Below are 111197 nucleotides of genomic sequence, written 5' to 3' on the forward strand. Positions count from 1 at the left end.
CCTGCGGGCGTTCTCGCCGGCCGGGGTCAGATCACGCAGCCGGGAGATACCGAGTCGGTGCAGCCACCGGCCCACGGTGCGCAGGTGCAATTGGTGGCCGAGGCCGAGCAGGTGGTGGTGGTGGATACGCCGGGCCGACCACTTCCGCTCCCGGCGCAGGGACTCGATCAGTTCCACGACCGGCGCCGGGGTGCGCTGCTGGCTGCGCCGCGGAATCGAGGGGCGGTCAACCAGACCTGCCTCGCCGGCCGCGAGGTAGCGGGCCACCCAGGTGGCCACCGTGGGCCGGCTGACGCGGAACTCGGCGGCCACGTGGGCCTTGGGGATCCCGTCCTCGATGTGGCGCAATACCATGCGCAGCCGGCCGGTAGGGGTCAAGGGTGCATTACGGTGGGTCATGAACGGGCTCTTTCGTCTTGGACGGTCGCTGTAGCAACTTCCATCCTGGGCAAGGAGCCCGTTCCTCACCTCACCAACACACCCCTGACAAGAACCTCATGCCCCGCAACACCTAGTGGCGGCTACGTTGGCACCATGACCTTTATTGGAATCGACCTGGCCGCTGACGTGAAACGCACGGGTCTTGCGGTGCTTCGGGAAGGTGCCGGGAGCGTCGTCGTCGACTTGGTTCGAATAGGCGCGACCGACGAGGACCTGATTGATGCCATCAGGACGGCTGAGCGTGCAGGTGTCGATGTTCCGTTCGGTTGGCCCGAGGATTTCGTAAGCGTCATTGAGGCGCAAGCGAGGGGGACACTTGAGGCCCCGGCTAGTACAGGCTCGGAATGGCGGCGGGACCTGGCGCTGCGAGCTACGGATAAAGCTGTGCATCAGCGAACGGGGCTGACCCCGCTGAGCGTTTCAACGGATCGGATTGCCTATCCCGCGTTGCGGTGGGCGGGGATTGAGGTGAGACTTCGGGACTTGGGGACGAATGTATGTCGGGATGGCGCGGGCGTGGTGTGCGAGGTTTATCCGGCTGCGGCGTTGAAGTGCTGGGGTTTGCCCTACCGCGGTTACAAAGGGGCGAAGAATTCGGCACAGCGATCGGAACTGGTGGACTCGGTATCCGAAAAGCTTCCGTGGCTGGACTGGAATGGGCACCGAGATCTCTGCGCGGCTGACGACAATGCGTTGGACGCGGTCATCGCAGCTCTAGTAGCTAGGGAAGTAGAGAGGGGCCGCTGTGAACCGCCTCCGATAGGCCTTGCAGAGAAAACCAAGCGAGAGGGGTGGATTTGGTTGCCAGGGGAGATGCCAACGGCCCCGCTTGCTAACTAACTGCTCGAACAATGGGATGGGACGTCAGTACTCCGGAACTTCCCGAATGACTCGTGCCGGATTGCCGACGGCCACGCTGTTGGCCGGTATGTCACATGTAACCACAGCACCCGCGCCAATCACGGAGTTCTCCCCGATCGTGACTCCGGGGCAGACGATTACTCCGCCGCCGAGCCACACGTTGTCATGGATGGTGATGGGTTCTGCCGTCTCTTCTTTAGCACGTCGAGGTTCTGCGGCAATGGGATGAACCGGCGTCAGAAGTTGGACGTTCGGACCGATCTGGCAGTCGGCACCGATGCTAATGGGTACCATGTCGAGGGCGGTGAGATTGAAGTTCACGAATGTGCGGGCCCCGATAGAGAGGTTTAACCCGTCATCAACGCGGATCGGTGGGCGAACTTCCACACCCTCCCCAAGGTGCGCCAATAGCTCCGTGAGGTGCGGACGAATCTCCCGACCATCCAACTCAGCGCGGTGGATGTCACACATGATTTTTGTTGCCCGTTCGGTCATTAGGTCCATCCCTCAAATTCGGCGGAACTTCTTGTGGCTTCCTCCGGGCACCGCCCCCGAGGAAGCTACGTATTACTTCAGATGATCGACCGTACCAATGGACGGGGTACGGTCAATTGCATGAGTGACGTCATACCCACGCAATCCGCTTCGAGGGATATTCCTTGGGATGCTGGACGTTGGTCGAATCGGCCGGTGTCGACCAGAGTGTCCGAGGACGGGACGCTTTATGTAATGGCAGCGGAAGGCTCCGACGCTTGGCGGCACACTTCGTACGGCTTTGTTCATGACACCGATCATGCTCTGCTGGTGAGCTTTACTCCCGGGACTTCCATGGAGGTCGAGTTCGGCACTCCGTTCGAGGAGCAATTCGACCAGGCAGGTATTTTCGTTCGGGTCTCCGCGGAACATTGGGTCAAAGCGGGAATCGAATTCACCGATGGCACTCCTCACATCGGTGCCGTGGTCACGGATGGTCGTTCCGATTGGTCGGCTACGCCCGTTCCGGGCTGGTCTGGCCGACCGGTGACCATGCGGATCAGTTGGGCCGACGACGCTCTCACCGTCCGCGCTCGCTGTTCGGACGGACCCTGGCAGCTTGTTCGCGTCGCGCCCTTTGATGCACGGGAAGGCGTCACTGCAGGGCCATTCGTGTGCGCGCCGACTCGCAGCGGACTCGAGGTTCCGTTCTGCCGCTGGAGCGTCGGCGAGGCGGACCGTTCGCTGCACTGAACGAGAAAGTCAGGGCTCCGTGGAGAGGCGGCAGCGCGACGTCGGTGTCGTCGTGAACGAAGTGCGGTCCATGGCCAGGCGGAGAGACTGGTGGGTTCGACTTACTGTGGGTGAATGACGCGGATTCTGGTGACCGGCATGTCAGGGGCCGGCAAGTCGACTCTTCTGGAGGAGCTGCGGCGTCGGGGGCACGACACGGTCGATACCGACTACGACGGTTGGACACTTCCAGACGGATCGTGGGACGAAGAGCGGGTGTCGCGTCTTTTGGCAGAACCGCACAATGTGGTGGTGTCTGGAACTGTGGAGAACCAGGTCAATTTCTACAATCGTTTTGACCATGTAATTCTTTTGAGCGCACCGCTGGACATTCTTTTGGAGCGGGTACGGACCCGCAGGAGCAACCCCTATGGCCAATCAGTGTCGCAACAAGCTGAAATTCGGCACTATGTGGAAACGGTTGAACCGCTCTTGCGTAGAGGAGCAACGATTGAACTCGACGGTACCCGGACACCACAGGACCTGGCTGATGAAGTTGAACAGCTCATCGATGGGACTGAATGACGGAGAACCGTGTTCACCCAGGCTGCTTGAGACGCACACCCTCCTGGTGGAGCCTCCACCATCGTGGTCTGATAGTCGTAGACATTCGAGAGTGAACGAGCGGGCAATCAGCCTGCCATCGAGTACGACGCACGACGTGCGGTGCACCCCCGCGTAGCGCACAAGGAGACCTGCAGAAATGGCCAAACACCGACGCAAATGGCGTCCCGGCCTGAAGAAAGTCCGCCGAAAATCTTCCCAGCACGCAGCGGGCCCGAGAAGGTCGAGCCGATCGAATATTCCTGAGGCGATCTCGCGGGCGGTCCAAGAGGTGGGGCAAACCACCGGTCACGAGGCGGGCAAGATTGTTGAGCTTCAGCGCACCAACGACGGCGGTTGGCTCATCGTTGCAGAGACCAGAGCATCAACTGGCGACCCGGCGGTTATGGCAGAGCAGTACTTCATCCGGCTCACCGGCGAAGGCAATATTATCTCGTACGAATTGGCTGGCCGGGAGACTCCATCGCGCTCTACAGGAAGCACTCAGCGGGCGCTGCCCGTGGATCTAGGGCTCCGCGCCGAGTTGGACACGGACATCGCGATTTCTTTCCGACGTATCAACGTGGTGAATCTGCGCCTACGAGGATCGATCCGCCCGTTGAGGAACAAAGGCAAGCGGCCTTAGTCGTCTTCGGCATGCTCTACTGACTCGAGGTATACCACTTTGTATACATCGGGAGTAAAATTCCTCTATGTCTATGAACACAACAATCAAGGTGAGCCCTGAACTGCGGGATCGAATTAACCGTGATGCTAAGGAGCGGGGCCTGACTGCGGCGGGTCTCATCGAGAAACTAATTGATGCGCATGAGCGACGACAGCGCATGGAAGCCTTTGGCCGGGCATTTAGAGCTGCGGATGCCACGTACTGGGATGAATATCGCGTCTGGGACGTGACGCTCGACGATGGCCAATCCGTTGAGTGAACTCCGGCGAGGAGACATCGTGTGGATCGAACTCGATCCGGTTCGTGGGCGTGAACAGTCCGGGCGGCGCCCGGCCCTTGTAGTGGCAAGTGATCTGTACCTTGAGCAGGCAAACACGCTGATGGTCATCGTGCCAGCCACAACAACTGATCGGGGATGGCCAAACCATATCCCTTTGCGGGGCCCACAACTTGGCCTGTCACGAGCGACGTTCGCTATGACCGAGCAGCCTCGGACAGTCACTCGAGATCGCGTGGTTGGCCACATCGGTACCGTCGACGCGCAAACAATGCGAGAAGTCGATCAGTGGTTGCGCGACTTTCTTGCGCTTCCCTGAGGGAATCTAACGCAAAAATCAGCCAATCAGTGGATACATCCCCTGATTGGCTGATTGACTGCCGTACTTCCTACTTTCGCAGTGACTTCTCCAACGGGATGCTGCCGTCCTGCCAGGGCAGAACAGCCCAAGCCAGCAGGTATGCCGCGATCCCGATGACCGGCAACAAGAAGGACAGCAGAATCAGCAGGCGGACCACCCACACGTTGACGCCAAATTGGCGGGCGATACCTCCGCCGATGCCCGCGACGAGTCGTTGCGGTCCGCGTCGGAAGCCGAGATTGCGCATGGATTCGAAGAATGAGTTCATGCCGTCAACACTACGCACTCTTGACGGTTGAGACAGTGGGGGTGACCCCCGGAACTCCCTGGATACACGTCAATTAGTCGCGCCCCGGGCAGCTTCCGTCAGGAGTGCCCTCTTGCTGAGTGGATGTCTGAGGGTAGCCGTACCGTGGAGCCCATGAACCATCCCGATCTGGCCAGAACCCCTTCGAGCATGTAATGACTATCCTCGAAACCCTGCCCCCGCGCCGGATCAGTCTGCCGACCGCGCGGCGCATTGCGCTGGCGGCACAGGGGTTTCTGGACCCTCCTCCGGTGGCTGGCAAGGTGAGTACTCGTCATCTGCAGCGAGTGATCAACAGAGTGGGCGTGATCCAGATCGACTCGGTCAACGTGCTGAGCCGCAGCCACTACCTACCCTTCTTCTCACGCCTCGGCAGCTATGACAGAGCCAAACTGGATCAACTCCGAGATCGCCACCCGCGGCGGCTGGTCGAATACTGGGCGCACGAGGCCAGTTTGATCCCGCCAACGACCTGGTCCTTGATGGGGTTTCGGATGGATCGCGCCAACCACGAAGCCTGGGGAGGCATGCGCGGTATCCAGCAGGAGCACCCGGACCTTGTGCAAGCAGTTCTGACGGAAGTCAGTGAGCGAGGCCCCATAACCGCCAGAGAATGCAAGGCCGCTCTGAATGTGGACATTCCCCGCCGTGAGGGGGGCTGGGGTTGGAACTGGTCTGCCGTTAAGACCGCCCTCGAGTACCTTTTCTGGTCCGGGAAGATCACGAGTTCAGGACGTAATGTCCAGTTCGAACGCGCCTACGTTCTGCCAGAGTTTCTCCATTTGCCCCGGGAACCAGTGGATCCAGACATCGCTCATCGCGAGTTGGTGCGCATCGCCGCACGGGCCCACGGTATTGGGACCGCGCGGTGCCTCCGAGACTACTTCCGACTTGGAGCTGCAGAAACCAGCCGCGCCCTAGCATCTCTGGTGGCAGATGGAGAGCTGGAGATCGTGACGGTTCCCGGCTGGTCTGATCGCGTGTACCTGGACACCTCAGCGCGAATACCGCGGAAGGCCCACGTGGAAGCTCTGCTCAGCCCCTTCGACTCACTGATCTGGCAGCGGGAACGCACCGAAGCCTTGTTCGGTATGCGCTACCGCTTGGAGATCTACACACCCTCACATCGGCGCATCCACGGGTATTACGTACTGCCGTTCTTGTTCGGAGACACCCTGGTAGCCCGGGTGGACCTGAAGGCGGACCGGCTTGCCGGTCAACTCCTGGTGAAGCGGTGCACGTGGGAGTCCGATGCCCCAACTGAGGCCGTTCCCGCGCTGCGGCATCACTTACAGACTCTGGCGCACTGGCTCGGTCTTGACGAGGTCGTTCATCCCCAGCCGGACGCCCAATAGGGAAAGAATGGAGCCATGCCTGAATTGCCTGAGCTGGATGCAGTCGTCGATCAACTCCGGGACCGCCTGGTGGGTCACCGCCTTCGAGATTTCCAGGTGGTCGCCTTCAGCGTCCTGAAAACTGCGGAGCCGCCCCATATGTCTTTGGTCGAGCGGGAGCTGACAGGGGTGTCGCGCAGAGGCAAGTTCTTGTTGCTCGAAGCAGAAGGGCGATTCGCGGTCACGCACCTAGCCCTGGCAGGTTGGCTGAAACTCGGGGAGGCGCACCTCAGCGATAGGCCGCCGGCCAGATCTGGTCCGCTGGCCGTGCGGTTGGACTTCCACGACGGCGCTCGCCTCGACCTCACGGAGCAGGGAAAACGTAAAGGCATGGCTCTTTGGATCACTGATGCACCGGATTCCCTGAAGCGGATCCAGCGATTGGGCCCTGAAGTGGATGTGGTCACCGTGGAAGAATTTGCGGAGAAGTTAGGCGCGACCTCCTCACGGCTGAAGACTGTTCTGACAGATCAAACTGTGATGGCCGGGATCGGCAATGCCTGGTCGGACGAAATCCTGCACCGCGCCAAACTCTCCCCGTTTGCTGCAGCCAACAAGCTGACGGGGGAACAAGTAACAGCGCTTCACACGGCAGTCCAAGAGGTGCTGACCGAGGTCCGTGACGCTCTGACCAATGTGCCGCTGGATCGTATCAAGGCAACGAAAAAGTCGTTGTTCGGAGTCCACGATCGCGCGGGGCAGGCCTGCCCGGAGTGTGGTGGGACGGTGGCGGAGGTGTCCTACGTGGACCGCTCGATGCAGTACTGCCCCATATGCCAAACCGGCGGCAAAAAGCTCAGCGATCGCAGAATGGACCGACTCCTCAAATAGTATTCAGCGGCGCCAACCGCTGACGTCGCACTGGCCGTTCGCGTGGTGTCCCACTGCCAAGAATGAGCCGTCCGCGCATAACGCCAAGGTGTGAGCCGAACCTGCAGCAACAGCCACGACGTTGCGCCAATCGCGGACATCGCATTGCCCGTAGCTGTTATCACCAGTGGCCAGCACATTGCCATCGTGAGTGAGGGATACGGTGTGCCGACTGCCCGCGGCAATGGCGGCCACGTTCCGCCAGGAGGACACCGAGCACTCGCCGGCACCGCTTGCTCCAGCTGCCACTACGGTGCCGTTGTGGCGCAGACCAACTGTGTGCAGGTATCCCGCAGAGACAGCAATCAACCCGTTCCACGCGTGAGTCTCGGATTGGCCTCGTTGATTGCTTCCCGCGGTCACTGCGGTCCCGTCGGAGCGAAGCCCCACTGAGTGCCAATCGCCGCACGCGATCGCGACGACCTCCGTCCATTCGCCGACGTCGCATTGGGCCTCAACATTGCGCCCCGTCGCAATGACCGTGCCGTTCCGACGAATCCCGAGTGTCCGGCGCCAACCAGCGGCAACGGTCGTCATGTCACGCCATTCCTGCACCTCGCACTGGCCGTCGCCATTCCAGCCCGTGGCTATCACGGTTCCATCGGAGCGCAGCCCCACGGTGTGGGAACGGCCCGTATTCGTTGCAGTGTGAACGTTTCCTGCTGCCACGCCGACGACGCCGCTCCACCCCAGCACCTCGCATTCCCGGGCCCCGTTGTGCCCGGTGGCCAAGACGGTTCCATCGGACCGGACTGCCACTGAATGACGTCGGCCAGCGGCGAGGACGCTCACAGAAACTGGACCGGACAAGATGACGGAAACGGAGCGGCGTCGTCGGTCAATAAGGAAGAGGTGAACTCAGCCCTCGTGACGGAAGCCCACCTTGATGGTGACCTGCCAATCCGCAACCTTGCCGTCCTTGATTTGACCGCGGACCGACTGAACCTCGAACCAATCCAGATTCCGCAGTGACTTGGACGCCTCTGCCAGCGCGTTGCTGATGGCGGCGTCGCTGCCCTCAGGGGAGGTGCCGACGATTTCGGTGATGTTGTACACGTTGTTGGACAAGGTTCCTCCTGAAGTGCGCCCCGCTGTCGCGGACCCGCAAGCGATCCTGCGTGTGATGTACGCCACACTACCGGACTGGCTTGGGCGGGCGCAGGAGGAAGGACAAAGTCTCATGGGAGGAAACTGCGGCTAATTTCCCCTGGGAGGGACTTATGGCTCGTCACAGACTTGGGGTCTGAGGCCCGCGAGCGTCACTCGTTGTGATCGACGAGCTTGTCGTGCGTCTAATTTTCATCATTCGTCTCGATCGTCTGAACGATGGAGGCTCGCACGGTCAGGACCTTCTTGGTGCGGGATGCATCTGCGTAGAACACGAAGTATTCACCTTCGTCTCGGTAATTGCGCGCTTGAACGGTCTTTTCAAACGTGCCCGGCTGGCCTAGGTCTTTGTTAATGCTGAAGGTGGTCATGTGGTTCGTCCTAACTGATCAAAGTCAGATGGAGTTGGGGCGGCGCAGCTAAGGCGCGGTCAATCAATGATCATGTTCTCACCTCGAGACCGGAGGTCCGCCAGACCGTCCCGCATGGCCTGGATCTGCTCCGGAGTGTGCCCGTTCCAATCCTTCAGTTCCGACAGAATGCGAACGGCCTCTAAGGTTCGGTAGGAACGGGTGGGGTTGCTGGGGAACCGTTTATCGGTGACATTCGGATCATTTTCGATAGGTCCGGTCGGCTCTACGACATAGATCCGTCCCGGGCCGTCACCTGTCGCGAGTTCAGCTCCCCAGGCCGCGGCATCCAGAGTTTCGGTGATGTAGATGTGGCGCAATGCGCGACCATCCTCGAAGTTCGAGGCGTATCCGGGCGTCAACAGCTCTCCCGGGACGAGCTGGGCCTTAGTGCCGTGGAGGTAAGTGCCTTCCTGAAAGACGTCAAACGGAGTTGGTGCAGTGGTCATGAGTTTCCCTCTCAGCCGGGAGAATTCCGTGCGTGACGTGGACATGTCACCACGGCAAACCTCTTTGAGCTACGAACAGGCTGGCCGACACGGCCGAGAAAACGAGGAACGACGTGCCCATGAGTGGGCCGACCAAACGACTGGTCGGCTCGGAATTCTTGCGGAATCGCGGGACGAGCAACAGCAGTCCGGCAAGTTGAACGACGCCCAGAACAGCAAGAGCCCAGTCGTCGAAATACAAAGCGAGTGGGATCAAGTGAAGGGCCACGATGAGCGCGACCCACCAGGCCATCCATCGTGCCTGTCGTCTCCTCCACAGGACTAGACATCCAACTCCCGCGGCAAGAACCTCCAAGAGGACCACCAGGCCGAAGCTCCAGTAAGCGCCGTCGAGAGCCGTACCGTCGCTCCAAAGCTTGGCAACCGCCACTCCGAAACCTCCGGCGAAAACCAGACCCAGGACTGATCCCGCTCCGAGCCAGCCCCGCCAGCGAGCCGGCGGATCTTCCTGCCCCCAGCCGAACCAAACGAACGCCATCAGCCCGAACCAGGCAATCGTGAACGCGTGATCACGGGCGAAGTCGGTGAGCATTGGGTTACCTGCTTCCCGCGGCGTTGGAGCCTGTAGGACCACAGTAGACCTCATGTCCAGGCCGGGGCATTCGCCGGACAGGCCAAAACCCGACGTGCTGCCACTACAAGTCGATCTGGCGTTCATGACCGCCAACGTCGCCCAGGTTTTCCTCACCGACGAGGACTGGTTGGGCACCCTTACCGCTGCCCATTCCGCCCTCCGCCCGGGCGGCCGCCTCATCTTCGAATCGCGCGATCCCGAACGCCGCGCCTGGGAGAACTGGACCCCCGACAGCACGCGTGAGGTCATCCGTACATCCCACAACGGCGAGGTCGAAACCTGGGTTGAGATCACCCACCTCGACGGCGCCTTGGTCACCTTTGATTCGCCCACCATCTTCCACAACGACGGCGCTCGCATCGACTCCACGAGCACCCTGCGGTTCCGCAGTCGAGACGAACTCACCGCATCACTGAAACATGCTGGATTCACCGTGGAGGACGTCCGCGACGCGCCGGACCGGCCGGGCCGAGAACTCGTCTTCGTGGCGCGCAAGAACTAAAGAGCGCGGACTCCAGTGAGGCCGCGAGCGGCGTCGTAGTTCAACGACGCTGCGTCAGGGCGCTCCCTCGGTGCGATCGTCCATGAACTGGGCCGCCACGATAACGGCCGTGGAAGTGAGTGCGATGATGATGCCGGGCCAGTGGGTGACTGACAAGAACAATGCGCTCACGCCCAGTCCAAGCACGGTGATCAGGCCGAGGCGGGGCCGCAGGGACAGTCGCCACTTGGCGCGGGGAGCGGCCCAGATGGACCAGATAATGACGATGCCGACCAAAAGCGCGGCCGCGGCGAGCAACCGCGCGGGTCCAATGACGAGAGTCCAGCCCGCCCACGCGGCGCAACTCCACAGCACCAGTTCGCCCAGAAATGCAACGAGGTGCCACGGGGTCATGTGGAATTCATCGCTCACATGACAACAGTGCCTGACTACGGGTGATGTCGGAAGGCTTATGTGATGAAAGTGCACCCAGGATGCCTCCTGAGTGCACTTTCGTCACTTAACACTGTGTTGATCAGAGTTGATCAGAGTCAGTCAGCGACCTTCGCCACCAAGCGGCCCTGCGCTGTGCCGTCGATCAGCTGCTGAATGCCGTCCGCGATCTCTTCGAAGTCGATCTCCGAAATGACCGGGGTGAGATCTCCGGAGGCCATGTACTTCATGGTCTCCAGGATGTCTTCCTTGCTGCCACCCTGCGAGCCGACCAGTTCCTTGCGGCCGAGGATGAGCGGGTAGATATCGATGGTGGCTTCCAACTTGCCCATGCCCACCTGCACCACGCGTCCGCCGCCGGACCACTTCACGACGTCCAGTGCTTCCTTGGTAGTCACGCCGAAGCCGGCGTAGTCGATGATCACGTCGAGCTCGTCGTCGGCGAACTCCGCGATGGACTTGGCCACCTTGACGGCTCCGCCTTCACGGGCGCGATCCCAGACCTTTTCGTTGATCTCCGCGACGTACACCTTGGCGCCGCGCAAGTGAGCAACTCGGGCGCCGATCTGGCCGAGGCCACCGAAACCGATGATGCCAACCTTCATTCCGGCCTCAACACCGCCGGTGGTCAAAAGCGCCCACGGAGGTCATGCCGGCGTCGGTAGCGGCGGCTGCTTCAGCAAAGCTGACTCCTTCGGGCATCGGAATGAGTGCCTCGACCGAAACTTCCGCGCGGTCCTCCCACGCGCCGTTGACCATGTAGCCCATGAACTCGGCCATGGGGGTTACGGCAACCTTGTCGCCGACCTTCCAATCGGTCAGGCCCTCGCCGACCTCGCTGATCACGCCGGCGGTCTCATGACCCGGGACGACCGGAAGTTCCTTCATGTTGGCGAGCCACTTCTCGTCCTCCATGATGCCCACGTCAGAGTGGCACAACCCGGCGGCCTTCACGTCAATGACTACCTTGCCCGGTCCTGCGGTGGGCTCGGGAATCTCCACGCGCTCGAACGGTTTGTGGGTACCAACGAAATGCCATGCCCTCATGGTGTGCTCCTACTCGTCATCGGGTGTGAACACTTCCATTCTATGAAAGTTCCGCGTCAATAAAGGGCTGTGAGACCCTTCTCACTACCGGCTGCTGACTCCGATGGCCTTCCTGAACGTGGACTGATCGGTCACAGCGGCAAGCATGTAGGCAGCAAGATCCGCTCGCGAAATCGAGCCTCCCAGCTTGCCGTCCTGGTCAGCCTCCAGAGCCTTGACCTCACCCGTTGCGGGCTTGTCCGACAGCCCGGAAGGACGCACGATCGTCCAGTCCAAACCGGACTTCTCGACCGCAGCCTCCTGCTCATTGTGGTCCGCCAGCGGTTTGGCCAGCACGATCGGCGTGATCAGGTTCAGCGGGGCCGGGAGCTGCGACGCAGAGTCACCCGCACCCAGCGACGACTGCACGATCAACCGCCGCACGCCAGCTTCCTTCATCGCAGCGATCACGGTCCTCGTCACCGTGGCACGCTGGTTCTCGACGCCCTTCGCCCCACCGACGGTAACGACGACGGCGTCCGCGCCAGCAATTGCCTTACCCACGGCTGCAGAGTTGGTCGCGCTGCCGACGACGCTCCGCACGACCCCGGGCACATCTCCACTGCGGGACAAGACGGTGACCTCGTCCCCGGCTTGGAGTGCTGCTGCTCCCACGTGGGCCCCGGTGCCCTTCGAGCCGCCGATGATCGTGATTTTCATGGTGTCCTCTTTCCGCCAGTGGGTTTCATGCGTCTCCCCAATCTCTATCAAGCTGACCTGCAGGTTTTCCGGACGATTCAACGAAAACTTGATGCCCACGACCGTTGTCTCTGGGCCATCTCGGTGGCATCATATACAGCATCAAATGATGTAGGTTTCGGTGATCTTGGAGGATGTCATGCGCACCACGGTGAACATCGATGATGAACTGCTGGCTCAGGCCAGTGAGCTGACCGGGATCACTGAACGGTCGGTGCTCTTGCGTGATGGATTGAAGACGCTTATCCGAGTTGAAAGCGCAAAACGACTTATTGCACTGGGGGGAAGCGATCCGGAGGCTACGGCTGCTCCGCGTCAACGCGGGCAAGCCGCATGATTCTGGTCGATACCTCGATTTGGATCGATCATCTTCATGGGTCAGAGCCAGTGATGCTGGCCCTTCTCGAACAAGACCTAGTCGGCTACCACCCATTCGTTGTTCAGGAGTTGTCACTGGGATCGATCAGGAATCGAGATTCCGTACTTGGGATGATTGAAAACCTTGAACAGTTTCCAATGATGAGTCATTTGGAGACCAAGACTTTGGTCCGCAGTGGGCAACTATGGGAGCGAGGATTAAGCGCGATTGATGTACATCTCCTCGGATCCGTGTCATTAGTTGGTGGAGCTAGGCTGTGGACGAGAGATAAACGGCTCCGCAAAGCGTGTGAAGACTTGGGCGTTGGCTATTTGGAACAAGCCTGAGGGGACGCAACCGCTACCGCGTGGCTGCTTCTCTGCACGATCATCACAGCACGCTGCGACTTCATCCCACCTACAAATAACTGGTGCGAACATGTCACTTTCACCCTCACCACTCCGAACCTGCAAGACTTGAAGCTCTGCTGAACGAAGGGAAGACCATGGAAGACTCACCGAAGACCCAGCCCACCAACCCGCAGAAGGGGACTCCTTGGGGCCTCGTTCTGATCATGATCGGGTTCTTCTTGGCCACCGGACTGGTGATTGGCATTGGCGTCGTTTCGCTGGATCTTGGACTCGGCGGCTGATAGGCCTCACAACCTGAGGCCTTACAGGGCCGGAGCTGTCATTCCGGATTGCTGAGCACGCCAACGGCGGTACGTGAAGATCCCAAGACCACGGCGGGCGGTCACCTTCAACTCTAAGGTGACCGCCCGCCGTCGTCGGCTGTGGTGCGAAGTTAGTTCGCGAAGGTGTCCTGCAGGTTTCCGTTGCCGGTCCACAGGGCGATGGAGTCGCCGCCGTTGTTGAGCACGTTGGCGGTGCCGTTGTTGTAGTAGGCGTCCGCGCGGTTGGTGCCCGGACCGGTGTAGACGCGCAGCTGCGCACCCGGCGCCAGGACGTAGCCGTTGCCCACGGTGAGTTGGGTATTGGCAGCGTCGCGAATGATGTATCCGGAGACGTCGATCGTGCGGTTCGTGGTGTTCTGCAAAATCACGTGCTCGCCGGTTTCCGGCTGCAGGTCGTTGCCGGGCACATCGTTGATCGAGTCAGCGATCTGTACGCCCGTGTTCTGCGGGAACGGCTTCTGACCGCGTTCGTGGCGGGAGAATTGAATGGGGAAGTCCCCGGTCACGCGGTCGACGCCCAGCGCCACCATCTGGTCATAGGCCTCGGTGGAGTTCACGGTGTACACGCCGATGCCCATGCCCGCGGCCTTGACCCGCGCCACGCCGGCGGCGTCCAGGTTCCGGTAGCTCGTGCCGAAGTGATCGGCGTACGTGGCGATCTGCGCCAGGGTTGCGGAGTCGGGCACGGTGCCGATCAGCTGCTGGAGGGGAACGTCCGGCGCGAGCTCCGCGAAGCGCTGGTTGGACGCGGGGTCGAAGCCCAAGACCTCTATTTGATCGTTCTTCAGCAGGCGATTCCAGTCGCGATTGTTCTGCAGCGAGTCCGCGACGACCTTTTCAATGCCGGGGGAGTTGACCGGCGACTTGATCTCGATGAACACGCCGATCTTGTTGTTGGCGATCTTGGCGGCATCGTTGAAGTGGGGAATCTTCTCGCCCACGAACTTGTCCGAGAAGTACGAACCCGCATCAAGCTGCTGCAGCTCGGCCCAGGTGAACGAGGTGATCGGGTCGTTTTCGCGGCCCGGGAACACGTCTTCCACGTTGGTGGTGCGCGCGGGGGTGTCGTCGTGGAAGAGGAACGGTACGCCGTCCGCGGAAAGCTGCACATCGATCTCAAAGTAGTCCGCGTGCGAGGACCGCGCGTCCTTGAAAGCCGACACCGTGTTCTCGGGGGCAGTACCTGCCGCGCCGCGGTGGCCGATCAGCAAAGGTTCGTTCGCCGACGACGCCGCCCGCGTCTCGTTCTTCGCCGCAGCCTCCGCTGTCGGGCGGGTATCGGGCTGTGCGTAAGCCGGTGCGGTGATTGGTGCCAGGACGGCGACGGACAGCGCCGCGGCCGCCGTGGCCTTGGAGATGCGGCCGAAAGTGCGGTTGCTTCTAGTGTTCACTGTGAACCTTTCGTTCAAGAACTTCGGGCAACTCGAGACCAACTTGACGGTGTATTCCCCCAGGTCCCGAGCGTGTCAGCAGGATCAACGGTGCTTGAAGAAACTGACGGCCAAGAAGCCACGGGGTGACCGGCACATGAAGAAGTAAACTGAGTTGAGACCCCAGGGGACGCGCGAAAGCCTGAATGAACTCGCATTGAGGTCGGGGCAGTTGCGCAGGGGTGCATCGAAACAGAGAGGGCAACCCAATGGGTGCCATCACGATCGAACAAATAATCTCCGCAGACGGATTCGCGGCCGAGTCTGACGGTGGAATCGATTTCTTCGAAGCGGCCGACACTGTCAATGCGCCGGAATCATCAGGTCCGGTGAGCGAGCAGGATTCTGAGCAACTGCATTGGCTCGAATCGGTCGACGGCATCATCCTTGGGCGGCGGACCTATGAAATGTTCTCCAAGTTCTGGCCAATGGCAGATCCCGCCGAGAACCCTGTTGCGGGCCCGATCAATTCGCTACCCAAATACGTGGTGTCCAGGTCGCACTCACTATCGGGCTGGTCACCTCTGATGCACATCCTGCCAATCCGTTGGAACTACCCCCGCAGCTCCTCCGCAATACCCCGTCCCGCCTCACGGCCGGAGAACATGCAGCCGCCCAGGAACGTGCCCTCCAACGAGCGGTAGCCGTGCATCCCGCCGCCACCGAAACCCGCGATCTCGCCCGCGGCCCACAGTCCAGGAACGGGCGAATGGTCCAGGCCCTGAACGCGCCCGGACAGGTCCGTCTGCAGGCCGCCCAAAGTCTTGCGCGTGATGATGTTCAACCGCACCGCGATGAGTGGTCCTGCCTTCGGATCGAGAATTTTGTGCGGTGATGCCGTTCGCGCCAGCCTCTCGCCGCGCGACCGTCGAGAGTTATGGATCGCTGAAACCTGCAGATCCTTAGTGAACGGGTTGTCCATCTCGCGGTCTCGCGCCACGATCTGTCGCTCCAAGTCCGCGAGCTCGATGAGCGGTTCGTCAGTCAGTGCGTTCATGCCTGCCACCAGCTCGCTCAGGGATGACGCCACCACAAAATCCTCGCCATGCTTCTTGAACGCCTCGACCGGACCAGCCGCGCCGGGCAGCACGCGGCTCAGGGTGAGTTTCAAATCGCGGTCGGTCACGTCCGGATTCTGCTCCGATCCGGACAGCGCGAACTCCTTCTCGATGATCCGCTGCGTCAGCACGAACCACGTGTAGTCGTACCCGCTGTGGCCGATCGCCTTGAGCGTCCCCAGCGTGTCGAAACCCGGGAAGTTCGGCACAGGCAGCCGCTGACCGCGCGCGTCGAACCACAGAGAAGACGGCCCGGGAATGATTCGAATCCCGTGATCAGGCCAAATCGGATCCCAGTTGGTCACACCTTCCGTGTAATGCCACATCCGGTCGCGATTCACGATCCGACCGCCGGCGGCCTCCGCGAAGCCCAGCATGCGGCCGTCCACGTACTCGGGCACGCCCGTGATCATCTTGCGTGGCACTTGCCCTAACCGCTCGGGCCAGTTCGCGCGCACCAAATCCTTATTACCGCCGATCCCACCCGCGGTGACGAGCACAGCAGGGGCCGTGAACTCGAATGCCTCGAGTTCCGAACGGTTGGTTGCGGCCCCGCGCGGAGCGGTGTCGGGAGCCAGTACGACGCCGCTCACGCCGTCGACGGCGCCGCCAGACTTCACGAGCTCGTCCACTCGATGCCGGAACGCGAAGGTGACCAGACCGGCGTCGTGCGCATCTCGCACGGCCCGTTCGAAAGGTGCGACGACGCCCGGTCCCGTTCCCCATGTCAAATGAAAACGTGGCACCGAGTTGCCGTGGCCGTCCGCGAGATACCCGCCCCGCTCGGCCCAACCCACGATCGGAACCCAGCGCAGACCACGACTGTGCAGCCACGAGCGTTTCTCACCAGCAGCGAAGTCCAGGTACGCCTGGGCCCAGCGGAAGCCCCAGTAATCTTCCCCGGCGGGGTCATCCACGTTGCGATCGAAACCCGCGCTACCGAGCCAATCCTGCATGGCCAGCTCGGGGGAATCCTTGATGCCCATGCGGCGCTGCTCGGGGGTATTCACCATGAAGAGCCCACCCAACGACCAATGTGCTTGGCCACCCAGGTTGGCTTCTGACTCTTGATCGACCAGCAAGACACGCAGTCCCGCACTGGTCAGTTCCGCGGTGGCTACCAGACCGGCGAGACCGGCTCCCACCACAATGACATCGGCGTTCATGCGATTCTCCGTTCTACTTCTTGGATCGGTCCAAGGCCACACGCACCAGGGCGGAGGCCAACCGCGGTAAGTCCTCGGATGACACCAAGCGACTCAAAGAATCCGGGTTGTCCGGCAGCTCGAGCTTGCGCGCGCCATCCAGGGCCTTCTTATCGAAGAACGGAGCCATGATCGGCCACACTCCTTGAACCTCGCGAGCGAAAATTGCTGCGCCCGTCGGGCCGATGCCCGGGAACTCCTGCAACCGTTTCAGCACGTCCTTGGGATTCTCGGATTGCTCTCGCAATTGCCTCAGGTCCCCGCCGTAGGTGTCGAGAAGGAGGGCGGCGCCGTCGCCGAGCATGGTGGAAGTGCGTTCGTCGTAGCGGCGGTAACCACCCCGGCCGAGAGCGTCGACGCGTTGTTGCCAGGTGGCGTCGCGCATTTTCTCGGGCGTGGTGAAGCCACTGTTGATGAGCTCGTGAGCCGTCGCGACGGCAATAGTGGCGCTGATCCTGGTGGACAACAGGTTGGCCAGGACTAGGAGCTGAAACAGGGGAGCGGGGGTGTCCTTGAGATGGATGCCCGCTTCCTGGGCGTAGGTCTGTCCGTGCTCGTCCAGGAGCTTGTTGACGATGTCCCGGTGGCTCATGAGGTCAAACCTACTTCCGTGGCTGGGGCACAAGAATATCCACAGGTAGGCGCGTAGGGTCAGCAGCATGATGAAACGTGTTTCTTTCAGCGGAATGCTGTTGAGGCACGCGCCGCTCATCGTGGTGGAACTGGTGTTGCTGGTGTCATTCATCGGGGACACGGCGGGCGGGAACCCTGAAAGTGCGGTCATGGCCATGGGGCTGCTGCAGGTGTCCCTGAGTCCGTTGGTGATTGAAGCCATCGCGCGGGTTCGCATCCCGCTGTATCTTCAGCTGCTCTACGCCGTGCTGATTTTCACCGGCGGATACATGGGCAGCTACTTGCGGTTCTACGACGTCTGGCAACCGTGGGACACCATCGTCCACTTCTATTCGGGCATCATGATCGCGCTGTGGGCGGATTACATTCTCCGCGCTGTCATGCGCAAGCACCGATTCCAGATGCCGCGGTGGCTTCACGCGACCGTGGTCACGTCATTCAGCGCACTGGTGGCCATGCTGTGGGAAATCGGGGAGTTCGCGGCGGATCAAATGATTGGATCACGGGCGCAGATCGATAATTACGACACCATGATTGACATGATCACGGGCACCTTGTCCGCGCTGATCGTCGCCGTCATGTTGGTGCTGAGGTCTCCAGAACGGTTTACCGAACGGGCAGAATCGAGAAACAGTTCAATTCGTTAGAGACAGCCATGGATCCAATCTCCCAAGCATTTACGCGTATTAAACGAACAGACTTCCTCCCTGTGGAAGCTCACCAGTTCGCGTTCGTGGACGCCCCGTTGAGCATTGGGCACGGGCAAACCAATTCCCAACCGAGCACAGTCAGGGCCATGCTCAAACTGTTGGATGTGCAGCCCGGCCATCGCGTGCTGGATGTGGGAGCCGGGTCCGGATGGAGCTCGGCGCTACTGGGCCACCTGGTCGGGAGCCACGGTGAAGTGATCGGTGTCGAACGCATCCCCGAACTCGTCGACCTGGCCCGGGCCGCGAACGCACGACAAGGCCAGCCGTGGGTACAGGTCAGGCAAGCAATCGAGGGTGCGCTCGGAGCCCCGGAGGAGGCGCCCTTCGATCGGATTCTCGTCTCCGCCATGGCGCATGCCCTCCCCGAGCAGCTCGTGGAACAGCTGGGGGAGAGCGGCGTCATGGTCGTTCCGGTGGCGGACGAAATGCTGCGTGTGCGCCGTCGTCAAAAGGGCGTGAAGGTCACCCGCCACGGGCAGTTCAGGTTTGTGCCGCTGCGCGAGGATTGAACCGCCTACCGCGGCAGCAAAGAGGCGACTACTCGATGACACCGCACGCCAGGCGACTGCCCGCATCGCCGGTGGACCGAGTGTCCTCGTCCGCGCCGTCGGCAGCGTAGCGTTCGGGAATGTTGGCGTAATTGTCCGGGTCGGAGTGAATCATGAGCGCGGAACCGTCATCGTCCATCAGGTTGTCCCTGGTGAGCCGATCCGTCTGGAACGTCAGCTTGGCCTCGCCTGACTCCATGACTAGCAGCGCGGGAAGGTCGCCTGCGTGCTCGGGGTGCCGGGCGTCGTCGCCGCCCAAGTGACCACCCGCGGACAGGAACGCACCGGTCTCGGACGGGTCATCGGGCGCGGAACTCTCCGCCTCGCACACGCCGTTCGCGTGCACGTGGAACCCGTAATAGCCGGGTTCCAGTCCTGAGAGTTCGGCCGAAACGACCATGGCCTGGTCATTGTCTTCCGCTGAGGAGAATTCCACGGTGCCCAAGTCAGCGCCGTCGGCATTCTGGACGTCCGCCGTAGCGATGGTTTCGGGTTCCGACGCCGCCGCGCTCGTCTCTTCGGAGCCCGTTTCCTCTCCGCCGCCACCGCCTGCGTTGTCGCCGCACGCGGCGAGCGTGAGAAGTCCCGCCAGACCCAGGAAGGCCATGCCGGTTCGGGCTCGAGAGATCTTCTTTTGGGGGGCGCCAGCCAGGTCAGTCGAATCGGTCGGGGAAGTCAGTTCACGCTCGTTCATGGCATCTCCTCATCGTCGGTCCGCTGGGCCGGCGCGTTCGGGAAGTGATGCCGACCGCTCAACGGTGTGGCAACTCCACGCTACGCATGACGCATGTCACAAGCGAGGGTGACCAGGAGTATTACGACTCCTTGGAGCCGATGTTCACACCCCAGTCGACCCCGAACCGATCGCGTAACCCGCCAAAGGAGTCACCCCATTCCTGCTTCTCAAGCGGCATCTCCACCGTGCCACCCTGAGCGAGTGCGTTGAAGAATTCGGTCATGCGCTGTTCGTCGTCGCCCCAGATGCAGACGTTGATACGACTGCCTCCCGTGACGCCGCCCGGGTTGTCGGAGGCCATGAGACTCGACCCCATGTCGGTGTCGAGCTGACCATGCATGACCCAGTCAGGGGTGTCCTCGACCATGCCGAAGTCTCGAAAACGCGTGATCTTGAGGTCCCCGCCAAAGACGGAGTGGTAGAACATGAGCGCTTCTTCTGCCTGGCCTTCGAAGCCGATGTATGGGGTTGCCTGAATCATGGTGTCTCCTCTTTCTCTAGGCGGAGTAGTTGTCCCCGCTCGTCACGCAGCCAGGATGTCCCGTACGAGTCGACGAAGGCAATACCTGTGGCCATCCAGCCGGGGTTGTTGGTCACAGGTCGCAATCTGGAGTGGACTTTTTCTTCCACGCGGGACTGGGTTTCAGGAAACTTCCACGGGAACTTATCGTCTTCTATTGCCGCGTAATCACCAGGGGTCAGCACGGACATCGTGAGGGGTTTCTGAGTTTCAGGCGTGTCCCTCTTAGTTTTGGAGTATGTACTGAGTACCTTGACATCGAAAACTGGCGCATTGGAGCTGTTGTGGATCAGCAGTCCCTTGGGCGATGGCTGGTCGGCGGGAGTGTCATAAGTAACGGACCAGGCCGCAATTTCGCTTGCTTGCTCTTTCTCTCTCCGATCAAGTGCAACTTCATCGCGCTTGCGTTCTACGTCAAAAAGGCGTTTAGAAGTCAGACCCGCCCAAACGGCGGCAATTAGTGCAGCCGCTGCCACTAAGACGGAGATCCACTCCGGAACTGTTCCCATCATGTTTGCTCCTCAACTCTGGTCATTCTCGAGGGAAGATTCAGCCATCCCTTTACGAGCCCATGGTTGTCCTGACTAGGGAAAACGCAATTATTTCCATGCGTTTGAGATTGAAACTCGCAACTCGTCAGTAATATGTGATTGAGACCTTTCGAATGCCACTCACCTCCAACGCTCGTCGGCAACCGTGAGGCCGAGAAGTCCCCGTAGGCGAAACAATGAAAGAGGGCTAACCCATGAGTGACCAAGTATTGAACAGTGGGTGGACGTTCACATCTCAAATTGACACTCCCCATGACATTCCAGAGCTGCTCGTTCCCGGCGAAACCCCTGTCGTTTCCTTCAAGACCGTACGAGATACTGCGACGTTCACGAACAGGCGACTGATAGTCCGTGATGCTCAAGGTTTCACAGGGAAGAAAGTTGAGACTTACTCGATTCCGTACTCGAGTATCAACATGTGGTCCACGGAAAACGCCGGAACGATCGACCTGAATGCCGAGATTGAACTGTGGACCCGGGCGGGTCGGATCAAGATCAACGTCGGACGCGGTATCGATGTGCGGAAGCTCGACCATCTCATCGCACAGTCTGTTCTGGGTGCATAGGACACTCTGGAGTCGGCCCTGGCCTCGTTATTGAGTCCGGGGTTTACTTCTGTCCGCCATTGGGCCACCGCCGGGCGACCTCACATCCTTAACCAAAACGTGACCCCCTACTCCCCGGTATTTGCTTATGCTAATTTTTTATCAGGGCAACTGAGGGTCGACGTAGGTCGCGGAGGGCTCACTTGCCGCAGCACTACTCGCTAAGCGAGGGCTAATCATGAATACTCCCACCCCCGAATCGCAGAATCTCCCCGCGCCAGGTTCGGTCGAGTACGCCAACCTTGCCCAGACCGGAAGCGCACCGCCGCTTCCATCGGAGCCTGGAATCACTCTCGCTCCTGTGGAGCCGGACACGTCCGAAGAGCCGATGCGCGAACCCATGGGTGGGCCAGCGCCGTCGGCGGACCGGCCGGGAGTGCACCCGCCGGCCGGTTTCCCGTGGTGGCCGCCGCGGCCAGTCCCGTTGCCGGGAGTTGACTCGGGGCTGGGGTTGAAGAAGTTTCGTGATCGCCTCCCACAGCCAACCATCATTCGCGCGTGGCGTCGGCCGGCGGGCAGTCCCATTCGCGTTCGTGCCGAACTCGGGCGAGTGCAGTTCCACGCGGACATCCCGCCCGCCGAGGCGTGGACCTACGAGGGCGGCCTTCCCGGCCCCACGATCGAGGTCCAGCGGGACCGCGCCGTGCGCATCGATTGGGAGAACGGGCTGGAACGGGGCGGCAAGGCGCTGAACTTGCCGTACGACGTCGTACGCGTGCCCGCATTGCCTCCGTTACCTCCCGGGCAGCCCGGGGTCAACGCAAACTTCCGTGCCGCCGCTCTCCCGGGCGGTCGGGCCGCGGATAAGGGCCCCGGCGAGGATTCTTATCCGCGACTGGACCATACCGCCGAACTCACCGCCGCCACCGTGGTCCATCTCCACGGCGCATTGACGGACGGCCACAACGATGGCTGGGCCCACAACGTGAGCCTGCCGGGCGGTGTCACGCGCTGTACCTACCCGAATCGTCAAGAATCAACCACCCTCTGGTATCACGATCACGCCATGGCGGTGACCAGGTTCAACGTATTCGCGGGTCTTTCAGGATTCTACATCATTCGGGACGAGCAGGAAGCGCGGCTTCGCTTGCCGTCGGGTGAGCGTGAGCTGTTCCTCGGTATCGCGGATCGCAATCTGGAATCCGAGGCGGGCGCGCCGGCGGGGACCATCAAGTTCACGGGGCGTGCCCTGTACAAGCAGGCCGGCTTCACGGGTTCCACCGGGATCAAGGGTGAAATTCCCGTCAGCGCACCGTTCAACATGGTTAACGGCAAAATCTGGCCCACCAAGGACGTGGACGCGTGCTGGTACCGGCTGCGGTTGCTCAACGGCTCCAGTTCGCGGATCCACCGTTTCTCCATCCACGACACCACGGATGAGAAGTTCACTCCGACAAAGGACATCCCCAGTACGGACCCTGCCTTCGGTGCGCGCCGCAAGACCGATGCGCTGGTGGTCATTGGTACGGACGGAGGCCTACTGCCTGCGCCCTTCATTCCCCAGGACGGGATCGTGGACATGGGCCCGGGCGAGCGGGTGGACGTGCTCGTGGACTTCTCCAAGTACCGCGGCCGGACCCTGGAGCTGCGCAATGAGAACGGCACGGCACTCAATGCTCAACCGGGGCAGGCAGACGCAAGCGTCATGCAGTTCCGCGTGGATGATCGCCGCGTGCTCGACCGGTTCCGGCTCCCCGGCGTTCTCAATGGGGAGTACGTGCGCTACCGCCACACGGATGACGGCAAATTGATCATCGGTGACCGAGTGATCGACCATCACGCTCATGCCTGGGTGGCCGTAGTTCCTCCCGGTATCGGGGGCTCCGTGCACCCAGAAATGTGGGAGCTGCGTGAGCTTGCGGAGGGCGAGGACCCCGGCACCGCGGAGGTGATCCGGGTGACCCGCGCGGACGGCAAGGTCCTCACGTTCAAGCCGGCGGCCAAGTTGTTCGACGAATCCCTGACCATCAGGTTCTCCGAAGGTGACTGGGCCGTCTGGAACATCCTGCATCTCGGTGGTCCGGCGCATCCGATGCACATCCACATGACCGAGTTCCAGATGCTCAATCGGTGGCAGTGGCCGCTCGGTCCCGGTGGGTCGGTGCCCGGCTTCAACCTCGCGACGGCTTCAACTTCCAATCCGTTGCCCGTTCCCGGAGCCGGTCGCCCGGTGAGTCCGATGACCGCGGGTATGAAGGATACGTGGGTTATTCAACCGGGGGAGTGGGTCCAGGTGCTCGGTGACTTCACCGGCGCCACGGGCAGTTTCATGTACCACTGCCACATTCTGGATCACGAGGACCACACGATGATGCGGCCCTTCACGGTGCTGCCCAAGAGCATCATGGCCTTCCACGATGTGCACGGTGGTGGTCATCACTAGGGGATGTGGTCAGGGCGGGCGTGGGCGCTTACGATGCCATTAATTGTCAGTAGGCTTCTGAATAATCAGTAGGCTTCCCACCCGGTGTGGTGGGGTCGGATTACCGGCCCCACCACACCGACACTTCAAGAAGAGGTGCTCATGCCCCACACGCAACAACCGCAAACTCAGGAACTCACCGTGGACGTCGTCGTCATCGGTGGGGGAGCCGTGGGCGAGAACGCCGCCCAATACGCGATCGAAGGCACCGATCTCACGGCCGTCATCGTGGAGGGCCACCTTTTGGGTGGCGAGTGTTCTTACTATGCGTGCATGCCCAGCAAGGCCCTGCTGCGCCCCCTCGATGTCGCTGGCACCTCCGCAGACGTTGACGGCGTCTCGCCCGCGCGCCTGGACCACGGTGGGATGCTCGAGCGCCGGGATTCCTTCGTGTCGAATTACGACGATTCTTCCCAGGTCGAGTGGGCGGAATCGGCAGGGATCCAGGTGGTTCGCGGTCACGCTCGCCTTGTCGGCGAACGCACGGTTCGGGTCGACGACGCCGCTGCGCTCACCATCACCGCGCGGCACTCCGTGATCATCGCGACCGGTAGCGAACCCAAGGTGCCGGGCGAGTTCGAGGGTGTGGAGGCCTGGACCTCCGCCGACGCCACCGGAGTGGTCGAGGTGCCGGAACGGTTGGCAATCGTGGGCGGCGGGGTAGTTGCCTGCGAGGCCGCCACATGGCTAGCCGGTCTCGGGGCGCAGGTCACGCTGCTGGTCCGAGGCCCAGACCTACTGTCGGACAACGAGCCGTTCGCCGGGCAGAGTGTCCTGGAGGGGATGAAAACTCATGGCGTGGACGTGGTCTTCAACGCGTCCGTGACGTCGTGCCGGAGGGAGAACCCCGAGGCCACCGGGCTGGGGAAGATTCACGGCGGCACCGTACAGCTTCAGACCACCGCGGGTGATTTCGAAGCGGACGAGGTGCTGTTGGCGACCGGGCGCGCACCGCGGTTGGGAGATCTAGGGCTGGACGCCGTGGGACTCACTCCGGACCACGTTCTCGATGACGACCTCCCCAATTCGTTACACGCCGTGGGCGATGCAAGCGGGGATGTTCCGCTGACTCACTGGGGCAAGTACCGGGCACGCGTGGTGGGGGCCAAGATCCACGCGGCAGCCACGGGCGGCCCCGAACCTTTCCTCGCTGAGTACGCGCCCGTTCCCCAGGTCATTTTCACGGAGCCGCAGGTGGCGCAGGTGGGGCCGACCGAAGCCACCGCGCGTGAACAGGGGATCGAGGTGGTCACCGCCGAGGTGCCCTACAACTCCACTGCGGGTTCCGCGCTTCTGCGCAATGACGTTCCCGGGCGAGCCAAAATCGTGGTGGACGGTTCGACGCGCTGCGTGGTGGGCGCAACGTTCGTGGGGCCGGAGGCCGGCGAGCAGCTGCACGCGGCGACCATCGCCATCACCGGTCAGGTGCCGGTCCACGTGCTGCGCCATGCGGTACCGAGCTATCCCACGGTGTCCGAACTCTGGCTGCGGTTGCTCGAACAACTTCCCGGCGAGATGCGCCGACCAAGGGATTGACCGGACCCGTGTCGGCACTGCGCGGGCGTGTCCCGACAGCACCGGCTGGGACCGCGCCGTGCCTACCATGGGGTATGACCGTACGCATGCTGACGATTGCGACCGCCGTTCCGGATACTCAGATCCACCAGCCGGATGTCGCGAAGCTCTTCGCCAACCAACCAGCCATGACACGGTTGGGGTCCCGGCTGGTCGGCTCGGCCTTCGCGGGATCCGGCGTGGCCACTCGCCACACGGTCCTTCCGGAGCTCGCAACGGCCGTCTCGCGGGGCCTCGATGGCACCAACGAGACTGACGACGCCGCGCCGTCGCCGTTCGTGGATCCCGTCTCGGGGCACTTGCTCTCCCCTGGAACGCAGACCCGCAACCAGCTCTACACCGAGCATGCTCGAAGGTTGTTCGTTCGGGTCGGGCGCACCGCGCTCGCGCAAGCTGCTCCGGCTGTCGAACCCGAGGACGTCACACATGTGATCACGGTGTCCTGCACGGGGTTCTTCGCACCCGGGCCCGATGTCCGGGTGGTCAAGGATCTGGGACTCCCGGCAAACGTAGCCCGAACGCACCTGGGGTTCATGGGGTGCAATGCCGCATTCCCCGCTCTGCGAGCCGCCTACACCGCGTGCCGCTCCGATCCGCAGGCCGTCGTGCTGGTGGTGTGCGTGGAACTGTGCACCCTTCACCTGCATGTTCGCAACGACCCGGACACCATCATGGGAAACGCCTTGTTCGCAGACGGTGCTGCGGCGACCGTGGTTACGGCTAGAGATTCCGGCGACCCGACAGTCGAACCCGTACTAGAACTGGAGGACTTCGAGACCACACTGGCACCGGTGGGTGAAGAAGACCTGGCCTGGAGCGTGGGCGACGAAGGGTTTGAAATGATCCTGGGAACCTATGTGCCGCGCATCATTGACGACCACGTCACGGATGCGCTGGCCCCGTTGCTGTCCAGGGCTGAGCTGGACGCCGCCGAGATACCACTGTGGGCCGTGCACCCCGGTGGCCGGAGCATCCTGGACAAGGTGCAATCACGTCTGGGGCTCACTCATGAGCAAATGGAACCGTCCCGTGGCGTCTTGTCAGAGGTCGGGAACATGAGCAGCGCCACCATTCTCTTCGTGCTGGACAGGATTCGGACGTCAGGGGCACGTGGGCTTGTGGCGGCGTTGGCCTTCGGTCCAGGGCTGAGCATCGAAAGCGCATTGGTGCGCGCTGTGGAACCCGACGTTCGGCCACGATGAAGGATCCGCTACTGCGCCGTCGGAGTATCAACGAAGCGGAGTTGATGGACGACCCGGGCTGTGATCCCGTGGCACTGAACAACACCTACGCCTTGTTCGGCGTGATTAATCCGTTGGTTGCCTCGTGGCGGCCCGTCTACCGACGCTGGATCCGTCCGGCCCTTCAAGCCGCAGCCGGGGATGGCCGCACGCCCACACTTTTGGACGTGGGTAGCGGGGGTGGCGACGTCGCTCGGGTCCTGTCCCGGTGGGCCACCCGTGATGGCATCGAGCTGTCGGTGACCGCCATCGACCCGGACCCGAGGGCCTATAGCTGGGCGCTCGCACATGACAACGGTGTCGGGGTGGATTACCGGGCGCTGTCGAGCGCGGACTTGGTCGCCGAAGGCGAACGGTTCGACGTGGTCGTGTCCAACCATGTCCTCCACCACTTATCGCCGGGCGAACTCACGGAATTGCTGACTGACACGTCCGCTCTGACCGGCTCCGTGGCCGTCCACAACGACCTGCGGCGCAGCCGAACGGCCTGGTTGCTGTACTGGGTGGGCACGCTCCCACTGATTCGTGCGCGAACGTTCGCCCGTTTCGACGGCCTGTTGTCGGTCCGCCGTAGCTATCGCCGGAATGAACTGATCGACGCCGTGCCTTCGGGGTGGAGCGTGCGGCAGCAACGGTTCTTCCGACTACTCGCGGTGTTCGCGGCTCACGCGGAACCCGGCCGAACGTCGTCGTCCCAGCCTTCCTGAGGCGCGTCGCAGGTCTCTCGGTAAACGAACTGCGAAGGGCGTTTGCGCTCTCGGCTGGACCAGTCGATGGCGGGGCGGTGGGTTCGTTCGGGAAGGTAACCCAGCCGGTACACGGCCATCAGCTCGAGGTCATCCGGCACGCGCAACATGTCCACGATGCGCTGCCACTGGTGTGGAGCCTCCATGGGGAAGGAGACGAACTGGATGCCCATGCCCAATTCCACCGTGGTCAGCCATAGGTTTTCCATGGCCGCGCCCATGCTGAAGACGGAGTAGAACCCGGACAATTGTTCTGGCCGATATTCACCGCGTTCCAGCATCACGCCCAGGAGCAACGGTGAACCGGCCACCAACTTGCGGTTTTCCTGACCCAGGGTTTGCGGCACACGCAGTTTGTTCATCAGGTTCTGCCCGGACGGGGTGAACGCGCGGGACGTGAAAGGGCGGAGCAATGCGGGCAACTTGTCGAAAAGCATGCCGCTGCGCAGGGTGTCCATTTCCTTCTGCGAAAACCGAAAATACTTCTTGTATCGGTTGAAGAAGGTACCGGAGCTCATAACCTCGGTCATGCTTTCACCGCTGATGGTGGCCACCGTCTCAATGGTGTCCCGGTCCTCGATGAGCACGAACCGCCAGGGTTGGCTGTTGAACTGGGAGGGTGCGGCCGCCGCGGCGCGGATCAGGGTCTGTTGGTGCTCGGGGCTGACCGGATCCGGGCGAAAGGGGCCGTTGGTGGTACGCCGGTTGAACACGGCATCAAGGAACTCCATGGATCACCTCCCGGCCAGCACGAGACCGGCCGCGTAGCAGGGGGCCGCCATCAGTGCGTCACGGGTGTGTCGCCGGAGCGGTCGCGCTCCGTGATGTTGCAGCAGGAACAGGGGAGCGGCGGCGGGAGCCAATGCGATCGCGGCCGGTGATCGTTGGGCAGCAGACGCGAAGAACGCGATGGCCGTGGTACTCGCCGTCAGGATGTACAAGCCGTGATGGACCCACCGGAACTTGGAGGTGTCGACCCATCGCTGGGCCACCGAAATCCCCAGCGAACAGTTCGCCGCATAGAATCCGGCAGCGATACACACCAGCCCACGGGACGAAGCCATGGTTCTCCTCTGCACGAAATGATCAGCCTGCTGCTTATGGCCTCTTATGATGCCACGCTCAGCCGCACGGAGCATCGGGGACTCGCAGGATGACCTCCGCCGTGGGCACCGGTTCCATTCCTGGAACCGGTGCCCACGGCGGAGGTTGGCGCCAGCTTAACGACGGATTGATTCTTCTTCGCGCTCGCGGGGCGATTCCTCGCTGTCCGGATCCACTGCGCTCTCGCGACCGTGGTCCCCGGACATGCTGGACAAGCTATTCGAGGGGGTTGCCTCGTCCCGCCAGCGGAGCAGTGCGCCGACACCTTCCGGCAAGGTCACGTACCCCTCACCGAGGGTGGAAATCTCGGCATCCGTTGCGAGAGCTTGCCGGGTGAGTTCCTCAGCGTTGTCCGGTTCGGCACCGATCGTCAGGAGGAGCTCGGAGACCTGACCGCGTTGCAAGGCTTCCGCGACCTCGGCCGCGCCGGCCACGGATTCCCCGCCCCGGTTCTGATTCTCGGTGAACTGATCCGCCAGTTTCTGCTGACGTTCCTTGATGAACTCTTCGGTCACACGTGCCATTTCTTCCCGGAACGAGGCGCGATCAAGGCTCTGACCGCGGGTGCCTCCCGGAACTTCCTTGAGGATGGCCAGCGCTTCCTTGCCGAGCTCGTCCTTCAGTAGCGACTGCGCGCGGACATCGCCGGTGAGCAACAGCATGTCCAGTTGGCGCTCGCGGACAATGGCATCAACCTTTGCGGCCACCGCCTCCGCATTGCGTTCCCAGGAGTCCTCGACGCGAGCTTCCTGGTTGGAGTAGCGCCAACCGTGTTGCGATCCTCCACCCACGCTGGCCTTGTGCAGTTCGTCGTGGCCCCCGTCCACGGAGGAGTCCTCACCCAGACCGTTGTCGTTCTTGGTGATCTTGGGGTTTTCCGGCGCGCGCAGGTGCAGGTCGGCGCCGGAACGGTCAACTTCCACGAGCAATTGGCGAACCGCCTGTGGGATCACCTGCAACAAGGGCACCAGAATTGGCTCATCACCCCAATGGGCGGAATCTTGCCGCGGGGGTGCCGGCAGCACTCGGTCGACCAGAATCTCCGATCCAGTGGCCAGGAGGGCTCGACCGTGCCGACCACCGATGGGAGACGGTTCCAGCAAGGTCTCTTCGATCTCCTCGAGAATTGCCTCCGGAGCGCCGTCGTCCGCGAGTTTCGACCGGAAGTGTCCCCACCGGGTGGACAGCCCCGAGGCGGAGCTGGGATCGGTTCGGGTGGAGTCGATGTAGATCGACAGGAACGGACCTTCGGCCTCGAGCACGGGCATGAGCCAAGACAGGTTCACGGTGACCTCCTGATTACTTGTCGGGCGACCGGGCGCCACAGTCATGGCGCCGTGGTGCACATCACTGTTCCATGCAAACGAAGCTGGGACAAGGGACGAGTAGTCACGGTTGAGGGCCGAAAACTTGGAGGTTCCACTGTGCTGCTTGTGGGGGTTAGTCCCAGTCCACGTCCCACACGGGATCTGCGTAGCGGTTTCGCAGGAACTCTCCGACCACCGCCGCACCCAGGTCTTCGGGGTCCGGTGCCACCATGCGGCCCCCGGCTCGTGTGGCCATGGCTTGAACGAATCGGACCAAGCCTGGGTCGTCACCCAATCTGAAGAACGTGACCTCTGCGCCCTGCCGCGTGACCTTGTCCAACTCGGAGACAGTGTTCAGAAGCGTCTCGCGATCCGGAGGATACGAGAACCACGCCTCGCCGTGGGTCATGAGGTGGGCGGTGGGCTCACCATCGGTCACCACGAGCAGCACCGGTTGCATGTTGGGGTGCTGGCGAAAGAACCGGCCTGCCAGTAACAGACCGTGGTGCAGGTTGGTGCCTTGTTCGTGCCAGGCGGGCAGCGCCGTTAGCTCGCCGATGTCCATGCGCTGGGCGTAGCGCCCGAACGTGATCAGCTCGAGCCGGTCGCCTCGGAACCGCGTGGAGAGCAAATGATGCAGTGCCAGGGCCGTGCGCTTCATGGGCACCCAGCGGCCGTTGAGCGCCATGGAGAACGAGGTGTCCACGAGCAACACCACCGCCGCTTGCGTCCGGGCCTCGGTTTCGCGCACCTCGATGTCCTGGACATCGATGCGCAGCCCCTTCATCGGGTCCTTGCCGGCGGCCGCCGTGCGGCCGATCGCGTTGGTCACCGTGCGAGTGACGTCCCACGGCTCCACGTCTCCGAATGCCCACGCTCGGCTGGAGCCCGTCTGTTCACCGGCCGCTCCGGCCAGGCGAGTGTCCCGGCGACCCTGCCGGCCGGAGATCCGCCCGGCGGCATCGCGCAACAGGGACTGCCCCAGCTTGCGCATCGCGCGCGGGGACAATTTCAGATCCCCGTCCGTGCCACGGCGCAGGTAACCGCTGTCCTGCATCGCCTTCTCCAGTTCGGCGAGCGTGCGGGCCGAGACCGCGGCGTCGTCGCCCAATTGTCGGGTCAGGGCCTCGATATCGAGGTCCGATAGCGTGGAGCCCGAATAGGACTGTGAGAGCTGTTCGGCCAGTGAATCCAGGTCGGCCAAGTCTTGGAGCACACCGGTGCCGTCGCCCAGGCCGAGACCCTGATCGCCGTCGAACTGCTCGGACCCGGTCCAGTCTTCCCCGGGACGCAGTGCCTGCAGGGACGCGTCCAGTCGGTCCAGCTGCGACATCAACTCGGGCGAACCGAAGGCCTGAGCGGACAGCGACATCAGCTCGTCGCGCTGTTCTTGCGTCATGGAGCGCATCATGCGCTGGGCGGCCGCCGAACGCTGGGCGAGTGCGTCGATCAACTCATCCACGTTCTGGGGATTCTCGGGGAACTGATCCCCGTGTTTGGCCATGAACTCGTAGAAGTCTTCCGGGGTGTCTTCACCGCGGGCGTGCTTGTCCAGCAGGTCGTTGAGGTCACCCAGCATCTCGGCCACGGCCTGCCGGTCCTCGTCGGTCGCGTTCTCCAGCGCTTGCTTCATGCCGGCAAACCGCTGGTCGAGCATCTCGCGCCCCAACAGGTCCTTGATCTGCTCGTAGTGCTGCCGGGCGGTATCGGACTGCCAGTCGTAGTCGACGAGTTCCGTGACGGCAGCCGCGGGGGAGGAGGGCAGGCTGTCCAATTGCATTTCGCGGAACTGCCGGTCCATGGGATCCATGCGAGCGTCGCGCAGGAACTGGTTGCGTTCCTCGCGCAAGGCCTTCTCCAGCAGCTCCTTAACCTCCTGGATCGTGCCGTCCAGGCGGTGCTTGCTCAACAGATCACGACGCCGCTGTTGCACTTTGCGTGCCAGATCGTCCAGTCCGCGCTGGTTGCGTCCGCCCCGGCGCAGGAACTCACGCATGGCCTGTTCCGGGGAGTAGCCGGACATGACGTCTTCCGCGACGGCGTCGAGGGCTTCGGCGAGGTCGACGGGCGGTGCCAGGGGATCGGGGCCCCCTGAGTACCGGCCGTACCGGGAGGACCTGTGGCGGTTACGCATGATGGCCTCTATCCGTAGACGGTTTCCCCGTCACCGGTTTCCTTGGAGAGCTGGCGGATCAGGAACAACCCTTCCAGGGCCAGCTCGATGGCGGTGGCGCGGTGACCGGGGGTGCTTCCGCCCACCTGGGATGCGATCTGGTCGTACAGGTCGCTGTCTTCCAGTTCGGGCAGGGCGTCCAGGAACTCCTGGGCGGTGACCTGCTCACCGGTGGTGATGGTGCGCTGGCCGTCGAAGGCCTCCACGAGCGGACCGAAATCCAACCCGCGGAAATGGGCCCGAACGGCGTCGGCGGTGGCGGTGCGCAAGAGATGCTCGAGGATTTCGTCCTCGCGGCCTTCTTCGCCGGATTCGAATTCAATCTTGCCGCCGAGCACGTCCACGGCGCTGTCCACGTCCACGAGGCGGGCCACGGCGTCTTCACCGTGGCGCACCGTGGCACGGTGCCGGGCCGCTGCAGCAATGGTCTCCGCGCCGGCGATCGCGAAGCGGGCCGAGACGCCCGAGGCCTGGTTGACCGCATTGGATTCGCGCAGCGCGCGTGTGAAGCGGGCCAGGATCTCGAGGATCACCTCCGGGACCTCGGCCGTCAGATGGGCCTCTTGGCGGATGACCGCCATCTCGTCCTCGAGTTCCAGGGGATAGTGGGTGCGGATTTCGGCACCGAAACGGTCCTTGAGCGGGGTGATGATGCGACCGCGGTTGGTGTAGTCCTCCGGGTTGGCCGACGCCACGACCAGGACGTCCAGTGGGAGCCGCAGCACGTAACCGCGGATCTGGATGTCGCGCTCCTCCATGACGTTGAGCAGAGCCACTTGGATGCGTTCGGCCAGGTCGGGAAGTTCGTTGAGCGCCACGATGCCCCGGTTGGCGCGGGGGACCAGGCCGAAGTGGATGGTTTCGGGGTCCCCCAACCGGCGACCTTCGGCCACGCGCATGGGGTCCACGTCGCCAATGAGGTCGGCCACGGAGGTGTCCGGAGTGGACAGCTTTTCCACGTATCGATCCGTGCGGTGCCGCCAGGCGATGGGCAGAGCGTCACCTTCGAGTGCTGCCCGGGCAACGGATTCCGCGGTGATGGGGTCATAGGGGTGCTCATTGAGTTCGGACCCCTCGATCACCGGACTCCATTCATCCAGCAACCCGGACAGGGTCCGCAACAGACGTGTTTTACCCTGGCCTCGTTCACCCAACAACACGATGTCGTGTCCGGCGATCAAGGCGCGTTCGAGCTGGGGGATGACCGTGCGGTCGAAGCCGTGCAGGCCGGGCCACGGATTCTCCCCGGCCGCGAGTGCGGCCAGGAGGTTGTCGCGAATCTCTTCACGCAGGGTTTTCTGGACGTGACCGGCTGATCGCAGGTCACCCACGGTACGAATCTCAGGCTGAACGCTCACGCAAGCCACGCTACGCGCGGGGGGCCAGCGGCGTCGACCCCTCCAAAGGGTGATGACGCCGCGTGACCCGTGGCTCTCGCAAGAACCGTGACGAGGCAGAACCGTGGGCCTACGCTGGACGGTGTGAGCCCCGAAACCACCACGCTGCTTCTGGTCAGACATGGTCAGACACCCACCACAGGGCAACTTCTGCCCGGCCGAACCCCGGGATTGCACCTGTCCGACGCCGGGCGGGAACAGGCGGCTCGCGTCGCCAAGCGGCTGAGCGAATTGCGGCTGACCGCGCTGTACTCGTCTCCGCTCGAGCGCACGCGGGAGACCGCGCAGGCCACCGCGGACGCAACCGGTTTGTCGGTGATCGAGGACCCTGGGCTACTGGAACTAGAGGTCGGTGACTGGACCGGCGAGAAACTGGCAGACCTGGCGCGCTCGCCCGAATGGCAGACCGTGCAGCACGAACCCGCGAGTTTCACGTTCCCGGGTGGCGAGAGTTTCCAGGAGATGCTGGAGCGGATGGTCGACGCGCTGACTCGCATCCGGACCGCTCACCCCGGTGGCACGGTGGTGTGTTTCTCCCATGCGGACCCGATTCGGGCGGTGCTGGCCCACGAGATGGGGACACCGCTGGACAAGTTCCAGCGGCTCAGTGTGGGGCCGTGCTCGGTGTCCGCGATTGCCTATCCGAGCGACCACGACCCCTTGGTGCTCACGGTCAATTCCACACAGGATTCCCTGGCCACGCTCACGGCGCAGTGAGGAACCATGGTGGACGACCAGCGCACGCGTGAACTCCTGGAACTCGGCGAGATTGAGATCCTCGGGCAGCTCGTGGAGAGCAGCAACGAGACCTTTCTGGTCGAACTGACCCACGGGGACTGTCAGTGTTGGGCCATTTACAAACCAGAACTGGGGGAGCGGCCCCTGTACGACTTCGAGCCGGGGCTCTACCGACGGGAGCGCGCAGCGTACCTGATGAGTGAGGCGCTGGGCTGGGGCATCGTGCCGCTGACCATTATTCGGGAGGACGGGCCGTACGGCATCGGGTCCCTGCAGCGGTTCGTGGAGACGGACCTGGAACAGCACTATTTCACCCTCTACGCGGATTGCCCGGAGACGCACGAAGACCTCAAACGCATGGCGGTCTTCGACGTGGTCACCAACAACACCGACCGCAAGGCAGGCCACGTTCTACGAGGCCTGGACGGCCGGATCTGGGGCATTGACCACGGCCTGTGCTTCGCCGAGCCGTACAAGCTGCGAACGGTTATCTGGGACTTTGCGCGGGAACCCATAGCGGAGTCCTTGCAGGAGGACATCGCGCCGCTCGAACATCAGGTCCCGGCCGATGTGGCGGACCTGCTGACTGCCGGGGAAGTCCAGGCCATTCAGGAACGCGTGAGAGTCCTGGGGCTCTTGGGCAGGCTCCCGGCGGATCCCACGGGGATGCGGTTCCCGTGGCCGCTGATCTGAACGGGTGTCTATGACGACGCACAAGGGCTCCCCCCTAGGTAGCGGGTGACGCGCGTGAGTTAACGCGAAGTTCCCCTCGGGAGGTCTGGTTCCACGAGCCGGGGAGGCCTATTCTGGCCAGCACGCGACACAAAACTGCCGTGACGTTCTGAACTCAGGAGCATCTCATGAGCACCACCCTCGCTACCTACATCGCTCTACCCGGCAACGCCGCCGAGGCCTTTGAACACTGGCACGAAGTCTTCGGCGGAGACCTGGATCTCATGCGCTACGGAGACATGCAGCTGGAGGGGATGCCCTTCGAACCGAACCCTCAACACGTAGCCCACGCGGTCCTGACCACTCCGGGTGGCCGGGTTGCCGGTGGGGACGCCATGGAGGACGGTAATGACTATCCACTGCGCGGAACCGCCTACTCGCTGCTCTACTCGGTCGAGACCCCCGACGACGCTCGCGACCTCATCCAGAAGCTCACCAACGGTGGTGGCTCGGTGGGCATGCCTTTCGAAAAGGCGCCATGGGGCGGGTGGTACGGCACGGTCTTCGATCGCTTCGGTGTGATGTGGTCCTTCGATGCACCGGCCGACGAGTGATAGTAAGTACAATGATCGTCCTACGGGTCGGTCGAATTAACCGACCACGCAGCGAGAAAGGAAGCCATCATGTCTCAACCCATTCCCGACCCCAACCCCATCGACAACCCGGACACCGCCAGTGAACCCCTGCGCGAGGACGAGTTCATCGGCACCACCGGTGATGAGGATTCCGCGTGGGAAGAGGACGATGCCCAGTGGGGGGCCGATGAGGACCCGCTCAAGGACGTGGACGAACTGCAGATAGAGAATCGGATCGACACGGCGGATCAAGAGCTGCCCACCGATCCTGACCTGGACTAGCCTGACACCATGTCGCGATTCAGCCCCTTGGAATGGCCGGTCTTCCGGCAATTCCGCACAGCGGACTCCACCGGCCGTAGTTCTGCCGTGGTGTCTCAGCGCACCCGGGACATCACCTCACGCACCGAAACGGCCGACCGGGTGGTGCAGAGCATCTGCCCGTACTGCGCCGTGGGCTGTGGGCAGAAGGTGTACGTCAAGGACGACAAGGTCATCCAGATCGAGGGCGATCCGGATTCCCCGATCTCCCGTGGTCGTTTGTGCCCCAAGGGGTCTGCGAGCGAACAGCTCGTCAACTCTCCTGGTCGACAGACCCGCGTGCTGTACCGCGCACCCCGCGCCACCGATTGGCAAGAGTTGGACGTCGATACCGCGACGGACATGATCGCCGATCGATTCATCAAGGCCCGACGCCGCGGGTGGCAGGACACGGACGACCAAGGCCGTCCGCTGCGTCGCACCATGGGCATCGCCTCACTGGGCGGTGCGACCCTGGACAACGAAGAGAATTATCTGATCAAGAAGCTCTTCACTGCTGCCGGGGCCGTACAGATCGAGAATCAAGCCCGTATTTGACACTCCTCCACGGTTCCCAGTTTGGGAACCTCATTTGGCCGCGGTGGCGCTACTCAGTCACTGCAGGACATGGCGAACGCCGATTGCATCATCATTCAGGGATCCAACATGGCCGAGTGCCATCCCGTGGGATTCCAATGGGTGACGGAGGCCAAGGCGCGCGGCGCCAAGGTCATTCACGTCGATCCGCGTTTCACGCGCACCTCGGCGGTGGCGGACAAACACATTCCGATTCGTACGGGTACCGACATCGTGCTGCTCGGCGCACTCATCAACTATGTGCTGAGCAACGACTTGTGGTTCGACGAGTACGTGCGCGCCTACACCAACGCGGCGAACCTGGTGAACGAGGACTTCCAGGACACCGAAGACCTGGACGGACTGTTCTCCGGGTACAGCGTCAAGGACAACGCGTACGACATGGAGTCGTGGTCCTACCAGACCACCGAACAGCACGATCAGGATTCCGACGACGCCGCGGAGCCTGACGAATCGGCCCTGTCCACTCACTCCGCCTACCACGGCTACGGCACCTCCTGGGACGAGCACCACGGGGAACCCCAGGACCGCTCGGACGAGACCGCACCCGAGGAGCACGAAGAGGGTGACGACGAACGCGAGCAGGCCGGCGGCGACAAGTACGGTAGCGGCGGCGCTCCCGTGGGCCCCGGAGTTCCGCTCCGGGACGACACTCTCCAGGACCCGCAGACCGTGTTCCAGATTCTTAAGCGCCACTACGCCCGGTACACGCCGGACATGGTGCAGGACGCGTGCGGTATCTCGATCGAGGACTTCGAGTACATGGCGCGGGCGATTATCGAGAACTCGGGCCGTGAACGCACCACGTGTTTTGCTTATGCGGTGGGGTGGACCCAGCACACTCTGGGGGCACAATTCATCCGCACGGCATCGATCTTGCAGTTACTGCTGGGCAACATGGGTCGTCCCGGCGGCGGCATCATGGCGCTGCGCGGTCACGCAAGTATTCAGGGATCAACGGACATCCCCACCCTGTTCAACCTGCTACCGGGCTACTTGCCCATGCCTTCGGTCCGAACGGAAACGTTCACCGATTACCTGGACACGATTTCCGCTCGCGATCAGAAGGGGTACTGGGCTTACGCGGATGCGTACGCGGTCAGTCTCCTGAAGGCATGGTGGGGAGACGCCGCGCAGGCGGAGAACAACTGGGCCTACGACTACATCCCCCGGCTCAACGGGCCTCACGGCACGTACCAAACCCTCATGAACATGCTGGCCGATCAGGTCGAAGGCTACTTCCTCCTGGGCCAGAACCCCGCGGTGGGATCGGCGCACGGCCGCTTGCAGCGCATGGGCATGTCTCACCTGAAGTGGCTGGTCGTGCGGGATCTGAACATGATCGAGTCCGCCACGTGGTGGAAGGACGGCCCGGAAATCCAGTCGGGTGAGCTGCGCACCGAAGACATCGACACCGAAGTGTTCTTCATGCCCGCGGCCACCCACGTGGAGAAGTCCGGAACGTTCACCCAGACGCAACGCTTGCTGCAATGGCGTCACCAGGCGGTGAACCCGCCGGGGGACAGCCAGAGTGAGTTGGAGTTCTTCTACAAGTTGGGTCAGCGCATCCGGGAACGTCTCGCAGATTCGGATGACCCCCGTGATCGTCCGCTGCTGGACCTCACCTGGGATTACCCCACGGACGAGCACGGCGATCCCGATGCCGAGGCAGTGCTGGCGGAGATCAACGGGCGCCATCTGACCGGCGAGAACGCCGGTAAACCGTTGTCGGCCTACACGGAGATGCGCTCGGACGGTTCAACCTCCGGTGGTTGTTGGATCTACACGGGTGTCTACGCGGACGGCATCAACCACGCCTCCGATCGTGTGCCCGGCAGTGAGCAGGACGAGATCGCTTCCCAGTGGGGTTGGGCTTGGCCCGCCAACCGCCGCATCATTTACAACCGTGCCTCGGCGGATCCACAGGGTAGGCCGTGGAGCGAGCGGAAGAAACTGATCTGGTGGGACGAGGACCAGGAACGTTGGGTTGGCAAGGACAACCCTGATTTCCCGATCGATCGCGCACCGGGCAGCACTCCGGGTAAGGACAAGCGGGGCGGCGACGCCTTGGCCGGTGACGACCCGTTCGTCATGCAAGCTGACGGTAAGGGTTGGTTGTACGCACCCAAGGGTCTGGTGGACGGGCCGATGCCCGCGCACTACGAGCCACAGGAATCTCCCGTGGCCAACCCGCTTTACGCGCAGCAGCAGAACCCCACGCGCATGACGTTCCCGCGCTGGGACAACCTGTTCGCCCAGAGTGCGGGCAAGCCGGGCACGGAGGTGTACCCCTACGTGTTCACCACCTACCGCTTGACGGAGCAACATACGGCGGGTGGCATGAGCCGTTGGTTGCCGTACCTGTCCGAGCTACAGCCGGAGATGTTCTGTGAGGTCTCACCCGAGCTCGCGGAAGAAAAGGGTCTGGAGCCGTACGGCTGGGCCACCATCATTTCGCCTCGCTCCGCGATCGAGGCCAGGGTGTTGGTGACCGACCGGATGAAGCCATTGACCGTGCGAGGGCACACCGTGCACCAGATCGGCTTGCCCTATCACTGGGGGGTCGGCCAGGACGCCGTGGTGACCGGTGACGCGGCCAACGACTTGCTGGGCATCGCCCTGGACCCCAACGTGCACATTCAGAACGGCAAGGTGGGTTCGTGCGATATCAAGCCCGGGCGCAGACCCCGCGGACCCGAGGTGCTGGAACTGGTCTCGGAATATCAGGAACGCGCGGGGCTCACACCGGCCACGAGTAACACCATGGTCACCGACCCGCAGCGAGAACTCACCGCCGAACAGATAGAGGACGGATCCCCATGACCGGAGAAGCAGCAGCCAATCCGACAGCGGACGCCCACTACGACCATCCGCACCCGCGCAAGGGGTTCTTCACGGACACCTCTATTTGCATCGGCTGCAAAGCGTGTGAGGTCGCCTGCAAGGAGTGGAACCGTAACCCGGTCGACTCGGACTACGAGTTGCTGGGATCCTCCTACGACAACACGGGTGCACTGGGTGCCAACACCTGGCGCCACGTGGCCTTCATCGAGCAGGGCGCGGATCAAATCGAACGCGCTCGTGAGTCCGGTCGCGCCCTCGTGAACCTGGGTATGCCCAAGGTCGGCCCGCCGCAGGGCTCGGTATCACCAACGACGACGCCGCAGGCCGCCCCGGCCGGTTGCGGTTGCGGTGGTTCGGCCACCGACGCTCCCGTGACCGATTCCGCGGACAGTAGCCTGGCGAGTTCTTCGGAGGGATCTTCCGTTCACCCGGACACCCCCGATTTCCGTTGGCTCATGTCCTCGGACGTGTGCAAGCACTGCACCAACGCGGGTTGCTTGGACGTGTGCCCCACCGGCGCACTGTTCCGCACCGAGTACGGCACCGTGGTGGTCCAGGACGACATCTGCAACGGCTGTGGCACGTGCGTGGCCGGTTGCCCGTTCGGCGTGATCGAACGACGCAGCGATGGTGTCTTCGAACCCAAGAACCAGCGCGATTCCCCGCCCATGCCGGACACCGTCAAGGTACCGGAACACGGCGTGGCCCAGAAGTGCACGCTCTGCTATGACCGGATGAAGAACGATCAAACCCCGGCGTGCGCCCAGGCTTGCCCCACCACGTCCATTAAGTACGGTGACCGCGATTCCATGGTGGCGACCGCTCGCGAGCGGGTCACGCAAATGCACGAACAGGGGAAGACCGAGGCCCGCCTCTACGGTGCCAACCCCAAGGACGGTGTGGGTGGAACCGGTTCCGTGTTCCTCCTTCTGGACGAACCGGAAACCTATGGCCTGCCACCGGATCCGCGAGTCCCCACGGCCGATCTTCCGTACATGTTCAAGCGTGCCGGTATGGCCGTCGCCGGCATGTTGGCCGTGGGCGCCGTCGCTTTTGCGTCGGGTGGTCGCCGATGAGTGTCTCGGAGTTCGACAACTACCGGCCCCCGGAAGAGCCGCGCCGTAAGCGCAAGGGCAAGGGGCGCCGTCGTGCGCCCGGATCGGCGTTCCGGCGCGGCGGCGACGGCTCGCGCGAAATGCCCATGGTCCCGGAGCCCGAGTTCACGTCGTACTACGGGCGACCCATCGTTAAGGCACCACCGTGGGAAGCACCGATCGGTGCGTACCTGTTCCTGGGTGGCCTGGCGGGTGGCTCGTCCATCCTGGCTTTCGGTGGTGAGCTCACCGACCGGCCGCTCCTGCGACGCAACATGCGACTCTCCGCCATCACCGCCGCGAGCCTGGGAACGGTGGCGCTGGTGACGGACCTGGGCCGTCCCGAGCGGTTCCTCAACATGATGCGCACTATCAAGCCCACCTCTCCCATGAGCCTGGGTTCGTGGCTGCTCGCCTATTACGCCACGCACGCGGGTGTCGCCGCTGCCGCCGAGGTGGATCGCGTGACGCACTCGAAACTTCCCTTGGGGCCGTTCCGTCCCGTCCTGCGTTTCGTCGATCGCCCCGCCGCCGCGGGTGCCGCAGTGTTGGGCGCACCGTTGGCCGCCTACACCGCAGTGCTGCTCGGTGACACCGCTGTTCCCACATGGAACGCGATGCACAAGGATCTTCCGTTCGTGTTCGTGAGCTCAGCCTCCCTGGCCGCGGGCGGACTCGCGATGCTGACCACGCCGATTTCAGAGACCGCGCCGGCTCGGACCTTCGCGCTCGCGGGCGTGGCCGGTGAGCTCGTGGCCATGCACCTCATGAAGGAGCGCATGGACCCCGTGGCCGTCGAACCTCTTGAGCAGGGTCGGCCCGGTACGTGGCTCATGTGGAGTGAACGCCTCGCGATCGCCGGTGCCGCCGGCACGATCCTCGGCGGACGACGTCGCTGGGCCGCCGCACTCTCGGGCGCCGCCTTGGTTGCATCCTCGGCTCTCACCCGCTTCGGTGTGTTCCAGGCGGGCAAGGATTCCGTGAAGGACCCGAAATACACGGTGGAGCCACAGCGAAACCGACTGGCGAAGCGCCGTGCCGCGGGCATCACCGACGACTCGATCACCACGGCGGGTTGATCGCATGATCTGAAGGAACTGGACCGATACATGGACATGGGCCGACACCCCAGGGTGTCGGCCCTCTGTCATGTGAACTCAGCGTCGGATGGACTGCGGCCGGTGGACCACTGCGCTCAGCGGACTCGAACCAGCTCTTCGTCGCGTTGGGGGAGAGCCACGGTCTCACCGATCACGGGATAACCGGGCAGTTCTCCGATCACGAGGAGCCCGCCCGAGGTTTGGGCATCCGCGAGGAATAACAGGTCATCTTCGGAGATGCCGGAGTCAGCGGTCAGGTGCGGGCGGACCCAGTCCAGATTGCGACGAGTTCCCCCTGAGACGAAGCCGTCCCGCAGTGCTTCTGCCGCACCGGAAACCATGGGCACCGCGCTGCGGTCGATCACCGCCCCCACTCCGGACGCGCGGGCCATTTTGTACAGGTGACCGAGCAGCCCGAAACCGGTGACATCCGTGGCCGCCTTCAGGCCCGCCGCCACAGCCGCCTGCGAAGCATCCCGATTGAGCTGGGTCATGGTGGCGATGGCTTCCTCGAAGACCTCGCCGGTCTGCTTGTGGCGGTTGTTGAGCAGGCCCACGCCCAACGGTTTGGTGAGCGTAATGGGCAGCCCCGCCTCGGCCGCGTCATTGCGGAGCAATTTGGTGGGGTCGGCTGTGCCGGTCACGGCCATACCGTACTTGGGTTCGGGATCATCAATCGAGTGACCGCCGATCACCGGGCATCCCGCTTCGGAAGCGATATTCAGTCCGCCCTGCAACACCTCGGACATCAGATCCATGGGGAGCAGGTCGCGGGGCCAGCCGACCAGATTAATCGCGACCACCGGGTGACCGCCCATCGCATAGACGTCGGAGAGCGCGTTGGCAGCGGCGATCCGGCCCCAGTCGTAGGCGCTGTCGACCACGGGGGTGAAGAAGTCGGCCGTGGACAGGATCGCGAGGTCGTCACGGACGAGGACCGCAGCGGCGTCGTCGCCGTCGTCCAGGCCGACCAGAACGTTGGGTGCCGTCTGGCCGGTGAGGCCACGGACGGCCTGCTCAAGCTCTCCGGGCGGGATCTTGCACGCGCAACCGCCGCCGTGAGCGTACCCGGTGAGTCGAAGATCGGTGGACGAGGACTGTGATGAGGCCATGTCTTCAGTGTAGGAGCCGGGCCCAGCGGGAGTGGTTCTCGCCCGCGCGCCATTCCGTGACGGGTTCTGACAGATTTTCGGGGCCTACTCAGCAGTACGGCATGATGAAATGGCTGGCTGCCGCTGTAACTGGTCTGCATCCTTTCCGGTGATAAGTTCGACACGGAGGCGTCTGTGTCCTGGTGGGCACCCCGGTCTTCAAAACCGGTGAAACCGAGCATCTCGGTTTGGCGGGTTCGATTCCCGTCCGCTTCCGCCAACTTAGGCCGTCGCTCCTCGGCCTGACCCGGGGCGGTGGCCGCACACCCCACGCACCCCAATCGCACAAGGAGTCACAGTGACCGGTGCAGACCCCCGTTCACGGATTCCCCGCACGGACCAACTTCTGGCGCTCCCGGCAGTTCAAGCCGCTCGAGCCAGGCTGAGCGATCAGGTGATTCGCACTGTCGTTACGCGGGCGCAGGATCGGGCCCGCCGGTCGGAGATAGCACCGGAAGACGTGCAGGACACGGTGATCACGGACCTTGCCGAACGGCGAGCCACCTCCCTGACTTCAGTGCTGAACGCGACCGGCGTGGTCATCCACACGAACCTCGGTAGGGCACCGCTGTCGCAGGCAGCTCGTGAGGCGTTGTTGGATGCGAGTGGGTATGTGGACGTCGAGCTGGATCTGGCCACGGGTCAACGGTCCAAACGAGGGCTGGCCACGCGCGAGGCACTTCTCGCCGCGTGTCCCACCGCGGAGGACGCGTTAGTGGTCAACAATGGTGCCGCTGCCCTCGTGCTGGCCACCACCGCCTTGGCCGCAGACCGCGAGATCATCGTGAGCCGCGGGGAACTTGTGGAGATCGGTGCGGGTTTCCGATTGCCGGATCTCATGGAATCCACGGGCGCCCGACTGCGGGAGGTCGGCACCACCAATCGCACTCATCTGGCCGACTACGCGGACGCAGTGAGTCCCCAGACCGCGGCGCTGTTGAAGGTCCATCCCAGTAACTTCAGGGTCAGCGGCTTCACCTCGGACGTCCCGCTGCGAGAGTTGCGCGCGCTCGCGGATGAGCACGACCTACCCCTGATCATGGACGTGGGCAGCGGGCTGCTCATACCGGACCCGATCCTTCCGGATGAACCCAGCCTGTCCGAAGCGCTCGAGGCCGGCGCGGATGTCGTCATCGCCAGCGGAGACAAACTGCTCGGCGGCACCCAGGCAGGAATTCTCCTGGGTCGCACGGATACGATCCAGAAGCTCGCCAAGCACCCACTGGCCCGCGCGGTACGCGCCGATAAATTAATGCTCGCAGCCCTCGAAGCCACGTTGGTCTCCGGCGACACTCCGGTGCAGCAGGCACTTCACGCGGACCCCGAGCGATTGCGCGCGCGAGCCGAGGAACTCGGCGACGACCTCGGGATGCCCGTGGTTTCCCACGATGGCCGCGTGGGCGGCGGGGGAGCACCCGGCGTGCCGCTGCCAGGGTGGGCCGTGCGCCTGCCGGAGCGAGCGGCGTCGTTCTTACGGCTGGGCCAGCCCGCCGTGCTGCCGCGCGTCCACGACGGCGCGTGCCTGATCGACCTGCGCTGCATTCCCGAGGACGACGACGCCCGGGTCGCCGCCGCGGCTCACGCCGCGTTGGGGGCGCTGGGCTGATGTACGTAGTCGCAACTGCGGGCCACGTGGACCACGGAAAATCCACGCTGGTGCGCGCCCTGACCGGCATGGAACCGGACCGCTGGGCCGAGGAGAAACGGCGCGGTCTCACCATCGATCTGGGCTTCGCGTGGGCGGATCTGGCGTCCGGGAAGAACGTGGCGTTCGTGGACGTCCCCGGACATGAACGATTCCTCGGCAATATGTTGGCTGGGCTCGGGCCCGCACCGGTGGTGTGTTTCGTGGTGGCCGCGGACGAGGGCTGGCAGGCCCAATCCAGCGACCATCGGGATGCGTTGGCAGCGCTGGGGATCGAGCGCGGGCTGATCGTGCTGACCAAGACGGACCGGGCACCGGAACGAGTCGAGGCGGTGACCGAGCAGGTCAGGGGTGAACTCGCGGGAACCGGTCTGCGCGATGCCCCCGTGGTGGCCGTATCCGCCCAGAACGGGACGGGTCTGGGCGAGTTCCGCTCGGCGTTGGACAGCCTGCTGGACGGGCTACCTCTGCCGGACCCGGCGGATCGATTGAGGCTGTGGGTCGACCGTGCGTTCTCGGTGTCCGGAGCTGGGACCGTGGTGACGGGCACGCTGACCAGCGGAACGGTTCGCGTGGGGGACCGGCTCTTGTTGCTCGGCCAGGGCAGAGGCCGCTCCGTGACCGTGCGGTCGTTACAGAGCCACAATTCCTCGGTCGAGAGCATCGGCCCCACCAATCGCGTGGCCATCAACCTGCGCGGTATCTCTGCGGAGGACATTCACCGCGGCGACGCGCTCCTGGCGCCGAACGCATGGCCCACCACGGATGAACTGGATGTCCGCCGGATGTCCGGGATCTCGTTCGAGGACGCGCCGGCGGAGATCATGGTCCACGCGGGTTCCTCCTCGGTACCGGCACGCTTGCGACCCTTCGACGACGATCACGCGCGCGTGCAACTATCCCGAGAGTTGGCGCTGATCCCGGGGGACCGGCTGGTCATGCGCTATCCAGAAGCCCGTGTGCTCTTAGGCGGTGCACGGGTCCTGGACGTGGATCCGGCCGGACTCACCCGGCGCGGGGACAGTGCACGGCAGGCCGCATGGCTGGCCGGCCTTCCGGACACGGGCGATGCTGTCGCCGAAACGAAGCGCCGCGGTGCCGTCCGAGTGGCAAGGCTGCACCAGCTGGGACTGGTAGCCACGGACACGGCCGAGCCGCCCGCAGACGCAAACATTCTGCGAGCGGGTCAGTGGTGGATTCACCGACCCGTGTTGATCTCCTGGGCGGGTCAGCTGAGGACTGCCGTAGAACGGTTACACGAGCGTGATCCGCTGAGTCCGGGTCTGACTCGGGGTGCCGCGATCGGTGAACTCTCGCTGCCCGGACCGGAGCTATTGAGCGCGATCATCAAACAGGCACAGCTCGAAGAACGAGACGGCTCCATCACCGTTCCCGGCCGCGCCGCCGGGTTGGGTGCCGCAAAAAAGTCACTCACCACCGTCGAGGCGCAACTGACCAAGAACCCCTTTGCGGCACCCGAGGCCTACGAACTGGACGATCTCGGGCTGGGTCCGCGTGAGCTGGCCGCGGCGGAACGGGCCGGACGGCTGCTGAGGTTGGAGGGCGGCGTCGTCGTGCTACCGAACGCTCCGGCACTGGCCATGCGCGAGCTGGCACGGCTGGAGCAACCCTTTACCACGAGCCAGGCGCGGCAGGCCTGGGGGACCACCCGGCGCGTGGCCATCCCGCTGCTCGAGCATTTGGATGCGCGCGGTTGGACACGGCGATTGGACGGGAGCAAGCGCGAGATCGCCCGTTAGCAGGGCAAAGGGTCTCATCTTTGAGCTGCTGCCCTGAGCGAAAAAGCTCTTATGCCTGTCGGCGGGTGGGATTAACCTGGATAGCAAGGCGGGTGATTATCGGTGGTGTTTCGACGTCGCCCAACCCACCAGAATTCATGGGACCCACAGTGCAGAGGATTGAGGAGCAATCATGACCCAGAACCCTGACGAGAACATTGCCGGCGAACCCCTCGGAGCGCGCGGTGACACCGGCGAGACCATCGGTGCGACAAGTGACGCGCAGAACCCAAACCTGGAAAAGGACCCCGAAGAGTGGGTGAGCGGTAACGACCCGATGACCGAGTCCCAGAAGTCCTACTTGGACACGCTGGCCAAGCGAGCGGGTGAAGAGCTGCCCGCTAATCTCACCAAGGCCGAGGCCTCGGAGCACATCGACCGATTGCGAGGTTCCGGGTCCTGACTCGTCCCGCCGTGTTCGACTTGGGCGGTGGGGCAGCGTGACCAGTAGATTGGTCGGGTGACTGATACGAGCTCAACCACCGTTCATTCCGTCGAAACCGGCGACGGCGATCACCGCGTCGTGTTCCTCCACGGCCTGTTCGGCCGGGGTAAGAACTTCAGCATGATCGCCAAGGGTCTGCAGCCCGAGTTCCGCAGCCTGCTGGTGGATCTGCCGAACCACGGCCAGTCGGACTGGACCGAGGAACTCGATTATCTGCAACTCGCGGATCAGGTGGCGGAGCATCTCGAGAGCAGTTTCGCCGCGGACGGCCCCGTGGACGTGGTCGGTCACTCGATGGGTGGCAAAGTGGCCATGGTGCTTGCCCTGCGTCATCCGGAGTTGGTGCGCAAGCTGGTGATCATTGACATTTCGCCCGTGGGTTCGGGTTCGAGTCGCAGCGAATTCCACCACCTCCTGGACGCGCTCGCGGCCGTGGACATTGAATCCGCCGAGCGCCGCTCCGACGTGGACGCCGCTCTCAAAGACCCCATCCCCGAGGCCGGCGTGCGCGGGTTCCTGCTCCAGAATCTCAAGAACGATGGCGACGGCCTGCGTTGGCAGCCCAACCTCACCCTGCTGCGCTCCGAGCTGGAAACCATCATGGGCTTCCCGGACATCGAGACCGATCTCAACCAGGTCCAGTTCCCCGGCCGGGTGCTCTGGATCGCCGGCGAGAAGTCCAACTACGTCAAGGACGAGGACGAGCCCGTCATGCGCGCGCTCTTCCCCAGCACCATTCGCTTGAAGGTGCGCGGAGCCAGCCACTGGGTGCATTCGGACCGCCCGCAGGAAGTCATCAATGCTCTGCGGACGTTCCTGTTGTCCGAGCGGAAGTAGGGATCGGAAGGCCAGCTTTAGGCACAACATTTCCTCACATGACGCGATGTACGTGGTTCTCGCAGGGGCGTTGGGATGCAAAGTGCTGACCTTTGACGCGCGCCTCGCAAAAGCTTCCGACCGCTGCGTCACACCCGGCTGAGAGTATTAGCGCACGTCACACGCGGCTGTTAATCAGTTGTCTTATGGTTTCTTAGATACGGTGGCGGGACGCTACCTGAGGAGAGTCATGAACACCGATCTGGCCCGCCGCCTATTCGTCACTGCCGCTGAAATCTTCTGTGTCATCGGCACGCTTGTGGGAACAGGGGTGATCGGTACACGGGTTGCGGAGTCCTCCGGTGGTGCGCTCTCCGCTGATGCCACTCTTATTGCCCCGCTCGGCACGGCGTTCTCGATTTGGTCCGTGATTTACCTCGGCCTCTTCGCCTACACCATCTGGCAGTGGCTCCCTCGCGTGGCCACCACCTCACGCGAACGCCGGATCGGGTGGCTCGCCGGCATCACCATGATCCTCAATGCGGTGTGGTTGCTGGTCACCCAGGTCGGTTGGATCTGGGTCAGCGTCCTGGTCATCCTGGCGCTCGCGATCACGTTGGGAATTCTGGTCAAGCGTCTGCGCGAAAATCCCGGGACGACGCCGCTCGGTAAGCTCATCGTGGACGGCACCTTTGGCTTGTACCTCGGTTGGGTCACGGCGGCAACGTGCGCCAATATCGCGGCAGCCGGATCCGCATCAGGCTGGGGTTCTGGAGGCCCATCAGATGAGTGGATCGCCGTGACCGTGATGACCGTTGCGGTGGTACTGTCCGCCGTCTACGTGATCGTCCTGGGCCCCCGGTTCGCGGTGGCCGCCGGTATCGCCTGGGCACTGGCCTGGATCAGCGTGGCTCGTCTCACCGATGAGCCGGCCTCACAGCTCGTCGGTATCGCGGCGGGCATTCTGTCCGCGATTGTTCTGATCATCTGGGCTCTAGGTCGTGGACGGCTCTACCGGTCAGCTCGTCAGTGCCGCAGCCTGGATCGAGAACCCGCTTACTCCTGAGGGTCGGCAGTGCGGGGTCGTTCAGCTCGCGGATCATGAGTAACAGCCTCGGCATCTGCATGAGCCTCCGCCTGGGCACGCGCATACCCTTCGCGCACTTCAGGAGGGCCGTACTGACCGTGCGCCAGTCCCAGCAAAGTCACTAGTTCCTTGGGCCCGCCACCGATGGTGGCCGGAAGGGCAATCATGCCCTCGCCCATCATCCTTTGATTGGCCTTGGCCAATTGGCGTGTAGAGCCCGTCAGCTGAGATTCGTAGCGTTCGTAGCCTTCGGAAGTCAGCTTCATCGCGACCATGGTTGAACGGCTCACGCGCGCCAGCCCCATTCCTTCCACCTCGTCCCAGCGGATCTCGAGCTCGGGATCGGTGCCCGCCGAATGGGGCTTCCCGTAGCGGAAACCCTGTTTATCCAGAGTCAGTTGCCGCTTCTGAACGATCTGGGAGAACAGGGACGGAATACCTAAGATGCCGAAGAACACCACCACCAGGAGCCCGATCCAGAAGGATCCGGACCCGAACATCCCTGCTACCGTCGCGGCCTGTCCATAGGACGCGAACATCATTCCCAGGCCGAAGAGCGTGAAGACCAGGGTGAGCAGAAACAGGAAAATCAATTTCCCGCGGTTCGTTGAAAGCTGCACGGTTCCGGAATTCTTGAGTGTTTCGAATTGCCCTAGGACACGTTGATCGTTCACGTTAACCCTCGCCCTGGTTGTGTGATGGGGGTCATGCAGTCAGCCACTATTCAGGCTATCGACCGGTGCCACCAAAGCTCGGAACCGCGTACATTCGGTGTGGTGACCAATCGCTCGTCTCGTTCTCATTCGCCGACGGCGCCGGGGTCCTCCGCAGCTGGCGTCGCCTTGGTCGTCGCGGCGGCGCTCGTTACCCAGACCGGTGCGGCCATTGCGTATCAGATCTTCGATCGCGTGGGTGCGCAGGGCGCGGTTTTTCTGCGCCTGCTCATTTCGTCGGTGCTGTTGTGGATCGTGTTCCGACCTTCGGTTCGTGCGATCACGGCCAAGAACCTGCCGGTGATCCTCGGCTTCGGGTTGAGTCTCGGCGCCATGAACATGTGTATCTATCAGGCCATTGCCCGCTTGCCGCTTGGTGTTGCGGTGACCATTGAACTGCTCGGGCCACTGGTGTTGTCGGTGGTGTTGTCCCGCAAGCTCAGTGGTCTGCTGTGGGCGGGGCTCGCGCTGGCGGGAGTGCTCCTGCTCAGCGGAGTTGGCCCCAATACCGAGGGACTGGATCCGGTGGGCGTGGCCTTCGCCTTGGCGGCCGCGTGCATGTGGGCGCTGTACATCCTCATGTCCCGCCAAGCCGGGCGGGAATTTCCCGGCACACAAGGTCTCGCGCTCGCCATGGTGGTGGGTGCGCTCCTGGCCGCGCCATTTGGAGTGGCCAGCGGCGGCGTCGAACTCCTGGACCCGTGGGTATTGCTGATCGGCGCGCTGATCGCCGTGATGTCCTCGGCGGTACCCTATGCCCTGGAGCTCGCATCGCTGCGGCTCCTTGCTGCGGAAACGTTCGCGATTCTGGTGAGTCTGGCACCGGCGATTGCGGCGCTCGTGGGGTGGGTCACGCTGGGTCAGGCACTCGATGTTCTGGAAATCGCGGGCATCGCGCTTGTGATTCTGGCCAGTGCCGCTGCCGTGCGATCGGCTCAACTGTCGTAACAGTGGCCGTGCCGGTCCCCGGATGTATTTGAGGGGGATGGCCACCACACGGATAGCCTGATTCCATGGGATTTTCGCGTGCAGAACTTGAGACATTCCGCGATCGCACGGTGCCAGACCTACTACCCGATCCGTTAAGCCTCTTGTTCGTCGGGATCAACCCGAGTTTGTGGACGGCGGCTACGGGCGCTCACTTCGCGCGGCCCGGCAACCGCTTCTATCCGGCTCTGTACCGAGCGGGCATCACCGACACTCTCATCGACGCGAGGGACGGCTACACGGAATCGGACCTGGCAGAACTGACGAGCAAAGGTATCGGCAACAGCAACATCTGCCCGCGGGCCACCGCACGGGCAGACGAGCTGTCCCGAGAAGAACTGCTGGCCGGTGCGGACCGGTTGAATCGGCTCGCGGCCGAGCGAAAACCCAAGGTGGTCGCTGTTCTGGGTATTACCGCCTACCGCTCGGCCTTCAAACTCCCGAAGGCGCAACTGGGAAAGCAGGACTCCCCGTGGCCCGGTGTGCAGTTGTGGGTCGCGCCTAACCCCAGCGGTCTCAATGCCCACGCAAGTGTTGACGATTTAGCGGCGGCCTACCGGGAGATCGCGAAGGCCGCTGGAATTATTGTCAAACACCCTTGACGTCGAATGGTAAAGCTTGCTTGACTGAGTCAAGCGCGCTTTACATAGCCGGAAGGGCCGCACAAGCCCATATCAAGGAAGTCATGATGGCAACAACAACCCGCACCACGGGAAAGGCCCCGCTCTCGGCCTACGTGCTGAGTATCGTCATGGCGCTCGTGCTCGCGTCCATCGTGGGGGCCATTGCCTCGGTGTTCTACGACGAGAACAGATTGCTCGGGTTCGTGATCTTTTCCGCATGCACCGCCGGCACGTTCTTCGCCCTGGGCTGGGTGCTTTTCGTCTCCAAGTACACCGTGGAAGAAGATGCACACGCGGAGGACAACATCGAGCACCGCTGGTATGACAAGGCCACCTCGGGTGCATTCCACGACATCATCACCACGGCCGGGATCGCTTTGTTCGCGCTGTCGGTCACCAGGCTCGAGGTCAGCGGGACCGCTGTTCTGATATTGCTTCTCACCCTGGCGATGGCCAGTTTTGGGTTACGGTTCTGGGCCGCCAAGAGGCGTGACTCCTAGTGGAGAACATCATTGCCGAGCAACGCGGGGAACGCTCCTGGTCCCAGGCGCACCTGGCCAAGCTATTGGGAGTGTCTCGGCAAACGGTGATCTCCATCGAGCGAGGCCGGTTCGACCCGAGTCTCCCGTTGGCTTTCCGAATCGCTGAGGTCTTCGCCTGCCGCATCGAAGACCTGTTCACACCGCAGGTCGCACCCGTAACCGAACCCGAAAAGAGCTGACCGGTAGCCACTCCGCTGCGACTGGGCGAGCGTGCGCTTGAAGGTACAGGGCGGCGATGATCGTCCACAAAGAACGCTCGGTCGCACCGCCGGCATGTCTAGTGCTAGAGGGGTGCCGTCATGAGCACACTCATCATCATCCTGCTCGTTCTACTGGTGGTTGTGGTCTTGCTCGCCATCATGTCGATACGAGTCATCAAGCAGTACGAAAAAGGTGTCATCCTCCGCTTCGGACGACTGAACGGAGTGCGAGAGCCGGGGATTCGGCTCATCGTTCCGGCCGTCGACGTGCTCCACAGAGTGTCCACGCGCATCGTGACCATGCCGATCCAGTCTCAGGGGATCATCACCCGGGACAACGTGAGCGTGGATGTTTCGGCGGTGGCGTATTTCCGGGTCGTTGAACCGGTCAAATCCGTGATCGCCATTGAGAACATCGGTGCGGCCATCAATCAGATTGCCCAAACCACGCTGCGCAAGGTGGTTGGCCAGCATTCATTGGATGACATCTTGTCCGAAACCGATCAGATCAATTTGGACATCAAGATCATCCTCGATCGCGCAACCGTCGAGTGGGGAGTCGAAGTAGCGCTGGTCGAACTCAAGGACATCCAACTGCCCGAGAGCATGAAGCGCGCGATGGCCCGGCAGGCAGAGGCGGAACGGGAGAAGAGGTCCAAGATCATCAACGCCGAAGGCGAGGCAAGGGCCGCGGCCGCGTTGGGTGAGGCCTCGGACGTCATGATGGCACACCCGCTGGCCCTGCAACTGCGCAACCTGCAGACCTTGGTGGAACTTGGCGTCGACAAGAACTCAACGGTGGTGTTCCCCGCACCACTCATGAGCACGATCAACGAGTTGACCGAGTTCCTGGAGCGTGAGGGGCACGCGGCGGAGCGGTATCCGACACAGCCTCCGCTACCGGGGCCCAGCCACGACGGAGCCGGGCCGAAGTTGGTGTTGTCCTAGGCAGAGGCCGTCCACCACCAGGGCAAGTACCGGTGAGTCGACTCAGTCGATGACCCGGAACCCGATATCCGGCAGGCTGTTCACCGAATTACCCCGAGCGAATTCCGCCCACTGGGTTCGCAGCAGCCGCCCGCGTTCCTGCATGTCGTTGAGGCTCAACCCCAGCGCACTGGGTGCCCCCTCCCATGCGCTCGACGGAAAGAGTAGCGGCAGCTCGGCAATATGGGCCGCGTTCAACGGGTGTTCCTCGTTGCCGTACGACAACACGTAACCCGTCACCTTGCCTCCCGCCGCTGCGTGCCTCGAGGCGAAGGCCTTGGCACCCGTTCCGTAGATCCGCTTGGTCAGCGGCTTCACCACCAACTGCTCCAGCGCGGGATCCCGTTTGGGTTTCTCGAGTCGCTTCAACAACACCGGGACCGCAGCCGCGAATAGCGCGACCTCGCGCGTCGTGTACCCCACCAGAACATCAACCTGCGGAGCCACCTGGCGCCAGGCTGCATCCAGATCCTTCTCAGCGGGCAGCGGTGCGTGGCCGTACTGCACACCGAAGGGCATCTGACCCTTGAGTCCAAAGCGTGATGCAGCCCTCTCCACTGTCGATTGAGCCGCGGTCACCTGTTCCCAATGCGCATCCGGTGCCAAACCACTCACGGTGCGGGACATGACCGCGTTCATCTTGCTGCGACTCTTCATGAGACCAAACGGCGCGCTCTGCACGATCGCCCGGCGGAACAGCCCGCGTGTGCCCTCGGCAATCATGAGGTGGGCGGCGGCGTCGCCCCCGGCGGACTGGCCGAATAACGTGACGTTTGCGGCGTCGCCCCCGAACGCCGAAATATTGCGGTGCACCCACTTCAGCGCCTCGATCTGATCGAGCAGACCCAGGTTGGCGGGGCTGGTTCGACCGTCACCCAGGTACCCGAACAGGCCCAGGCGGTAGGTCACGTTGACGACCACCACGTTCTGCTCAGCCACCAGCGTGCTCGGGTCGTAGAACGGTGCGTCACCTGCGCCGGACACGTACGATCCCCCGTGGATCCACACCATCACGGGTAGGTTCGCGTCGGGTTCGGTGCCCGCAGGAACGGTGATCGAGAGCCGCATGCAGTCCTCGTCCACGGGAAGCTTGCCGATGCTGCTGCCCACCGCGTCGTCCAGCAGCGGCACGGGTGCCTGAGGGCAGGCCGGGGACCACGACGTCGCCTGGATCGGTTCGGTCGCATCGCCCACCGGGGTGGGGGCCTCCAGCCTGTCCGCGCGCGCATAGCGGATGCCGGTAGCGCGATCCACGGGGCCGTCGTGCCAGCCGGCCACGGTTCCCACGGGGGCGTGCCAGATCGGCTGGTTGTGCATTGCGGCCTCAGTCATCGTCCACCTGTCGTTCGAGCAGTCGGCTCATTCCCACGTTGCGCGGTGAACGGTCCTTGAATCTGTGTCGTTCGTAGAGGCTGCGCCCGGGCGGGTCCGCCATGAGACTGACGAACGCGTCCGGGGGAGCATCCTGGCGAATTCGGTCCAGCAACCACGTGAGGATCGTGTCCCCGAGCCCTTGGCGTTGATGTTCCGGAAGTACGGCCATGTCAATGATGTGGAAGTACCAGCCGCCGTCCCCGATCACACGACCCATGGCCACCGTCTCCCCGGTGGGTGCGTGAATCACGTGCACGGCCGCCCACGCGCCGTCGATACCGGCGAGGGCTTGCTGATGCGTTTTAGGGCTCATGCCCGTGGCTTCACGCAAATACAGGTACGCCGAAACGCTGGGCGGACCTACTCTCAACAAATAACCGGTCGGCAAACTCACCATGGTCACCATTGTGAACCGCTCACCTGGAGAATTGCACACCCACGACGCCGCCGCGGTGACCTTGGGCACCCAAGGTCACCGCGGCGGCGTCGTGCCTGATTGGATCAGCGTTCAGGGGTGAGCGTGCGCTGATACACGGCCTTGCCATTGGCATTGACCAGTTTGACGGTGAACTCGCTGCCGTCCTCGGGGATGGCCACGTGACCGAAGTACTGGTGGTCACCGTTGCGCGGTGAGGCCATGGGCGGGCCGGCCTGCTCGAAGTCCACGCGGGGCCCGAAGGTACGGTCCAATGTGTTGGGACCAAAGGCTCCCGCGTTGATGGGCCCGGCCACGAACTCCCAGAACGGCTTGAAGTCCTTGAACGCCGCCCGTTCGGGGGAGTAGTGGTGGGCGGCGCAATAGTGGACGTCGCCGGTCAGGAACACCACGTTCTTGATGTCGTAGTCCTTGATGGCCTTCAGGATCCGCGCCAACTGCAGCTCGCGACCCAGCGGCGCACCGTGATCAGCGTTGGAGATGGACTCCCGGTCCTTACCGTCCGGCACAACCAGTCCCAGGGGCAAGTCGTTGCCGATCACTTTCCACGTGGCCCGGGAACGGCGCAGTCCGCGGATGAGCCAGCGGGTCTGTTCTTCGCCCAGGATGTCGGTCTCGTGCCGCTCCTTGCCCGGCGTGTTCTCGCTCTTGAAGGTGCGCATGTCCAGGGCGAACACGTCCAAGTGGTCACCGCGTTCGACCTTGCGGTAGATGCGGGCCGGCTCGAAACCGGTGCCGCGGGAGAGCGCACGGGAGTCCGCGATGGGCATGTACTCCTGCCACGCTTGACGGCCGCGAGCGGCCAGGGTGTCGACGTCGCGCACTTGTGTATAGCGCTCATCCTCGAGGATCTCGCCCGGCCACCAATTGTTGGTGGTCTCGTGATCGTCCCACTGAGCGATCACGGGAACCTCCGCGTACATGGCCCGCAGATTCTTGTCCATCATGTTGTAACGGTGGCGCCCGCGGAACTCGTTGAGCGTCTCGGCCACCTTGGACACCTCCTCCGTGACCACATTGCGCCACAGGGGTTCGTTCGGAACTTCCAGGGTCTTTTCGATGGGATTATCCGCGTAGACGGTGTCTCCGGAGTGCAAGAAGAAGTCCGGCTTGGTGGCGTGCATGGCCGCGTACCCGAATAACGTGGAAGCACTATCTAAAGGCTATGGTGTTGTCCATGACAACCAACGCGATTATCTACGCGCGCATCAGCCGGGACCGTAGCGGGGCTGGCCTAGGTATCGAGCGCCAGCTGGAGGACTGCCGAGAGCTAGCAAGGACGCTGGGCTGGACAGTGGTAGCCGAAATGTCCGACAACGACATATCCGCATACAGCGGCAAACGGCGACCGGATTACGAACAGATGCTGACCGAGCTGGAATCCGGACGAGTCCAAGGCGTGCTCGCGTGGCACACTGACCGGCTCCACCGTTCGCCGGCCGAGCTTGAGCGGTACATCAACCTGACCGAAAAGCACGGCGTCATCACGCAGACGGTGAGGGCTGGTCAGCTAGACCTCTCCACGCCGTCCGGTCGCATGGTGGCTCGTATGCTCGGAGCCGTGGCGCGTCAGGAGTCCGAGCACAAGGCCGACCGCGTCCAGCGCGCCATGCACCAGAACGCGCGCGCCGGAAAGTTTCTGGGCGGCACGGTTCCTTTCGGCTGGTCCGTGACAGACGGCGTGCCGGTCAGGAGCGAGCCGGAGGCGGCCGAGGTCCGTAAGGCCACCCGCGCCGTCATTGCCGGCCGCTCGCTGGGCTCTGTGGTCCGTGACTTCAAGGAGCGAGGCGTCAAGACGCGCCACGGCCAGGATTGGACCCACACCACGCTCCGGCAAGTCTTAGTCCGTCCCCGTAACGCCGGGCTGGCCGAGTGGCACGGTGAGATTATCGGGGAGTCCCAGTTTCCTTCCCTGGTCTCCCGGGACGAGTGGGAGGCCGTCAAACGGATTCTGTCCGACCCCTCCCGGCGCGTGTCTCAGTCCAACCGAGCCAAGTACCTACTCCCCGGGCTCGCACTGTGTGGCGTGTGTGGGGACCGGATAAAGACCAGTTCCGTCACCGGACGAGCCAACGGCACCAACGCTATTTACCGTTGTCGCTCCGGCGGCAAGGGCCACCCGTTCCGCACTGCCGTGCACGTGGACGCGGCCGTGTCGGAGGTCATGATTGCTCTGCTCTCCCGTCCGGACACCGCCTCCGCGCTGGCCGCTGCCTCCGCGCCGGACGTAGACGTAGCCGCTTTGCACGCGGAGGACCAGACGCTACGCGCACGGCTGGCCGAAGCTGCTGAGACGTTCGCGGACGGTGCCATTACGGGAGAACAGCTCAACATCATCACCGAGCGGATTCAGGCCCGCCAGCGGGAGCTGAGTGTCGTTCTGGCCTCTACCCGGCCGTCCCCAGCCGTGGAGTCCATGCTGAGTGCCGCGGACATTAGAGCGGCGTGGGAGTCCGCGGACCTCGAGACGCGCAGGGCAGTCGTGGACGCGCTCGCCGTGGTCACAATCCACCCCTCCACCCGGCGCGGAGGCGGCAAGTTCGACTACGACTCGATCAAGATTGAGCCCAAGATCAGCCGATGACCAGCCCGGGCTAAATCGCGCTGACTAGGGGAAACGCCAGGGTTCCAGAGGTTCCATGCTGAAAGTAACTTCCTCTATATTTCTCCCTCATGAGGGAAGTTTGTTTGAGTATGGAACCGCTGGAACCGAGGCCGAATCCCCGCGGGCCGGCCATCCCGTATCGAGGCCGCCACACCTCCGTTACTAGCTAATTCCGCAGTATTCGGGATGCTTTCTTTTGACAAAACGAAAGTATTTGCATACTTGTTCAACTTGCGTAAGAATGATTGCACTCACCCGGTAGCTCGAGTGGGTATCCAACTTCATACACGTTCCCAGTAATTCAGCTTCTGCCCTCTCGGTGCCTTTTCACCGCAGGGTAGCGTCTATCCAGTTTGTGGCAAGCCCGCTGGTGCCGGAACTATATCGCTAGCTGGCGAGAACCCCGGGTAATAAAAAGAGCACGCAGGACGTTCCGAGAACTTCAAAGGAACGTTTGTCATGCCCGAAACCAAAACACCGAATCCGGTCCTTGCTGCACGTGGCAGGCTGGCTATCGCTACCCGTGTGGGGGACACCGCTCGTGCCGCTCGCGCACGCATGGATATGCGCGTGGCTTTGCTGGAACGTAGCGTGCGTGAGGCTATGGCCGAGTCTCCCGCGCTTCCGCTGGAAGATCGCGAGCGCGTGGCCGCCATTTTGGTGGGCGGTGGTTCCAAGTGAGCACCGCTACCACCACAACCGTCGCCACTGAATCTCTGCGTGCGTTCGTGGAAAGGACCGTGGCTGGTTTCCCGCCACTCAACGAATCCCAGGTCCACGCCGTGGCCGCTGCCCTGAAAGGCGGTGCCAATTGAGCATGTCTGCCAATCGAGAAGCATCCGGGCATGAGAAAACCCCGCCGAACGATCAAACGTCCAACGGGGTTTCTCCTGACACATCACCGAGAAAGAAAAACCGAGGTACCGCACCACGATTCTCTGAGTCTGAGTATATCGGATTCTCGGATATGCCGGAAGATATCAAGGCCTTTTACGCGGAACTATCCGCGTTCGGCCACCCCCTCTGGGCGCGGGCCAAGGAAACTCACCCGACGAACTGGGGGGAGCTGGACGTCTCCGGTAACGACAAGCGGCTGGCCGACCATTCTTACGGTCCCGGCTCGCTGGTGGGCGCGATCATGGCTCCTGGTGCGTTCTCCGTGTTCGATATCGACCGCCACGGAGACGACCCCGCTGCATGGGGGGACGTGGACGCCGTGGTGACCTCCCTGGAGGCGGCCGGCGTCATCATTGCCGCTCGCGTGGCCACCCCCGGAGGAGGACATCATCTCTACGTCCCCGCGTCCCCGGAATACGTCTGCGATATCCGCTCAGGCGGGCTCCGTGATTTCCCCGGTGTGGAGTTCCAGGGCAAGAGCAACGTGTACCTCCCCGGCTCCCGGCGTGGAAAGCATGACTACCGCGGCTACGAGCTGGAGTTCTCCGACCTTGGCGCGACCGTGGACGACGAGCTGGCCATGGACGCCTCCGTGGACGCTCTGGAGTCCTGGCTCAAGGAGCACGTGCGTACCTCCGCAACGGTTGAGCGGGCTCCCGATGTGAGCCCGCCTATGCCCGAGCATCCCAGCGAGGTCGGCCAGGTCCACAATCAGGTGATCAAAGCCGTGACCGATGAAGTGGCCAAGGTTGAGCACGCCAAGGAGGGTAACCGCGACATTCTGGTGACCGGGACGATCTTCAAGCTGGGGCGATACGCCTACCTGGAGGCCGTCAACGACGGAGAAATCATTTCCCGGGAGAACGTACGGGAGTTGATGCGTCAGGCGTGCGAGCGCAACGGTCTGATCGGCTCCAAACCTGGCGATCTGTCCCCGGCCGCGTTTGACCGGAAGTTTGACCGTCAGTGGTCCGCGGGAGCGGCAAAGGCTCAGCGTGCGGTCCCGTTCGATCCTGTGGGCTCTGAGTTCACGGCAGTGACCGGAGGCTCGCGGCTAGGCGGTATCCGCACGGAGGACCGTGACGTAGCGGAATCAATCATGCCCGGGCTCAAGGACCGGCTGGTTTACACGCCGGCCATGGGCTGGTTGCTTTACGATCCCAAGCGCGGAGCGTGGCGACGTGCCACGGATGCTCGCGTACTGGGGCTGGTCATGGAGGCTATGGCCGCGTGGCTCCAGGCCGTCATCCCCCGCGCCAACCCCGGGGACTTCTCGAAGCTGGCCAAACTGCGTGACGACGTCAAGGGACGTCATGTCATGTCGCAGGTGGCCACGTTCGTCCAGCGTGACGACGCGGAGTTTGATGCTCACCCGGATTTGCTCTGTGTGGGTAACGGCGTCGTGGACCTGACGACGGGCCAACTGCGGGACCATGATCCGGCGTTGTTGCTGACCAAGTCCTCGCGGACACCGTACCTCCCCGGGGCGGTCCACGCGGACTGGGACAAGGCGCTGGCGTCCTTGCCGCAGGATGACCGTGACTGGTTCCAGGGTCGTATCGGCCAGGGCATCACTGGTCACACTCCCACCGATGACCGCGTGGTTTTCCTGAAAAACTCCGGCTCCGGTGCCAAGTCCACGTTGCTGACTGCGCTCCAGACTGCACTGGGCGAGCACATGACCAAGGTTCCGGAAAAGGTCTTGACCTCCCCGGCTGAGGGCCACTCCACGGAGCTGACCGAGCTACGCGGAGCGCGGCTGGCCTACATCGAGGAGCTACCCAAGGGACGGACGCTCAACGTCAAACGGCTCAAAGACATTGCCGGGACCGACGTCATGGACGGCCGTCGTATGTACAAGGACGTCGTCCGCTGGAGGGCCAGCCACTCGCTGATCCTGACGACGAATTACGACCTCCACGTGGCCGAGACCGACCACGGAACCTGGCGGCGTCTGGCATTGCTCGAGTTCCCGTACACGTATGTGGAACACGCGGAGCAGATCAACGACCCGGCGCGTCAGCGCGTCAAGGACACGAGTCTGCGTACCAATCTTTCCGAGGGTAAGGGGGGACGGGCAGAGGCCGTCCTCGCGTGGGCCGTGGAGGGCGCTCAGAACTGGTACGCGGCAGATCGGAACATGGCTCCGCTGACGGAGTCGGTCAAGGCCTCAACCGAGGAGTGGCGTGGCCGAGAGGACGTCATCAAGGGATTCCTGGAGGAGTTCCTGGAGTTCGATCCGCGGGCCATGGTCTCCATGAAAGAGCTGTACGACGTGTTCTCGGACTGGCGGACCTCTAACGGGAAGATGCCAATGAGTAGCGCGTCTTTCAGGAGCGCGTTCGAGGACCACGAGCTGGTCTCCGTTCGTGGCGTCAGCCGGGGGCGGGTCAAGAATCCGTCCTCAATCACGTGGTTTCCCGATGACGAGCTGGCCTTGGAGCGGGACTCCGCTAAGTCCCCCTACGTCATGCGCGGCGTCACGTGGCGCACGAACTAATCACCACACACCGAGGCTGGCCGTTCCGCCAGCTTGACGAAAGGAAAAACAATGGTCAAACAACACCTTGACCAGATTTTCGCGGACCAGGATGGAAACCTCTGGTGCCACTTCTGCACCAACGGTGGAACGTCTTTTGCTTACTGGGTCGCACACTGGCGGCAATGGGAACCCGGGTTTGAAAACGACTACCAGGGCTCCCTACCGTTCCGGCCTCTCACGGAGCTTGAACGTAACAGCGCTCCAACGCTTGAAGCTGCGGAAGCGCTCTCCTCCGGCTGGACTAAGAAACTTCTCGATAGTCATCTACGTGGCGGGAAAGTAAATCATCGGGTGGCGCGCCAATTGAGAACCAACACCGTGGAATCCACGGTTCGACTGGAGCAAACCACCTACACCGTGGAGGACGTCCGCGCGGTCCTGGACAAGTACCCAAAGGTCCACCGATACGGAAACGGCCGGAACCGGACCAACTCCCTGGCAGAGCATCGGGCATGGCGCGACGACCTGTACAACGCGGACGCGCTCAGTCTGGCCAAGATCAACGCCGCGGCCGAGTTCTGCCGGACGGAGCTGGTCCCCACGAACCGGATCACCACGGCGTCTCGGAGCACCTACGCGTGGAAACACACAATGCAGGAGCGCGGGGGCCGGTACACCACGAACGGGGAGTTCATCGTGGGAGCGCTCCTGGCTGGCCTCACTGGAGACTTCCGGCATTACAACCCGGTCCTCAGGGCCTCTCTCCTCGAGAGCGACGCCGCTCGAGAGCGACGCCTTGCCCGAAACATCAGCCGCGAGCACGAACAGGCATCGTGGCCGGACCGTCCCTGCGAGTGGGTCGTCCTGGCAGATGGTCACGTTGCAGAACAGCGGCTCAATATCCCCGTTACAAACCGAAAGGACAACTCCAATGTCTGAAAGCACCAGGCCGCGCGTACTCCGTCCGGTCACTATTGAAATTCCCGGAGAGGTCATCGAGGACGTGAACGGCGTCCCGGCCTATGTGGGCGAGACGCAGAAATTCTCTGGCTCGTTGTTCGGCTGGGACGAGATTTTGGAGGCTGAGCGAAATGACTGACTACACACTCCGAGCCGTCCCCTCGTGTCCCGCGTGTGGTGGCCGCTGGCTCAACTCATGGCGTTGGCAGCACCTGGCAGGCCCCAAGGACTGCAAACTCCGGACGGCGGAGGACGCGACACAGGCGGCTGATAGCTACCGGCTCCGGCTCACCGGCCGGACGTACCGCCGGCCAGTGACGGACGCCGAGCGAGCGTTGTGGCGACTGGTGGCCGGCCAAGACCTCCACGCGAACGCCGTCACGGTCGTCTACGCGGACTTTGCCTCCGGTATCTGGCCTCGCGCCATTGCCGGAGTCCCGAGCGCGGCTGACGTCGCCGCCCAAGCGGCATGACCAACGAGAGAAAGGACACTGAAATGACCACGACAGAAACCGAAACCACCACCGAGGACGCCCAGAACCAGGCCCAGGACGCCACAGAACCGCGTAACGATACTGGGACTAGTCTGGAGGATTCCAACGCGGGAGAGGAGCGTTCAGAGCCTCAAGACGAGTTGTCGAAACTCCGACGGGAGGCCGCCGGCCACCGTGTCAGCGCTCGAGAGGCGCGGGAGGAGCTGGAGGCGACCACTGGCCGGCTCAACAACGCGCAAGATGCTCTACTCGCCGCGGAGCTGAAAGCGCGCCGCGTCCAGGTGACTCCCGAGGCGCTCAAGGCGGTAGGGCTCCGTGATGGAGTGTTCGACGCAGAGACTGGTGCTCTCGATTCTCAGGCGTTGAGCGCGGCGCTGGCCACGGCTGAGGACACGTTTGGTCTCCGGCTCCGATACCGGCCAGCTCCTGATCCGACGGCAGGACGTGAGACTCCCCCCGGTGGAGACCGCCAGCCTGGTGGTTGGTCCAATGTGATCAATCCGAGGTAGGTGAGTACACGACGAGGCGCGCCTGTTCCCTGACCGCTGGCGCGCCTCGTCATCTCTAGAATAGAATGATTCTCAGGTCACGCGTCCAGGAGGCGCGGAGCCGTTCAAATTTCATAGTCATTGCTCTCCAGGCGAGAGCGCGAGCACTAGCCGGCAGGCCGGCCAGCTCGAGACAGCAGGACTCCCGTACCTGTTTCTTCTCTCGCCTTTGGAGGGCAATTGTCATGAGTACTACAACCTCTACCGCGGCCAACGCCTGGACCCCGGAAATCATTGACGAGCTGCTGGTCCAGCCGCTCCAGACTGAGTCCGTGGCCGCGCGTATCAGCCTGTTCCGCTCCGGCCTGTCCGGGGACCGTATGCGTTTCCCGATTGTCTCGGCTGATCCCAGCGCGGCGTGGGTTGACGAGGGCGAGGAGATTCCGGTCTCCGAGGCTCAGCTTGACGAGGTCGAGTCCCCTTTCCGCAAGGTGGCCGGCCTCTCCGTGATTTCCCGAGAGCTGGCCGAGGACAGCTCCCCGGCTGCTGCTGACGAGATTGGCCGAGGCCTGGTCCGCGATATCGCTCGCAAGGTGGACCTGGCCATGTTCACCGACGCCGGAGCCAAGGCTCCCGCTGGCCTGGCCACGCTGACCGGCTATACCCAGGTGGAGGCTCCCGAGACTCTGACCAACCTGGACCCGTTCGTGTCGGCTAAGTTCCGCGCCGCTGGTGTGGGAGCTGAGCTGGCCGCGTTCGTCATGTCGCCGGACGACGCCGAGGAGCTGGCCAAGCTCAAGGAGTCCAGCTCCTCCGCTAAGCGTCTGCTCACCGAGGCCGCCGGCCAGGCGGGGACGATGGTGATTGACGGTGTGCCCGTGGTGACGTCCCCTGCGCTGACCAACGGGATTAGCTGGGCGATCCCGAAGAACTCCGTGCGAGTCGGAGTCCGGCAGGACGCCAAGGTGGACGTGGATCACTCCGCGTTCTTCACGAGTGATCGTGTGGCCATTCGAGGCACGATGCGAATCGCAATCGGTTTCGGTCATCCCAAGGCAGTCGTCCAGATCGTTCGCCCGTCTGCATTGGTGGCCGGCTGAGCTGAGTGAGCATGGCGGCTCCTGTGGGGAACCTCCTCGCGGGAGCCGCCTCTCCCTATCCGGAACTACTGCCTGTCTCCGTAGCAAACCGATCCCGTTCTGACCTGGGGAAACTCTACTGTCTGTCCCGTCAGTAGTTCTGGAGTCTGCTGTCTGTCCAGAGAGGAGACACCAGGGGGGAGGGCCCCCCGGTCTGACGTCAGCTCGGTCTAGCGGCATAGGCTGTGACGGTTACTCCAAGATTCTGAGATTCTGCACCTTGGCCGGCAGACCCCCTGATTCCGCGCAATCCCGCACTTTCGAGGAGTAAAAGACATGGCTATTCGTGGCCCCAAACCGAAGAATTCATCACGGCTCCACCGTGAGTCGCGCGCTCAAGGCTGGCAGGACGTCGAGAACGTCCCCTACGCCGGCCGCGTGCCGTCCCTGCCACGGACGCGCGTGATCATGGGCAAGGACGGCCGCCCAGGGGCTCCCGTCCCGCTCCACAAGCTCACGAGGCAGTGGTGGAAAGCCGTCTCGAGGATGCCACATTGTGTCCTGTGGTCGCCGTCAGACTGGGCCTTTGCCCGGACCACGGCTCTGGTGGCAGACATGGCCTACCGCGGTAACGTCTCCGCGGCCACCGAGCTACGCAACCGGGAGAAGATCATGGGGACCACGAGCGAGGCTCGGAGAGACTTGCGGATCAACTACGTGGACCCCGCTCCAGTCTCCGCAGTCCCGGACCCGCGGCCGGCGGAGAACCTCGAGGAGCTGTACGGCGCGGACTGACCAGCCCGGGCTAAAGCTCTGTGACTAGGTGAAACGCCAGGGTTCCAGAGGTTCCATGCTGAAAGTAACTTCCTCTATATTTCTCCCTCATGAGGGAAGTTTGTTTGAGTATGGAACCGCTGGAACCGGGTTCAAATCACCCCGGGGCTGGCCGCACCCGGACCCCTGCGGTCGGCTTGTAAGATATAGTCTCTCAACACTATTTGGCTAGCCCCGCATCCCGCCGATGTCCTCGTTGATGCCGTAGCCCTGGCCCGCGGTGTCTGCGGTCCACACGAAGGACTGTGCTGCGGAAGTCTTCGGCCCGAAACGCTTGCCCGGAGCGGTGGTGAAAGTGCCGACGGCGCGCTCGCCCATCCGACCCCGATCGTCCTCGAACGCGTACGTGACCTTGAACCGGGTCCCGGAGGGCAGCTTGCCCGCGAAAATCTTGGCCGTGTGATCTGACGTAGGGTTCGCCCAGCCGGAGGTCAGGCGAAGACCGCGGGCAAAGCGCCCGCGCAACGGAGCGCCGTCGGCGGAAACCGCCTGAAGCGTGGCGTGCAGGCGACCCGGACCCGAGGAACGCGCCCACAGCACTGCCGAATTGGAGGAGACGTCACCGGAGGCAACGCCGCTGGGAAGAGTCAGGCGCTTGCTGATCAGCCCCGGTACGGGGCGCTCGCCGCGATGGGCGATCGCGGTGCCGGGGAGGGCAATGAGTGCCGCGCCGGCAAGGCTGCCGGAGACGAGTTGACGACGATTGATGGGCGCATTGTTGGTAGGCATGGGTTCATAGTGCTGGCCCCGAATGACATCCAACTTGCGGGTATCTGAACAATAATCGCGCTGGTCACACGCATATTTCCATGATCACGCTTTAGGGGACATGTGATGTTGACTTTCCCCGGGAACGGGCGTAATCCGAGAACTACACAACTACGTCGTGAAGCGGCCGAACGAGCTGGGCATTCGTGCGAGTGACCTGCGGGTTTTTTATCTGATCTGAGATCGCCGGGCCGGGGCCCCGTCGAGACACTTTTCGCCGCTGAGTAGTTGGGCCTGTGGGTCGTCAACGCAGTGGGCTTTCACCGTTTTTCCGTGGGAGACACCTGAGGCTCTGGCTCGTTCTGCATGATCAAGCATGATCGGAACCTGCAATGAGTTCTACAGCTAAAACCAAAGTACTGAGTGTGGCCGCCACCCTCGCGCTCGCGAGTTCAGCGGTGGTCTTGACGGGGGCACCCGCCCAAGCGGCGTCGCAACCCTATTTCACCTACGCCAATGGATGGCGTGTTCAGCAGCATCCGCGTTTGCTGGCGGATGTCAACGGCGATGGTCGGGATGACATCGTCGGTTTCGGCGACCAAGGTACCTACGTGGCTCTCGGCCGCGTGAACAGGACCTTTGCACCGCCTCAGTTGAGATTGCGTGATTTCGGATATGACCAAGGTTGGCGCGAGGGCCAGCACCCTCGTCAGCTTGCCGATGTCAATGACGACGGCAGGGCGGACGTGGTCGGTTTCGGTATTGCCGGAACCACTGTTGCCTATGGCCGAACGGACGGCGGTTTCACCGCGCCCACTCTTGCACTGCGTGATTACGGAACCAGCCAAGGCTGGCTCAAGAGTGAGCACGTGAGGGAATTGGGCGACGTCAACAATGACGGCCGGGCGGACATCGTTGGCTTCGGATATTCCAAAACCTACGTGTCGTACGCGCGAGTCGGCGGTGGCTTCACCGCTCCCACGGTTGCAGTGAACGACCTGACAGCGGCCCAGGGATGGAAGATCGGCGAACACCTTCGGGAGCTGGCGGACGTCAACGGTGACAATCGTGATGACATCGTGGCCTTCGGGGCCAAGGGAGTCACAGTTGCCTACGCGCGCTCGACCGGAGGATTCACGGCACCAACCGTGAGGGTCGGCGACTTCGGAACCAACCAAGGGTGGAGCGAGCAACGCACTCCGCGTGTCACGGGTGACCTCAATGGCGACCTGATCGAAGACCTCGTGGGATTCGGAAATGCGGGTACCTACGTGTCCTACGGCCGATTCGGTGGTGGCTTCAGCGCACCCACACTGAAGGTGGCCGACTTCGGCAGTTACGACGGCTGGAAGATCGGACACCATGTTCGCACGTTGGCCGATGCTAACGGTGACGGGACCGCAGACATCGTGGGGTTCGGATATTCGGGTACCTACGTGGCCCTGACCCAGCGTGACGGGTCCGTGGGCGCAGCCAGCTTGTGGCTCCGAGAGTTCGGCAACAACGACGGGTGGACCGTGGACCTGTATCCGCGTGTCTTGGCCGACGTGAACGGTGATAATCGAGCCGACGTGGTGGGGTTCGGTTACTCCAGCACGATTGTCGAGATGTTGAAACGTAGCTGAGTGGCAGCTCGTTGACACGTGATTCAGCGGCGGCCGTCCGCGGGAAACCGACGGGGACGGTCGCCGCCCCGTGCGTCAAGAGACCGAGTGTTTGATCATCACAGTGCCGGAGCGGATTTAGGCTGTACCGGGTAAGGAGTCAACACGGAAAGTAGGCGCAGCCGGTGGAGATCGAACCCAGGGCAGTCTTTGATGCGGTGGATCTACTGGGTGTGATCACCAATGGGATTCTCGGTGGCGTGGTGGCCCGGCACCTCAAGTTGGACCTGGTGGGTTTCACGTTCCTGGCCATCATTTCCGGGTTGGGCGGGGGCATGCTGCGCGACACCTTGTTGCAGCAAGGGTTCCCGGTGGCGCTCAGTAATCCCGCTTACCTGACCACGGCTCTGGCGGGCGCGCTCATTGCCTACCTGTTGCCCTTGGATCAACGGTGGACGCAGCGCGGGCTTTTCTTTGTGGATACTCTTTCGGTCGGTTGTTGGGCTGCCACCGGAACCATCAAGGGGCTAGCGGCCGGATTGGGATGGATGCCGTCTATCCTGCTGGGCGTGGTCACTGCCGTGGGTGGCGGCATGATCCGCGATGTTGCGGTGGGCCGATTGCCCGCGATCTTCGGCGGCAACACCCTCTATGCGACCAGCGCCTTGATCGCCAGTATCGAGATGTACTTGCTGGCGCAGTTGGGCCAACACACCGTTGGCATGGCCGGTGCCATCGTTCTCAGCGCTGCGATCAGTTTGGCAGCAAGGAAGTTCGGGTGGAGCTTGCCGGGCCCCGCGAACTTGAGTCCCAAAGCCTTCAAACGGCTGGCCCGGCTACCTCGCCCCAAGCGGCTAGCAAGGAAGAAGCGCGATGGTTCTGACCGCGCAGCGGGGCAAGGTGGCGGGAGTAGCATCGGCCAGGAAGGAAGCAACGAGGAGGGCGCAGCATGACATCCACGCAGGTGGCGGAGCAGGTTCTCAAGGGTCAGTCGAACATCAAGGACTGGCAGGAAGAGCTGTACAAGGACTTCCACTCCCACCCCGAACTGAGTTTCCATGAGGAGCGCACGTCCACCATCGTGGCCGAGAAGCTCAAGGAGTTCGAGTTCGAGGTCCACGAAAAGGTGGGGCTCACCGGCGTCGTCGGCGTGTTGAGCAACGGTGACGGACCCGTGGTGCTGATGCGCGCGGACATGGACGCGCTGCCCGTCAAGGAAGCGACCGGCCTGGACTACGTCAGCACCGAGACGTTCACGGACGAGAACGGGAACACGACCCCCGTGATGCACGCGTGCGGTCACGATGTGCATGTGGCCTCACTCCTGGGCGCCGCACGTTTGCTGTCCGAGTCCCAGGACGCGTGGCAGGGCACGTTCATCGCCCTGTTCCAACCGGCAGAAGAACTCGGCACGGGCGCGCAGTCGATGGTGGACGACGGGCTGAAGGACGTGATTCCGCAGCCCACCGTGGCCCTGAGCCAGCACGTGATGGCCAAGCCTGCCGGAACGCTGAGCACTCACGTTGGCCCCTTCCTCTCCATGGGTGCGAGCATTCGCGTGACCCTGTTCGGACGCGGTAGCCACGGATCCATGCCGCACCTGTCCATCGACCCCGTGGTGTTGGCCTCCATGGTGGTGGTCCGTTTGCAAACCGTGGTCTCACGGGAAATCGAACCCGGGGAGTTCGCGGTACTGACCGTCGGAAAGCTGACGGTCGGCTCCAAGAGCAACATCATCGACGATCACGCGGTGCTGGAACTCAACATCCGCGCCTACAGCACGGCCGTGCGAGATCATCTGATCGAAGCCATCAAACGGATCTCCAAGGCGGAGACAGAGGCGTCCGGTTCACTCGAGGAGCCCGAGTTCGAGGTCATCAACAGCTACCCGCTGACCGACAATGACGCAGACACGACCCACACCGTGGCCGAGGCATTCGTCGAGTACTTCCCGGCTGATGCCATCCGCGAGTACGGCCGCCAGACCGCGAGTGAGGATTTCAGCGACATCCCCAATGCGTTGGGCGTGCCCTACACCTACTGGGCTGTGGGTGGAACCGATCCGGAGGCGTACGCGCGGGCGGAGGCCAACGGCACCATTACGCAAGACATCCCGGGCAATCACTCGCCGATGTTCGCCCCGGTCATCCAGCCAACCCTGACGGAAGCCACCGCGGCCATCGTGGTGGCTTCGACCGCCTGGCTGGGTCGGTAGCCGCTCGACCGGCAGTCAATTAACCGACGACGGCGCCCGGTCACCTCCGCGCGGGAGGTGACCGGGCGCCGTCGTCGGTCGTGATCGGTTAGGGGGTCTTGGTGGTGGTGGTGGGGGCCGGGTTGGTCCACTGCTTGGGGCCGTTCTTGGCCGCGAGCAAAGCGAAGATCACGATGACCGCCAGGATGATGGGGGCGGTGTAGAGGCCCAGGTTGTAGTTGCCGGTGACCGACTGGATGGTGCCCCACAGCGGAGCGCCCAGGGCGTTGCCAATGTAGTAGAAGGACAGGCCCAGGGACAGCAGCTTGCTGTAATCGCGAGCGCCGACCGACTGACGCAAGACGAGTGGCGGGGCGACCGTGGCGTTGGAGACACCGGCGGACATGCAGACCATGGCCATCAGCGGCAGCGCCATGGCCATGGCACCGAACCCGGAGGCCGCCGTCGACATCTGCGGCAGGTACAGGAAGCCCAGCGCCATGAGGCCCAGGGTGATGGCCATCATCCAGATCACGCCGATCTTGTCGTTGATGATGCCGAGCAGCGGCTTCCACAGGATCAGGGTGAACGTCCACGTGGCCAGCAACAGGCTGAACGCGGAAATGTTTTCGCCGGTGTAGACCTTCAGCAGAATGGCCAGCACCTGCGTCACGGACACGATCATGCCGATCAGCACGAAGGCCAGTGCCAGAAGCCAGAACCAGGGGCTGCGCAGAGCGTCGCGGAGCACGAAACCGGGGAGCTTGGTGGGGTCCTGGCTGTGGGCTTCCTCATTCTCGCCGGGCACCGCGCCATAGGGGAGTAGACCCACGTCGGCGGGGGTATTGCGCACCAGGAACACGGTGGCGATCAAGGAGAGCGTCACCAGAACGATGGCCATGGTCATGATGGTGGGGCGCCAGCCCAGCGACTCTGCCATGCGCGGGCTCAGGATGGACCACAGCAGACCGCCCACGCCGGAACCGGAAAGCACGATGCCCAGGACCAGACCGCGCTTGGCCTCGAACCAGGACGTGGTGATGACCGGGGGAATGGGTGCCTGGGACAGCCCGTAACCCATGCCGATGACTGCGCCGGCCACATAGAACATGAACGGGTTGGGCGCGAAGGAGAACAGCAGTACACCCAGGCCCATGATGCACGAGCCCACACCCAGCATCACGCGGGGACCGAACTTGGCAATCAAGGGGCCGGCGGCGAACATCATGGTCACCACAATGGTGATGGTCAGGACCGTGAAGTAAATAAGGAAGGCGGGTTGACCGCCGTTGGCGGGGTTTCCGGTCTCGTCCGTGAACATGTCACCCACGATGAACGGGTGCAGTAGGGACAATCCTGACAGCACCACGGAAGCCGCAATCATGATCATGAAGCCACCGGCCGCGACCATCCAGTGTCGCGGGGTCATCCCCTGGGGTGGTCTGGTGGTTGTTTCCGCGGTGGTTTCCATGCTGTGCTCCCTATTGTTCTTATCAAGACCAACCGGTCACGCGATGAGACCGGCACCGCCGGAACTTAGATACAACGAGTAAAGACCCGCGATGCGAACGGGGACTCACATGGCTTGGGTCTCTCGACAGTATCCAAAAATCACGCCCTGTAGGCCGATTGACCACAGGTTCCCGAACCATTACTGCGGTCCTTGATTCGGAAATAATATCTGGATCAAGTATGTTGTTGTGGTCATGAAGGCTTTCGGATTCTTGAGTTTCGGTCACTACGGCTCCGGTCGCGGGCCCGGCGATCCTGATGCGCGGCAGTCCTTGCGGGACGCCATTGAGATCGCAGAGGGCGCGGACGAGCTGGGCGTCAACGGTGCCTATTTCCGCGTGCACCACTACGCTCGCCAGTCCGCTTCTCCCATGCCGCTGTTGAGCGCCATCGCCGCGCGTACCCGCCGCATCGAGGTAGGCACCGGCGTGATCGACATGCGCTAGAGCATGTCGCGGTTGTGACACTCGTTCCGTAAGCTTGGTTGCATGGTCGAACTGGTAGCGCTGAGGAAGACGAACGAGGTGGCCGCGTACGTCCGCGCCTCCATGGACCGCAAGGGCGACCGCTGGACGGTCGATACGCAGCTGAGGAAGATCAGGGCGCTGGCCGAGGCCAAGGACTGGAACGTCGTCGAGGTCTACGAGGACAACGCCGTGTCGGCGACGAAGAAGCGCCGCGCTGGCACCCGCTGGGCCGAGATGCTGGACGATGCCCGCGCGGGCCGCTTCTCGATGGTGGTCGCCGTGGACATGGACCGGCTGCTGCGCAGCACGAAGGACCTCAACACCTTGATTGACCTGGGGCTGCGGGTCGTCACCGTGGACGGCGAGATCGACCTCTCGACGGCCGACGGTGAGTTCCGAGCGACGATGCTCGCGGCACTGGCCCGGTTCGAGGCCAGGCGTAAGGCGGAGCGTCAGATCAGGTCGAACGAGCGCCGACGCTTCGAGGGCATCCCGACGAGCGCCTGGAAGGCGTTCGGGTGGACGCGAGAGGGCGAGCTGATCCCGGAGGAGGCCGACGCCGTCCGGCGGGCCTTCGCCGCGTTCCTCGGCGAGCCGTCGCTGTCGATCCGGCGAATCCGCGAGGATCTGAACGGTGCCGGTCATCTCACCGCCCGCGGGTCGGAGTTCTCCGTCGATGCCGTGCGCTACCTCCTGGCGAACCCGCTCTACGCTGGCTACATCAAGCACTACGCGTCGGGCGAGCTGTACCCGGTGCAGGGCGACGCGTTCCCGCCCATCGTCGGCGAGCAAACGTGGCGGGCCGCGGTGGCGAAGCTGGAGGACAACGTGCGAAGGTCGGCGAGGCAGGGTAACCAGCCGAAGTACCTCCTGTCCACGATCGGGCTGTGCGGGAAGTGCGGCGCGACGCTCGTCTCCGGGACGAACAGTCGCAAGCAGCCGACGTACCGCTGCGGCGAGCAGTTCCATCTCACCCGCCAGCGCGAGCCCGTCGATGCGATGGTGACCGAGGCGGTGCTCACCCGCTTGTCCTCGGTGGATGTGCACAACCTCGTGATGCCGCAGGAGGACGATGGGCCAGATCACGAGGAGTTGCTGACGGAGCGGAACGCCCTGGTCGAGCGGGTGAAGGAGCTGAGCCCGCTGCTGCGTGACATCCATCAGCCGGTCCTGGAGATCACGGCGGCGATCAACGACGTGAAGGCCCGCATCGATGAGATCGACGCGGAGCTGCTCGACCGTTCGGTTTCGGTGGCGGCGAAGTTGCTCGCGGACGTGGACGAGCCGGTCGGCACCGCGGAGCGCCGCGAGGTGGTCGAGGCGAAGTGGAAGACGTTGGACGTGGACCGCCGCCGGATGCTCGTGGACGAGCTGGTGACGGTGACCATCGAGCCCATCGCGCCCGGTCACGTGAAGTTCGACCCCGACCTCATTCGTATAGAGCCGCGTCGCGACTGACACGCGAGTCGACTCGTCAGTGGACTGGTGAGTCGACTCGTGGGACAATGGTTGCAGACAAGAAGATCCCACCGGGGGCCAGACTTTGAAGCTGGCGGTACTACTCCCGGATGAGTAGCCGGTCAAACAGCCCAATTACCGTGGCGGGGAACCGGAAGCACACTCATGTTTGAGGACTTCCGATGTCTGTCGTTATCGACGCTCCCCGCGCATCTGCGCTGGACTGCCCTGGGCTCGACCAGGATTCGACCCCCGATCCGCAGGCTGATGGGCTCGATCCCGTCATCGCTGCCGCCCTCGCCGCCGGTCGCCGAGCTGGTGAGCGCCTGGCCCGCACGCCGCTGACTCCGCGCCAGCGGGCCGCGGTCGCCGCCGTGATGGGTGGTGATCGCTGATGAGCGCCAACTCCGCCGCCTTCGCCCACGTGAACGGCTTCCGCTGGCGTGTGGGCGACCCCACCCTCGCCGACAGCGAAGCGCACCTCTACGACCTCGGCGTGCTCCGCTCCGTGCTGGAGGAGGCCGTCGAGATGGCCGTCGCCGATGCCCGCGCCGACGGGGTGACCTGGGCCAAGATCGGCGACGCCCTCGGCGTCACGCATCAGGCCGTCATCAAGCGTTACCGCAAGGGTGGTGCCCGATGAACGCCGCCGAACGCACCAGCGCCACCGCTCCCGCTGACCTGACCAGCCCGACCGATGGGCCTGGCCTGGCATCCGCCGGAGGCGGGCTGCCCGTCGTCGTGATGCCCGTCCTCATCCGTGCTCCGCACTCCAAGAGTTCTGGAAGCCTCATCCGTTCCTACGGGCGCGGCAAGGGCTTGTCGATTGCCGCGCCATGCAACAACATGCCTGGTCAGCTGCCGGTTTCGCCTTCGCTCCACCGCGTGACCCCGCAGGATCATTTGGGGGTCAATAGGGGGTCATTTAAGGCGCCGCACGCTCCTTCCGACGTCCTGGGCGGTGGTCGCCGTGGCTAAGCAGGAGAACAACCCGACGAGCATCGGGCTCACGCAGTACCTCGATCCGTCGTACTGGACCTGGGCCGCCGAGGACGCGAACGGGGCCGCGCTGCTCCAGCAGGGAGCCGGGGCGATCCTCGCCTACGTGGTGCAGCGGCTCGAGGCGATCGGCTGTGAGGTCGTCGAGGCCTACGGCATCGTGCACGACAAGGACGAGTGCAAGGTCTGGAGCGACACCGAGAAGACCCTCGTGGTCGAGCCGAAGCCGGATCACCTGCACGCGGTGATCAAGTTCGCCAGCCGCGCGAAGAGCGCGCCTCTGGATCGGCTCGCGTTTGGCATCGGCGTCGAACCGCAGTACGTCGAGAAGCCCGGTCGCGGGCGGTACGCCTTCGACAACATGCTCTCGTACCTGACGCACGTGAAGTACGCGGACAAGCACCAGTACGCGCCTTCGGAGGTCGCCACGGTGCGCGGGCCGGACTACCTCGGCATCGACGCCCAGCGCCGGGAGACGTGGCTCAAGGGTCGCGCCCACGTGAAGAAGAAGGTCGTCGCCGAGAACTTCGAGGACATGCGCGAGCGCGTGCTCCAGGGCGAGATCACGCGCGATCAGATCATGCTTACCGATGAACTGTTCGACATCTACTCGCGGCATCAGCGGGAGATCGACGATGCCCTGTCCGCCTACGGTCAACGCCGCGCGTACCGGGCGGCGGCGAAGCTCCGCGCCGGTGAGTTCTCGACGCACGTGGTATTCGTGCACGGGGATGCCGGTATCGGCAAGACCCGGTTCGCCACGGACTTCATCACCGAGGCGATCAACGCGGCGAACGCCCACGGCGAGCGGTGGCAGGTCTACCGGGCCGCCACGGGGAACCCCCTCGATGACTGGCGCGGGGAGGAAGTGCTGCTGCTCGACGATCTGCGCGCCTCGGCGATGGACGCGAACGACTGGCTGCTGCTGCTCGATCCGTACAACGCCTCCCCGGCGAAGGCGCGCTATAAGAACAAGGGCGAGGTGGCCCCGCGTCTCATCGTCATCACGGCGACGATCGAGCCCGTCGAGTTCTTCTACTACGCCCGTCAGAAGGGCAACGTGGACGAGGCGCTGGACCAGTTCATCCGCCGCCTGGCCTCGGTCGTGAAGGTCTACCGTGCCGACGAGATCAACCGCTACCTCGTGCAGCACATCGGAAGGATCGAGCCCTACGAGTGGCATCAGTGCAGCGTTCCGGCCGCCGCGCACACGCCCGGCATGTACGGGAACGCGTACCACCGGAACGCCGGGTCGCGGGAACTGACCTACGGTCCGGAGACCTCGGCCGACCACGACGCGGACGGCGCGGTCGCGGAGCTGCTGAGCGGGCTCGCCGTGCGGAGTCCGGACGTGCCGCTGGCACTGATCGGAGGTGCCGCATGAGCACCGAACTGGACGCGCTCTTCCAGGGGGTCGAGGGGGCCGGAGGCCCCTCGCAAGCAGGCATGGAGGACACGAGCGTCAGCGATGTGTCCGACATGCCTACTGCTTGCCACTCTGGCGTACAGGTGGAGCAGCAGACCGACTCCCAGGTGAACACGGGTTGGGCTGATGCGGAGGCTGTGCGGCAGAGTCACGGCGGCGCGAAGCGTCGTCGTGGGGGCCGCGCGAAGCTCGATACCGACTTCGGAGAGGCCACGCTCGCGGCGCTTCGCACTCGTGCGAAGCGGCTCGGGCTGGCTCCGAGCACGTGGGTGCGGGCCGTCGTGCGCGATGCCCTCCACGCCTCTCGGAGCGAGGAGCTGGACGCCGCCGTGGCCGCGCACCTGCTCGGCGTCGAGGCGCGCGCGCAGGTGTCGGCGGACGCGCGTGAGCTGGCCGCGCAGATCCGCCCGCTGGCGATCAACGTCAACGACCTGGACCACCGAGCACGTGCCGGTGAGGCGGTGGCGCTGTCGTCGGAGGTGCCCGAGCTGATCGAGCTGCTGCGCGAGGTCCGCGCCCTGCTCGGTGATCGGACGGCGTCATGAGCACGACGCACTACAGCCCGAGCGCCAGCGCCGCCGACACGGAGCGCTATATCCGGGGCAAGGAGGACGAGCGGGGCGTCGCGATCACGTGCGATGTGCCGGGAGGCCCCGGCGCGTTCTCGGCGCGCGCTCGGGCGCTCACGCAGAACACGACGCGCGAGGTCGAGGCGCTGCACTACCGCCAGTCGTTCAGCGACGAGGAGTTCGACCCGAAGAACCCCGAACACGTGCAGCGGGTGAACGACCTGGGCTACCAGCTCGCCAAGAAGATGCACCCGGATTCCGACTGCCTCGTCGTCAGTCATGTGGATGGGCGGGGAAAGAAGCCGCACAACCATATTTTGGTTCTCAATCACAACAACCGCACGGGAAAGGCGCTCTCGGACTATCGCACGTTCCACGACCGCAAGACCGGGAATCAGAAGGGCGTGCAGTCGGCGAACGACGAGCTGATGCGCGAGCACGGGCTCTCGGTCGTGAAGCGGCTGGAGCACGCGCCGAAGGACTGGGAGCTGCGCCGCGAAGACTTCGCCGAGGGGTCGCTCGACCGCGAGATGGGCGACCGGATGAGTGCGGCGCTGGCCGATCCCCGCGCGGTGGACAAGGCCGGTCTGGTCTCGGTGATCGAGGAGCAGAACCAGCAGCTCGGTGATGACGGGGATCGGGTGCCACGGATGCGGCTGCACAGCCCCGTCAGCAAGAAGGGCAAACGCGCCGGGCAGGAGACCTGGACGCTCTACATCGAGGACCGCCGCGGCGAGTCCGGGCGTGCCGAGCGCCGCAAGCGCACGAGCGCACTCTCGGCGGACTTCACCCCGGAGGGCGCGCAGGCGTTCTTCGACTACCACCAGCAGCAGAAGGAGCAGGAACATGAGCGCAGCACTCGACAGGCTGAAGCAGCAGAACGGGCCCGTGCAGTCGCCGCAACCGCTCGGCAGTCCGGAGACGATGGAGCTGTTGACCTCGATCCTCGCCGCCGTCGAGGCGCAGAATACGAGGATCGCCACGCTGACCGAGCAGCAGAAGAAGCTCGCGGGGTTCGTGAAGGTGGACAGCGAGGAGCAGGAGAAGCAGCTCTCCGCGATCTCGCATCAGCTGACCTCAACGTCGCCGCCGCCGGAGTCGAACGAGAACAGCGAACTGCTCGCCGGAATCGCGTCCACTCTCGCGGGTATGAGCGTGAACCTCAACGGGGAGAGTCTGAAGGGCTCAGCCTCTAAGTCCGAGGCTGCCGCCAAGCATCTCGATGAGAGCCGGGCTAAGTTCGAGCGGGCCGCGAACGGTGCGCAGAAGGCCTGGCGGGAGTCGATCACCCAAGCCAGCGCCGAGGCGACGAGTGCGATCAGCACGGCCCGGGATCAGGCTGTGCAGTCGATCGAGAGGGCCGCTGCCGACGCCGGGGCCGTGGCAACAGCCAAGATTGACGCCGCGAACGAGCGGGCCGAAAAGATCATCGCCACAACGGCGAAGCTGGAGGCCCGTCAGCTTTGGTCTGTCGCCGCGTCGATGTGCCTCGCGCTGCTGCCGGTCGCAGTGATCGTCGCGGGTGTTTGGATGGCCGTCGCCGGGCTTATCACGGGCGCTCAGTGGGCCCTCGACGTGGACGGGAGCGTGTGGCTCGGGATCGGTCGCTGGCTCGTGGTCTCCATGGGCCTCGCCGGGGCCGGCTACGGACTCTTCGCGTCCGTCCGCTGGGTCGCCGGTCTCGTGGAGACCTGGAAGGGCCGCGGGATGCCGAGGTGGCCCCGTTGGCGGTGATGGCTGGATCCGATCGAGCTACCGGTTCCGATCAGCAGTCGAAGGATTTTCGCAGCAGCCAGTCCTGCGGCCTCGGTGCCGCCGCCGTAGCCTGACGAGCATCCCGGCCGTGACGGCCATCGCGACGGCGATCCCGGCACCGATGATCCAGGGATTGCCGAGGAGCCCTCCGACGCCTGCGAGTGCTCCGCCCGCTGCGATGAGCGGCAGGCCGCAGCAGAGCAGCAACGGAAGCGCGCAGCATGCCAGTAGGAGCAGCCCGGTCCCTGCGGCGACGATGGGACCGGCGCGCCGTTCGTCGCGGTCGTGATCGGCGCTCATCGTCTGCACCTCTTCCGGATGAGATCTCCCCGATTGCATGCGTTGCCGTTCATGCGCAGCACGAGAGCAGTGACGGGTCGGTGGTGAAGGACTTCGCGGCGATCCGGATGCCTTCGGTCATGGTCAGGTAGGGGGCCCAGGCGTCGGCGACTTCGGCGATGGTCTTGCCGAGCACGTGGACGCCTGCGGCGGCGAGTTCCCCGGCGTCCTTGGCGACGGCGGTGAGGCCGAGGATCTCGCTCGTATCGGCGTTCACGACGATCTTGATGAACCCGCGGGTGTCGCGGTTGATCACCGCCCGGGGCACATACTCCAGGGGCAGCACGCGGCAGTCGCAGCGGATCCCCGCGGCGACGACCTCCTTCTCGGTCATCCCGACCGCGCCGATCGCCGGTCCGGTGAACGTCACCCGCGGCAGATGGGAGTAGTCGACGGACCGGTCGGCGTCGGCGAACGCGTTCTCGGCAACGAGGGTGCCGTGGTGGGCCGCGACGTAGACGAACTCCGGGTGCCCGGTCACGTCGCCCGCGGCCCAGATCCGCGGGTTCGACGACTGCAGATGGTCGGAGACGACCACCTCGCCGGAGTCCCCGGTCTTCACCCCGACCGCATCGAGGTTCAAGCCGTCGGTGACGGGACGGCGTCCGAGGGCGACGAGCACCTGGTCGGCGCGGAACTCCTGCGAGCCGCCGGACACGTCCGCGGTAACCACGACCTGCCCGGTCGCCGCGTCCCGGGACACCCGGGTCGGCACCGCGCGGCGGACCACCCGGATGCCCTCGTCGGCGAACACCTCCTGCAGTGTCCGGGACACCTCCGGCTCCTCCTTCGACGCGAGCCGGGACCGCACCAGCACGGTGACCTGGGAGCCGAGGCGGGCGAACAGCTGCGTCTGCTCCAGGGCGACGTAGCCGCCGCCGAGCACCAGCATCGACTCGGGGACCTCGGTCAGGTCCATCGCCGTGGTCGAGGTCAGGTACCCGGCCTCGTCCAGGCCGTCGATCGGCGGAGCCCACGGCCGCGCACCGGTGGCGACCAGGTAGTGCTCGGCCTCGATCGTCTCGACCGCTCCGTCTGCGGCGGTGACCTCCAACACCGGCGCGTCCGGGGTGCCCGCGAACCCGGCGTCTCCCCGCCGGACGTGCCACCCGTATGAATCGGCGACGTCGGCGTACTTCTCGCCCCGCATCGTCTCGACCAACGCCTGCTTCCCGGCGATCAGCGCGGGCATGTCCACTGGGCCTGCCGTCGTCGCGATCCCCGGGAACCGGTCGGCGGCGTCGGCGGCGACGTGCCGTGCATCGGCGGCGGCGATGAGGGCCTTCGACGGCACGCAGCCCGTGTTCACGCAGGTGCCGCCGAGCGTGCCACGCTCGATCATCACCACCGACTTCCCGAGCATGGTCGCGCGAATCGCGGCGGCGAACGCTCCGCCGCCCGATCCGATGATGGCGAGATCGTACTTCGTAGGCATCGCTGCTCCCGTCAAGGCTTGGACTTCTGTTCCGTTTCAGCCATACTGGACCTTCCAGTGCAGGGGAAGGTCAAGCGTGGCCCCTGCCGAATGATCGGAGGCCGCAATGCGCATCGGAGAACTCGCCGAACGCGCGGGCACCACCTCGAAGACGCTCCGGTTCTACGAAGAGCAGGGACTGCTGCCCCCGGCCGACCGGACGCCATCCGGGTACCGCGACTACGCGCCCGACGCCGTCGCCCGGATCGACTTCGTTCACCGTGGCCAGGCCGCAGGCCTCACCCTCGCCCAGATCCGCCAAATCCTCGACATCCGCGACAGCGGCCACGCGCCCTGCGAGCACGTGCGAGACCTCCTCGACGCGCGCCTGGCCGAGATCGAGCAGCAGATCGCCCAGCTCACCGCCCTGCACGGCACCATCGCCGACCTCCGGCACGACGCCGCGCACCCGGACCCCGACACATGCAGCCCAGACCAGGTCTGCCGGTACCTGTAGAGGGACGCGGACCGAGAAAACGAGAGCCATAACACGAACATGCGCTACGAAAATCCGCTGTACTTCGCGGAAGAGGCCGCTCAGCTGGACCTCATTGCGGACGGCCGCGTTGCACTGGGCGTGAGCCGGGGATCCCCCGAACCGGCGCTGCGCGGGTGGGAGTCGTTCGGCTACACCGGCTCGGAGGACCCCCGCGGCGCGGACACTGCCCGTGAGCACTTCGAGAAGTTCATGCGCGCCATCAAGGGTGAACCCATGACCTACGCGGATCCCGCTCAGTACGGCGCCGGAGCCAAGCTGGCCATAGAACCGCAGTCGCCCGGTCTGGCCGAGCGCATCTGGTGGGGTGCAGGATCGGCCAAGACCGCCGAGTGGGCGGGGGAGCAGGGCGTGAACCTCATGAGTTCCACGCTGCTCACCGAGGCCAACGAGGGTTCCTTCGCGGAGCAGCAGGCCGAACAGTTGCGCCGCTATCGCGAAGCCTTCCGCGCTGCTGATCACACTCGCACGCCGCGCACCTCCGTCAGCCGCAGCGTGTTCCCGATCGTGGGTCCCGAGGACGAGATCTTCTCTTACATGGGTGCCCGGGAATCGCGTGACCAGGTGGGAGTGATCGACGGGTTTACCTCCGTCTTTGGGCGCACCTATGCGGGTTCGCCGGACACCTTGGTGGAGCAGCTGAAGCAGGATCAGGCCGTGATGGAGTCCGACACCCTGACGCTCACGATTCCCAGCCAGCTGGGCCCCGAGCTGAACCTGCGGATCCTGGAGAACTTCGCTAAGTACGTCGCCCCCGAGCTCGGTTGGCAGCCGAATACTGAAGGCCCCGTGACGGGGTACGAGATTTCCTAAGCCGAGCTGGCGGCGTCGTCCCGTGGTCGGCATCGACGACGTCGCCAAGCTCACCTCCCCGGGGCCGCCCACCGCGCGTGGGCGGCCCCGGATTCACTTAAACTGGTGGGTATGTCCCTGCCGAAAATTGTGCTGTTCTATGTCTTCACCCCGCTGGCCGATCCTGATGCCATCAAGCTGTGGCAACAGAACCTCGCCGAACGCAGCAACGTGAAGGGGCGCATCATCGTCTCCGAGCAGGGGATCAACGCGACCGTGGGCGGGGACATCCATGACGTCAAGCGCTACGTGAAGGGCCTCAAGGAGTACGCACCGTTCAAGGACGCGGACATCAAATGGTCTGACGGGGTGGGGGACGACTTTCCACGGTTGAGCGTCAAGGTGCGGCCGGAATTGGTGACCTTCCACGCTCCCGATCCGATCACCGTGACTGAGGATGGCGTGCAGGGTGGCGGCACCCATCTGAAGCCGCACCAGTTGCACGAACTCATGGACCAGCACGGTGACGAGGTCGTGTTTTTCGACGGCCGCAACGCCTTGGAAGCCCAGATCGGCAAGTTCAGGGACGCGCTGGTCCCGGAGACGGATACCACCCGTGATTTCATCGACGAGATCGAATCGGGCAAGTACGACTCTTTCAAGGACAAGCCCGTGGTCACCTACTGCACCGGCGGGATCCGCTGCGAACTGCTCAGCGTGCTCATGAAGAACCGCGGTTTCCAGGACGTCTACCAATTGGACGGCGGGATTGTGCGTTACGGCGAGGCCTACGGGAATAAGGGCCTGTGGGACGGTTCGCTCTACGTGTTCGACAAGCGGATGCACATGGAATTCGAGCCCGGCGCGCAGTCCCTGGGCACGTGCGCCGAATGCGGTGAGCCCACGCCCCGCTATGTCAACTGCGCCGAACAGACGTGCCGTCAGTTGTTCCTGTGCTGCGAGTCCTGCACCGAATCGGGGGCGCGCGATCACTGCCCGGACTGCGTGCCGGTCGCGGCCTAACACGTATCGGTTCTCACGAGGATCCGTGCGTTCGGGAGCTTTGCCCCCGGGCGCCTCCTGCCTTCGGAGACTCCCCGCACGGAGCCTCGTACCCTGGAGGGCATGGCTCAGCCCACGACCCTCATGACCTTCGGCCACGGCACCGCGGACCGCGACGAGTTGGCCCGCTTGCTGCAGGGCGCGCACATCGAACGAATCGTGGACGTGCGCCGGTTCCCGGGCAGTCGCCGCAACGACGCCGCCGCGCGCGGGCAGATTGAAGAGCTCGCCCACGAGCTGGGTATCGAATATGTGTGGGATGAACGCCTGGGCGGTCGCCGCTCGCTCTCCAAAGCCGAGGACCAGCAATCACCGGACCAATGGTGGCGAGTCAAGGCCTTCCGCGCCTATGCCGCGTGGACCCGCAGCGAGGAATTCCGAGCCGGGATGGCCGACCTTCTGGGAGGGCTGGACGATAAACGTACGGCCGTGATGTGTTCGGAGTCCGTGTGGTGGCGTTGTCACAGGCGCATCATCTCGGATGTGGCCACCGCGAAGCACAGCGTGCGCGTGGTACATCTGATGCACAACGGAAAATTCACGGTGCACGAACCCAGCGAGGGATTGCGCCTGGACGAGCACGGAAACCCGGTGTGGGATGGAGCCAAAGCATGAGTCAGGACCAAGCGACCGTGGACGAGCCGAAGGTGACGGACGCCTCGATTACCCTGCTTCGCACTGGCGAGGTGAAGTCTCACAACTGGGGGTCATCGCGCGCGCTCAGGACGGCCGCAGTCAAGACGCCGCACGCTGGCCCGGTTCACTTGACCGCCACGGGTTTCGTGGGGGATGAGCAGGGGAACCTAAAACATCACGGTGGAACCGAGAAGGCCGTGTGTTGCTACCCGGCCGAGCATTACGACGCGTGGCGGGCTGAAGGGCTCGAGCTGCCCGATGGCGCGTTCTTCGAGAACCTCACCATCCGCGGCGCCACCGAGGACAAGGTGTTCCTGGGCGACGTGTACCGGGTGGGCAGTGCGGTCGTTCAAGTCACCCAACCGCGCCAACCCTGCGGCACGATCTCCAAGAAATGGTCCAACCCGGACCTACCCAAGCTCATGATGAGCACCAACCGCTGCGGTTACTACCTGCGCGTGCTCGAAGTAGGCGATGTCCAGGTCGGGGACCGCTTTGAGTTCGTGTCCCGGCTGCCGGACGCGGTGTCCTCGGCGTTCGTAAGCCGCATCATGAACGTGGAGCGCGGAGACCTGGCGGCCATGCGCGAGCTGCTCGAGGCCCCCGAATTTCCGGATCGCTGGCGCAAGCAGCTGCGACGTCGTTTGGGCGAAAGCGTCTGAGTAACCGCGAGCCTCGCGCTTGGTGCTGACCGGACCTCAGACCGGTACTACTTGGCCATCCACTCAGCAGCCCGGTCCTGTTCGGATCAGATCAGCTCCAGCGGTCCCGGCTGATCCGGAGCGGGGAAAGCCACATCGATGGCGCGGAGGTCCTCCGTGCTCAGTTGCAGCTCGAGCGCACGGGCATTGTCCTCCACATGCTCCACCGTGGACGCCTTGGGAATCGCGATTGTGTTGCCGTCCCGGATGGCCCACGCCAGAAGCAGCTGCGCGACGGTCGAATCGTGCTTCTCGGCAATGTCTTGAAGCGAAGAATCGCCGAGCAGCTCACCCTGTCCCACCGGGGAGTACGCCATGGCTACGATCTCCCGCTGCTTCATGGCGGGGAACAGGTCGAGTTCCGGACCCCGGCTCGAGGGATTGTAGAGCACCTGGTTGACCAGCGGGTTCTCCGGGTAGCTCTCCAACTCCGCCAGATCAACGTTGGACACGCCCCAGTCGCCGATCAACCCGCGGTCCACGAGCCGTTCGAAGGCCATGAGCGTTTCCTCCACCGGATATGAGCCCGGCCAGTGCAGCAAATACAGGTCGATGTGGTCGAGTCCCAGGTGTCGTAGGCTGCGCTCGCAGGCCTCCTCGGTTCCCTTGGCCGATGCATTGGACGGCAGCACCTTGTCCACCAGGTACACGTCATCGCGGATCGGCGCGATTGCCTCACCCACGAGTTTTTCGGAGCGCCCGCTGCCGTACATCTCCGCCGTGTCGATCAGCGTGAGGCCCAGCTCCACACCCCGGCGTAGCGTGCTGATTTCGGCCTCGCGGGTAGCGGTAGAGTCGCCAATGTTCCACGCTCCCTGTCCGATCGCGGTCAGTTGAGTGCCGTCGGACAGTTCTACGATGCGATTCACGATTTCTCCTGAGCCAGGGGACGGGGTGGACACCACGCTAGGGTCTCGGGTGAACCTCCGCAATCACTGTTCGGTTCAACACGCGAAGAGGACTCAGTCATGGCAACCCCCGAATCGGACACACCGCTCCTGCCGCACCCCCTCACGGGCCAGTCGTTCCCGTCGCCCGTTCCTCCGGGCGCGGGCTGGCCCGAGGACCCCGCCTCGCCGGACACACCCGTCGGGCACGACGCCGCTGCGGTGCGGGCGCTCGCGGACGGCACGAGCGGCGTCGGCGAACTCAACGCTCTGTGCAGCGTGTGCCGGGCGTGCGAGCGGTTGGTCGAGTGGCGGGAGAGCGTGGCCGAGCACAAGCGTGCTTCGTTCGCGAGTGAGCCGTACTGGGGCCGACCGGTGCCGTCCTATGGGGACCCGAACGCAAGGCTGGTCATCGTGGGCCTGGCACCCGCGGCCAACGGTGGAAACCGGACCGGGCGCATGTTCACGGGCGACCGTGCGGGCGATTGGCTCTATGCGGCGCTGTATCGGGCCGGTTTTGCGGCTCACGAAACGGTGACCACCGCGGGAGATGGACAACGTCTGCGTGGCGTTCGCATGATCGCACCCGTCCGCTGCGCTCCACCGGCCAATAAACCGCTACCCGCGGAGAAAGCGGCGTGCAGCGGATGGTTCGACCGCGAATTTACCCTCTTGCCCGATGTTGAGGGGATCATGGCGCTGGGTGGCATTGCATGGCAGACCACGTTGGCCGCTGCCGTGCGGATGGGCTGGGAGGTGCCCAAACCGCGACCCAAGTTCGGCCACGGGGCCGTCGCTGAGCTGCTGCGACCGGACGGTCAGCCCGTTCGGCTCGTCGGTTGCTATCACGTGAGCCAGCAGAACACGTTCACCGGGCGGCTGACCGAGCCCATGCTCGATCAAGCCCTCGCACTCGCGGCGGGGGAGACGTACGGATCAGGGTTGTCCGACAACGCTGCGGAGTCCGATGAGCCGGACCATCCGTAACGCTGGTGGTGGTCGGCCAGGGTCGACCGGGGTGCCCGGTGCTGACGGTAAACTCCGAGGAATGAGTGTGTGCCCCTGCGGCGGAATTCCCGCCGGTGCGTCCTATGAACAGTGCTGCGAACCGGCACTGAGCAATCAGCGCTGGCCCGAGACGGCCGAGGCTTTGATGCGCTCGCGGTACACGGCCTTCGCGCTGGGCAACCAGGACCACCTGTTCCGGACCTGGCACCCGTCGACCCGCCCGTCGGAGGTCTCCGCGGATCCGAGCACGGAGTGGTTGGGCCTGACCATCCACGAGACGGAGGCGGGGCAAGCGAAGGATGAGAGCGGCGTCGTCGAATTCACAGCGCGCTATATCGCGGCGGGACGAGGGGACAGCGAGCACGAGGTGTCCCTGTTCCGCAAGCGTGCCGGCCGGTGGATGTACGTGGCGGCCATGACCGACGAAGAGCCGTGACCTCGAGGGTCCCGACTGCCGGACCGGGGATCAGCGCATTTTGTACAGCTTGATGCCCAGGGCGTGATCCACACCGGCGGACTGACCGGCTTCCGAGGTCATGCCCGTGATCATCTCCTGGGGATCCGGGTGGCTGCCCAGCGCCGAGAGGTACTGCTTGTGGCAGCGCAGTGATTCCACCGCGGCGTTGATATTGGCCTCGGAAAGCTCGATCGCGTAATCGGGCTCCACGCCGCTGACGATCAGACGGGTGACGCCCCAGGGTTCCAGGTTTTCTTCGTCCATGAGCTCACGGAAGACCCACGGATTGTCCGCGTCACGGATGGCGTCCAGCGTAGCTAGCCCGGCCACCCTGTGGTCCGCCTGATTGAGGCCCCACGCGGCCATCACGTCCCAATTGATGGTGACCACGGTATCCGGCTTGATCTTCCGGATCTCCCGGGCAATGCGTTTGCGGATGTCCAATCCGGATTCGAGCATGCCGTCCGGTAGATCCAGGATCGTGAGGTTTTCGACACCCACGGCTGCACAGGCGTCCCGCTGTTCCTGAGCTCTCAAAGGGCCGACATCGCTCGGATCCTGGTCTCGGATACCCGCCTCACCCGCGGTCAGCAACAGATAGGAGACGCTCGCTCCGCGCTCCACCCAGCGGGCCGCTGCGGCGGAACCGCCGTACTCCATGTCATCCGGGTGCGCGACCACGCACAGCACGTTCTGGACCTGGGAATCGTCGAAAATCGGAAGATCAGCCATGCTCTCAGCCTAGGCACGTGGACGCTCCGCGGCCAGGGATTCAGCCCCTGACGTTTACTATTCTGCGGCGTAGGGTGAAGTCATGGACGTTCAGATTGTCAAAGGTGACATCACCAAGGTTCAAGCAGACGCCATCGTCAACGCCGCCAACTCATCGCTACTCGGTGGCGGAGGAGTGGACGGTGCCATCCACCGAGCGGCCGGCAAGCAGCTGTTGGAAGAGTGCAAACGGTTGCGCGAAACCACTCTCAAGGACGGCCTCCCGTCGGGCCAGGCCGTGGCCACGGAGGGCTATAACCTTCCTGCGAAGTGGGTCATCCACACCGTAGGACCCGTCTTCGCCAAGAAAACCGACCGGAGCGACACCCTGGCCTCGTGCTACCGGGAGTCATTGCGCGTGGCGGACGAGATTGGTGCGAAGTCCGTGGCGTTCCCCGCCATCTCGGCCGGGATCTACGGGTGGCCGATGGACAACGCCACGGAGATCGCCGTGCGCACGGTGCAAGAAGCGGACACATCCGTGGAGACCGTCATTTTCGTGCCCTTCTCCAACGACGCCGAAGAAATGTTCCACGAAGCGCTCGGCCGCTGAGCAGACGGACCGGGGCCAAGCGTGAGGGGAGGATTGTGCAGAAAATCGCCACGATTTCTGCACAATCCTCCCCTCAGACTGCGTGCCTGCGGTTTCCTCACATCAGGCCGCTCACGTAGGGCCGGAAGCTTAGATCAGTCCCAGTTCCTTGACCGCAGTACGTTCCGACTCGAGCTCGGCCACGGACGCGTCGATGCGCGAGCGAGAGAACGCCGAAACATCCAGGTCTTCCACGATCGACCAGTCACCGTTGGACGTGGTCACCGGGAATGAGCTGACGAGCCCCTCCGGAACGCCATAGGAACCATCCGACACGACCGCCATCGACGTCCAATCACCCTCGGGGGTGCCGCGGAACAGATCGCGGGCGTGGTCCACCGTGGCCCCGGCGGCAGAGGCTGCGGATGAGGTGCCGCGCGCCGCCAGGATTTCCGCACCGCGCTTGGCAACCCGTGGAATGTACTCTTCCTCGACCCACGAGTGATCCACCAGATCCAGTGCGGGCTTGCCGGCCACCGTGGTGTGGCTCAGGTCCGGGTACTGCGTGGCGGAGTGGTTGCCCCAAATGGTCATGCGCTTGATGTCGGTCACGGGCGCCCCGGTCTGCTTGGACAACAGGGACTTAGCTCGGTTGTGGTCCAGCCGGGTGAGCGCACTGAAGCGGTCGGCGGGGATGTCCGGGGCGTTCTGCTGAGCAATCAAGGCGTTGGTGTTGGCGGGGTTTCCCGTGATCACCACCCGGATGTCGTCTGCGGCCACTTTGTTCAACGCAGCCCCCTGAGCGGTGAAGATGGCACCGTTGGCCTCCAGCAGGTCGCCGCGCTCCATTCCCTTGGTGCGCGGACGGGCACCCACGAGCAACGCGAAGTTGGCGCCGTCGAAGACCTTCTCGGGATCGTCACCGGTCTGCACATCGGCCAGCAAGGGGAACGCGCAGTCCATGAGCTCCATGACCACGCCGTCCAGGGCACCCAGTGCCTGGGGAATCTCCAGCAACTGCAATCGAACGGGCTGATCCGGTCCGAACAGGTCACCTTGAGAGATTCGGAACAACAAGCTGTAGCAGATCTGACCTGCGGCTCCGGTGACGGCAACGTTGACGGGTGCTGGACTCATGGATCCTCCTGAGGAGCGGGGTGACGCCGGTTTCGCGGGTGTTCAGTGACCTATGACACTAGCAGCGGGAAGTTCAGCGCACGGCTAAAGATGGCGACAGATGCTGACATGACGCGTGGCGCACAGCACAATGAAGACATGGCAACTACCGCATTTCAGGGAAACACCGTCCACACCTCCGGCGAACTGCCCGACGTGGGCACCACCGCACCCACCTTTGACCTGGTGGGTTCCGATCTCAGCCCCGTGACTTCCCAGGATTTCTCTGGCAAGCGCGTGGTCCTCAACATCTTCCCGTCGTTGGACACCGGCGTGTGCGCCCAGTCCGTGCGTGAGTTCAACAAGCGCGCGGCAGCACTCGACAACACCGCAGTGGTCTGCGTGTCCAAGGACCTGCCGTTCGCCCACGACCGTTTCTGCAGCGCCGAGGGCATCGAGAACGTCACCACCGGTTCCGCATTCCGCTCCAGCTTCGGCGAGGACTACGGCCTGGTTCAGACCGACGGCCCGCTCGAAGGCCTGCTGGCTCGCGCCGTCGTGGTTCTCAACGAAAACGGTGAGGTGGTCTACACCCAGCTCGTCGACGAAATCACCGACGAGCCCGATTACGACGCCGCTGAGGACGTCTTGTCCTAAGCAGTCACCTTTGTGGGGCGGGGCCTTTCGGCCCCGCCCCTTTTTCGTGCCCGGTTCCTCGACGTGGTGAACCACGGCGAGAATGACGCCGCCGCGCCGCCCCCGAAGAGGCGACGCGGCGGCGTCGTCGATCTGGAAACGCGCTACGCGATCAGGCGCTGAGCGAATCCACGATCTTGTTGAGCGTGGCCGAGGGGCGCATCACGTTGGAGGCCTTCTCGTTGCTGGGCCAGTAGTAACCGCCGATATCGGCCGGCGAACCCTGAACCTCGAGCAGTTCCTTCACGATGGTGTCCTCGTTGGAGCGCAGCTCCGAAGCGACCTTCTCGAAGGCCTTGGCCAACTCGGCGTCCTCGGTCTGCTTGGCCAGTTCCTCGGCCCAGAAGAGCGCGAGGTAGAAGTGCGAGCCGCGGTTGTCGAGCTCGCCGGCCTTGCGGGACGGGGACTTGTTCTCGTTGAGGAACGTGCCCGTGGCGCGGTCCAGCGTGTCCGCCAGAACCTGAGCCTTGGGGTTGTCGTAACGAGTGGCCAGGTGCTCGAAGGAGGCAGCCAGGGCGAGGAACTCACCCAGGGAATCCCAGCGGAGGTGGTTTTCCTCGACGAGCTGCTGCACGTGCTTGGGAGCGGAACCACCGGCACCGGTCTCGAACAGACCGCCGCCGTTCATCAGCGGAACGATGGACAGCATCTTGGCGGAAGTGCCCAGTTCCAGAATGGGGAACAGGTCGGTGAGGTAGTCACGCAGCACGTTGCCGGTCACGGAGATGGTGTCCTCGCCGCGGCGGATGCGCTCGATGGTGAACGTGGTGGCGTCCACGGGGGAGAGGATGCGGATGTCCAGACCGTCGGTGTCCTCGTCGGCCAGGTACTGGTTGACCTTTTCGATGAGGTTGCGGTCGTGGGCGCGGGACTCGTCCAACCAGAACACGGCCGGCATGCCGGACTCGCGCGAACGGCGAACGGCCAACTGGACCCAGTCCTTGATGGGAGCATCCTTGGCCTGGCACGCGCGCCAGATGTCACCGGGCTGAACCTCGTGGGACATCAGGACCTCGCCGGCCTGGTTGACGACCTGCACGGTGCCGGCCTTCTCGATCTCGAAGGTCTTGTCGTGCGAGCCGTACTCCTCGGCCTTCTGCGCCATGAGGCCCACGTTGGGAACGGTGCCCATGGTGGTGGGGTCGTAGGCGCCGTTGGCGCGGCAGTCCTCGATCACGGCCTGGTACACACCGGCGTAGGAGGAGTCCGGCAGCACTGCCAGGGTGTCCTCCTGCTGGCCTTCACGGCCCCACATCTTGCCGGAGGTGCGGATCATGGCGGGCATGGAAGCGTCCACGATCACGTCAGAAGGCACGTGCAGGTTGGTGATGCCCTTGTCCGAGTTCACGTACGCCAGCTCGGGGCCGTTGTTGATGCCCTCTTCGATGGCGGCCTTGATCTTGTCGCCGTCAGCCACGTTGGCCAGACCGGACAGGATGCCGCCCAGGCCGTCGTTGGGGGACAGCCCGGCCTGAGCCAGCTGATCGCCGTACTGGGCGAAGACCTCGGGGAAGAACGCCTTGACCACGTGGCCGAAGATGATGGGGTCAGAGACCTTCATCATGGTGGCCTTGAGGTGGGTCGAGAACAGCACGTCCTCTTCCTTGGCGCGGGCCACCTGGGCCTTGAGGAACTCGTCCAGAGCAGCGGCGCTCATGAAGGTGGAGTCGACCACTTCACCCTTGAGCACGGGCACGGATTCCTTGAGCACCTCGGTGCCCTGATCGGTGACCAGCTGAATCTTGAGGGTGTCATCGGCGGGCATGACCACGGACTGCTCGTTGGCGCGGAAGTCGTTCTGACCCATAGTCGCCACGTTGGTCTTGGAATCAGCGGACCATTCGCCCATGGAATGGGGGTGCTTCTTGGCGTAGTTCTTCACGGCCTTGGGAGCACGGCGGTCCGAGTTGCCCTCGCGCAGCACGGGGTTCACTGCGGAGCCCTTGACCTTGTCGTAGCGGGCGCGGGTGTCCTTGTCCTCATCCGTCACGGCCTCTTCCGGGTAATCCGGAATGTCGTAGCCGGCGGCCTGGAGCTCGGCGATGGCTGCCTTGAGCTGCGGGATGGACGCGGAAATGTTGGGAAGCTTCACGATGTTGGCTTCCGGGGTCTTGGCCAGCTCGCCCAGTTCGGTGAGGGCATCGGCCACGCGCTGCTCTTCGGTCAGGCGATCCGGGAACTGAGCGGCAATGCGGCCGGCCAGGGAAATGTCCCGGGTCTCCACCTCAACACCAGCGGTGGACGCGAAGGCCTCGACCACGGGCTTGAAGGAATAGGTGGCGAGCAGGGGCGCCTCATCCGTCTTGGTGTAGATGATCTTGGGCATGGGGCAATGACTCCTTGGTTTGACGGTCACTGGACTGCCCACCAGCCTACCCCGTGGTGGGGGCCACACCCGTTGAGTTTCATTCGTGGACCAGCACCGGATTGGAGCCGAATATCAGGCTTCCGGGTGCTCCAGATCCTCCTGTGCCTCCACGGCCAGAGCCAGTCCGGCACCGGAGTACAGGTTGATCACCGTGTTCACGCCCAGCTTCTCCAACTCGGCGACCTGATCCTCGTACTGTGCCACCGCGGCTACGCGGCCGGAGAAATCGGATTTGTGGAGTTCGTGCAGCGCGGACAGGTTGGCATCGTGGAACGGCATGGCGAGCACCGCGACTTTCACGTGGCCCGTTGCGGAGATCCGGTCCCACACGTCCGCGTCCGTGGCGTCCGCATTTTCGACATCGTAGCCACGCTCCCACAGGTGGTGCGCCCTCACGGGGTCGATCTCGAGCCCGACGACCTTGTGCGAGGTCGTTACCGTGAACTCGTCATAGGTGGCGGTACCCACCCGCCCCATGCCCAGGACCAGGACGTCCGCGCGAGTCAGATCCAGGGGACGGTCCTCGGGGTGCAGCTGATCCTCGGGTGCTTCCGGGACAGAGCGAAGCAGGGCGGTGGTGATCAGGCTGCCGCGACGGTTGAGCACCGTGGACACCACGAAGCTCAGGGCCACCGCACACGCGAGCATGACCAGCCAGTCGTCGTCGAGCTGCCCGGAGGCCACCGCCGTGGCGCCCACGATGAGAGCGAACTCGGAATAATTGGCCAGGGCGAGCGCCCCGCGGACTGCCGTGCGCCGTCGTAGCCCGCACAACGTGAGCACGGCGGCCATGATGGCGGACTGCAAGGGGATCAACAGGCACAGGATGACGGCCATGATGACCATTTCCAGGCTGGGCAACCCGTAGAAGCCGATGCTCACGAAGAACCCCACGAGCAACAGGTCTTTGACCGTGAGAATCGACTTGGCCAGGTCCCGGGCCAGGGGATGGGAGGCCAAGAGCACGCCCACCAGGAGAGCACCGAGATCACCCTTGAGTCCCGTGACGGTGAAGGCCCACCAGCCCGGAACGAGCGCCATGACCACGCCGAACAAGGCCAGCAACTCGCCGTGACCCAACCGGGACCACAGCTTTCGTGCGAGCCGGGTCACGGGCCATAACAGTGCAAGCACCAGCAGTGCCCAAGGAGAGGGGAGGTGGCCGCTGGAAATGGTCAGATACAGCACCGCCGCGATGTCTTGAAGCACCAGGATGCCCACGGCGACTCGCCCATACAGCGAGTTCGACTCGCCGCGCTCGTCCAGGATCTTGACCACCAGAACGGTCGAGGAGAACGACAGTGCAAAGGCCACCAGCAGCACGGTGCCGAGAGTTTCGCCAGCCAGTTCCAGGCCCGCGAGCATCATGAGCCACAGGACCCCCGCGCTGGCCAGGGCACTGATGACCATGTGAATGCCACCGGCGGCCCACACCTCTTTACCCAAAAGAGTCCGGACGTCGAGTTTCAGCCCGATCCCGAACAAGAGCAGCGTGACACCGAGTTCGGACAGCAGCTCCAGTTCGTCCAGGCGCTCGACGCCCAGCCCGTTGAGCAGAAACCCTGCGGCCAAGAACCCGAGCAGGGGTGGCAGCCGAATCAGATGTGCGAACGCCCCCAGCCCCATGACCACCACCAGATAGACGGCCACGGTGGTCATGGCTCAGTCGACCTTGGTCAAGGGGCGGGCCGGGGGCGTCATGTCCGGTTACCGGCTGAGGGTGTCCTGGATTCGCGCGCGTTCCTTCTCGAGTTTGCGCACGCGGTGGCCCAGCGTGAACATGCGCACCGATCCCACGAGCGCCATGACCAGCGCACCCGCCACGGCGGAGAGCAGCATGGCCACACCGAGCGGCAAGCTGAACTGCCACGCCATGTATTCGAATCGTGTGGACACGTTGTTCTGGATGATGAAGATCAAAAGCAGGATCAGGATGATCACGCCCAGGATCAGCGCGGCCCACACGATGCCGGACACGCCGCGCTTCTTGGGCCCGTCCAGAGTGGGATCGGTTGCGCGCGCGGTGCGATTGTCGTGTTGGTCGCCGCGGGTCGTTTCCACCGACGACGACGCCGCGCGGTCGCGTTCCGCGCTGCGGTCTCCTGCGTTTTGTGGGCTCGAGTCGAAGGGTTCACCGGTCTCCGACGGATCACGCCGAGGCTGTACGGGGTCCTGCGGGTGCTGAGTCATGTCGATTCCTCCCGGTAGCAGTACTTGTTGTGACCAGCGTAGTCACAGGATGAGTCAAGAGAGACAGGAGCCGTGGTCAGAACGGATTTCGTTTCAATCAAGCCCCTCGTGTTTCGAGATTGTGACTAATGAGTAACGAATGAGGCGGATTTGTCGGACACGGACAACTAGTAGGCGTGTTCATGGTGAACGACCGGTAACCTAGATCTCACTTGTGAGGTGAAACACACTTCACGCTCAACTCATCCAATTCGCGGGTGGAAGCACACCGTGGTGCCCCACCGATCGTGACACCACACCAGGAGAGATACCGTCATGGGAAATTACACCTTTAAAGGCAAGGCAGCTGTCTCAGTCGCTGCCATTGCCGCACTGGCACTGTCAGGCTGCGCCAACGTTGGCGGCGGCGGAGAAGAAAACGGCGGGGGTGAAGGAGAAGGTCAAGAAGGCGGCGTGGTCACCGTTGCCGAGACCAACGCATTCACTGCAGTCAACAACGCCACGGCGGCGACCAACCTGGACATCAACGGCAAGATTGCGAACGCTACGCGCGAAGGCTTCATCTATGTGAACCCCGCGCAGGAAATTGTGCCCAATGAGGGCTTTGGCAGCTACGAGAAGACTTCCGACGATCCCTTGACCGTCGAGTACACACTGAACGATCCGGAGTGGTCCGACGGCAACGCCATCGACAAGGCCGACATCATCCTCTGGTGGTCGATCCTGTCCGGCTACCACAACGATGAGGACGCCGAGGCCGAAACGGGTACCAAGTACTTCAATATCGCAGGTTCCACGGACATCATGGGCAAAACCGACAAGCCCGAGTTCTCCGAGGACGGCAAGTCCTTCACCATTACCTACGAGGAACCTCAGTCCGACTGGGAAATCGCCTTTGACAACGATTACCTGCAGCCGGCCCACGTGGTTGCTGAGCAGGCGGGCATGACCGAGGACGAACTCCTCAAGACCCTGGAGGACTCGCCCGAAGGTAATCCTGAGGATCCGCAGGAACGTCCCGAACTCGAAGAGATCGGCAAGACCTGGGCCGAGGCCTTCCAGTTCTCGGACAAGCCGGAGGACGAGAGCCTGTTGGTCTCCAACGGCCCGTACAAGATCAACGACATCGTCGAGAACAACTCCGTGACCCTGGTCAAGAACGATAGCTACACCGGTGACAACGCTGGCAAGCTCGATGAAATCACGGTGCGCACCATTGGTGACGCAACCGCTCAGATCCAGGCGCTGCGCAACGGCGAAGTCGACATCATGGCCCCGGGCAACGTCAACAAGGACACCATCGATCAGGTGAACGAGTTGGACAACGTGGAAGTCATCCAGGGCGGCCAGCTTGCCTACGACCACCTGGACCTGAACTTCGGCGCGGACACCTTTGAGGATCAAGCAGTCCGAGAGGCATTCCTGAAGACCGTTCCGCGTCAGCAGATCGTCGATCAGCTCATCAAGCCGGTCAACGACGAGGCCTCCGTGCTGAACTCCCAGATGTGGGTCACCAGCCAGAAAGAGTACGGGAAGACCACCGAGGAGAACCAGGCAGAAGACCTCTACGGTGACGTCGATATCGACGGCGCCAAGGAACTGCTCGATGGCAAGACCCCGACCGTGCGAATTCTCTACAACAACGAGAACCCGCTGCGCGTGGATACTTTCCAGCTGATCAAGGAATCCGCAGAGCAGGCCGGCTTCAAGGTTGAGGACTTGGGTGACCCCAACTGGTCGGAGAAGCTCGCGGACGGTGACTACGATGCATCGCTGTTCGGCTGGGTCTCCCCGGGTGTGGGCACCGAAATGTTGTCCCAGATCTTCAAGACCGGCGGTGGCGGTAACTACACCAAGTACTCCAACCCCGAGGTGGACAAGCTCACCGACGAGGCTCGTTCCAACCTGGACAAGGACGCTCGAGATGAGCAGATTGTCCAGATCGACAAGCACACCTTCGAGGACGGCTACGGTCTGCCGCTGTTCCAGTCCCCGGGCTTCTTCGGAGTGTCCGACCAGATCGACGGTGTGACCGAATACCAGCCCAACCAGGACGGCGTGTTCTGGAACGTGTGGGAGTGGTCGCGTAAGTAAGGCGCACGAGCTCACTTGAAGGAGCTAACCGTCTAGCGTGCATGGCGTGTTGCGAGTCCGTGGGAAGTTGACGCGGTCTCGCAACACGCTGTCACCCTTACACCCTCACAAGGCAGCGACATGATTTCTTACATTCTTCGACGGCTCGTCACGGCCGTTTTCATTCTGCTGGGTGCCTCATTCATCGTTTACATGATGACGGCGGCATCGGGCGACCCGCTCTGGGATTTGTACGGACACCCCAACGCGGCCCAATTGATTCCTGCGCGAACCGAAGCCTTGAATCTCGATCAGCCACCCATTCTTCGCTACTTCACGTGGCTGGGTGGCGCACTGGGATGCCTCGCACCATTTACGGACACTTGCACTTTGGGCTTGAGCCGTGAGGGTATGGAAGTGACCCAGATGCTGGCCTTCGCCATGGGCCAGACCATCATGCTGGTGACCGCAGGAACCATCCTGGCCATCGTCATCGGTATCACGCTGGGCATCGTTTCAGCCCTTCGCCAGTACTCCGGACTGGACTACGGCATCACGTTCTTCACGTTCTTGTGCTTCTCACTGCCGAGCTTCTGGTTGGCGGTGCTACTCAAAGAAATTGTGGCGATTTCCTTCAACGACTTCTTACAAGACCCGGTCATGTCCCTAGCCAGCATCCTGGCTATCGGCGTGGTGGCCGGGTTGATCTGGTACCTCGTGTCCTTCGGGAAGCTGAAGACTCGCATCCTCATGGGGGTGCTGGGATTCCTGGTGACCTCGGGCATCGTGTACTTCGTGTTGGCGACCAACTGGTTGACGGCGCCGTTCCTGGGCATTCCCTTGATCGGTCTCACCGGTGTTCTCGTGGCCGTGATCACGACCATCCTTATTTCGGGGCTGCGTAATAAGCGCGCTCTCTATGCGGGTCTAGCAACCGTACTGGTGGGGCTCGCCCTTTATTTCCCGGTCCAGAGCTTCTTCCGAGGTGCAGGCCTGCTGACCGTGATCATCCTGTGCCTGGTCATGATCGCCATCGGTGCGGCGATCGGTTTCTTTGCCGGTGGTTACGACCGAAGTCAGGGCATGCGCGTGGCCGGTATCACCGGGTTCTTCGTGGCGCTGCTCATCATCCTCGACCGCTTCATGCAGTCCTGGCCGAACTACTTGGACTCCGGCCACATCCGAGGGCGGCCGATCGCCACGGCCAGCGCTGCAACACCAGGTCTGACCGGTGATTTCTGGATCATGGGCATCGACCGGTTTACCCACCTGTTGCTGCCGACCATTGCCCTGACCTTGCTCGCACTGGCGTCTTACTCCCGTTACTCGCGGTCCTCCATGCTCGAGATTATGGGCCAGGACTACATCCGTACGGCCCGCGCGAAGGGCTTGTCCGAGCGCACCGTGGTCATGCGTCATGCCTTCCGTAACGCGCTGATCCCGTTGGCCACCCTGGTGGCCTACGACATCGGCGCTCTCATCGGTGGTGCGATCATCACTGAATCCGTCTTCGCGTTCACTGGTATGGGCCAGTTGTTCGTGCAATCTGTACGCAACGTGGACCCCAACCCCGTGATGGGTGTCTTCTTGGTCACGGGAATCGTGGCAATGGTCTTCAACCTCATTGCTGACCTCGTGTACTCCGTTCTCGACCCGCGTGTGAGGGTGAAAGCATGAGCCAGCCGCAGCAAATTGAAGTTCAAGAGGCCGAGAACCTTGGTCCCATGGGCGAGCCTCGCAACGACGTCCAGGGAAAGAGCCAGGGGCAGCTAGTCCGCCAGCGGTTCTTCGGCAACACGGGTGCGGTCGTTTCGCTGATCGTTCTCCTTTTCATTGTTCTGCTGGCGATCACGTCCATTGGCATCGGCCCCGTCCCGGGCTGGTGGAAGTGGGATCCTGACGCGACCGGAACCGTTGTCAATGGCGGCCGTCCCACACTGTCGCTTCTGCCTCCGGGCCTGGGCGATCATCCCTTCGGCCAGGACAACCTGGGCCGCGACCTGTTCGCCATGACCATGCAGGGAACGCAGTATTCATTGATCGTGATGGTCGTGGTGGGCGTGATCGCTGGCATTCTGGGCACAGTGGTCGGTGGCCTCTCCGGTTACTTCCGTGGCTGGACCGAAGCCATCCTGATGCGCCTGACCGACGTGATCATCATCATCCCGCTGGTCATTCTGGCGGCGTTGCTGGGGCGAATGGCCATCTCCTTTGTGCGTTCCACCGGGTTACCCACGGTCGCCACGGTCATTGCGCTGGGCCTGCTGATCGGTGCGGCATCGTGGCCCCCGCTGGCCCGCCTGGTGCGCGGTGAGTTCCTGTCGCTGCGCGAACGCGAGTTCGTCGACGCCGCCCGGCTCGCCGGCGCGTCCAGCGGCCGGATCATCTTCAAGCACATCCTGCCCAACACCGTGGGTGTGATCACCGTGAACATCACGCTGTTGATGTCCTCGGCGATTCTGCTGGAAACTGCGCTGTCCTATTTGGGGCTCGGTATTCAGGCGCCGGACTGGTCACTGGGCCGTCTCATCAGTGAGAACCAAACAGCGTTCGCGACCCGCCCGTGGTTGTTCTGGTGGCCCGGCGTGTTCATCGTGACCATCGCGTTGACCATCAACTTCATCGGTGACGGTCTACGTGACGCGTTCGATCCACGCCAGCGCAAGTTCAACCCCAAGAAGGCTCGCGAACGCGGCGAGCATCGCAACGAGCGCGGCGACGTGGATGCCGGTACCAACGCCAACATGCGCGGTGCCGTCAACCGGGCCACCCGATGAGTCAGTCATCGGCGGGCGCGTCGCGGGTATCAGGCTGTGACGAACAGCGCGATACCCGCCGCGGCCAGCGCCAACGTCACGGCGAGCGGCGCCGGAACGTAACGGACGCGCACGGGTTCCAGAGCGGCGTCGTCGCGGATGAAGACGTCCAACTCGCCCGTGTCGATCTTGCGCTGCCACAGCGTGCGGATGTCATTGGCTGCGGTACCCGAACGGGTACCGGCCAGGTCGCCGGTGCGCACGGCGCCTTCGGTGCGGGCCAGGGGATGGGCTCGCGTCACGCCCTGGGTGCCGGAGCGCAGTGCGGATCCGGGACCCGCAGCGGGCAGCGCGAAGCACGAGTGGGAACCGCCTTCGGTGACCACCGTGACCGTGAAGCGTGTGCGCACGTCGATGATCTGCGCCCACGGAATATCCACGCTGCGCAGCGGATTGATGATCCGCACGCCGAATCCGTGAATTTCCATGCGGGGGCGCCAGTACAGCGCGTATCCCAGCCCAGCCAGGGCGGCACCGCAGCACACGCTCGCCACGGTGAGCAGCGCGTTCTGGCCCCAACCCGTCACCGCCGCCACCACGCCCAGGATCACCAGAAAACCGGTGAGCCACGGGGCGGACGCGGCGCGATACACACGCGGGGGAGCAGCGGGGGAGTTCTGGTCGTGGGGCATGGCCCCCATGCTAAGCATCCCCACCTCGCAACCCACGCACACCACGTTTCAGACACGATGGAGCACACACGATGAGCACCTCGCACTCCGCCCCCGGCCATCCCGAGGGCACCCCCGACAACAACGGATCGGGTCAGCACGCAGCCTCCGGTGGCTCGCCCTGGCGGGACGACGCCGCTCGCCAACCCGGTCGCCACAGCGCACCTCGGGGCGGCAACGAGCGCCCGGGAGTCAGCGAACCCCGAGGCGCCGAATCAGCCCTCGGCAGCAAGGAAGCCATGGGACGTGACGACAACCAGGCTCGGCGTGATCGTCGTTCCCTGCGGAGCGGTTTCGGCAAGCGCAGGGACCGGTCAGCTGCGGGCTCCGGTACTCAGGACGCCACCACCGAACGCTCGTCCCGCGGCTCGCGGAGCCAACGCCGCGTGGTGCGCGGTGAACCGGTCCTGGTGGTGGACGGGCTCTCCGTGGACTTTGGCGTGGATAAGGAATGGGTCCCGGCCGCAATCGACATGAACTACCAGGTGGCCGCCGGTGAGGTGCTGGCCATCGTGGGCGAATCGGGTTCGGGCAAGTCTGCGAGTTCCATGTCGATCCTGGGACTGCTGCCCTCCAACGCACGGGTCAACGGTTCGGCCAAGCTGGCCGGTGAGGAACTCATCGGACTGCAGGGGGCCGCTCTGCGCCGCGTGCGCGGTGAAGAAATCGCCGTGATCTTCCAGGAACCCATGACGGCCCTCAACCCGGTCTACACCGTGGGCCAGCAGATCGTGGAAACGATCCGGCTCCACCGGGACATGTCGCCAGCCCAGGCCGCCGAACGCGCCAAGGAAATGCTGACCATGGTGGAACTTCCGGATCCGGAAAAGGCGTTCCGTTCCTACCCGCACCAGTTGTCCGGTGGTCAGCGTCAGCGCGCCATGATTGCGCAGTCGCTGTCGTGTGATCCCAAGCTGTTGATCGCCGATGAGCCCACCACCGCTCTGGACGTCACGGTGCAGGCAGAAATCCTGGACCTGATCCGCAACCTCAAGGACAAACTGGATTCTGCCGTCATCCTGATCACCCACGACATGGGCGTGGTGGCCGACCTGGCGGATCGGATTGCGGTGATGAAGAAGGGCCGGATCGTCGAACAGGGGCCCGCCGAGCAGATCTTTTCCAGCCCCGAACACCCCTACACCAAGACCCTGCTGGAGTCGGTCCCTCACCTGGGTGAAGGCAGCGAGACCGGTGAGTCTGTTGACATGGTGGCCGTGCTGGAACGTGAGGTTGAGGCGGAGGAACGCGAGGCGGCGTCGTCGTCGACCGACCGGGACGCTGCGACGGCCAACGACGTCGCGGCAGGAACCGCAGGATCGACCGCGGCGACTGCCTCCGACCGTCCCACGCTGCCCACGGATGCGGCGCGCACCCCGCGGCACATGGAACCCAGTGACGACACCGCTGCGCTGCGTGTGACCGAGCCCGTGCTGCAGCTCAAGGACGTGGCGATCGAGTACCCCAAGCAAGGCCGTAACCCGGCGTTCCGCGCAGTGGAGGACGTGAGTCTGACCGTGGCCGCGGGTGAAGTGCTGGGCCTGGTAGGTGAGTCCGGTTCGGGTAAGACGACCATCGGTCGTGCGGCCGTGGGACTGTTGCCCGTGGTGGAGGGATCGTTGATCGTGGACGGCCGTGAACTCAGCGGCGCCTCGCGCAGGGAACTTAACGGAGTGCGCAAGGACGTGGGCATGGTGTTCCAGGACCCGTCGTCATCGCTGAACCCGCGACTGCCGATCGGCGAATCCATTGGTGAGCCCATGTTCCTGGCGGGAATGGCCAAGGGGCAGGAGCTGCAGAACCGGATCGAGCAGCTGCTGGACCAGGTGCGATTGCCGCGCAACTACCGCAACCGTTACCCGCACGAACTCTCGGGTGGTCAGAAGCAGCGCGTGGGTATTGCCCGTGCACTGTCGCTGAAGCCCAAGCTGCTGGTTGCGGACGAACCGACCTCGGCGTTGGACGTGTCCGTGCAGGCCACGGTGCTGGACCTGTTCGAGGAATTGCAGGCAGAGATGGGTTTCGCGTGCTTGTTCGTGACGCACGACCTCGCGGTGATCGACCGGCTCGCGGACCGGATCGTGGTCATGCAGCATGGCCGGATCGTGGAGCAGGGTCAGCGCGAAGTGGTGTTGCGCAGCCCCGAGCAGGATTACACCAAGCGGCTGCTCGCGGCCGTGCCGGTGCCCGATCCGGATACCCAACGCGCACGCCGCGAGCTGCGTCAGCAGATGAAACTGGGCGCGTCCTAAGGGGTATCACTGGCAGCGGCTCAGGGACGTATTTGGACGAAATCGGTATGTGTCACTCACGGTCATGTGTGCCGGGTGTCACAGCAAACTTACTAGGGTGGAGACATGATTAATCCCGCACGCCTGACCTCAGACCTTTCCCGCTTGCGTCGTGAAACCGACATGTTCCTGGCGACCATTGAGTCCCTGGCCGACCGCGAGATGACCGAACCCACCCTGTGCGAGGGCTGGGATCGTGCGCATGTGATCGCTCACATTGCGTCGAACGGTAACGCGCTGGTCAAGCTCATCGACTGGGCCGTGACCGGCGAACCCGCCGAGCTCTACGCGTCTCCGGACGCTCGTGAGCAGGAGATCGACGAACTGGCAGCTCTTCCCAAGGAAGAGCTCATCCAAAAAGTTCGTGACAGCGCGGACTACTTCGAAGAGCAGTGCGAACGCCTCAAGGGTGAGATCAAGACCGAGGAACTGGACCTGCACGGCAAGCCCGTTCCTGCCACATCCATCCCAGCCGTTCGCGTGGCGGAGGTCGTTGTGCACCACCACGACCTGGACACCACCTGGACCATCGAGGAAGCGGACCCGGATTCGCTGCTCAACGCCGTGGAGGCCGCTGTTCGCACCATGCGCGCCAAGAACGCACCGGGCATGACCCTGCGCACCGAGGAGCGCGACGAATGGGTCATCGGTGACGGCGGCCAGGAGATCACCTCTGACCGCGAAGGCATGCTGGCCTGGTTGGCTCGCGGCGACGACGAGCACATCGAGTCTCAGGGCGAACTGCCCGAGCTGCCCAAGTGGTAAGCCTTTGAGTCGCTGTTGACTCACAGAAAACCGCCGCCGTGCACTGTTGCACGGCGGCGGTTTTTCGTGGGGTGCTACCTCAGTCGCGCACGTCGAACAGCCACGGATCCCAGCGGCGATCGGTGTGCGGATCACCGAAGTTCACGAACGTCTTGCCCTTGGATTCCACGACCTTGTACTCCTGGACCACTTCCAGGCTCAAGCGCTCGCGGTGTTCCACCTCGACGATCACGGCTCGGGCACCGGAGCGGTCGGGCAGGGTCGCGGGGTAGGCCAGCGCGGCCACCAGCAGATTGGAGGCCTTGGCGGAGGTCATGGCGCGCAGTTCTTCCAGAACGTCATCAGGGTGCCGCTCTGCGGTCTCGGCCGGATCCAGGGAGTTCAACTCGAACTCGCCGTCCTTGGCCCCGGTCACCACGAACACGGGGAAGGCGCCGAACTGCAGCACCTGATCCTCCACGACCGTCTGAACGTGAGTCAGCGCAGTGTCCACGGCCTCAACGGCGCTGTCGGAAACCCACTGACGCCATGCGTTGTCGTGGTCCACCTGGGCCTTGGCGGCTTCCGACTGGGACAGGCGAGGCTTCTTGGAGGGGCCACCGGAGTGACGTTTGGGCGGGCGGGCGGAGGACTGAGCCACGAGTGGGGACCCCTTAGTGAGATAGGTGAAAGTCGAGCGTTCTGAGTCAAGCCTAGGCGCTCGCTAGACTGGATCGGAATCACTAGCGAATACCAGGAGCATGCATGTCTGCGATTAATCGCGAGCAGGTGGCCCACCTGGCCGAGCTCGCGCACATCGAGATGACCGAGGAAGAGCTCGCGCGCGTTGCGGGCGAACTCGACCTCATCGTCTCGTCCGTGGCCTCGGTCAGCCAAGCCGCCGGACCTGACGTTCCTGCAACCAGCCACCCGCTGCCGTTGCAGAACGTTTTCCGTGAGGACGTGGTGGGGGAGACCCTCACCCAGGAAGAGGCCCTCTCCAACGCACCGGACAGCCAGGACGGCAAGTTCCGCGTGCCCGCAATTCTGGATGGGGAGTGAGCATGAGCGAACGCATCGTAGAACTGTCCGCCGCCGATCTTGCGGCCAAGCTGGCCTCCGGGGACGTCTCGTCCGTTGACGCGGTCAACGCTCACTTCGAGCAGATCGACGCCACCGAGGGCCAGGCTGTGGACTCGGCCGACCCCCACAAGGGCACCGACGGTCTCAACGCTTTCCTGCACCGCAACCGCGAGGAAGCACTGCAGGTTGCGCAGGACGTCGACCAGGCCCGCGCCAACGGTGAGCAGCTGCACGAGCTGGCCGGCGTGCCGATCGCGGTCAAGGACCTGATCGTCACCAAGGGTCAGCCCACCACCGCGGCATCCCGGATGCTCGAGGGCTGGATGAGCCCGTATGACGGCACCGTGACCAAAAAGCTGCGCGCCGCCAAGATGCCCATTCTGGGCAAGACCAACCTGGACGAGTTCGCCATGGGCTCATCTACGGAGCACTCTGCGTACGGCCCCACGCGTAACCCGTGGGATCTCAACCGCATCCCGGGTGGTTCCGGTGGCGGTTCCGCCGCTGCGGTCTCCGCGTTCCAGGCGCCCCTGGCCCTCGGCACGGACACCGGCGGTTCCATCCGCCAGCCCGCTGCGGTCACCGGCACCGTGGGCGTCAAGCCCACCTACGGTTCGGTTTCCCGTTACGGTGTGATCGCCATGGCATCCTCGCTGGATCAGGTGGGCCCGTGCTCGCGTACCGTGCTGGACTCGGCCCTGTTGCACGAGGTGGTTGCGGGTCACGATCCGCAGGACTCCACCTCCCTGAACGACCCCGTGGGTTCGTTCGCCGCGGCCGCCCGTCAGGGTGCTGAGGACGGTGGGCTCAAGGGCCTGCGCGTGGGCGTGGTCAAGCAGCTCACCGGCGACGGATTCCAGACCGGCGTGCAGCAGCGCTTCAACGAGGCGGTCGAGCTGTTGCAGTCCGCCGGTGCCGAGGTCGTGGAGGTCGAGACCCCCAACTTCGAGTACGCGTTGGGTGCCTACTACCTGATCATGTCCTCCGAGGTCTCATCCAACCTCGCCAAGTACGACGGCGTCCGGTTCGGTCTGCGCGTAGTCCCGGAGGGTAACCCCACGATTGAGCGCGTCATGGGTGCTTCCCGTGCGGCCGGTTTCGGTGACGAGGTCAAGCGCCGCATCATCCTGGGTACCTACGCCCTGTCCGCCGGCTACTACGATGCCTACTACGGTTCGGCCCAGCAGGTGCGCACCCTGGTGCAGCGCGACTTCAACGCGGCATTCGAGAAGGTGGACGTGCTGATTTCGCCCACCGCTCCCACCACCGCCTTCAAGATCGGCGGCGTGGACGAGTCCGCGGACCCCATGCAGATGTATCTCAACGACATCGCCACCATCCCCACCAACCTGGCGGGTATTCCGGCCATCTCGCTTCCGGGCGGATTGGCTCCGGAGGACGGCCTGCCCGTGGGCATCCAGTTCATGGCTCCGGCTCGCGAGGACGCGCGCGTCTACCGCGCCGGCGCGGGCCTGGAGCGACTGCTCAACGAGAAGTGGGGCGGTCCCGTGTGGTCGTCTCGCGGCGACGTCGCCACTACCGTTCGTGACTTTGCGGCCGGTGCCGCGCTGGGAGGCAAATAATGAGCGAGGACGTCCTGTCCTTCGAAGAGGCCATGGAGCGCTTCGATCCCGTGCTGGGTTTCGAGGTGCACGTGGAGTTGAACACCAACACCAAGATGTTCGACGCCGCCCCCAACACCTTTGGCGATGAGCCCAACACCAACATCACCCCGGTGTCCCTGGGGCTGCCCGGTGTGCTGCCCGTGGTCAACGGCAAGGCCGTGGAATCCGCGATCAAGCTGGGTCTGGCGCTGAACTGCTCCATCGCGGAGAAGTGTCACTTCGCCCGGAAGAACTACTTCTACCCGGATACGCCCAAGAACTTCCAGACCTCGCAGTACGACGAGCCGATCGCCTTTGACGGTCAGCTGGAACTCGAGCTCGAGGACGGCACGCCGTTCACCATCGAGATCGAGCGGGCGCACATGGAGGAGGACGCCGGCAAGCTCACCCACGTGGGTGGCGCGACCGGCCGCATTCAGGGTGCTGCGTACTCGTTGGTGGACTACAACCGTTCCGGCGTGCCGCTCATCGAGATCGTGACCAAGCCCATCGTGGGCGCCGGTTCGCGCGCTCCCGAGTTGGCTCGTGTGTACGTGGCGGCCATTCGCGAGATCGTGAAGAACCTGGGTATCTCCGACGCCCGCATGGAGCGCGGCAACGTGCGTTGCGACGCCAACGTCTCCCTGATGCCCAAGGGCACCACCGAGTTCGGGACGCGCTCGGAGACCAAGAACGTGAACTCGCTGCGCGCCGTCGAACGCGCCGTGCGTTTCGAGATCCAGCGCCACGCCGCCGTGCTGTCTGCGGGCGAGAAGATCGTTCAGGAAACCCGTCACTGGCACGAGGACACCCGGTCCACCACGTCCGGTCGCCCCAAGTCGGACGCCGACGACTACCGCTACTTCCCCGAGCCGGACTTGGTTCCCGTGGTCACCACGGAAGCGTGGATCGAGGAACTGCGGGCTCAGCTGCCCGAGCCGCCGGCCCAGCGCCGTAAGCGTCTCAAGGCCGAGTGGGGTTACTCGGACGAAGAGTTCCGGGACGTCGTCAACGCCGGCGTCATGGACGAGATCGAGCAGACCATCGCGACAGGCGCTTCTCCGGCCGTGGCTCGTAAGTGGTGGATGGGCGAGATCGCCCGTCTGGCCAAGCAGGCCGAGGTCGAGATCGTTGATCTGCCCGTGACCCCGGCCCACGTGGTCGAGGTCAACGCTCTCATCGACGAAGGCAAGATCAACGACAAGCTGGCCAAGAAGGTCATTGGTTTCGTGGTCGAGGGCGAGGGTTCCCCGTCCGAGATCGTCGAAGCCCGGGGTCTTGCGGTCGTCTCTGACGACGGTGCTCTCACGGCTGCCGTCGACGACGCCATGGCCCAAATGCCGGACGTGGTCGAGAAGATCAAGGGCGGCAAGGTTCAGGCCGTTGGTGCGCTCATCGGTCCGGTCATGAAGGCCACCCGCGGCCAGGCAGACGCCGGCCGCGTCCGCCAGATCATCCTGGAGAAGCTGGGCGTGCAGGGCTAGCTTCCGCTGCCGCCGGTGTGGTTACGCCGGGCGAATCTCAAGTGAGGGTCGTGCAGATTCCGAGTCAGGAATCTGCACGACCCTCACTTCACGTCTGAGTCCTAATTCTCCGCGGGGACGTCCTCGCTGACGAGCCACTCGCGCAGGCCGTTGTCGATTGCCGAGGGGGTGTTGACGATCTGCGCGATGCGCTCGCGGTTCTGCGTGTCTTGTGCTTGCGAGCGGCAGATTCCGTTCGGCGAGTCCGACGCCGCCGAGCACCACGCGTACTGACCACCCTGGGTGTTCGAGCTGGGCGCCCAGGACAGGTCACTGACACCCCAGCTGCCGTCCGCCGCCTTGGCGAACTGGAACCGCGCGATCAACCCATCATTGTTGACGGGCATCATGGGTGCGGTCTCGGTGACGGTGTTGCCCACGCCGTACACGATCCACGTGCCGTTGTGGTTCTCAATGGGCTGCACACTGTGCGAGCCGTGCCCGTAGATGGCGTCGAATGCGCCGGAGTCCGCCAGCGCATGGCCGGTCCGGACCTGGAAGTCGTCGGCCGTGTCCGTGTATTCTTCGGCGGAATGGATGGCGGCCACTACGACATCTGCACCTAGCTCGCGGGCCTTTTCGGCCTGACTCACGGCGCGGTCGATGTCCGCCTGGGCAACCTCCGGATCGACGGTGGGGTCTTTGCCGTCCCGGAAGCGGTCAACCTGCCACTCGTGTTCGGCTTCTTTCTTATTGACGCTGTTGGTGCCCGTCACGATGGCCACGGTGCCAGCTTCGGTGTGAATGCGAAGGGGTTCTTCGGAGGCAGCCTGGGAATCGTAGGAGCCGGTGTGCTGCAGACCAGCTTCGTCCAGGGTGGCCAATGTGCGGTTGATCCCTTCAGTGCCATGATCCAGTGTGTGATTACTCGCGGTGGTGCACGCGTCATACCCCACCGACTTCACCGCGGTGAGGATCTCGGGCGGTACCTGGAAGTCCGGATAATCCGCGTACGGCCCGCCTTTCTCCGCCACGGGCGTCTCGGCATGGCAGACTCCGATGTCCGAGTTCTCCAGGTAGGGGCGTTGCCCGGCGAGCAGTGGTTCGAAATCGAAATTCTGACCGTCATGGGCGGCTGGGTCTGTGGCAAAGTTGCTCCACAAACCCTCGTGAAGCAGCAGATCTCCGGTCACGGCCATGGTCATGCAACTGTCCTTGGCGCACTCAGGCCTGGCTGCAGCGGGGGAGAGCACGGGGGAGGCTGCCGCACCCTCAGCGGATTCAGAGGGCGCCGGTGTGGGACCAGAAGGTTCGGGGTTATCTGCACATCCAGCGAGGCTCCCTACCGTGAGCACGGCCGCGGCAGCTACGGTCAGAATCCGGTGGCGGTGAGAGTTCGGCAAGCCCATGGGTTCGATGATTTCACAGTCAAAACATGAGGCGGATCACATTGAGAACGTGTTCGGACTCAATCGGCCAGATTTAAGTCATTAAATCCTGACTTAATTCATGAGATGCTCTTCACACGAAGCAAGCCAAAGGTTAGGCTTTCCTAAGTTTCGGAAGTCACACAGAGAGCGAGGAAGCCATGGTCGAGCAGACGATTGGTGGCCAGTCTCAAGGTTTGAGCACCCATGATCGAGCAGTGTCCCTGGCACATCGGATGCTTGCGGGGGCGGGACGTGCGGCACTGGTCGCCTACGCGCTCGAAGGCCAGCCCACGCTTGACTCTCTGGCTCACGGCATGACCGCCAGCGGGGACCTCATGGTGGCGACCACCGTGTTCTCCGGCTCCGATGATGCGGTCCTTCTCAATCCCGGCACTCGCATGGATGTACGGATGGACATCACCAAGCTCTCACCCGAACCCCGCGTAAAAATCCTCACGGCCAGCGCACACATGCTCGGTCAGTTGGAATGGTTGGATCCCGAGCGAGCCACTGATGTCCTCGAGTATGAAGAAGTTCCGGAGATGGTCAAGGCTGTGGCTCAGTCTCCCTTCGGCATGCTCGGCATTGTCCGGGTCTCGCGCGTTCTGCTGCACGACGGCGTGGGTGCCACGGCCATTCCGTTCGCGCACCTGGTCGAGCGGCATGACGACGTCGCTCTGGCCGGCTTGGGTGACATCGAGACCGTTGGTCTGGATGTTGCGTCCAACCTGGATTCCGTTGATCTTGCCTCGCTGTGCGATGCAATCAGCAACGGCTGGGTCGAGGCGCGCGTCTTGAGTGAGAAGCCCTCTGTCGGAGGTTGCTCCCACACCAAGAACCGTGAGTTCGTGGTGGATGTCGATGTGACAGGATTGACGGTCATGCGCAACGGCGCCGAGCGCACTCATGTGTTCTTCGTGCCCTTCGACCGCGAGTCCGTGGTGGAGTGTGGTGGTCTCTTGGCCCGAGTGGAGTCCCTGTTCGGGGCTCGGGTGGGCGCCGCCGAATAATCGACCCGGAGTCACCCTCAATCTGGGGAGTAATCGCCCAGGCAAGCTGGCTCGTCAGAACCTAAAAACCGTGCCCGTGCGTTCATGAAGAACGCACGGGCACGGTTGTGTCCGGAAGCGAGTGATTACTCGGCTTCGTAGGACGCGCAGTTAGCGGTGTCGCCGGTCATCTCGATGGAGGACGCGGTGCACAGCAGGTCGGTGTTGTGCTTGCACTCGAGGCGCTGGCACGCGCCAACCTGGCCGTTGGCGGTGGGCAAGCCTCCGCGAGCGTCCAGGGAAATGAAAGTGGTGCAGGATGCGGTGGAGCCGCTGCCGCCCACGGTGATGGCGGGCGCGGAGCAGCCGTTTTCGTTGTATGCGCACGCGGTGGCGGCGCAAGCGGAGACGGCGGTCAAAGTAGCCATGATCTGTTCCTCTCAGGCGGTTCGTATTTATAAAGATACGAGCGAAAATTCCGCCTTACAAGTAAGTTGAACCTTAGGTCAAACCACTCTGACTTAATTAAATTAGCGAAGTCCCATGTTTTCTAATTGCCTACCAAGGGGAGCCTTGCCTTGCTGTGACGGGCATCTCGGGGGTCTGCGGTCAGTGAAGAGTGTTTCGTAATTGGGTAGCCGATAAATCACCCATGCATTAGCTAGTGCGATTCAGGGCATCCGCGTGAAATGCACATTAATCACACATGACACCAATTGAAATGAATAACTACTAACGCGAGTGAGCCCGGTTTCTACCTGCGGTACTCGCTGCCGTCCGGGGCTCGCGTGATGTACCCGGTGTCCACGCAGTGCCGGCGAATCAGGGCCGGATCATCGCTGAACCTCTCAATCCGGTCATTGAGCTCTCGCTCTTCGACGCGCTCGTCAGTTGCCAAATATTGATCCATGATCCAGCGGATCAGCCCGTCTCTGTCGGCGGCCTTGGACGGCCAGCGGGCCACTCGGCCATGTTCGAGGAACCGCTCGTAACCCTTCGGGGTGCCGCTGGCACCCTCGGCGAGAAGTTCACGGAACGCGTCGGTGGGGGACCAGGCGCCGTCGGCGTCGTCGATCAAACCCACCCGTTGCAGGTTCTGGAGTGCCCGCGATTGCTTAGCGGTGGATGTCCCGGGAATTTGATCGAGAACGACCCGGGCGTACATGGCACGGGTGCCCGGATTCGCCAGGGCTGCGAAGATTTGACGGGTGTCCATGGAGTCGTAGTCGCACGTTGATCCGATCAACACGCGACGGTCTCCAGTTGTCCAGTCCTCAGGGTCTAGCTGCTGTTTCTCGGATGAAACCAAGCAGCACTGCCGCGAGAGCGGTGGGCTGGTCCTCCGGGATAAGAGTTCCGCTGTCGGAAATCGTCACCAGTCGACCCCGGGGTAGGAGGTCGGAGTGAACCACTCGTCCAATACACGGTCGGGGATTCGAGTGTGAGATACGGCCCCCCATGCGCGTCGGTGATGGCGGAAGAGGGGGGTCCGCAACAACTGCATGAGTAGCCATGCCCCGCCCGGGGCTCGTGTTAGCAAAACTGCGGGCCGGGCCTGCGGCGGCGGGAAGTTGTCAAAGGCTTCACAGGCGACAAATGCCATGCGTGAGATCCGCTCGTCGCGTCCGAGCGCGACGACGAATTGAGGGCCACCCCAGTCGTTCATCACCAATGTGACATCTTGCAGCTCAAGGGCCTCGAGGAAATCGGCAAGGATATTCGCCTGCCCCAATTGCGAAAGATCGGCGTCAAGGTTCATAGCGTTTTTGTGGGCACCCAGTGGGAGAGTCGGCATGATGCAGCGAACACCCCCGAGGAGCGGCACCACTTTGCGCCATTGCAGGTGATCCATGGGGAACCCGTGCGTCAGGACCATTACCGGGCCAGGGCCACCGGTGTCCACGTAGTTGATGGTGCCCGCGGGTAACACAACGGAACGGTGCCGTCCGGTTGAGGCTGTCTGGGGCTGCGTGTCCGCACCTTCGTCAGCGGAGTGTTCACTCGGGACGTCGCGAATCAATTCGATGACGGCGGTCACCGTCGGCTCCGGACCGCTGGTGAGGACTGCTCCGGCGCGTCGGAGCGCCGCGATCGCGGGTTCGTTTCCCGCTGTGGTGTGAGCGATGATTCTTTGCGCGCCCGTGCCGATCGCTCGCTCGATAATGAGCGAGAAGACGCCATGGCTCAGGTCGCGGCCACGGGCGGATCTCGCGAGCCAGATGCCACACTCCACTTCTACGGGAGACAGCGACTCCAGTCGGATCGCACCGCTTACACGTCCGTTGACACGCACGGCCTCCGTGAGTTGGTGACCATTCACCAGACCCGGTCGGTTCCTCCGATGGAAATCACGGAGCCAAGTGACACGTGCCTCTCCCCAACCCGGTTCGAGTGGCGGGGTCACATCATTAGGATCGGTGTCCGCAACGGCAACAGCCACCAGCTCTTCCAGGACGGATTCGTCAACTGGTACCAGTTCAAGTTCGGGAAGCATGAGGACCTTCGGGTAGCTCAACCGAGGCCGGTGCTCGACGTGTTCCGGCCAGGATCAGGCCGGAACCAGCCAGCAAGAGGAGGTCTTGGCCCACGCCAGGGCCCGCAACCACGGTCCCGACCACAACCCAGGCTCCGAGGGCCCAGGGGATGAATCGTGGAGGTGGGATACCACGGCGGTTCAACCACGACACGGTAAGGCCGAGGAGCACCATTGGGGGCCCAAAACTGTTGATGGACAGCCAGTAGGCACTCATCGCTGGGCTCATGCTGGCGAGTTCTTCATTCCACAGTTGACCACTGAACCATGTTCCGGCGTGACGCGCGGCACCCTCGGCGGTGAGCGCGCCCACCGTATGAGCGGTACCGTACAGCACAATCAGACGGCCGCCCCAGGTGACCAACCGGTTTCTCGAAGTGTGTGGCGCGCCCATTGGGCGCTTCTTATCGGCGCGTGAAGTAGGGCGGGTTAAGACTGAGCTGGCAGTGATTCCACCTCTGATCTGATGGCCGACCGAAGAACTCTTAGTGGAACTGGTGTGCTGATCTCGGAGCAGCCATGCGCGTTCCCATTTCCGGGTCAGCGCAGGATATATGACGGCGTACCTGAAGGGTTTGATTGCGGCCATGTAGACCCGCCCCAGCAGGCCGTGCGGTTTCACCAGTGCGGCCATCCGCAATTCGTAGTCACCTGAGCCAGCCTGCACCCAACCCAAATGACAGAGGTGGTGGACGGTTCGATTGGCCATTTCGAGAACGCACTCGTTACTCGTCTCGTACACCATGGTGAATGGGGTGTCGGGCCAGGGGGAATCGATAGGGTCCTGGCGCAGGTCAGGGGGAAGCCGGTCGCGCAATGAATCCACGCGCCGCCCGACCCCCTGCTCGGGGTTGTCCCAACCAAAGAGACCCCCCAACTTCCAGCGCACGGCGAACAGCAGCCGAACTACCCGGGGGTCGACATTGCGGTCGCTCTCGTTTTGCAACGCTTCCAACATGGCGGGGAAATCATCCGGCCTAGCTCCCGGTGTCCGGTAGGACCACACGTCTTCTACACGGAAGTCAGGCGCTATTTCATGGATCCGCCAAGGACGAACGGAGTGGTCGGATTTGGAGAGTTTCATCGGTCTCACATCTTTCCCGGTGCGGGGAACGCCTCTTGCGCAACAGAATACCATACCGTATGGTATGGAACCATACTCCAGCTATTCCGAATCAGCCGGATCTGAGCACGAGGATGAAGGGTGCGTCACATGAAATCTCGACAGGACTGGTTGGAAGCCGGACTGGACATTCTGGGCGGTCAGGGTCTTCCGGGGCTGAGGATCGAAGCGTTGTGCTCTGCTGTCGGCGCCACGC

The 111197-nt window shown here is 63.5% G+C and carries 118 protein-coding genes, 1 tRNA gene and 3 pseudogenes (1 of these 122 running past the window's edge); 78 read left to right on the forward strand and 44 right to left on the reverse strand.

Going from position 1 to position 111197, the window contains the following annotated elements:
• Nucleotides 1–399: leucine zipper domain-containing protein (locus RF638_RS04035; protein ID WP_368841477.1), on the reverse strand; the 399-nt coding region annotated here is incomplete at its 3' end.
• Between the two features lie 135 nt (nt 400–534).
• Here RF638_RS04035 and RF638_RS04040 point away from each other — a divergent pair.
• Nucleotides 535–1281: a DUF429 domain-containing protein gene (locus RF638_RS04040; protein WP_368841478.1), complete on the forward strand. Its 747-nt coding sequence runs from the start codon at nt 535–537 to the stop codon at nt 1279–1281.
• Between the two features lie 24 nt (nt 1282–1305).
• Here RF638_RS04040 and RF638_RS04045 read toward each other — a convergent pair.
• A pseudogene (locus RF638_RS04045) lies at nt 1306–1731 on the reverse strand (sugar O-acetyltransferase); the annotation flags it as partial.
• Nucleotides 1732–1917: 186 nt separating this feature from the next.
• On the opposite strand from RF638_RS04045, the gene RF638_RS04050 reads away from it, so the two are divergent.
• The 5 genes from RF638_RS04050 (at nt 1918) to RF638_RS04070 (ending at nt 4395) form a co-directional block, all read left to right on the forward strand.
• Nucleotides 1918–2529 (forward strand): DUF1349 domain-containing protein, encoded by a 612-nt coding sequence (locus RF638_RS04050; RefSeq protein WP_368841479.1) that lies wholly within the window; start codon nt 1918–1920, stop codon nt 2527–2529.
• A gap of 114 nt (nt 2530–2643) precedes the next feature.
• Nucleotides 2644–3093 (forward strand): shikimate kinase, encoded by a 450-nt coding sequence (locus tag RF638_RS04055; protein ID WP_368841480.1) that lies wholly within the window; start codon nt 2644–2646, stop codon nt 3091–3093.
• 178 nt (nt 3094–3271) lie between these two features.
• A complete protein-coding gene (gene gvpO / locus RF638_RS04060; RefSeq protein ID WP_129700102.1) occupies nt 3272–3757 on the forward strand; it encodes a gas vesicle protein GvpO in 486 nt (161 codons plus the stop codon).
• Between the two features lie 67 nt (nt 3758–3824).
• The gene (locus RF638_RS04065) at nt 3825–4058 is read left to right on the forward strand and encodes a hypothetical protein (RefSeq protein WP_202976183.1); all 234 of its coding nucleotides are present in this window, start codon (nt 3825–3827) and stop codon (nt 4056–4058) included.
• Nucleotides 4039–4395, forward strand: a complete 357-nt coding sequence (locus RF638_RS04070) for a type II toxin-antitoxin system PemK/MazF family toxin (RefSeq protein WP_129700099.1) — start codon at nt 4039–4041, stop codon at nt 4393–4395. Before RF638_RS04065 ends, RF638_RS04070 begins: the two co-directional genes overlap by 20 nt.
• 70 nt (nt 4396–4465) lie before the next feature.
• On the opposite strand, the gene RF638_RS04075 is transcribed toward RF638_RS04070, so the two are convergent.
• Nucleotides 4466–4705: a PspC domain-containing protein gene (locus RF638_RS04075; RefSeq protein WP_129700097.1), complete on the reverse strand. Its 240-nt coding sequence runs from the start codon at nt 4703–4705 to the stop codon at nt 4466–4468.
• Nucleotides 4706–4899: 194 nt separating this feature from the next.
• On the opposite strand from RF638_RS04075, the gene RF638_RS04080 reads away from it, so the two are divergent.
• Together RF638_RS04080 and RF638_RS04085 are read left to right on the forward strand one after the other, a co-directional pair.
• Nucleotides 4900–6099, forward strand: a complete 1200-nt coding sequence (locus RF638_RS04080; protein ID WP_368630089.1) for a winged helix-turn-helix domain-containing protein — start codon at nt 4900–4902, stop codon at nt 6097–6099.
• Between the two features lie 15 nt (nt 6100–6114).
• Nucleotides 6115–6969, forward strand: coding sequence for an Fpg/Nei family DNA glycosylase (locus RF638_RS04085; RefSeq protein ID WP_129700093.1), 855 nt, complete (start codon nt 6115–6117; stop codon nt 6967–6969).
• Between the two features lie 3 nt (nt 6970–6972).
• Here the strand turns inward: RF638_RS04085 and RF638_RS04090 are convergent, their stop codons facing one another.
• From RF638_RS04090 to RF638_RS04110, 5 genes are all read right to left on the reverse strand, one after another.
• On the reverse strand, nt 6973–7800 hold the full coding sequence (locus RF638_RS04090; protein WP_368841481.1) for an RCC1 domain-containing protein: 828 nt from the start codon (nt 7798–7800) through the stop codon (nt 6973–6975).
• 66 nt (nt 7801–7866) lie between these two features.
• Nucleotides 7867–8076, reverse strand: coding sequence for a dodecin (locus RF638_RS04095; RefSeq protein ID WP_368841482.1), 210 nt, complete (start codon nt 8074–8076; stop codon nt 7867–7869).
• A gap of 224 nt (nt 8077–8300) precedes the next feature.
• Nucleotides 8301–8486 (reverse strand): hypothetical protein, encoded by a 186-nt coding sequence (locus tag RF638_RS04100; protein WP_129700087.1) that lies wholly within the window; start codon nt 8484–8486, stop codon nt 8301–8303.
• A 59-nt stretch (nt 8487–8545) separates the two neighbouring features.
• A complete protein-coding gene (gene arr, locus RF638_RS04105) occupies nt 8546–8974 on the reverse strand; it encodes an NAD(+)--rifampin ADP-ribosyltransferase (RefSeq protein WP_129700085.1) in 429 nt (142 codons plus the stop codon).
• 46 nt (nt 8975–9020) lie between these two features.
• Nucleotides 9021–9566, reverse strand: a complete 546-nt coding sequence (locus tag RF638_RS04110; protein ID WP_129700083.1) for a hypothetical protein — start codon at nt 9564–9566, stop codon at nt 9021–9023.
• A gap of 124 nt (nt 9567–9690) precedes the next feature.
• Here RF638_RS04110 and RF638_RS04115 point away from each other — a divergent pair, with 124 nt between their 5' ends.
• Nucleotides 9691–10110, forward strand: coding sequence for a hypothetical protein (locus tag RF638_RS04115; protein ID WP_129700081.1), 420 nt, complete (start codon nt 9691–9693; stop codon nt 10108–10110).
• 54 nt (nt 10111–10164) lie between these two features.
• Here RF638_RS04115 and RF638_RS04120 read toward each other — a convergent pair whose 3' ends face one another.
• The 4 genes from RF638_RS04120 to RF638_RS04135 all read right to left on the reverse strand — a co-directional run bounded on the left by RF638_RS04120 (nt 10165) and on the right by RF638_RS04135 (nt 12288).
• Nucleotides 10165–10503, reverse strand: coding sequence for a DUF2568 domain-containing protein (locus RF638_RS04120; protein ID WP_368841483.1), 339 nt, complete (start codon nt 10501–10503; stop codon nt 10165–10167).
• Between the two features lie 137 nt (nt 10504–10640).
• A complete protein-coding gene (locus RF638_RS04125) occupies nt 10641–11147 on the reverse strand; it encodes a zinc-binding dehydrogenase (RefSeq protein WP_368841484.1) in 507 nt (168 codons plus the stop codon).
• Nucleotides 11148–11154: 7 nt separating this feature from the next.
• Nucleotides 11155–11589, reverse strand: a complete 435-nt coding sequence (locus tag RF638_RS04130) for an alcohol dehydrogenase catalytic domain-containing protein (RefSeq protein WP_368841485.1) — start codon at nt 11587–11589, stop codon at nt 11155–11157.
• Nucleotides 11590–11673: 84 nt separating this feature from the next.
• A complete protein-coding gene (locus RF638_RS04135) occupies nt 11674–12288 on the reverse strand; it encodes an NAD(P)-dependent oxidoreductase (RefSeq protein ID WP_259917621.1) in 615 nt (204 codons plus the stop codon).
• Between the two features lie 178 nt (nt 12289–12466).
• On the opposite strand from RF638_RS04135, the gene RF638_RS04140 reads away from it, so the two are divergent.
• From RF638_RS04140 to RF638_RS04150, 3 genes are all read left to right on the forward strand, one after another.
• Nucleotides 12467–12664, forward strand: coding sequence for a type II toxin-antitoxin system VapB family antitoxin (locus RF638_RS04140; protein WP_095797587.1), 198 nt, complete (start codon nt 12467–12469; stop codon nt 12662–12664).
• The gene (locus RF638_RS04145) at nt 12661–13032 is read left to right on the forward strand and encodes a type II toxin-antitoxin system VapC family toxin (RefSeq protein ID WP_368630084.1); all 372 of its coding nucleotides are present in this window, start codon (nt 12661–12663) and stop codon (nt 13030–13032) included. Before RF638_RS04140 ends, RF638_RS04145 begins: the two co-directional genes overlap by 4 nt.
• A 158-nt stretch (nt 13033–13190) precedes the next feature.
• Entirely contained in the window at nt 13191–13337 is a 147-nt protein-coding gene (locus tag RF638_RS04150; protein ID WP_158222920.1) for a hypothetical protein, read from the forward strand.
• Nucleotides 13338–13489: 152 nt separating this feature from the next.
• Here the strand turns inward: RF638_RS04150 and RF638_RS04155 are convergent, their stop codons facing one another.
• The 3 genes from RF638_RS04155 to RF638_RS04165 all read right to left on the reverse strand — a co-directional run bounded on the left by RF638_RS04155 (nt 13490) and on the right by RF638_RS04165 (nt 17664).
• A complete protein-coding gene (locus RF638_RS04155) occupies nt 13490–14770 on the reverse strand; it encodes a glycerophosphodiester phosphodiesterase family protein (RefSeq protein ID WP_254049327.1) in 1281 nt (426 codons plus the stop codon).
• Nucleotides 14771–15362: 592 nt separating this feature from the next.
• Nucleotides 15363–17033 (reverse strand): FAD-binding dehydrogenase, encoded by a 1671-nt coding sequence (locus tag RF638_RS04160; RefSeq protein WP_129700065.1) that lies wholly within the window; start codon nt 17031–17033, stop codon nt 15363–15365.
• A gap of 13 nt (nt 17034–17046) precedes the next feature.
• A complete protein-coding gene (locus RF638_RS04165; protein WP_095797525.1) occupies nt 17047–17664 on the reverse strand; it encodes an endonuclease in 618 nt (205 codons plus the stop codon).
• 67 nt (nt 17665–17731) lie between these two features.
• Between RF638_RS04165 and RF638_RS04170 the strand changes: the two genes are divergently transcribed.
• On the forward strand, nt 17732–18352 hold the full coding sequence (locus tag RF638_RS04170; RefSeq protein WP_129700063.1) for a hypothetical protein: 621 nt from the start codon (nt 17732–17734) through the stop codon (nt 18350–18352).
• Nucleotides 18353–18360: 8 nt separating this feature from the next.
• Nucleotides 18361–18924 (forward strand): protein-L-isoaspartate O-methyltransferase, encoded by a 564-nt coding sequence (locus tag RF638_RS04175; RefSeq protein WP_368630082.1) that lies wholly within the window; start codon nt 18361–18363, stop codon nt 18922–18924.
• A gap of 28 nt (nt 18925–18952) precedes the next feature.
• Here the strand turns inward: RF638_RS04175 and RF638_RS04180 are convergent, their stop codons facing one another.
• The 3 genes from RF638_RS04180 to RF638_RS04190 all read right to left on the reverse strand — a co-directional run bounded on the left by RF638_RS04180 (nt 18953) and on the right by RF638_RS04190 (nt 20731).
• A complete protein-coding gene (locus RF638_RS04180; RefSeq protein WP_095797522.1) occupies nt 18953–19657 on the reverse strand; it encodes a superoxide dismutase family protein in 705 nt (234 codons plus the stop codon).
• A 121-nt stretch (nt 19658–19778) separates the two neighbouring features.
• Nucleotides 19779–20180, reverse strand: a complete 402-nt coding sequence (locus RF638_RS04185) for a VOC family protein (protein ID WP_095797521.1) — start codon at nt 20178–20180, stop codon at nt 19779–19781.
• A complete protein-coding gene (locus RF638_RS04190; protein WP_368841486.1) occupies nt 20177–20731 on the reverse strand; it encodes a hypothetical protein in 555 nt (184 codons plus the stop codon). The genes RF638_RS04185 and RF638_RS04190 overlap by 4 nt, the downstream gene beginning before the upstream one ends.
• A 233-nt stretch (nt 20732–20964) precedes the next feature.
• Between RF638_RS04190 and RF638_RS04195 the strand changes: the two genes are divergently transcribed.
• From RF638_RS04195 to RF638_RS04215, 5 genes are all read left to right on the forward strand, one after another.
• Nucleotides 20965–21336 (forward strand): PH domain-containing protein, encoded by a 372-nt coding sequence (locus tag RF638_RS04195; RefSeq protein WP_129700059.1) that lies wholly within the window; start codon nt 20965–20967, stop codon nt 21334–21336.
• Nucleotides 21337–21553: 217 nt separating this feature from the next.
• Nucleotides 21554–23758, forward strand: coding sequence for a multicopper oxidase family protein (locus tag RF638_RS04200; protein ID WP_216823164.1), 2205 nt, complete (start codon nt 21554–21556; stop codon nt 23756–23758).
• A 141-nt stretch (nt 23759–23899) separates the two neighbouring features.
• Nucleotides 23900–25333, forward strand: a complete 1434-nt coding sequence (locus RF638_RS04205) for an NAD(P)/FAD-dependent oxidoreductase (RefSeq protein ID WP_368841487.1) — start codon at nt 23900–23902, stop codon at nt 25331–25333.
• A gap of 74 nt (nt 25334–25407) precedes the next feature.
• Entirely contained in the window at nt 25408–26574 is a 1167-nt protein-coding gene (locus tag RF638_RS04210; protein WP_368841488.1) for a type III polyketide synthase, read from the forward strand.
• Nucleotides 26571–27320 carry a class I SAM-dependent methyltransferase gene (locus tag RF638_RS04215; protein WP_368841489.1) on the forward strand — a complete coding sequence of 250 codons (750 nt, stop codon included), beginning with the start codon at nt 26571–26573 and terminating at the stop codon, nt 27318–27320. The genes RF638_RS04210 and RF638_RS04215 overlap by 4 nt, the downstream gene beginning before the upstream one ends.
• Here the strand turns inward: RF638_RS04215 and RF638_RS04220 are convergent.
• The 5 genes from RF638_RS04220 to RF638_RS04240 form a co-directional block, all read right to left on the reverse strand.
• The gene (locus tag RF638_RS04220; protein WP_368841490.1) at nt 27278–28090 is read right to left on the reverse strand and encodes a nitroreductase family protein; all 813 of its coding nucleotides are present in this window, start codon (nt 28088–28090) and stop codon (nt 27278–27280) included. The two genes, RF638_RS04215 and RF638_RS04220, sit on opposite strands and share 43 nt — an antisense overlap.
• 3 nt (nt 28091–28093) lie before the next feature.
• A complete protein-coding gene (locus tag RF638_RS04225; RefSeq protein WP_095797514.1) occupies nt 28094–28423 on the reverse strand; it encodes a hypothetical protein in 330 nt (109 codons plus the stop codon).
• Nucleotides 28424–28579: 156 nt separating this feature from the next.
• Entirely contained in the window at nt 28580–29794 is a 1215-nt protein-coding gene (locus RF638_RS04230; protein WP_238663059.1) for a hypothetical protein, read from the reverse strand.
• Nucleotides 29795–29903: 109 nt separating this feature from the next.
• The gene (locus RF638_RS04235; RefSeq protein WP_368841491.1) at nt 29904–31904 is read right to left on the reverse strand and encodes a VWA domain-containing protein; all 2001 of its coding nucleotides are present in this window, start codon (nt 31902–31904) and stop codon (nt 29904–29906) included.
• A gap of 8 nt (nt 31905–31912) precedes the next feature.
• Entirely contained in the window at nt 31913–33301 is a 1389-nt protein-coding gene (locus RF638_RS04240) for a sigma 54-interacting transcriptional regulator (RefSeq protein WP_315279921.1), read from the reverse strand.
• A 123-nt stretch (nt 33302–33424) separates the two neighbouring features.
• On the opposite strand from RF638_RS04240, the gene RF638_RS04245 reads away from it, so the two are divergent.
• The 7 genes from RF638_RS04245 (at nt 33425) to nrfD (ending at nt 41299) form a co-directional block, all read left to right on the forward strand.
• Nucleotides 33425–34057, forward strand: coding sequence for an MSMEG_4193 family putative phosphomutase (locus RF638_RS04245; RefSeq protein WP_095797512.1), 633 nt, complete (start codon nt 33425–33427; stop codon nt 34055–34057).
• A 6-nt stretch (nt 34058–34063) separates the two neighbouring features.
• Complete coding sequence (locus RF638_RS04250) at nt 34064–34771, forward strand: SCO1664 family protein (RefSeq protein WP_095797511.1); 708 nt, start codon at nt 34064–34066, stop codon at nt 34769–34771.
• Nucleotides 34772–34938: 167 nt separating this feature from the next.
• Nucleotides 34939–35364 (forward strand): VOC family protein, encoded by a 426-nt coding sequence (locus tag RF638_RS04255; RefSeq protein WP_095797510.1) that lies wholly within the window; start codon nt 34939–34941, stop codon nt 35362–35364.
• 69 nt (nt 35365–35433) lie between these two features.
• Nucleotides 35434–35667 (forward strand): hypothetical protein, encoded by a 234-nt coding sequence (locus RF638_RS04260; protein WP_016997346.1) that lies wholly within the window; start codon nt 35434–35436, stop codon nt 35665–35667.
• Nucleotides 35668–35676: 9 nt separating this feature from the next.
• On the forward strand, nt 35677–39105 hold the full coding sequence (gene fdh, locus RF638_RS04265) for a formate dehydrogenase (protein WP_193554299.1): 3429 nt from the start codon (nt 35677–35679) through the stop codon (nt 39103–39105).
• Complete coding sequence (locus RF638_RS04270; protein ID WP_368841492.1) at nt 39102–40202, forward strand: 4Fe-4S dicluster domain-containing protein; 1101 nt, start codon at nt 39102–39104, stop codon at nt 40200–40202. The genes fdh and RF638_RS04270 overlap by 4 nt, the downstream gene beginning before the upstream one ends.
• Nucleotides 40199–41299 (forward strand): NrfD/PsrC family molybdoenzyme membrane anchor subunit, encoded by a 1101-nt coding sequence (gene nrfD, locus RF638_RS04275; protein WP_368841493.1) that lies wholly within the window; start codon nt 40199–40201, stop codon nt 41297–41299. The genes RF638_RS04270 and nrfD overlap by 4 nt, the downstream gene beginning before the upstream one ends.
• A gap of 116 nt (nt 41300–41415) precedes the next feature.
• Here nrfD and selD read toward each other — a convergent pair whose 3' ends face one another.
• Nucleotides 41416–42432 carry a selenide, water dikinase SelD gene (gene selD / locus RF638_RS04280; RefSeq protein ID WP_368841494.1) on the reverse strand — a complete coding sequence of 339 codons (1017 nt, stop codon included), beginning with the start codon at nt 42430–42432 and terminating at the stop codon, nt 41416–41418.
• 164 nt (nt 42433–42596) lie between these two features.
• On the opposite strand from selD, the gene RF638_RS04285 reads away from it, so the two are divergent.
• The 6 genes from RF638_RS04285 to RF638_RS04310 all read left to right on the forward strand — a co-directional run bounded on the left by RF638_RS04285 (nt 42597) and on the right by RF638_RS04310 (nt 48242).
• Nucleotides 42597–42691: transfer RNA gene (locus RF638_RS04285), tRNA-Sec, on the forward strand.
• A 78-nt stretch (nt 42692–42769) separates the two neighbouring features.
• Nucleotides 42770–44077: an L-seryl-tRNA(Sec) selenium transferase gene (selA, locus tag RF638_RS04290; protein WP_368841495.1), complete on the forward strand. Its 1308-nt coding sequence runs from the start codon at nt 42770–42772 to the stop codon at nt 44075–44077.
• On the forward strand, nt 44077–45876 hold the full coding sequence (selB, locus tag RF638_RS04295) for a selenocysteine-specific translation elongation factor (RefSeq protein WP_368841496.1): 1800 nt from the start codon (nt 44077–44079) through the stop codon (nt 45874–45876). Before selA ends, selB begins: the two co-directional genes overlap by 1 nt.
• 172 nt (nt 45877–46048) lie before the next feature.
• On the forward strand, nt 46049–46318 hold the full coding sequence (locus tag RF638_RS04300) for a DUF3072 domain-containing protein (protein ID WP_095797503.1): 270 nt from the start codon (nt 46049–46051) through the stop codon (nt 46316–46318).
• Nucleotides 46319–46375: 57 nt separating this feature from the next.
• A complete protein-coding gene (locus tag RF638_RS04305; RefSeq protein ID WP_095797502.1) occupies nt 46376–47197 on the forward strand; it encodes an alpha/beta fold hydrolase in 822 nt (273 codons plus the stop codon).
• Nucleotides 47198–47426: 229 nt separating this feature from the next.
• On the forward strand, nt 47427–48242 hold the full coding sequence (locus tag RF638_RS04310) for a hypothetical protein (RefSeq protein WP_095797501.1): 816 nt from the start codon (nt 47427–47429) through the stop codon (nt 48240–48242).
• Here the strand turns inward: RF638_RS04310 and RF638_RS04315 are convergent.
• Nucleotides 48233–48883 carry an STM3941 family protein gene (locus tag RF638_RS04315; protein ID WP_143469952.1) on the reverse strand — a complete coding sequence of 217 codons (651 nt, stop codon included), beginning with the start codon at nt 48881–48883 and terminating at the stop codon, nt 48233–48235. The genes RF638_RS04310 and RF638_RS04315 overlap by 10 nt on opposite strands.
• Before the next feature lie 156 nt (nt 48884–49039).
• Between RF638_RS04315 and RF638_RS04320 the strand changes: the two genes are divergently transcribed.
• The 5 genes from RF638_RS04320 to RF638_RS04340 all read left to right on the forward strand — a co-directional run bounded on the left by RF638_RS04320 (nt 49040) and on the right by RF638_RS04340 (nt 52276).
• Nucleotides 49040–49924 (forward strand): DMT family transporter, encoded by an 885-nt coding sequence (locus RF638_RS04320; protein ID WP_368841497.1) that lies wholly within the window; start codon nt 49040–49042, stop codon nt 49922–49924.
• Between the two features lie 65 nt (nt 49925–49989).
• A complete protein-coding gene (locus RF638_RS04325) occupies nt 49990–50565 on the forward strand; it encodes a mismatch-specific DNA-glycosylase (protein WP_095797499.1) in 576 nt (191 codons plus the stop codon).
• 83 nt (nt 50566–50648) lie between these two features.
• Nucleotides 50649–51086 carry a hypothetical protein gene (locus tag RF638_RS04330; RefSeq protein WP_368841498.1) on the forward strand — a complete coding sequence of 146 codons (438 nt, stop codon included), beginning with the start codon at nt 50649–50651 and terminating at the stop codon, nt 51084–51086.
• The gene (locus RF638_RS04335; RefSeq protein ID WP_368631500.1) at nt 51086–51307 is read left to right on the forward strand and encodes a helix-turn-helix transcriptional regulator; all 222 of its coding nucleotides are present in this window, start codon (nt 51086–51088) and stop codon (nt 51305–51307) included. Before RF638_RS04330 ends, RF638_RS04335 begins: the two co-directional genes overlap by 1 nt.
• A gap of 120 nt (nt 51308–51427) precedes the next feature.
• Complete coding sequence (locus RF638_RS04340) at nt 51428–52276, forward strand: SPFH domain-containing protein (protein WP_368841499.1); 849 nt, start codon at nt 51428–51430, stop codon at nt 52274–52276.
• Between the two features lie 42 nt (nt 52277–52318).
• Here the strand turns inward: RF638_RS04340 and RF638_RS04345 are convergent, their stop codons facing one another.
• The 3 genes and pseudogenes from RF638_RS04345 to RF638_RS04355 form a co-directional block, all read right to left on the reverse strand.
• Nucleotides 52319–53647, reverse strand: a complete 1329-nt coding sequence (locus tag RF638_RS04345; RefSeq protein WP_368841500.1) for a carboxylesterase family protein — start codon at nt 53645–53647, stop codon at nt 52319–52321.
• Nucleotides 53640–54002: a GNAT family N-acetyltransferase gene (locus RF638_RS04350; RefSeq protein ID WP_368841501.1), complete on the reverse strand. Its 363-nt coding sequence runs from the start codon at nt 54000–54002 to the stop codon at nt 53640–53642. The genes RF638_RS04345 and RF638_RS04350 overlap by 8 nt, the downstream gene beginning before the upstream one ends.
• Before the next feature lie 188 nt (nt 54003–54190).
• Nucleotides 54191–55261 (reverse strand): annotated as a pseudogene (locus RF638_RS04355) (alkaline phosphatase); the annotation flags it as partial.
• 41 nt (nt 55262–55302) lie between these two features.
• Here RF638_RS04355 and RF638_RS04360 point away from each other — a divergent pair.
• The 10 genes from RF638_RS04360 (at nt 55303) to RF638_RS04405 (ending at nt 63925) form a co-directional block, all read left to right on the forward strand.
• On the forward strand, nt 55303–56709 hold the full coding sequence (locus tag RF638_RS04360; RefSeq protein ID WP_368841502.1) for a recombinase family protein: 1407 nt from the start codon (nt 55303–55305) through the stop codon (nt 56707–56709).
• Between the two features lie 480 nt (nt 56710–57189).
• Nucleotides 57190–57411, forward strand: a complete 222-nt coding sequence (locus tag RF638_RS04365) for a hypothetical protein (protein ID WP_368841503.1) — start codon at nt 57190–57192, stop codon at nt 57409–57411.
• Nucleotides 57408–57545 (forward strand): hypothetical protein, encoded by a 138-nt coding sequence (locus RF638_RS04370; protein WP_368841504.1) that lies wholly within the window; start codon nt 57408–57410, stop codon nt 57543–57545. Before RF638_RS04365 ends, RF638_RS04370 begins: the two co-directional genes overlap by 4 nt.
• Nucleotides 57546–57697: 152 nt before the next feature.
• Entirely contained in the window at nt 57698–60127 is a 2430-nt protein-coding gene (locus RF638_RS04375; RefSeq protein ID WP_368841505.1) for a phage/plasmid primase, P4 family, read from the forward strand.
• Nucleotides 60128–60472: 345 nt separating this feature from the next.
• On the forward strand, nt 60473–61048 hold the full coding sequence (locus RF638_RS04380) for a hypothetical protein (protein ID WP_368841506.1): 576 nt from the start codon (nt 60473–60475) through the stop codon (nt 61046–61048).
• On the forward strand, nt 61041–61208 hold the full coding sequence (locus RF638_RS04385; protein WP_368841507.1) for a hypothetical protein: 168 nt from the start codon (nt 61041–61043) through the stop codon (nt 61206–61208). The genes RF638_RS04380 and RF638_RS04385 overlap by 8 nt, the downstream gene beginning before the upstream one ends.
• A complete protein-coding gene (locus tag RF638_RS04390) occupies nt 61201–61542 on the forward strand; it encodes a hypothetical protein (protein ID WP_368841508.1) in 342 nt (113 codons plus the stop codon). Before RF638_RS04385 ends, RF638_RS04390 begins: the two co-directional genes overlap by 8 nt.
• Nucleotides 61543–61565: 23 nt before the next feature.
• Nucleotides 61566–62072, forward strand: coding sequence for a hypothetical protein (locus RF638_RS04395; RefSeq protein WP_368841509.1), 507 nt, complete (start codon nt 61566–61568; stop codon nt 62070–62072).
• A gap of 65 nt (nt 62073–62137) precedes the next feature.
• Nucleotides 62138–63151 (forward strand): phage major capsid protein, encoded by a 1014-nt coding sequence (locus tag RF638_RS04400; RefSeq protein WP_368841510.1) that lies wholly within the window; start codon nt 62138–62140, stop codon nt 63149–63151.
• Between the two features lie 315 nt (nt 63152–63466).
• Nucleotides 63467–63925, forward strand: coding sequence for a hypothetical protein (locus RF638_RS04405; protein WP_368841511.1), 459 nt, complete (start codon nt 63467–63469; stop codon nt 63923–63925).
• A 207-nt stretch (nt 63926–64132) separates the two neighbouring features.
• Here RF638_RS04405 and RF638_RS04410 read toward each other — a convergent pair whose 3' ends face one another.
• Nucleotides 64133–64693 (reverse strand): PhoD-like phosphatase N-terminal domain-containing protein, encoded by a 561-nt coding sequence (locus RF638_RS04410; protein WP_368841512.1) that lies wholly within the window; start codon nt 64691–64693, stop codon nt 64133–64135.
• Nucleotides 64694–65064: 371 nt separating this feature from the next.
• Between RF638_RS04410 and RF638_RS04415 the strand changes: the two genes are divergently transcribed.
• From RF638_RS04415 to RF638_RS04425, 3 genes are all read left to right on the forward strand, one after another.
• Nucleotides 65065–66297, forward strand: a complete 1233-nt coding sequence (locus RF638_RS04415; RefSeq protein ID WP_368841513.1) for an FG-GAP repeat domain-containing protein — start codon at nt 65065–65067, stop codon at nt 66295–66297.
• Nucleotides 66298–66461: 164 nt separating this feature from the next.
• Nucleotides 66462–67229: a trimeric intracellular cation channel family protein gene (locus tag RF638_RS04420; protein ID WP_095797493.1), complete on the forward strand. Its 768-nt coding sequence runs from the start codon at nt 66462–66464 to the stop codon at nt 67227–67229.
• On the forward strand, nt 67226–68491 hold the full coding sequence (locus tag RF638_RS04425) for an amidohydrolase (RefSeq protein ID WP_368841514.1): 1266 nt from the start codon (nt 67226–67228) through the stop codon (nt 68489–68491). The genes RF638_RS04420 and RF638_RS04425 overlap by 4 nt, the downstream gene beginning before the upstream one ends.
• A gap of 88 nt (nt 68492–68579) precedes the next feature.
• On the opposite strand, the gene RF638_RS04430 is transcribed toward RF638_RS04425, so the two are convergent.
• Nucleotides 68580–69941 carry an MFS transporter gene (locus RF638_RS04430; RefSeq protein WP_368841515.1) on the reverse strand — a complete coding sequence of 454 codons (1362 nt, stop codon included), beginning with the start codon at nt 69939–69941 and terminating at the stop codon, nt 68580–68582.
• A gap of 235 nt (nt 69942–70176) precedes the next feature.
• Between RF638_RS04430 and RF638_RS04435 the strand changes: the two are divergent.
• From RF638_RS04435 to RF638_RS04475, 9 genes and pseudogenes are all read left to right on the forward strand, one after another.
• A pseudogene (locus tag RF638_RS04435) lies at nt 70177–70425 on the forward strand (LLM class flavin-dependent oxidoreductase); the annotation flags it as partial.
• Nucleotides 70426–70470: 45 nt separating this feature from the next.
• On the forward strand, nt 70471–71907 hold the full coding sequence (locus RF638_RS04440; protein ID WP_061225161.1) for a recombinase family protein: 1437 nt from the start codon (nt 70471–70473) through the stop codon (nt 71905–71907).
• Between the two features lie 182 nt (nt 71908–72089).
• Nucleotides 72090–72302: a hypothetical protein gene (locus RF638_RS04445; protein WP_053446998.1), complete on the forward strand. Its 213-nt coding sequence runs from the start codon at nt 72090–72092 to the stop codon at nt 72300–72302.
• Entirely contained in the window at nt 72302–72550 is a 249-nt protein-coding gene (locus tag RF638_RS04450) for a helix-turn-helix domain-containing protein (protein ID WP_035123395.1), read from the forward strand. Before RF638_RS04445 ends, RF638_RS04450 begins: the two co-directional genes overlap by 1 nt.
• Nucleotides 72547–72885 (forward strand): hypothetical protein, encoded by a 339-nt coding sequence (locus RF638_RS04455; protein ID WP_081046168.1) that lies wholly within the window; start codon nt 72547–72549, stop codon nt 72883–72885. Before RF638_RS04450 ends, RF638_RS04455 begins: the two co-directional genes overlap by 4 nt.
• Nucleotides 72869–74290 carry a Rep family protein gene (locus RF638_RS04460; RefSeq protein WP_368841516.1) on the forward strand — a complete coding sequence of 474 codons (1422 nt, stop codon included), beginning with the start codon at nt 72869–72871 and terminating at the stop codon, nt 74288–74290. Before RF638_RS04455 ends, RF638_RS04460 begins: the two co-directional genes overlap by 17 nt.
• On the forward strand, nt 74287–74877 hold the full coding sequence (locus RF638_RS04465; RefSeq protein WP_053447000.1) for a hypothetical protein: 591 nt from the start codon (nt 74287–74289) through the stop codon (nt 74875–74877). Before RF638_RS04460 ends, RF638_RS04465 begins: the two co-directional genes overlap by 4 nt.
• A complete protein-coding gene (locus RF638_RS04470) occupies nt 74874–76097 on the forward strand; it encodes a relaxase/mobilization nuclease domain-containing protein (RefSeq protein ID WP_368841517.1) in 1224 nt (407 codons plus the stop codon). The genes RF638_RS04465 and RF638_RS04470 overlap by 4 nt, the downstream gene beginning before the upstream one ends.
• Complete coding sequence (locus RF638_RS04475; RefSeq protein ID WP_006840953.1) at nt 76051–76635, forward strand: hypothetical protein; 585 nt, start codon at nt 76051–76053, stop codon at nt 76633–76635. Before RF638_RS04470 ends, RF638_RS04475 begins: the two co-directional genes overlap by 47 nt.
• A gap of 370 nt (nt 76636–77005) precedes the next feature.
• Here RF638_RS04475 and merA read toward each other — a convergent pair whose 3' ends face one another.
• Nucleotides 77006–78430 carry a mercury(II) reductase gene (gene merA, locus RF638_RS04480; RefSeq protein WP_035123389.1) on the reverse strand — a complete coding sequence of 475 codons (1425 nt, stop codon included), beginning with the start codon at nt 78428–78430 and terminating at the stop codon, nt 77006–77008.
• A 106-nt stretch (nt 78431–78536) separates the two neighbouring features.
• Here merA and RF638_RS04485 point away from each other — a divergent pair, with 106 nt between their 5' ends.
• From RF638_RS04485 to RF638_RS04505, 5 genes are all read left to right on the forward strand, one after another.
• Complete coding sequence (locus RF638_RS04485; protein WP_042529932.1) at nt 78537–78926, forward strand: heavy metal-responsive transcriptional regulator; 390 nt, start codon at nt 78537–78539, stop codon at nt 78924–78926.
• A gap of 39 nt (nt 78927–78965) precedes the next feature.
• On the forward strand, nt 78966–79778 hold the full coding sequence (locus tag RF638_RS04490; RefSeq protein ID WP_129700013.1) for an LLM class flavin-dependent oxidoreductase: 813 nt from the start codon (nt 78966–78968) through the stop codon (nt 79776–79778).
• A 111-nt stretch (nt 79779–79889) separates the two neighbouring features.
• Nucleotides 79890–80780 carry a rhodanese-related sulfurtransferase gene (locus tag RF638_RS04495; protein ID WP_368841518.1) on the forward strand — a complete coding sequence of 297 codons (891 nt, stop codon included), beginning with the start codon at nt 79890–79892 and terminating at the stop codon, nt 80778–80780.
• A 102-nt stretch (nt 80781–80882) separates the two neighbouring features.
• Entirely contained in the window at nt 80883–81434 is a 552-nt protein-coding gene (locus RF638_RS04500) for a DUF488 family protein (RefSeq protein ID WP_095797489.1), read from the forward strand.
• Nucleotides 81431–82117, forward strand: a complete 687-nt coding sequence (locus RF638_RS04505) for an MOSC domain-containing protein (RefSeq protein ID WP_129700011.1) — start codon at nt 81431–81433, stop codon at nt 82115–82117. The genes RF638_RS04500 and RF638_RS04505 overlap by 4 nt, the downstream gene beginning before the upstream one ends.
• An 86-nt stretch (nt 82118–82203) precedes the next feature.
• On the opposite strand, the gene RF638_RS04510 is transcribed toward RF638_RS04505, so the two are convergent.
• A complete protein-coding gene (locus tag RF638_RS04510) occupies nt 82204–83025 on the reverse strand; it encodes an aldo/keto reductase (RefSeq protein WP_095797487.1) in 822 nt (273 codons plus the stop codon).
• Nucleotides 83026–83124: 99 nt separating this feature from the next.
• On the opposite strand from RF638_RS04510, the gene RF638_RS04515 reads away from it, so the two are divergent.
• Together RF638_RS04515 and RF638_RS04520 are read left to right on the forward strand one after the other, a co-directional pair.
• Complete coding sequence (locus RF638_RS04515; RefSeq protein WP_368841519.1) at nt 83125–84030, forward strand: uracil-DNA glycosylase; 906 nt, start codon at nt 83125–83127, stop codon at nt 84028–84030.
• Nucleotides 84031–84091: 61 nt separating this feature from the next.
• Complete coding sequence (locus RF638_RS04520) at nt 84092–84487, forward strand: YchJ family protein (RefSeq protein WP_368841520.1); 396 nt, start codon at nt 84092–84094, stop codon at nt 84485–84487.
• 30 nt (nt 84488–84517) lie between these two features.
• Here RF638_RS04520 and RF638_RS04525 read toward each other — a convergent pair whose 3' ends face one another.
• Nucleotides 84518–85240 carry a PIG-L deacetylase family protein gene (locus RF638_RS04525; protein WP_095797484.1) on the reverse strand — a complete coding sequence of 241 codons (723 nt, stop codon included), beginning with the start codon at nt 85238–85240 and terminating at the stop codon, nt 84518–84520.
• 82 nt (nt 85241–85322) lie between these two features.
• Between RF638_RS04525 and RF638_RS04530 the strand changes: the two genes are divergently transcribed.
• Nucleotides 85323–85832, forward strand: coding sequence for an O-acetyl-ADP-ribose deacetylase (locus RF638_RS04530; RefSeq protein WP_129700007.1), 510 nt, complete (start codon nt 85323–85325; stop codon nt 85830–85832).
• A gap of 129 nt (nt 85833–85961) precedes the next feature.
• Here the strand turns inward: RF638_RS04530 and RF638_RS04535 are convergent, their stop codons facing one another.
• On the reverse strand, nt 85962–86948 hold the full coding sequence (locus RF638_RS04535; protein ID WP_368841521.1) for a malate dehydrogenase: 987 nt from the start codon (nt 86946–86948) through the stop codon (nt 85962–85964).
• A 138-nt stretch (nt 86949–87086) separates the two neighbouring features.
• On the opposite strand from RF638_RS04535, the gene tpx reads away from it, so the two are divergent.
• Nucleotides 87087–87584, forward strand: a complete 498-nt coding sequence (gene tpx, locus RF638_RS04540) for a thiol peroxidase (protein ID WP_095797481.1) — start codon at nt 87087–87089, stop codon at nt 87582–87584.
• 151 nt (nt 87585–87735) lie between these two features.
• On the opposite strand, the gene RF638_RS04545 is transcribed toward tpx, so the two are convergent.
• The 3 genes from RF638_RS04545 to RF638_RS04555 form a co-directional block, all read right to left on the reverse strand.
• A complete protein-coding gene (locus RF638_RS04545; protein WP_095797480.1) occupies nt 87736–89949 on the reverse strand; it encodes an NADP-dependent isocitrate dehydrogenase in 2214 nt (737 codons plus the stop codon).
• Nucleotides 89950–90063: 114 nt separating this feature from the next.
• Nucleotides 90064–91650, reverse strand: coding sequence for a cation:proton antiporter family protein (locus RF638_RS04550; protein ID WP_129700001.1), 1587 nt, complete (start codon nt 91648–91650; stop codon nt 90064–90066).
• Nucleotides 91651–91698: 48 nt separating this feature from the next.
• Nucleotides 91699–92181 carry a lipopolysaccharide assembly LapA domain-containing protein gene (locus RF638_RS04555; RefSeq protein WP_129699999.1) on the reverse strand — a complete coding sequence of 161 codons (483 nt, stop codon included), beginning with the start codon at nt 92179–92181 and terminating at the stop codon, nt 91699–91701.
• A gap of 315 nt (nt 92182–92496) precedes the next feature.
• Between RF638_RS04555 and RF638_RS04560 the strand changes: the two genes are divergently transcribed.
• The 3 genes from RF638_RS04560 to RF638_RS04570 all read left to right on the forward strand — a co-directional run bounded on the left by RF638_RS04560 (nt 92497) and on the right by RF638_RS04570 (nt 97031).
• Nucleotides 92497–94275 (forward strand): ABC transporter family substrate-binding protein, encoded by a 1779-nt coding sequence (locus tag RF638_RS04560; RefSeq protein ID WP_129699997.1) that lies wholly within the window; start codon nt 92497–92499, stop codon nt 94273–94275.
• A 120-nt stretch (nt 94276–94395) separates the two neighbouring features.
• Complete coding sequence (locus RF638_RS04565) at nt 94396–95931, forward strand: ABC transporter permease subunit (protein ID WP_368841522.1); 1536 nt, start codon at nt 94396–94398, stop codon at nt 95929–95931.
• A complete protein-coding gene (locus tag RF638_RS04570) occupies nt 95928–97031 on the forward strand; it encodes an ABC transporter permease (RefSeq protein ID WP_129699995.1) in 1104 nt (367 codons plus the stop codon). Before RF638_RS04565 ends, RF638_RS04570 begins: the two co-directional genes overlap by 4 nt.
• A gap of 29 nt (nt 97032–97060) precedes the next feature.
• Here the strand turns inward: RF638_RS04570 and RF638_RS04575 are convergent, their stop codons facing one another.
• Nucleotides 97061–97702 (reverse strand): PH domain-containing protein, encoded by a 642-nt coding sequence (locus RF638_RS04575; RefSeq protein WP_368629061.1) that lies wholly within the window; start codon nt 97700–97702, stop codon nt 97061–97063.
• Nucleotides 97703–97773: 71 nt separating this feature from the next.
• On the opposite strand from RF638_RS04575, the gene RF638_RS04580 reads away from it, so the two are divergent.
• Nucleotides 97774–99993, forward strand: coding sequence for an ABC transporter ATP-binding protein (locus RF638_RS04580; protein ID WP_368841523.1), 2220 nt, complete (start codon nt 97774–97776; stop codon nt 99991–99993).
• 105 nt (nt 99994–100098) lie between these two features.
• On the forward strand, nt 100099–100797 hold the full coding sequence (locus tag RF638_RS04585) for a maleylpyruvate isomerase family mycothiol-dependent enzyme (RefSeq protein ID WP_368841524.1): 699 nt from the start codon (nt 100099–100101) through the stop codon (nt 100795–100797).
• A 79-nt stretch (nt 100798–100876) separates the two neighbouring features.
• Here the strand turns inward: RF638_RS04585 and RF638_RS04590 are convergent, their stop codons facing one another.
• Nucleotides 100877–101437 (reverse strand): hypothetical protein, encoded by a 561-nt coding sequence (locus RF638_RS04590; RefSeq protein WP_368841525.1) that lies wholly within the window; start codon nt 101435–101437, stop codon nt 100877–100879.
• A 104-nt stretch (nt 101438–101541) separates the two neighbouring features.
• On the opposite strand from RF638_RS04590, the gene gatC reads away from it, so the two are divergent.
• The 3 genes from gatC to gatB are packed head-to-tail and all read left to right on the forward strand — an operon-like array spanning nt 101542 to nt 104947.
• Nucleotides 101542–101838, forward strand: a complete 297-nt coding sequence (gatC, locus tag RF638_RS04595) for an Asp-tRNA(Asn)/Glu-tRNA(Gln) amidotransferase subunit GatC (protein WP_095797474.1) — start codon at nt 101542–101544, stop codon at nt 101836–101838.
• Between the two features lie 2 nt (nt 101839–101840).
• Nucleotides 101841–103442, forward strand: a complete 1602-nt coding sequence (gene gatA, locus RF638_RS04600) for an Asp-tRNA(Asn)/Glu-tRNA(Gln) amidotransferase subunit GatA (protein WP_165189228.1) — start codon at nt 101841–101843, stop codon at nt 103440–103442.
• The gene (gene gatB / locus RF638_RS04605) at nt 103442–104947 is read left to right on the forward strand and encodes an Asp-tRNA(Asn)/Glu-tRNA(Gln) amidotransferase subunit GatB (protein WP_095797472.1); all 1506 of its coding nucleotides are present in this window, start codon (nt 103442–103444) and stop codon (nt 104945–104947) included. Before gatA ends, gatB begins: the two co-directional genes overlap by 1 nt.
• A 101-nt stretch (nt 104948–105048) precedes the next feature.
• Here gatB and RF638_RS04610 read toward each other — a convergent pair whose 3' ends face one another.
• A complete protein-coding gene (locus tag RF638_RS04610; RefSeq protein ID WP_368841526.1) occupies nt 105049–106131 on the reverse strand; it encodes a CapA family protein in 1083 nt (360 codons plus the stop codon).
• 383 nt (nt 106132–106514) lie between these two features.
• Here RF638_RS04610 and RF638_RS04615 point away from each other — a divergent pair, with 383 nt between their 5' ends.
• On the forward strand, nt 106515–107366 hold the full coding sequence (locus tag RF638_RS04615) for a hypothetical protein (protein WP_368841527.1): 852 nt from the start codon (nt 106515–106517) through the stop codon (nt 107364–107366).
• 125 nt (nt 107367–107491) lie between these two features.
• Here the strand turns inward: RF638_RS04615 and RF638_RS04620 are convergent, their stop codons facing one another.
• The 4 genes from RF638_RS04620 to RF638_RS04635 form a co-directional block, all read right to left on the reverse strand.
• On the reverse strand, nt 107492–107773 hold the full coding sequence (locus tag RF638_RS04620) for a DUF1540 domain-containing protein (protein WP_095797469.1): 282 nt from the start codon (nt 107771–107773) through the stop codon (nt 107492–107494).
• Between the two features lie 326 nt (nt 107774–108099).
• Complete coding sequence (locus RF638_RS04625) at nt 108100–108594, reverse strand: DUF2087 domain-containing protein (RefSeq protein ID WP_368841528.1); 495 nt, start codon at nt 108592–108594, stop codon at nt 108100–108102.
• Nucleotides 108595–108717: 123 nt separating this feature from the next.
• Nucleotides 108718–109839 carry an alpha/beta fold hydrolase gene (locus RF638_RS04630; RefSeq protein WP_368629065.1) on the reverse strand — a complete coding sequence of 374 codons (1122 nt, stop codon included), beginning with the start codon at nt 109837–109839 and terminating at the stop codon, nt 108718–108720.
• Nucleotides 109823–110962, reverse strand: coding sequence for a DUF6463 family protein (locus RF638_RS04635; RefSeq protein WP_368841529.1), 1140 nt, complete (start codon nt 110960–110962; stop codon nt 109823–109825). The genes RF638_RS04630 and RF638_RS04635 overlap by 17 nt, the downstream gene beginning before the upstream one ends.
• A gap of 129 nt (nt 110963–111091) precedes the next feature.
• Here RF638_RS04635 and RF638_RS04640 point away from each other — a divergent pair, with 129 nt between their 5' ends.
• A protein-coding gene (locus tag RF638_RS04640) for a TetR/AcrR family transcriptional regulator (RefSeq protein WP_129699987.1) crosses the window boundary here: on the forward strand, nt 111092–111197 show its start. The gene runs 452 nt beyond the window's last position; the window shows 106 of its 558 coding nt (coding positions 1–106); it begins with the start codon at nt 111092–111094; the stop codon falls past the right edge of the window.

Source organism: Kocuria sp. CPCC 205235 (assembly GCF_040980905.1).
Classification (GTDB): Bacteria; Actinomycetota; Actinomycetes; order Actinomycetales; family Micrococcaceae; genus Kocuria; species Kocuria carniphila.

What these genes read in the sequence shown, in the direction of transcription:
- RF638_RS04040 (WP_368841478.1), top strand. Translation starts at nt 535, where the DNA reads ATGACCTTTATTGGAATCGACCTGGCCGCTGACGTGAAACGCACGGGT.
- RF638_RS04050 (WP_368841479.1), top strand. Translation starts at nt 1,918, where the DNA reads ATGAGTGACGTCATACCCACGCAATCCGCTTCGAGGGATATTCCTTGG.
- RF638_RS04055 (WP_368841480.1), top strand. Translation starts at nt 2,644, where the DNA reads ATGACGCGGATTCTGGTGACCGGCATGTCAGGGGCCGGCAAGTCGACT.
- gvpO (WP_129700102.1), top strand. Translation starts at nt 3,272, where the DNA reads ATGGCCAAACACCGACGCAAATGGCGTCCCGGCCTGAAGAAAGTCCGC.
- RF638_RS04065 (WP_202976183.1), top strand. Translation starts at nt 3,825, where the DNA reads ATGTCTATGAACACAACAATCAAGGTGAGCCCTGAACTGCGGGATCGA.
- RF638_RS04070 (WP_129700099.1), top strand. Translation starts at nt 4,039, where the DNA reads ATGGCCAATCCGTTGAGTGAACTCCGGCGAGGAGACATCGTGTGGATC.
- RF638_RS04075 (WP_129700097.1), bottom strand. Translation starts at nt 4,705, where the DNA reads ATGAACTCATTCTTCGAATCCATGCGCAATCTCGGCTTCCGACGCGGA.
- RF638_RS04080 (WP_368630089.1), top strand. Translation starts at nt 4,900, where the DNA reads ATGACTATCCTCGAAACCCTGCCCCCGCGCCGGATCAGTCTGCCGACC.
- RF638_RS04085 (WP_129700093.1), top strand. Translation starts at nt 6,115, where the DNA reads ATGCCTGAATTGCCTGAGCTGGATGCAGTCGTCGATCAACTCCGGGAC.
- RF638_RS04100 (WP_129700087.1), bottom strand. Translation starts at nt 8,486, where the DNA reads ATGACCACCTTCAGCATTAACAAAGACCTAGGCCAGCCGGGCACGTTT.
- arr (WP_129700085.1), bottom strand. Translation starts at nt 8,974, where the DNA reads ATGACCACTGCACCAACTCCGTTTGACGTCTTTCAGGAAGGCACTTAC.
- RF638_RS04110 (WP_129700083.1), bottom strand. Translation starts at nt 9,566, where the DNA reads ATGCTCACCGACTTCGCCCGTGATCACGCGTTCACGATTGCCTGGTTC.
- RF638_RS04115 (WP_129700081.1), top strand. Translation starts at nt 9,691, where the DNA reads ATGACCGCCAACGTCGCCCAGGTTTTCCTCACCGACGAGGACTGGTTG.
- RF638_RS04120 (WP_368841483.1), bottom strand. Translation starts at nt 10,503, where the DNA reads ATGACCCCGTGGCACCTCGTTGCATTTCTGGGCGAACTGGTGCTGTGG.
- RF638_RS04125 (WP_368841484.1), bottom strand. Translation starts at nt 11,147, where the DNA reads ATGAAGGTTGGCATCATCGGTTTCGGTGGCCTCGGCCAGATCGGCGCC.
- RF638_RS04130 (WP_368841485.1), bottom strand. Translation starts at nt 11,589, where the DNA reads ATGAGGGCATGGCATTTCGTTGGTACCCACAAACCGTTCGAGCGCGTG.
- RF638_RS04135 (WP_259917621.1), bottom strand. Translation starts at nt 12,288, where the DNA reads ATGAAAATCACGATCATCGGCGGCTCGAAGGGCACCGGGGCCCACGTG.
- RF638_RS04140 (WP_095797587.1), top strand. Translation starts at nt 12,467, where the DNA reads ATGCGCACCACGGTGAACATCGATGATGAACTGCTGGCTCAGGCCAGT.
- RF638_RS04145 (WP_368630084.1), top strand. Translation starts at nt 12,661, where the DNA reads ATGATTCTGGTCGATACCTCGATTTGGATCGATCATCTTCATGGGTCA.
- RF638_RS04150 (WP_158222920.1), top strand. Translation starts at nt 13,191, where the DNA reads ATGGAAGACTCACCGAAGACCCAGCCCACCAACCCGCAGAAGGGGACT.
- RF638_RS04160 (WP_129700065.1), bottom strand. Translation starts at nt 17,033, where the DNA reads ATGAACGCCGATGTCATTGTGGTGGGAGCCGGTCTCGCCGGTCTGGTA.
- RF638_RS04165 (WP_095797525.1), bottom strand. Translation starts at nt 17,664, where the DNA reads ATGAGCCACCGGGACATCGTCAACAAGCTCCTGGACGAGCACGGACAG.
- RF638_RS04170 (WP_129700063.1), top strand. Translation starts at nt 17,732, where the DNA reads ATGATGAAACGTGTTTCTTTCAGCGGAATGCTGTTGAGGCACGCGCCG.
- RF638_RS04175 (WP_368630082.1), top strand. Translation starts at nt 18,361, where the DNA reads ATGGATCCAATCTCCCAAGCATTTACGCGTATTAAACGAACAGACTTC.
- RF638_RS04180 (WP_095797522.1), bottom strand. Translation starts at nt 19,657, where the DNA reads ATGAACGAGCGTGAACTGACTTCCCCGACCGATTCGACTGACCTGGCT.
- RF638_RS04185 (WP_095797521.1), bottom strand. Translation starts at nt 20,180, where the DNA reads ATGATTCAGGCAACCCCATACATCGGCTTCGAAGGCCAGGCAGAAGAA.
- RF638_RS04190 (WP_368841486.1), bottom strand. Translation starts at nt 20,731, where the DNA reads ATGATGGGAACAGTTCCGGAGTGGATCTCCGTCTTAGTGGCAGCGGCT.
- RF638_RS04195 (WP_129700059.1), top strand. Translation starts at nt 20,965, where the DNA reads ATGAGTGACCAAGTATTGAACAGTGGGTGGACGTTCACATCTCAAATT.
- RF638_RS04200 (WP_216823164.1), top strand. Translation starts at nt 21,554, where the DNA reads ATGAATACTCCCACCCCCGAATCGCAGAATCTCCCCGCGCCAGGTTCG.
- RF638_RS04205 (WP_368841487.1), top strand. Translation starts at nt 23,900, where the DNA reads ATGCCCCACACGCAACAACCGCAAACTCAGGAACTCACCGTGGACGTC.
- RF638_RS04210 (WP_368841488.1), top strand. Translation starts at nt 25,408, where the DNA reads ATGACCGTACGCATGCTGACGATTGCGACCGCCGTTCCGGATACTCAG.
- RF638_RS04215 (WP_368841489.1), top strand. Translation starts at nt 26,571, where the DNA reads ATGAAGGATCCGCTACTGCGCCGTCGGAGTATCAACGAAGCGGAGTTG.
- RF638_RS04220 (WP_368841490.1), bottom strand. Translation starts at nt 28,090, where the DNA reads ATGGAGTTCCTTGATGCCGTGTTCAACCGGCGTACCACCAACGGCCCC.
- RF638_RS04225 (WP_095797514.1), bottom strand. Translation starts at nt 28,423, where the DNA reads ATGGCTTCGTCCCGTGGGCTGGTGTGTATCGCTGCCGGATTCTATGCG.
- RF638_RS04230 (WP_238663059.1), bottom strand. Translation starts at nt 29,794, where the DNA reads ATGACTGTGGCGCCCGGTCGCCCGACAAGTAATCAGGAGGTCACCGTG.
- RF638_RS04235 (WP_368841491.1), bottom strand. Translation starts at nt 31,904, where the DNA reads ATGCGTAACCGCCACAGGTCCTCCCGGTACGGCCGGTACTCAGGGGGC.
- RF638_RS04250 (WP_095797511.1), top strand. Translation starts at nt 34,064, where the DNA reads ATGGTGGACGACCAGCGCACGCGTGAACTCCTGGAACTCGGCGAGATT.
- RF638_RS04255 (WP_095797510.1), top strand. Translation starts at nt 34,939, where the DNA reads ATGAGCACCACCCTCGCTACCTACATCGCTCTACCCGGCAACGCCGCC.
- RF638_RS04260 (WP_016997346.1), top strand. Translation starts at nt 35,434, where the DNA reads ATGTCTCAACCCATTCCCGACCCCAACCCCATCGACAACCCGGACACC.
- RF638_RS04270 (WP_368841492.1), top strand. Translation starts at nt 39,102, where the DNA reads ATGACCGGAGAAGCAGCAGCCAATCCGACAGCGGACGCCCACTACGAC.
- nrfD (WP_368841493.1), top strand. Translation starts at nt 40,199, where the DNA reads ATGAGTGTCTCGGAGTTCGACAACTACCGGCCCCCGGAAGAGCCGCGC.
- selD (WP_368841494.1), bottom strand. Translation starts at nt 42,432, where the DNA reads ATGGCCTCATCACAGTCCTCGTCCACCGATCTTCGACTCACCGGGTAC.
- selB (WP_368841496.1), top strand. Translation starts at nt 44,077, where the DNA reads ATGTACGTAGTCGCAACTGCGGGCCACGTGGACCACGGAAAATCCACG.
- RF638_RS04300 (WP_095797503.1), top strand. Translation starts at nt 46,049, where the DNA reads ATGACCCAGAACCCTGACGAGAACATTGCCGGCGAACCCCTCGGAGCG.
- RF638_RS04310 (WP_095797501.1), top strand. Translation starts at nt 47,427, where the DNA reads ATGAACACCGATCTGGCCCGCCGCCTATTCGTCACTGCCGCTGAAATC.
- RF638_RS04325 (WP_095797499.1), top strand. Translation starts at nt 49,990, where the DNA reads ATGGGATTTTCGCGTGCAGAACTTGAGACATTCCGCGATCGCACGGTG.
- RF638_RS04330 (WP_368841498.1), top strand. Translation starts at nt 50,649, where the DNA reads ATGATGGCAACAACAACCCGCACCACGGGAAAGGCCCCGCTCTCGGCC.
- RF638_RS04340 (WP_368841499.1), top strand. Translation starts at nt 51,428, where the DNA reads ATGAGCACACTCATCATCATCCTGCTCGTTCTACTGGTGGTTGTGGTC.
- RF638_RS04345 (WP_368841500.1), bottom strand. Translation starts at nt 53,647, where the DNA reads ATGACTGAGGCCGCAATGCACAACCAGCCGATCTGGCACGCCCCCGTG.
- RF638_RS04350 (WP_368841501.1), bottom strand. Translation starts at nt 54,002, where the DNA reads ATGAGCCCTAAAACGCATCAGCAAGCCCTCGCCGGTATCGACGGCGCG.
- RF638_RS04360 (WP_368841502.1), top strand. Translation starts at nt 55,303, where the DNA reads ATGACAACCAACGCGATTATCTACGCGCGCATCAGCCGGGACCGTAGC.
- RF638_RS04365 (WP_368841503.1), top strand. Translation starts at nt 57,190, where the DNA reads ATGCCCGAAACCAAAACACCGAATCCGGTCCTTGCTGCACGTGGCAGG.
- RF638_RS04375 (WP_368841505.1), top strand. Translation starts at nt 57,698, where the DNA reads ATGCCGGAAGATATCAAGGCCTTTTACGCGGAACTATCCGCGTTCGGC.
- RF638_RS04385 (WP_368841507.1), top strand. Translation starts at nt 61,041, where the DNA reads ATGTCTGAAAGCACCAGGCCGCGCGTACTCCGTCCGGTCACTATTGAA.
- RF638_RS04390 (WP_368841508.1), top strand. Translation starts at nt 61,201, where the DNA reads ATGACTGACTACACACTCCGAGCCGTCCCCTCGTGTCCCGCGTGTGGT.
- RF638_RS04395 (WP_368841509.1), top strand. Translation starts at nt 61,566, where the DNA reads ATGACCACGACAGAAACCGAAACCACCACCGAGGACGCCCAGAACCAG.
- RF638_RS04400 (WP_368841510.1), top strand. Translation starts at nt 62,138, where the DNA reads ATGATTCTCAGGTCACGCGTCCAGGAGGCGCGGAGCCGTTCAAATTTC.
- RF638_RS04405 (WP_368841511.1), top strand. Translation starts at nt 63,467, where the DNA reads ATGGCTATTCGTGGCCCCAAACCGAAGAATTCATCACGGCTCCACCGT.
- RF638_RS04410 (WP_368841512.1), bottom strand. Translation starts at nt 64,693, where the DNA reads ATGCCTACCAACAATGCGCCCATCAATCGTCGTCAACTCGTCTCCGGC.
- RF638_RS04415 (WP_368841513.1), top strand. Translation starts at nt 65,065, where the DNA reads ATGAGTTCTACAGCTAAAACCAAAGTACTGAGTGTGGCCGCCACCCTC.
- RF638_RS04425 (WP_368841514.1), top strand. Translation starts at nt 67,226, where the DNA reads ATGACATCCACGCAGGTGGCGGAGCAGGTTCTCAAGGGTCAGTCGAAC.
- RF638_RS04430 (WP_368841515.1), bottom strand. Translation starts at nt 69,941, where the DNA reads ATGGAAACCACCGCGGAAACAACCACCAGACCACCCCAGGGGATGACC.
- RF638_RS04440 (WP_061225161.1), top strand. Translation starts at nt 70,471, where the DNA reads ATGGTCGAACTGGTAGCGCTGAGGAAGACGAACGAGGTGGCCGCGTAC.
- RF638_RS04445 (WP_053446998.1), top strand. Translation starts at nt 72,090, where the DNA reads ATGTCTGTCGTTATCGACGCTCCCCGCGCATCTGCGCTGGACTGCCCT.
- RF638_RS04450 (WP_035123395.1), top strand. Translation starts at nt 72,302, where the DNA reads ATGAGCGCCAACTCCGCCGCCTTCGCCCACGTGAACGGCTTCCGCTGG.
- RF638_RS04455 (WP_081046168.1), top strand. Translation starts at nt 72,547, where the DNA reads ATGAACGCCGCCGAACGCACCAGCGCCACCGCTCCCGCTGACCTGACC.
- RF638_RS04465 (WP_053447000.1), top strand. Translation starts at nt 74,287, where the DNA reads ATGAGCACCGAACTGGACGCGCTCTTCCAGGGGGTCGAGGGGGCCGGA.
- RF638_RS04470 (WP_368841517.1), top strand. Translation starts at nt 74,874, where the DNA reads ATGAGCACGACGCACTACAGCCCGAGCGCCAGCGCCGCCGACACGGAG.
- RF638_RS04475 (WP_006840953.1), top strand. Translation starts at nt 76,051, where the DNA reads ATGAGCGTGAACCTCAACGGGGAGAGTCTGAAGGGCTCAGCCTCTAAG.
- merA (WP_035123389.1), bottom strand. Translation starts at nt 78,430, where the DNA reads ATGCCTACGAAGTACGATCTCGCCATCATCGGATCGGGCGGCGGAGCG.
- RF638_RS04485 (WP_042529932.1), top strand. Translation starts at nt 78,537, where the DNA reads ATGCGCATCGGAGAACTCGCCGAACGCGCGGGCACCACCTCGAAGACG.
- RF638_RS04490 (WP_129700013.1), top strand. Translation starts at nt 78,966, where the DNA reads ATGCGCTACGAAAATCCGCTGTACTTCGCGGAAGAGGCCGCTCAGCTG.
- RF638_RS04495 (WP_368841518.1), top strand. Translation starts at nt 79,890, where the DNA reads ATGTCCCTGCCGAAAATTGTGCTGTTCTATGTCTTCACCCCGCTGGCC.
- RF638_RS04500 (WP_095797489.1), top strand. Translation starts at nt 80,883, where the DNA reads ATGGCTCAGCCCACGACCCTCATGACCTTCGGCCACGGCACCGCGGAC.
- RF638_RS04505 (WP_129700011.1), top strand. Translation starts at nt 81,431, where the DNA reads ATGAGTCAGGACCAAGCGACCGTGGACGAGCCGAAGGTGACGGACGCC.
- RF638_RS04515 (WP_368841519.1), top strand. Translation starts at nt 83,125, where the DNA reads ATGGCAACCCCCGAATCGGACACACCGCTCCTGCCGCACCCCCTCACG.
- RF638_RS04520 (WP_368841520.1), top strand. Translation starts at nt 84,092, where the DNA reads ATGAGTGTGTGCCCCTGCGGCGGAATTCCCGCCGGTGCGTCCTATGAA.
- RF638_RS04525 (WP_095797484.1), bottom strand. Translation starts at nt 85,240, where the DNA reads ATGGCTGATCTTCCGATTTTCGACGATTCCCAGGTCCAGAACGTGCTG.
- RF638_RS04530 (WP_129700007.1), top strand. Translation starts at nt 85,323, where the DNA reads ATGGACGTTCAGATTGTCAAAGGTGACATCACCAAGGTTCAAGCAGAC.
- RF638_RS04535 (WP_368841521.1), bottom strand. Translation starts at nt 86,948, where the DNA reads ATGAGTCCAGCACCCGTCAACGTTGCCGTCACCGGAGCCGCAGGTCAG.
- tpx (WP_095797481.1), top strand. Translation starts at nt 87,087, where the DNA reads ATGGCAACTACCGCATTTCAGGGAAACACCGTCCACACCTCCGGCGAA.
- RF638_RS04545 (WP_095797480.1), bottom strand. Translation starts at nt 89,949, where the DNA reads ATGCCCAAGATCATCTACACCAAGACGGATGAGGCGCCCCTGCTCGCC.
- RF638_RS04550 (WP_129700001.1), bottom strand. Translation starts at nt 91,650, where the DNA reads ATGACCACCGTGGCCGTCTATCTGGTGGTGGTCATGGGGCTGGGGGCG.
- RF638_RS04555 (WP_129699999.1), bottom strand. Translation starts at nt 92,181, where the DNA reads ATGACTCAGCACCCGCAGGACCCCGTACAGCCTCGGCGTGATCCGTCG.
- RF638_RS04560 (WP_129699997.1), top strand. Translation starts at nt 92,497, where the DNA reads ATGGGAAATTACACCTTTAAAGGCAAGGCAGCTGTCTCAGTCGCTGCC.
- RF638_RS04565 (WP_368841522.1), top strand. Translation starts at nt 94,396, where the DNA reads ATGATTTCTTACATTCTTCGACGGCTCGTCACGGCCGTTTTCATTCTG.
- RF638_RS04570 (WP_129699995.1), top strand. Translation starts at nt 95,928, where the DNA reads ATGAGCCAGCCGCAGCAAATTGAAGTTCAAGAGGCCGAGAACCTTGGT.
- RF638_RS04575 (WP_368629061.1), bottom strand. Translation starts at nt 97,702, where the DNA reads ATGCCCCACGACCAGAACTCCCCCGCTGCTCCCCCGCGTGTGTATCGC.
- RF638_RS04580 (WP_368841523.1), top strand. Translation starts at nt 97,774, where the DNA reads ATGAGCACCTCGCACTCCGCCCCCGGCCATCCCGAGGGCACCCCCGAC.
- RF638_RS04585 (WP_368841524.1), top strand. Translation starts at nt 100,099, where the DNA reads ATGATTAATCCCGCACGCCTGACCTCAGACCTTTCCCGCTTGCGTCGT.
- gatC (WP_095797474.1), top strand. Translation starts at nt 101,542, where the DNA reads ATGTCTGCGATTAATCGCGAGCAGGTGGCCCACCTGGCCGAGCTCGCG.
- gatA (WP_165189228.1), top strand. Translation starts at nt 101,841, where the DNA reads ATGAGCGAACGCATCGTAGAACTGTCCGCCGCCGATCTTGCGGCCAAG.
- gatB (WP_095797472.1), top strand. Translation starts at nt 103,442, where the DNA reads ATGAGCGAGGACGTCCTGTCCTTCGAAGAGGCCATGGAGCGCTTCGAT.
- RF638_RS04610 (WP_368841526.1), bottom strand. Translation starts at nt 106,131, where the DNA reads ATGACCATGGCCGTGACCGGAGATCTGCTGCTTCACGAGGGTTTGTGG.
- RF638_RS04615 (WP_368841527.1), top strand. Translation starts at nt 106,515, where the DNA reads ATGGTCGAGCAGACGATTGGTGGCCAGTCTCAAGGTTTGAGCACCCAT.
- RF638_RS04620 (WP_095797469.1), bottom strand. Translation starts at nt 107,773, where the DNA reads ATGGCTACTTTGACCGCCGTCTCCGCTTGCGCCGCCACCGCGTGCGCA.
- RF638_RS04630 (WP_368629065.1), bottom strand. Translation starts at nt 109,839, where the DNA reads ATGCTTCCCGAACTTGAACTGGTACCAGTTGACGAATCCGTCCTGGAA.
- RF638_RS04635 (WP_368841529.1), bottom strand. Translation starts at nt 110,962, where the DNA reads ATGAAACTCTCCAAATCCGACCACTCCGTTCGTCCTTGGCGGATCCAT.